This window comes from Microlunatus soli, from assembly GCF_900105385.1.
GTDB lineage: Bacteria > Actinomycetota > Actinomycetes > Propionibacteriales > Propionibacteriaceae > Microlunatus > Microlunatus soli.
This window is the reverse complement of record NZ_LT629772.1, coordinates 2,574,711-2,690,053: the sequence shown is the minus strand read 5'-3', so window position 1 is coordinate 2,690,053 and position 115,343 is coordinate 2,574,711. Positions and strand designations below refer to the sequence as shown.

General features: G+C 67.8%; 105 protein-coding genes, 2 tRNA genes and 1 pseudogene (2 of these 108 cut by a window edge). 54 read left to right on the top strand and 54 right to left on the bottom strand.

What is annotated here, in order from left to right; all coding sequences use genetic code 11:
* A protein-coding gene (locus tag BLU38_RS12425; RefSeq protein WP_091525175.1) for a hypothetical protein crosses the window boundary here: on the top strand, positions 1–1,421 show its 3' portion. 262 nt of this gene lie to the left of the window's left edge; the window shows 1,421 of its 1,683 coding nt (coding positions 263–1,683); its start codon lies off the left edge, out of view; its stop codon occupies positions 1,419–1,421.
* Between the two features lie 13 nt (positions 1,422–1,434).
* On the opposite strand, the gene BLU38_RS12420 is transcribed toward BLU38_RS12425, so the two are convergent.
* The 6 genes from BLU38_RS12420 to BLU38_RS12400 all read right to left on the bottom strand — a co-directional run bounded on the left by BLU38_RS12420 (position 1,435) and on the right by BLU38_RS12400 (position 6,817).
* Positions 1,435–2,037, bottom strand: a complete 603-nt coding sequence (locus BLU38_RS12420; RefSeq protein ID WP_091525171.1) for a hypothetical protein — start codon at positions 2,035–2,037, stop codon at positions 1,435–1,437.
* A complete protein-coding gene (locus BLU38_RS12415) occupies positions 2,037–2,759 on the bottom strand; it encodes a hypothetical protein (RefSeq protein WP_157683418.1) in 723 nt (240 codons plus the stop codon). The genes BLU38_RS12420 and BLU38_RS12415 overlap by 1 nt, the downstream gene beginning before the upstream one ends.
* Positions 2,760–2,895: 136 nt before the next feature.
* Positions 2,896–4,386: an HNH endonuclease signature motif containing protein gene (locus BLU38_RS12410; protein WP_091525164.1), complete on the bottom strand. Its 1,491-nt coding sequence runs from the start codon at positions 4,384–4,386 to the stop codon at positions 2,896–2,898.
* A 145-nt stretch (positions 4,387–4,531) separates the two neighbouring features.
* Positions 4,532–4,708 carry a hypothetical protein gene (locus BLU38_RS30885; RefSeq protein WP_157683417.1) on the bottom strand — a complete coding sequence of 59 codons (177 nt, stop codon included), beginning with the start codon at positions 4,706–4,708 and terminating at the stop codon, positions 4,532–4,534.
* A 119-nt stretch (positions 4,709–4,827) separates the two neighbouring features.
* Complete coding sequence (locus tag BLU38_RS12405; RefSeq protein ID WP_091525160.1) at positions 4,828–5,775, bottom strand: hypothetical protein; 948 nt, start codon at positions 5,773–5,775, stop codon at positions 4,828–4,830.
* 64 nt (positions 5,776–5,839) lie between these two features.
* Positions 5,840–6,817, bottom strand: coding sequence for a sugar-binding transcriptional regulator (locus tag BLU38_RS12400; protein WP_157683416.1), 978 nt, complete (start codon positions 6,815–6,817; stop codon positions 5,840–5,842).
* 206 nt (positions 6,818–7,023) lie between these two features.
* On the opposite strand from BLU38_RS12400, the gene BLU38_RS12395 reads away from it, so the two are divergent.
* The 6 genes from BLU38_RS12395 (at position 7,024) to BLU38_RS12370 (ending at position 16,085) form a co-directional block, all read left to right on the top strand.
* Entirely contained in the window at positions 7,024–8,334 is a 1,311-nt protein-coding gene (locus BLU38_RS12395; RefSeq protein ID WP_157683415.1) for an MFS transporter, read from the top strand.
* A gap of 40 nt (positions 8,335–8,374) precedes the next feature.
* On the top strand, positions 8,375–9,841 hold the full coding sequence (locus BLU38_RS12390; protein ID WP_091525152.1) for a sulfatase family protein: 1,467 nt from the start codon (positions 8,375–8,377) through the stop codon (positions 9,839–9,841).
* 150 nt (positions 9,842–9,991) lie between these two features.
* On the top strand, positions 9,992–11,026 hold the full coding sequence (locus tag BLU38_RS12385) for a zinc-dependent alcohol dehydrogenase family protein (RefSeq protein WP_091525146.1): 1,035 nt from the start codon (positions 9,992–9,994) through the stop codon (positions 11,024–11,026).
* A 116-nt stretch (positions 11,027–11,142) separates the two neighbouring features.
* On the top strand, positions 11,143–14,019 hold the full coding sequence (locus BLU38_RS12380) for a helix-turn-helix transcriptional regulator (RefSeq protein ID WP_091525143.1): 2,877 nt from the start codon (positions 11,143–11,145) through the stop codon (positions 14,017–14,019).
* Between the two features lie 130 nt (positions 14,020–14,149).
* Entirely contained in the window at positions 14,150–14,629 is a 480-nt protein-coding gene (locus tag BLU38_RS12375; protein ID WP_091525140.1) for a hypothetical protein, read from the top strand.
* Between the two features lies 1 nt (position 14,630).
* The gene (locus BLU38_RS12370; protein ID WP_172836124.1) at positions 14,631–16,085 is read left to right on the top strand and encodes a multicopper oxidase family protein; all 1,455 of its coding nucleotides are present in this window, start codon (positions 14,631–14,633) and stop codon (positions 16,083–16,085) included.
* 19 nt (positions 16,086–16,104) lie between these two features.
* Here BLU38_RS12370 and BLU38_RS12365 read toward each other — a convergent pair whose 3' ends face one another.
* The 4 genes from BLU38_RS12365 to BLU38_RS12350 form a co-directional block, all read right to left on the bottom strand.
* The gene (locus tag BLU38_RS12365; RefSeq protein WP_091525136.1) at positions 16,105–16,992 is read right to left on the bottom strand and encodes an aminodeoxychorismate lyase; all 888 of its coding nucleotides are present in this window, start codon (positions 16,990–16,992) and stop codon (positions 16,105–16,107) included.
* Positions 16,993–17,042: 50 nt separating this feature from the next.
* Positions 17,043–18,371 carry an MFS transporter gene (locus BLU38_RS12360; protein ID WP_231920310.1) on the bottom strand — a complete coding sequence of 443 codons (1,329 nt, stop codon included), beginning with the start codon at positions 18,369–18,371 and terminating at the stop codon, positions 17,043–17,045.
* Between the two features lie 113 nt (positions 18,372–18,484).
* Positions 18,485–19,708 (bottom strand): amidohydrolase, encoded by a 1,224-nt coding sequence (locus tag BLU38_RS12355; RefSeq protein ID WP_091525128.1) that lies wholly within the window; start codon positions 19,706–19,708, stop codon positions 18,485–18,487.
* A gap of 81 nt (positions 19,709–19,789) precedes the next feature.
* Complete coding sequence (locus BLU38_RS12350) at positions 19,790–20,425, bottom strand: GntR family transcriptional regulator (protein WP_091525125.1); 636 nt, start codon at positions 20,423–20,425, stop codon at positions 19,790–19,792.
* A gap of 114 nt (positions 20,426–20,539) precedes the next feature.
* Here BLU38_RS12350 and BLU38_RS12345 point away from each other — a divergent pair, with 114 nt between their 5' ends.
* The 3 genes from BLU38_RS12345 to BLU38_RS12335 are packed head-to-tail and all read left to right on the top strand — an operon-like array spanning position 20,540 to position 21,761.
* Positions 20,540–21,103 carry a TetR/AcrR family transcriptional regulator gene (locus BLU38_RS12345; protein WP_091525121.1) on the top strand — a complete coding sequence of 188 codons (564 nt, stop codon included), beginning with the start codon at positions 20,540–20,542 and terminating at the stop codon, positions 21,101–21,103.
* The gene (locus BLU38_RS12340) at positions 21,100–21,450 is read left to right on the top strand and encodes a DMT family transporter (protein WP_091525118.1); all 351 of its coding nucleotides are present in this window, start codon (positions 21,100–21,102) and stop codon (positions 21,448–21,450) included. Before BLU38_RS12345 ends, BLU38_RS12340 begins: the two co-directional genes overlap by 4 nt.
* Positions 21,447–21,761, top strand: a complete 315-nt coding sequence (locus BLU38_RS12335) for a DMT family transporter (protein ID WP_091525115.1) — start codon at positions 21,447–21,449, stop codon at positions 21,759–21,761. Before BLU38_RS12340 ends, BLU38_RS12335 begins: the two co-directional genes overlap by 4 nt.
* Here BLU38_RS12335 and BLU38_RS30880 read toward each other — a convergent pair.
* From BLU38_RS30880 to BLU38_RS12320, 3 genes are all read right to left on the bottom strand, one after another.
* A complete protein-coding gene (locus BLU38_RS30880) occupies positions 21,745–21,996 on the bottom strand; it encodes a hypothetical protein (protein ID WP_157683414.1) in 252 nt (83 codons plus the stop codon). The genes BLU38_RS12335 and BLU38_RS30880 overlap by 17 nt on opposite strands.
* A gap of 126 nt (positions 21,997–22,122) precedes the next feature.
* Positions 22,123–23,454, bottom strand: coding sequence for an MATE family efflux transporter (locus tag BLU38_RS12325; protein ID WP_091525107.1), 1,332 nt, complete (start codon positions 23,452–23,454; stop codon positions 22,123–22,125).
* A 7-nt stretch (positions 23,455–23,461) separates the two neighbouring features.
* On the bottom strand, positions 23,462–24,289 hold the full coding sequence (locus BLU38_RS12320; RefSeq protein ID WP_091532343.1) for a helix-turn-helix domain-containing protein: 828 nt from the start codon (positions 24,287–24,289) through the stop codon (positions 23,462–23,464).
* Positions 24,290–24,343: 54 nt separating this feature from the next.
* Here BLU38_RS12320 and BLU38_RS12315 point away from each other — a divergent pair, with 54 nt between their 5' ends.
* Positions 24,344–25,558: an MFS transporter gene (locus BLU38_RS12315; RefSeq protein WP_197680093.1), complete on the top strand. Its 1,215-nt coding sequence runs from the start codon at positions 24,344–24,346 to the stop codon at positions 25,556–25,558.
* A 31-nt stretch (positions 25,559–25,589) separates the two neighbouring features.
* On the opposite strand, the gene BLU38_RS12310 is transcribed toward BLU38_RS12315, so the two are convergent.
* The 5 genes from BLU38_RS12310 to wrbA all read right to left on the bottom strand — a co-directional run bounded on the left by BLU38_RS12310 (position 25,590) and on the right by wrbA (position 30,172).
* Positions 25,590–26,360 (bottom strand): 3-hydroxyacyl-CoA dehydrogenase, encoded by a 771-nt coding sequence (locus BLU38_RS12310; protein ID WP_091525103.1) that lies wholly within the window; start codon positions 26,358–26,360, stop codon positions 25,590–25,592.
* A gap of 44 nt (positions 26,361–26,404) precedes the next feature.
* Entirely contained in the window at positions 26,405–27,571 is a 1,167-nt protein-coding gene (locus BLU38_RS12305; protein WP_091532334.1) for a thiolase family protein, read from the bottom strand.
* A 114-nt stretch (positions 27,572–27,685) separates the two neighbouring features.
* A complete protein-coding gene (locus tag BLU38_RS12300) occupies positions 27,686–28,378 on the bottom strand; it encodes a peptidoglycan recognition protein family protein (protein WP_157683413.1) in 693 nt (230 codons plus the stop codon).
* Between the two features lie 184 nt (positions 28,379–28,562).
* Positions 28,563–29,423, bottom strand: a complete 861-nt coding sequence (locus BLU38_RS12295) for a phosphotransferase (RefSeq protein WP_091525096.1) — start codon at positions 29,421–29,423, stop codon at positions 28,563–28,565.
* Between the two features lie 134 nt (positions 29,424–29,557).
* Positions 29,558–30,172 carry an NAD(P)H:quinone oxidoreductase gene (wrbA, locus tag BLU38_RS12290; protein WP_091525092.1) on the bottom strand — a complete coding sequence of 205 codons (615 nt, stop codon included), beginning with the start codon at positions 30,170–30,172 and terminating at the stop codon, positions 29,558–29,560.
* Between the two features lie 423 nt (positions 30,173–30,595).
* Between wrbA and BLU38_RS12285 the strand changes: the two genes are divergently transcribed.
* On the top strand, positions 30,596–31,213 hold the full coding sequence (locus BLU38_RS12285) for a TetR/AcrR family transcriptional regulator (protein ID WP_091525089.1): 618 nt from the start codon (positions 30,596–30,598) through the stop codon (positions 31,211–31,213).
* Between the two features lie 35 nt (positions 31,214–31,248).
* Here the strand turns inward: BLU38_RS12285 and BLU38_RS31695 are convergent, their stop codons facing one another.
* Both BLU38_RS31695 and BLU38_RS32045 read right to left on the bottom strand, forming a co-directional pair.
* On the bottom strand, positions 31,249–31,497 hold the full coding sequence (locus BLU38_RS31695; protein ID WP_331715079.1) for a cell division protein CrgA: 249 nt from the start codon (positions 31,495–31,497) through the stop codon (positions 31,249–31,251).
* Positions 31,486–31,899 (bottom strand): annotated as a pseudogene (locus BLU38_RS32045) (cell division protein CrgA); the annotation flags it as partial. The pseudogene BLU38_RS32045 and the gene BLU38_RS31695, both read right to left, overlap by 12 nt.
* Positions 31,900–31,946: 47 nt before the next feature.
* Here BLU38_RS32045 and BLU38_RS12275 point away from each other — a divergent pair.
* Positions 31,947–32,726, top strand: coding sequence for a DUF881 domain-containing protein (locus BLU38_RS12275; protein ID WP_231920309.1), 780 nt, complete (start codon positions 31,947–31,949; stop codon positions 32,724–32,726).
* A 7-nt stretch (positions 32,727–32,733) separates the two neighbouring features.
* Positions 32,734–33,309, top strand: coding sequence for an isochorismatase family protein (locus BLU38_RS12270; protein ID WP_091525082.1), 576 nt, complete (start codon positions 32,734–32,736; stop codon positions 33,307–33,309).
* Between the two features lie 125 nt (positions 33,310–33,434).
* On the opposite strand, the gene BLU38_RS12265 is transcribed toward BLU38_RS12270, so the two are convergent.
* The 3 genes from BLU38_RS12265 to BLU38_RS12255 form a co-directional block, all read right to left on the bottom strand.
* Positions 33,435–34,712: an integrase core domain-containing protein gene (locus BLU38_RS12265; RefSeq protein ID WP_091525078.1), complete on the bottom strand. Its 1,278-nt coding sequence runs from the start codon at positions 34,710–34,712 to the stop codon at positions 33,435–33,437.
* Between the two features lie 212 nt (positions 34,713–34,924).
* The gene (locus BLU38_RS12260) at positions 34,925–35,461 is read right to left on the bottom strand and encodes a nucleoside/nucleotide kinase family protein (RefSeq protein ID WP_091525074.1); all 537 of its coding nucleotides are present in this window, start codon (positions 35,459–35,461) and stop codon (positions 34,925–34,927) included.
* Positions 35,462–35,611: 150 nt separating this feature from the next.
* Positions 35,612–36,820, bottom strand: coding sequence for an MFS transporter (locus BLU38_RS12255; protein ID WP_157683412.1), 1,209 nt, complete (start codon positions 36,818–36,820; stop codon positions 35,612–35,614).
* 192 nt (positions 36,821–37,012) lie between these two features.
* Between BLU38_RS12255 and BLU38_RS12250 the strand changes: the two genes are divergently transcribed.
* Complete coding sequence (locus BLU38_RS12250) at positions 37,013–37,678, top strand: aminodeoxychorismate/anthranilate synthase component II (RefSeq protein ID WP_231920308.1); 666 nt, start codon at positions 37,013–37,015, stop codon at positions 37,676–37,678.
* An 86-nt stretch (positions 37,679–37,764) separates the two neighbouring features.
* Here BLU38_RS12250 and BLU38_RS12245 read toward each other — a convergent pair whose 3' ends face one another.
* From BLU38_RS12245 to BLU38_RS12210, 8 genes are all read right to left on the bottom strand, one after another.
* On the bottom strand, positions 37,765–38,625 hold the full coding sequence (locus BLU38_RS12245) for a sugar phosphate isomerase/epimerase family protein (RefSeq protein ID WP_091525062.1): 861 nt from the start codon (positions 38,623–38,625) through the stop codon (positions 37,765–37,767).
* A 121-nt stretch (positions 38,626–38,746) separates the two neighbouring features.
* On the bottom strand, positions 38,747–39,448 hold the full coding sequence (locus tag BLU38_RS12240; RefSeq protein WP_091525059.1) for an alpha-ketoglutarate-dependent dioxygenase AlkB: 702 nt from the start codon (positions 39,446–39,448) through the stop codon (positions 38,747–38,749).
* Between the two features lie 80 nt (positions 39,449–39,528).
* The gene (gene pknB / locus BLU38_RS12235) at positions 39,529–41,499 is read right to left on the bottom strand and encodes a Stk1 family PASTA domain-containing Ser/Thr kinase (protein WP_091525055.1); all 1,971 of its coding nucleotides are present in this window, start codon (positions 41,497–41,499) and stop codon (positions 39,529–39,531) included.
* Between the two features lie 124 nt (positions 41,500–41,623).
* A complete protein-coding gene (locus tag BLU38_RS12230; protein WP_091525053.1) occupies positions 41,624–43,069 on the bottom strand; it encodes a peptidoglycan D,D-transpeptidase FtsI family protein in 1,446 nt (481 codons plus the stop codon).
* A complete protein-coding gene (locus BLU38_RS12225) occupies positions 43,066–44,643 on the bottom strand; it encodes an FtsW/RodA/SpoVE family cell cycle protein (protein WP_091525049.1) in 1,578 nt (525 codons plus the stop codon). The genes BLU38_RS12230 and BLU38_RS12225 overlap by 4 nt, the downstream gene beginning before the upstream one ends.
* Before the next feature lies 1 nt (position 44,644).
* Entirely contained in the window at positions 44,645–46,507 is a 1,863-nt protein-coding gene (locus tag BLU38_RS31205; protein WP_091525046.1) for a PP2C family protein-serine/threonine phosphatase, read from the bottom strand.
* A 4-nt stretch (positions 46,508–46,511) separates the two neighbouring features.
* On the bottom strand, positions 46,512–46,982 hold the full coding sequence (locus tag BLU38_RS12215) for an FHA domain-containing protein FhaB/FipA (RefSeq protein ID WP_091525044.1): 471 nt from the start codon (positions 46,980–46,982) through the stop codon (positions 46,512–46,514).
* A 7-nt stretch (positions 46,983–46,989) separates the two neighbouring features.
* The gene (locus tag BLU38_RS12210) at positions 46,990–47,742 is read right to left on the bottom strand and encodes an FhaA domain-containing protein (RefSeq protein WP_091525041.1); all 753 of its coding nucleotides are present in this window, start codon (positions 47,740–47,742) and stop codon (positions 46,990–46,992) included.
* Between the two features lie 290 nt (positions 47,743–48,032).
* Here BLU38_RS12210 and BLU38_RS12205 point away from each other — a divergent pair.
* Positions 48,033–48,115, top strand: a tRNA-Leu gene (locus tag BLU38_RS12205).
* A gap of 236 nt (positions 48,116–48,351) precedes the next feature.
* Here BLU38_RS12205 and BLU38_RS12200 read toward each other — a convergent pair.
* Positions 48,352–49,104 (bottom strand): GntR family transcriptional regulator, encoded by a 753-nt coding sequence (locus tag BLU38_RS12200; protein WP_091525038.1) that lies wholly within the window; start codon positions 49,102–49,104, stop codon positions 48,352–48,354.
* A 259-nt stretch (positions 49,105–49,363) separates the two neighbouring features.
* Between BLU38_RS12200 and BLU38_RS12195 the strand changes: the two genes are divergently transcribed.
* Entirely contained in the window at positions 49,364–51,868 is a 2,505-nt protein-coding gene (locus tag BLU38_RS12195) for a GcvT family protein (RefSeq protein WP_197680092.1), read from the top strand.
* A 13-nt stretch (positions 51,869–51,881) separates the two neighbouring features.
* Entirely contained in the window at positions 51,882–52,430 is a 549-nt protein-coding gene (locus BLU38_RS12190) for a cyclodeaminase/cyclohydrolase family protein (protein WP_157683411.1), read from the top strand.
* A gap of 246 nt (positions 52,431–52,676) precedes the next feature.
* Here the strand turns inward: BLU38_RS12190 and BLU38_RS12185 are convergent, their stop codons facing one another.
* Positions 52,677–53,504 (bottom strand): IclR family transcriptional regulator, encoded by an 828-nt coding sequence (locus tag BLU38_RS12185; protein WP_091525031.1) that lies wholly within the window; start codon positions 53,502–53,504, stop codon positions 52,677–52,679.
* A 147-nt stretch (positions 53,505–53,651) separates the two neighbouring features.
* Between BLU38_RS12185 and BLU38_RS12180 the strand changes: the two genes are divergently transcribed.
* From BLU38_RS12180 to BLU38_RS12150, 8 genes are all read left to right on the top strand, one after another.
* Positions 53,652–54,866 carry a glycine cleavage T C-terminal barrel domain-containing protein gene (locus tag BLU38_RS12180; protein ID WP_091525028.1) on the top strand — a complete coding sequence of 405 codons (1,215 nt, stop codon included), beginning with the start codon at positions 53,652–53,654 and terminating at the stop codon, positions 54,864–54,866.
* Positions 54,820–55,827: a methylenetetrahydrofolate reductase gene (locus BLU38_RS12175; RefSeq protein ID WP_091525025.1), complete on the top strand. Its 1,008-nt coding sequence runs from the start codon at positions 54,820–54,822 to the stop codon at positions 55,825–55,827. Before BLU38_RS12180 ends, BLU38_RS12175 begins: the two co-directional genes overlap by 47 nt.
* Complete coding sequence (locus BLU38_RS12170; RefSeq protein ID WP_091525023.1) at positions 55,824–57,533, top strand: formate--tetrahydrofolate ligase; 1,710 nt, start codon at positions 55,824–55,826, stop codon at positions 57,531–57,533. Before BLU38_RS12175 ends, BLU38_RS12170 begins: the two co-directional genes overlap by 4 nt.
* 275 nt (positions 57,534–57,808) lie before the next feature.
* Positions 57,809–58,093 (top strand): hypothetical protein, encoded by a 285-nt coding sequence (locus BLU38_RS12165; RefSeq protein ID WP_091525020.1) that lies wholly within the window; start codon positions 57,809–57,811, stop codon positions 58,091–58,093.
* 39 nt (positions 58,094–58,132) lie between these two features.
* Positions 58,133–58,267: a hypothetical protein gene (locus BLU38_RS32040; protein ID WP_269458174.1), complete on the top strand. Its 135-nt coding sequence runs from the start codon at positions 58,133–58,135 to the stop codon at positions 58,265–58,267.
* Entirely contained in the window at positions 58,264–59,511 is a 1,248-nt protein-coding gene (locus BLU38_RS12160; protein WP_231920307.1) for a M20 metallopeptidase family protein, read from the top strand. Before BLU38_RS32040 ends, BLU38_RS12160 begins: the two co-directional genes overlap by 4 nt.
* Positions 59,512–59,590: 79 nt before the next feature.
* Complete coding sequence (locus BLU38_RS12155) at positions 59,591–61,003, top strand: polysaccharide pyruvyl transferase family protein (RefSeq protein ID WP_091525017.1); 1,413 nt, start codon at positions 59,591–59,593, stop codon at positions 61,001–61,003.
* A 63-nt stretch (positions 61,004–61,066) separates the two neighbouring features.
* Positions 61,067–61,852 (top strand): SGNH/GDSL hydrolase family protein, encoded by a 786-nt coding sequence (locus BLU38_RS12150; RefSeq protein WP_157683410.1) that lies wholly within the window; start codon positions 61,067–61,069, stop codon positions 61,850–61,852.
* A gap of 14 nt (positions 61,853–61,866) precedes the next feature.
* Here the strand turns inward: BLU38_RS12150 and efeB are convergent, their stop codons facing one another.
* From efeB to efeU, 3 genes are read right to left on the bottom strand one after another with little or no spacing between them, the layout of a single operon-like run.
* Positions 61,867–63,237 carry an iron uptake transporter deferrochelatase/peroxidase subunit gene (gene efeB, locus BLU38_RS12145; RefSeq protein WP_091525012.1) on the bottom strand — a complete coding sequence of 457 codons (1,371 nt, stop codon included), beginning with the start codon at positions 63,235–63,237 and terminating at the stop codon, positions 61,867–61,869.
* 14 nt (positions 63,238–63,251) lie between these two features.
* Entirely contained in the window at positions 63,252–64,445 is a 1,194-nt protein-coding gene (efeO, locus tag BLU38_RS12140) for an iron uptake system protein EfeO (protein ID WP_091525010.1), read from the bottom strand.
* Positions 64,442–65,311, bottom strand: a complete 870-nt coding sequence (gene efeU / locus BLU38_RS12135) for an iron uptake transporter permease EfeU (RefSeq protein ID WP_091525008.1) — start codon at positions 65,309–65,311, stop codon at positions 64,442–64,444. Before efeU ends, efeO begins: the two co-directional genes overlap by 4 nt.
* A gap of 137 nt (positions 65,312–65,448) precedes the next feature.
* Between efeU and BLU38_RS12130 the strand changes: the two genes are divergently transcribed.
* A complete protein-coding gene (locus tag BLU38_RS12130) occupies positions 65,449–66,255 on the top strand; it encodes an SDR family oxidoreductase (RefSeq protein WP_091525006.1) in 807 nt (268 codons plus the stop codon).
* Between the two features lie 97 nt (positions 66,256–66,352).
* On the opposite strand, the gene BLU38_RS12125 is transcribed toward BLU38_RS12130, so the two are convergent.
* Together BLU38_RS12125 and BLU38_RS12120 are read right to left on the bottom strand one after the other, a co-directional pair.
* Positions 66,353–66,790: an iron chaperone gene (locus BLU38_RS12125; protein ID WP_172836122.1), complete on the bottom strand. Its 438-nt coding sequence runs from the start codon at positions 66,788–66,790 to the stop codon at positions 66,353–66,355.
* A 156-nt stretch (positions 66,791–66,946) separates the two neighbouring features.
* Entirely contained in the window at positions 66,947–67,642 is a 696-nt protein-coding gene (locus BLU38_RS12120) for an EcsC family protein (protein WP_091525003.1), read from the bottom strand.
* A gap of 205 nt (positions 67,643–67,847) precedes the next feature.
* Here BLU38_RS12120 and aat point away from each other — a divergent pair, with 205 nt between their 5' ends.
* Complete coding sequence (gene aat / locus BLU38_RS12115; RefSeq protein ID WP_091524999.1) at positions 67,848–68,537, top strand: leucyl/phenylalanyl-tRNA--protein transferase; 690 nt, start codon at positions 67,848–67,850, stop codon at positions 68,535–68,537.
* Between the two features lie 428 nt (positions 68,538–68,965).
* Positions 68,966–69,829 (top strand): Fpg/Nei family DNA glycosylase, encoded by an 864-nt coding sequence (locus tag BLU38_RS12110; protein WP_091524997.1) that lies wholly within the window; start codon positions 68,966–68,968, stop codon positions 69,827–69,829.
* A gap of 15 nt (positions 69,830–69,844) precedes the next feature.
* On the opposite strand, the gene BLU38_RS12105 is transcribed toward BLU38_RS12110, so the two are convergent.
* A complete protein-coding gene (locus BLU38_RS12105) occupies positions 69,845–70,660 on the bottom strand; it encodes an AraC family transcriptional regulator (protein ID WP_091524994.1) in 816 nt (271 codons plus the stop codon).
* A 130-nt stretch (positions 70,661–70,790) separates the two neighbouring features.
* On the opposite strand from BLU38_RS12105, the gene BLU38_RS12100 reads away from it, so the two are divergent.
* From BLU38_RS12100 to BLU38_RS12090, 3 genes are all read left to right on the top strand, one after another.
* Positions 70,791–71,669, top strand: coding sequence for a phytanoyl-CoA dioxygenase family protein (locus BLU38_RS12100; RefSeq protein ID WP_172836121.1), 879 nt, complete (start codon positions 70,791–70,793; stop codon positions 71,667–71,669).
* Positions 71,670–71,760: 91 nt separating this feature from the next.
* Positions 71,761–72,084, top strand: a complete 324-nt coding sequence (locus BLU38_RS12095; protein ID WP_197680091.1) for a hypothetical protein — start codon at positions 71,761–71,763, stop codon at positions 72,082–72,084.
* A gap of 135 nt (positions 72,085–72,219) precedes the next feature.
* Positions 72,220–72,525: a rhodanese-like domain-containing protein gene (locus BLU38_RS12090; RefSeq protein ID WP_091524991.1), complete on the top strand. Its 306-nt coding sequence runs from the start codon at positions 72,220–72,222 to the stop codon at positions 72,523–72,525.
* 21 nt (positions 72,526–72,546) lie between these two features.
* On the opposite strand, the gene BLU38_RS12085 is transcribed toward BLU38_RS12090, so the two are convergent.
* Complete coding sequence (locus BLU38_RS12085) at positions 72,547–73,164, bottom strand: LysE/ArgO family amino acid transporter (RefSeq protein WP_091532321.1); 618 nt, start codon at positions 73,162–73,164, stop codon at positions 72,547–72,549.
* Positions 73,165–73,423: 259 nt separating this feature from the next.
* Here BLU38_RS12085 and BLU38_RS12080 point away from each other — a divergent pair, with 259 nt between their 5' ends.
* Both BLU38_RS12080 and BLU38_RS12075 read left to right on the top strand, forming a co-directional pair.
* Complete coding sequence (locus tag BLU38_RS12080; RefSeq protein WP_091524989.1) at positions 73,424–74,317, top strand: LysR family transcriptional regulator ArgP; 894 nt, start codon at positions 73,424–73,426, stop codon at positions 74,315–74,317.
* A gap of 54 nt (positions 74,318–74,371) precedes the next feature.
* The gene (locus BLU38_RS12075) at positions 74,372–75,190 is read left to right on the top strand and encodes a glycerophosphodiester phosphodiesterase (protein ID WP_157683409.1); all 819 of its coding nucleotides are present in this window, start codon (positions 74,372–74,374) and stop codon (positions 75,188–75,190) included.
* 143 nt (positions 75,191–75,333) lie between these two features.
* Here the strand turns inward: BLU38_RS12075 and BLU38_RS12070 are convergent, their stop codons facing one another.
* A complete protein-coding gene (locus tag BLU38_RS12070; protein ID WP_091524982.1) occupies positions 75,334–75,741 on the bottom strand; it encodes a MarR family winged helix-turn-helix transcriptional regulator in 408 nt (135 codons plus the stop codon).
* An 89-nt stretch (positions 75,742–75,830) separates the two neighbouring features.
* On the opposite strand from BLU38_RS12070, the gene BLU38_RS12065 reads away from it, so the two are divergent.
* Positions 75,831–77,288, top strand: a complete 1,458-nt coding sequence (locus tag BLU38_RS12065; RefSeq protein ID WP_197680090.1) for an MFS transporter — start codon at positions 75,831–75,833, stop codon at positions 77,286–77,288.
* On the opposite strand, the gene BLU38_RS12060 is transcribed toward BLU38_RS12065, so the two are convergent.
* The 3 genes from BLU38_RS12060 to BLU38_RS12050 are packed head-to-tail and all read right to left on the bottom strand — an operon-like array spanning position 77,273 to position 80,096.
* Complete coding sequence (locus BLU38_RS12060; RefSeq protein ID WP_157683408.1) at positions 77,273–78,238, bottom strand: aminoglycoside phosphotransferase family protein; 966 nt, start codon at positions 78,236–78,238, stop codon at positions 77,273–77,275. The genes BLU38_RS12065 and BLU38_RS12060 overlap by 16 nt on opposite strands.
* On the bottom strand, positions 78,235–79,461 hold the full coding sequence (locus tag BLU38_RS12055) for an arginine deiminase (protein WP_091532319.1): 1,227 nt from the start codon (positions 79,459–79,461) through the stop codon (positions 78,235–78,237). Before BLU38_RS12055 ends, BLU38_RS12060 begins: the two co-directional genes overlap by 4 nt.
* A gap of 29 nt (positions 79,462–79,490) precedes the next feature.
* On the bottom strand, positions 79,491–80,096 hold the full coding sequence (locus tag BLU38_RS12050; RefSeq protein ID WP_197680089.1) for a MarR family winged helix-turn-helix transcriptional regulator: 606 nt from the start codon (positions 80,094–80,096) through the stop codon (positions 79,491–79,493).
* Positions 80,097–80,242: 146 nt separating this feature from the next.
* Here BLU38_RS12050 and BLU38_RS12045 point away from each other — a divergent pair, with 146 nt between their 5' ends.
* A complete protein-coding gene (locus BLU38_RS12045; protein ID WP_091532315.1) occupies positions 80,243–80,884 on the top strand; it encodes an FMN-dependent NADH-azoreductase in 642 nt (213 codons plus the stop codon).
* Positions 80,885–80,964: 80 nt separating this feature from the next.
* Here BLU38_RS12045 and BLU38_RS12040 read toward each other — a convergent pair whose 3' ends face one another.
* On the bottom strand, positions 80,965–82,095 hold the full coding sequence (locus tag BLU38_RS12040; protein ID WP_091524972.1) for a magnesium and cobalt transport protein CorA: 1,131 nt from the start codon (positions 82,093–82,095) through the stop codon (positions 80,965–80,967).
* A 404-nt stretch (positions 82,096–82,499) separates the two neighbouring features.
* Here BLU38_RS12040 and BLU38_RS12035 point away from each other — a divergent pair, with 404 nt between their 5' ends.
* The 3 genes from BLU38_RS12035 to BLU38_RS12030 all read left to right on the top strand — a co-directional run bounded on the left by BLU38_RS12035 (position 82,500) and on the right by BLU38_RS12030 (position 85,313).
* Entirely contained in the window at positions 82,500–83,288 is a 789-nt protein-coding gene (locus BLU38_RS12035) for a glycosyltransferase (RefSeq protein WP_091524967.1), read from the top strand.
* A 184-nt stretch (positions 83,289–83,472) separates the two neighbouring features.
* On the top strand, positions 83,473–83,622 hold the full coding sequence (locus BLU38_RS30865; RefSeq protein ID WP_157683407.1) for a hypothetical protein: 150 nt from the start codon (positions 83,473–83,475) through the stop codon (positions 83,620–83,622).
* 53 nt (positions 83,623–83,675) lie between these two features.
* Positions 83,676–85,313, top strand: coding sequence for a putative hexosyltransferase (locus tag BLU38_RS12030; protein ID WP_157683406.1), 1,638 nt, complete (start codon positions 83,676–83,678; stop codon positions 85,311–85,313).
* On the opposite strand, the gene BLU38_RS12025 is transcribed toward BLU38_RS12030, so the two are convergent.
* Both BLU38_RS12025 and BLU38_RS12020 read right to left on the bottom strand, forming a co-directional pair.
* Positions 85,261–87,405: a YhgE/Pip domain-containing protein gene (locus BLU38_RS12025; protein ID WP_231920387.1), complete on the bottom strand. Its 2,145-nt coding sequence runs from the start codon at positions 87,403–87,405 to the stop codon at positions 85,261–85,263. The genes BLU38_RS12030 and BLU38_RS12025 overlap by 53 nt on opposite strands.
* Positions 87,406–87,411: 6 nt before the next feature.
* Positions 87,412–88,248 carry an ATP-binding cassette domain-containing protein gene (locus tag BLU38_RS12020; RefSeq protein ID WP_157683405.1) on the bottom strand — a complete coding sequence of 279 codons (837 nt, stop codon included), beginning with the start codon at positions 88,246–88,248 and terminating at the stop codon, positions 87,412–87,414.
* Between the two features lie 260 nt (positions 88,249–88,508).
* Here BLU38_RS12020 and BLU38_RS12015 point away from each other — a divergent pair, with 260 nt between their 5' ends.
* Complete coding sequence (locus BLU38_RS12015) at positions 88,509–89,759, top strand: IS110 family RNA-guided transposase (RefSeq protein WP_091524954.1); 1,251 nt, start codon at positions 88,509–88,511, stop codon at positions 89,757–89,759.
* 11 nt (positions 89,760–89,770) lie between these two features.
* Here BLU38_RS12015 and BLU38_RS12010 read toward each other — a convergent pair whose 3' ends face one another.
* Complete coding sequence (locus tag BLU38_RS12010) at positions 89,771–90,406, bottom strand: TetR/AcrR family transcriptional regulator (RefSeq protein ID WP_157683404.1); 636 nt, start codon at positions 90,404–90,406, stop codon at positions 89,771–89,773.
* Between the two features lie 99 nt (positions 90,407–90,505).
* The gene (locus BLU38_RS12005; RefSeq protein ID WP_231920306.1) at positions 90,506–91,558 is read right to left on the bottom strand and encodes an adenosine deaminase; all 1,053 of its coding nucleotides are present in this window, start codon (positions 91,556–91,558) and stop codon (positions 90,506–90,508) included.
* Positions 91,559–91,677: 119 nt separating this feature from the next.
* On the opposite strand from BLU38_RS12005, the gene BLU38_RS12000 reads away from it, so the two are divergent.
* The gene (locus tag BLU38_RS12000; protein ID WP_231920305.1) at positions 91,678–92,733 is read left to right on the top strand and encodes a DUF2510 domain-containing protein; all 1,056 of its coding nucleotides are present in this window, start codon (positions 91,678–91,680) and stop codon (positions 92,731–92,733) included.
* A gap of 74 nt (positions 92,734–92,807) precedes the next feature.
* Complete coding sequence (pheA, locus tag BLU38_RS11995) at positions 92,808–93,827, top strand: prephenate dehydratase (protein WP_331715075.1); 1,020 nt, start codon at positions 92,808–92,810, stop codon at positions 93,825–93,827.
* Between the two features lie 22 nt (positions 93,828–93,849).
* Here pheA and BLU38_RS11990 read toward each other — a convergent pair whose 3' ends face one another.
* A complete protein-coding gene (locus BLU38_RS11990) occupies positions 93,850–95,454 on the bottom strand; it encodes a diacylglycerol kinase family protein (protein ID WP_091524935.1) in 1,605 nt (534 codons plus the stop codon).
* 149 nt (positions 95,455–95,603) lie between these two features.
* On the opposite strand from BLU38_RS11990, the gene serS reads away from it, so the two are divergent.
* Both serS and BLU38_RS11980 read left to right on the top strand, forming a co-directional pair.
* Entirely contained in the window at positions 95,604–96,893 is a 1,290-nt protein-coding gene (gene serS, locus BLU38_RS11985; protein ID WP_091524932.1) for a serine--tRNA ligase, read from the top strand.
* The gene (locus tag BLU38_RS11980) at positions 96,890–97,675 is read left to right on the top strand and encodes an HAD family hydrolase (protein WP_091524929.1); all 786 of its coding nucleotides are present in this window, start codon (positions 96,890–96,892) and stop codon (positions 97,673–97,675) included. The genes serS and BLU38_RS11980 overlap by 4 nt, the downstream gene beginning before the upstream one ends.
* A 259-nt stretch (positions 97,676–97,934) precedes the next feature.
* On the opposite strand, the gene BLU38_RS11975 is transcribed toward BLU38_RS11980, so the two are convergent.
* Positions 97,935–98,519, bottom strand: a complete 585-nt coding sequence (locus BLU38_RS11975) for a WhiB family transcriptional regulator (protein WP_091524926.1) — start codon at positions 98,517–98,519, stop codon at positions 97,935–97,937.
* Between the two features lie 362 nt (positions 98,520–98,881).
* Entirely contained in the window at positions 98,882–99,481 is a 600-nt protein-coding gene (locus BLU38_RS11970; protein WP_091524922.1) for a bacterial proteasome activator family protein, read from the bottom strand.
* A gap of 106 nt (positions 99,482–99,587) precedes the next feature.
* Here BLU38_RS11970 and BLU38_RS11965 point away from each other — a divergent pair, with 106 nt between their 5' ends.
* The 4 genes from BLU38_RS11965 to BLU38_RS11950 all read left to right on the top strand — a co-directional run bounded on the left by BLU38_RS11965 (position 99,588) and on the right by BLU38_RS11950 (position 104,643).
* Positions 99,588–100,112: a DinB family protein gene (locus BLU38_RS11965; RefSeq protein WP_091524919.1), complete on the top strand. Its 525-nt coding sequence runs from the start codon at positions 99,588–99,590 to the stop codon at positions 100,110–100,112.
* Between the two features lie 81 nt (positions 100,113–100,193).
* Entirely contained in the window at positions 100,194–102,224 is a 2,031-nt protein-coding gene (locus tag BLU38_RS11960) for an ABC transporter transmembrane domain-containing protein (protein WP_091524917.1), read from the top strand.
* Complete coding sequence (locus tag BLU38_RS11955) at positions 102,221–104,182, top strand: ABC transporter ATP-binding protein (protein ID WP_091524913.1); 1,962 nt, start codon at positions 102,221–102,223, stop codon at positions 104,180–104,182. The genes BLU38_RS11960 and BLU38_RS11955 overlap by 4 nt, the downstream gene beginning before the upstream one ends.
* A 119-nt stretch (positions 104,183–104,301) precedes the next feature.
* Positions 104,302–104,643, top strand: a complete 342-nt coding sequence (locus BLU38_RS11950) for a hypothetical protein (RefSeq protein ID WP_091524909.1) — start codon at positions 104,302–104,304, stop codon at positions 104,641–104,643.
* Positions 104,644–104,722: 79 nt separating this feature from the next.
* On the opposite strand, the gene BLU38_RS11945 is transcribed toward BLU38_RS11950, so the two are convergent.
* A complete protein-coding gene (locus BLU38_RS11945; RefSeq protein ID WP_091524905.1) occupies positions 104,723–105,931 on the bottom strand; it encodes a Gfo/Idh/MocA family protein in 1,209 nt (402 codons plus the stop codon).
* A 214-nt stretch (positions 105,932–106,145) separates the two neighbouring features.
* Between BLU38_RS11945 and BLU38_RS11940 the strand changes: the two genes are divergently transcribed.
* The 6 genes from BLU38_RS11940 (at position 106,146) to BLU38_RS11915 (ending at position 113,827) form a co-directional block, all read left to right on the top strand.
* The gene (locus BLU38_RS11940; protein WP_091532313.1) at positions 106,146–107,117 is read left to right on the top strand and encodes an NAD(P)H-quinone oxidoreductase; all 972 of its coding nucleotides are present in this window, start codon (positions 106,146–106,148) and stop codon (positions 107,115–107,117) included.
* Between the two features lie 107 nt (positions 107,118–107,224).
* Positions 107,225–107,313, top strand: a tRNA-Ser gene (locus tag BLU38_RS11935).
* 38 nt (positions 107,314–107,351) lie between these two features.
* A complete protein-coding gene (locus tag BLU38_RS11930) occupies positions 107,352–107,795 on the top strand; it encodes a hypothetical protein (RefSeq protein ID WP_157683403.1) in 444 nt (147 codons plus the stop codon).
* 337 nt (positions 107,796–108,132) lie between these two features.
* On the top strand, positions 108,133–111,852 hold the full coding sequence (locus BLU38_RS11925) for an efflux RND transporter permease subunit (RefSeq protein WP_091524897.1): 3,720 nt from the start codon (positions 108,133–108,135) through the stop codon (positions 111,850–111,852).
* Entirely contained in the window at positions 111,849–113,117 is a 1,269-nt protein-coding gene (locus tag BLU38_RS11920; protein ID WP_091524894.1) for a sensor histidine kinase, read from the top strand. Before BLU38_RS11925 ends, BLU38_RS11920 begins: the two co-directional genes overlap by 4 nt.
* Positions 113,114–113,827 (top strand): response regulator, encoded by a 714-nt coding sequence (locus BLU38_RS11915; protein WP_091524890.1) that lies wholly within the window; start codon positions 113,114–113,116, stop codon positions 113,825–113,827. The genes BLU38_RS11920 and BLU38_RS11915 overlap by 4 nt, the downstream gene beginning before the upstream one ends.
* 46 nt (positions 113,828–113,873) lie before the next feature.
* On the opposite strand, the gene BLU38_RS11910 is transcribed toward BLU38_RS11915, so the two are convergent.
* Positions 113,874–115,343: the 3' portion of an LCP family protein gene (locus BLU38_RS11910; RefSeq protein ID WP_157683402.1), read on the bottom strand. Its footprint extends 288 nt past the window's final position; the window shows 1,470 of its 1,758 coding nt (coding positions 289–1,758); the start codon falls outside the window, past its right edge — the gene reads right to left on this strand; its stop codon occupies positions 113,874–113,876.

Sequence of the window (115,343 nt, the reverse complement as noted above, 5' to 3'; positions counted from 1 at the left end):
TGTTCGCCGCGGTTGCCTCGGCGACCGAACTGTCCGACGGTGCGTCACCGGTCGAAGCGGCGTTGATCACGGCGCTCCGGGCACGTTATCCGGCGCCGGAAGCGGCGGATGATCTTGGCGTCTGGAATGTCGGCTACGCCGAGGCGATGGGCGAGGTCTACCGACGGTTCGCCGATGATCTTGATGTCGCCGTGCTGTACGCCGACGCCTTGATGAATCTGACGCCCTGGCAGTTGTGGGATGTATTCACCGGCAAGCCGGCGCCGGGCAGTCGGGCAGTGGAGATCAAGGAGGTCCTGGACAGGGCCCTGGCGCAACCCGGCGGTCACGATCATCCGGGAATCCTGCACCTCTACATCCATCTGATGGAGATGTCGGGGACTCCGGAGAGTGCGCTACCGGCGGCCAACCGGCTGCGAGGACTGGTGCCCGACGGCGGACATCTGGAACACATGCCGACCCACATCGACGTCCTGGTCGGCGACTACCAGCGGGTGATCAGCTCCAATACCGACGCCATCATGGCCGATCACCGCTATGTCGATCATGCCGGGCCGATGAACTTCTACACGCTGTATCGCTGTCACGACCTGCATTTCCGGTTGTACGGCGCGCTGTTCGCCGGGCAGCGCGCGGTCGCCCTGGAGACGGTCGACCTGATCGAGGCAGCGGTCCCGGAGAAGCTGCTCCGAGTGACCTCACCGCCGATGGCCGACTGGGCCGAGGGCTTCATCGCGATGCGGGTGCACGTGCTGGTCCGGTTCGGTCGGTGGGAGGACATCCTGGCGTTGCCGCTGCCCGATGATCAAGATCTCTACTGCACCACAACGGCGATGCTGCATTACGCCCGTGGAATCTCTTTCGCCGTCACCGGTGATCATGACAGCGCGGCTGCCGAACGTGAACTCTTCAGCGCGGCGGTCGATCGGGTGAAGGACACCCGGATGCTGTTCAACAACACCTGCCTGGACATCCTCGGCATCGCCGGCGCGATGCTGGACGGCGAGCTGGCCTACCGCTCCGGTGATGTCGAAGGCGGCTTCACCGCACTGCGTCGGGCGATCGAACTCGACGACACCCTTCCGTACGACGAACCGTGGGGTTGGATGCAGCCGACCCGGCATGCCTACGGTGCGCTGTTATTGGAGCAGGGGAGGGTCGAGGAAGCGGAGGCGGTCTACCGTGCTGATCTTGGTCTGGATCCGACCGTGCCACGCTCACAACATCATCCGAACAACGTCTGGGCGCTGCACGGCTATCACGAATGCCTGACCCGGTTGGGAAAGGATGACGCCGCCGCGATCATCGGACAGCAGCTCAAGCTGGCCGTCGCCCAGGCCGATGTGCCGATCGTCTCGTCCTGCTTCTGCCGGCTCGACCTGGGCTGCCTACCCGGCTGCGACTGCGACCATTGCCGCTGACCGCTGCGAGCCCTCAGCGTGACCGGCTCGGTGTTGGTCTCGCGGAACGCGTCGGACCGGCGCGCGCGGGACCGATGACACGGGCGAGTAGTTCGGCGGACAGCGGACGAGAGGTCGGCAGCGGCCGCTGCCCCTTGTAGGCCATGGCGACGGCGCGTTTGGCGTCCAGTTCGGCCTTGCGCTGGGCTTGGTTGCCTCCGGAGCCAGCCGGTCGGTCGCCGAACACGTTCAGTCCCGGCTGGAGATCGTTGCGATGCCGGTGCAGTCGCGCACACAGGTGCGCATAGACGCCGTTGTGGCCGTGCCGAGGTTTGATCGCCAGGAGCTCGCGGCGTGGCAGCCCGCCGGGTTGTTCCGGCGGCATCTCTCTGAAGACCAGTCGATAGTCAGCCCGCTTGTTCGGGTCGGACTGCACCTTCGAGGCGACGCAGTCCCGCAGGTCACCCTTGCCCTTGCTGTAGCCGAGCGGGTGGTGACCATCGGAGGTGCCGTGACGCAGCGCCTCGATCTCGGTCAACATCTGGTCGCGCAACTGGCTCCGGTTCGGGTCCGTGATGATCCGCCTGAAATCGGTGAGGAACCGTTCCCCGTACAGAACCTCGTAGGTCTCCGGCATCAGTGACCTTCATCGGCCCGCCGCTGGAGCTCCTCTTCGACCTGCTTCTTGGCCCGCTCATGAGACGCTACGGCTTCGGGGCCGAATGAAGCCACGAGCTCGTCGAAGTCGATGGCCTTGCTTGTTGGCAGGGGTTCGGTGTTGTAGACGCGTTTTGTGGGGTCGTCATCGACGCCTTCCGGTGGGTGATCATCGCCGCGCAGATCGCGGTACTGCGAGGTCGACATCACCATGGCTTCGGGCTTGCCGTCTTCGCCGAAGGTGACGGGTGCGAATGTGCCGGCGCGGATCCGTTCGACCAGGTCCGGCAGCTGGGTGGCGAGTTCGTCCGGGGTGAGGACATCGCCCGGCGGGAACATCTCGGAGCCGTCGAGGTCGTCGAACTGATCAACGGTCAGCAGCACGCCCTCGGGGCGCTCGTCGCCGAAGCTGAACGGCATCGGCTTGCGCCGGAACCGTTGCAGCACCGCGCGGGGATCGGCGGCGATGTGTGCGACGGACGGGATGTTCCACTCGGCCATGGCCCTACGGTACGAGACCTGGCCGCGGTTGTGGTGGTGGTCATCCACAGGCGGTTCGGGTACGCAGTCGACGCCGTCAGGACCCGAACAGGATCGGGGACGTCTGCGACCAAGAACATCGCCGGTCGTCGTTCTGGGCATGAGCACGATGCCGTCTGTGGTCCCACCAATTGCCGTGCCTTCGATCTCGGCACGACGCAACAGCGCGAGCCCGGGCGTGCAGGAGGCTGCGGTTGGAGACTCGGCGTGGCGGCATGCCGGGTCGGTCGAACGTCGGCGCGCAGATGAACAAGGCCGCTGCGGTCGGTCTGGGCGAGGTGACGAGCGCGACCGTGGATCAGCGTCGTTGACGCATGGATCGTTCGGTGAAGCGGGCGTGTTGTCGGGGTCGTTGCCGGGGATCTATCCGGGTTGGTGGGATCACTTCGGGCAGTCCGTGTCGGTCCAGTCGGATGGTCCAGCGGCTGCCCGGTGGCGCGGTCGGATCCGGTTCGACCAGATGGTGATGATGGGGGCACAACAAGACGCCATTGGACAGGCAGGTCTCACCGTCGGCCCACCACGGCCGGATGTGATGGCCTTCGCAGCGGATCGGCGGCACATCACAGCCGGGGAAGGCGCAGCCGCCGTCGCGCAGACTCAACGCCTGCCGCAGGGCTCCGGTGAACAGCCGCACATTGCGACCAAGATCAAGAACGGTGGACGGGCCACCGAACACCGCCGGTAGCAGATCCGCACCACAAGCCAGCCGGCGCGCCTCACCCGGCGACACCGTCTCCTCTGAACCGAGGATCACTCCTCCGGTGCGTAGCCCGGCGATCAGGTGGTTGTAGTCGATCATGATCACCACCCGGGGCCGGTCACCATGCACCGATGGGGCAAGTTGTCGTTGGGCGAGGTCGTCGATCATCGCGGCCAGGCTGTCGGCCCGCCGTTGCGCCACCGTCGGCACTTCTGCCTGCGGATCGATCCTATGATCAAGCCCCTTCGCGCGGGCCTGTTTCTGATAGGCGTCGAGCTGCCCGATGAACGCCTCACCGGCAACCGCGGGCAACCGGCCATGGAAATCCACTGCGCCGTTCTCGCCGTGACGCCAGGACAGATAGCGATCGCGCCGGGCCCGGCGTTCTTCGGCGTCGAGCTGTCCGCGGAGTCGCTCGTCGACCGTGTCGGGCTCCAACTCCTCGACAAGACGATTACCCAGCCTACGCAGCGCGTCGGCAGAGAACTCACCGGCGCGGATGACCAACTCACACTGCAGCCCCTCCACCTCGACAGGGTCAGCGGTGGCTGGCAACTCCTTCAGGCTCGTACAGATCGCGGTCGCCTGCTCCACCGTCACATCCCCCGAACCTACGGCCGCGGCGATCATCGGGAAACGGTCCAGGCGTTCGGCCAACCGAACTGTTGCCCGGGCCTGTCTGGGCACGATCCGGTCGGCGGCGGCGATCCGATCGGCCGCCGTCCAGCCCTGCTGCTGTTGACAGATCTTGCGGTCTTCGGTCTCGGCGATCAGCCCGAGCCGTGCACCCCGCAACTGATCCGCCAGCACACCGAGCTCGTCCATCCTGTCGAGGAGTTGATCATCGGGCAACTGCCACGGCTCGACGGCAACCAACCGCCGAACAGCCTGTCGTAGTCCTTCCAACGGAGGCGGCGTCGTGTGCAGATCATCACCGGGATCGTCGGGCAACTCATCGTCCCAACGCGACGGCGGCTCCCAACAGGAATGATCATCCGACGGCTCGCAACACAACCAATCCGGGACCGCCGACAACTCCGACGCAGCGGCAGCCGCCACGACGGCTGTGCGCGTCCGGTTCGTCATGATCAAAACCCTATGGTGACCCACTGACAGTTTGTCCGAACTCCAGACCCGCGGCCCGGACAGTGTGCCCGTCGACAAGCTCAGCGACCTTCGAACACGTCTAATCGGTCGACGCCATGCCGCGGACCGGCCCTGGACCCGTGGGTCAGCCGATGCGGAGAAGAGTGGCGCCGCCGGGCGGTAGTCGGTAGCGGGTGTCCCGGGAACCGCGGCGGTAGCGTTCGGTGTCGGACTCGAACTCCTCGACGGTCTCGACCGTCGGTTGCCAGCGAAGCTGCACCTGGGCCGTCGTCGTCGCCGAATAGCGCAGGGTGCTTATCAATTACTTTCGCTCCTGCATTCACCTGGGAAAGTGCCCTGAGCCTGTCGAAGGGGCCGCGACGATCCTTCGACAGGCTCAGGATGCTGTCCTTGGACAGGCTTAGGCCCCGATCGGGTGGGTCAGCCGAGGCCCGCTGCGGAGCGGTGCCAGAGCTCGTGCGTTCGGCACGTCGCACTGCCGCCGTCGTCGTCCGGCCCGTACGTTGCGGAGCCGGATTCGAAGAGGACGTACAGATCACGACCGGTGTGCAGGCGGTTCGGCGCCCAACTGATGCCCTCGAGCATGTTGGGCATCACCCGATCCGTCATCGCACCTGTGGCGCGGTCGACGGTGGTCAGATAACTCAGTCTGGTCCGGCCGTAGGACCGGCTGAAGAGGAACTGATCATCGTTGACGGCGACGCCCTGGACGAGGGTCGGTGTGGAGTAGATCGTCGGCTCGCTGATCACGTCACCGGCCGCGTCGGTCTGATAGCGGTACATCCGATCGTTCTCGAAGTCTCCGACGTACAGGTCGCCGTCCTGGACCGTCGCGTAGGAGGCTGCTGCAACGTCCATGCTGGTCGAGTCCGGCAGCGTGGAGCCGTCTGCCGCCTTGGCCAGGATCGACAGCGGGATCCTGGTCACGCGCGGACCGTGCTCGGTGCTGGAGATGTAGAGACTTCCCTTGCCGACACCGAGACCGCCGGCGTGACCGCCGCGGTCGACGTCCGCGGTGTTGATCATCAGTCGTTTCAGGTAGCGCCCGGTCAACGTGCTCAGCACCAGCATCGACGGCCACTTGTCCGCCGCGGCCACACCGTCCCGGCCGTCGTAGTAGGACGTGATCAACCAGTCGTGTCGCGCATCGTAGGCCAGGCCCTGGGGGACCCAGCGGGTGCCGTCGGCGTACAGCTTGTGCGGTAGCCGATCCCAGGTGCGGTAGAAGTCGCCGAACGGCGAGCAGTCCGACACCACCGGGAAGGTGGCCTCGGCCGCTGTCGCTGATGGAGCGGCGACTGCCGGGACCATGATCATCGTCAACAGTCCGGCCAGCACGACACGGGCGCCGCGCAGCAGTCCGCGCATGATTTCTCCTCATCGTCGAGAGAGTGTGGGAATTCCCGCCAGATCCTAGCCCCCGCCCGAGGGGTCAGGCGAGGAGCGCTTCTGCGAGCTCGGTGTCGATGATCAACGTATGTGCCAGGCCGGCACGGGTGACGGCGATGGTGGCGTCGCGGCGCTGGGCGCCACTGGCAGTGGTGATGATCAGGCGGGCGGCACCGAGTTGATCAAGGGTCGCCCCGACGACTCGTTCGTCGAGCGGATTGGGTACTGGTCGCCCCTCGGCGTCCAGCAGGCGTCCGGACACTTCACCGTGGATCGCGGTGTTGGTCAGCTCTTCGCGTTCGTGCTCGTTCAGCAGTTCGTAGACCGCCGACGATCCCGGCAGCCAGGCGCCGACCGAAAGCACCGCGACATCAAGATCATCGGCGCGGGCCAGGGTCTCGGCGATCTCCGGCTGCCGGCGCAGTCCGGCGGCAGTCTCGACGTCCGGCACGACCAGCGGTGCGTAGAGGATGTGGGCGGTGCCGGCCGCTGCCGCGGCGACGTCCCGGGTGACCTCGACCGAGCCGGGCATGCCGGCGGGCGGGTAGACCGCGCCCGACAGCTGGACGACCTCGCAACGGGCGAGCCGGCGCAGTTTCCGAGCCATCGCCGGTGCCGCGCGGCTCCACGCGATGCCGATCGTGGCTCCCTCGACGACCGTGTCCTCAACCTCCGAGGCCAGTGTCGCGCCGACAAGATCAAAGGTGGCCTGTGCCGACGTGGGGTGCGCCTCGACCACAATCACCCGCGGGATGCCGAGCTGGTCGGTGAGTTTGGCCGACAGCTCCTGATCGACGTGGCCGGGGGAGCCGATCTCGATCCGGACCAACCCGCTCCGTCGGGCGTCCTGCAGCAGTCGGGCGACCTGGAAGCGGCTGATGCCCAACTCCTGGCCGATGCTGACCTTGGACTGGTCGTCCCAGTAATAGCGGCGGGCCGCGGACAGCATCAGCGCGGTCTCGTCGCCATCGCCGCGGGTCGATTCGGTGGCGTCGGCAGACGGACGCTTCGCCTTGGCCATCGGCCACCTCCTTGACTGCGATTGCCCGACAGTAATGCCCGAGGCGAGCCGCACGGAACTCGGCCCTTCGACAGGCTCAGGGCCCTTCTTCGACAGGTTCAGGGCCCATCGGTCGGCTTCCAGGGCTTGACCTTGTCGTCGGAAGAGTCTAGCGTCGCGCTCATCTGAGTTGCAATGGCTCTCAAATGAGCATCGAGGAGACGACGATGTCCGACGCGACAAACACCACGGGGAGAGTGGCGACACCTCGGCAGGCACTGACCGCCGCGGTCTCCGGATCATTCCTGGAGTGGTACGACTTCTTCCTGTTCGGCACCGCCGCCGGGCTGATCTTCCCGACCCTGTTCTTCCCCAATTCCTCGCCGACCGCAGGCGTCATCGAGTCGTTCGGCACCTTTGCCGCCGGTTTCTTGATGCGGCCGGTCGGAGCCGTGCTGTTCGGCCACTTCGGTGACCGGATCGGTCGCCGCAGGATGTTGTTGATCACCGTCACGTTGATGGGTGGCTGCACGTTCCTGATCGGTCTGCTGCCGACCTACAACACGATCGGTGCGTTGGCGCCGGCGTTGCTGGTGCTGCTCCGGCTGATCCAGGGTGTCGGGATCGGCGGCGAGTTCGGCGGCGGCGCGCTCGTCGCGCTGGAGAATGCGCCGACCGGGCGGCGCGGCATCATGGGCAGCATCCATCAGCTCGGCACCCCGGTCGGCCTGCTGGTGTCGACCGGAGCCTTCGCCCTGGTCCAGCTGTTGCCCGAGCCGTCCCTCAATTCCTGGGGTTGGCGAATCCCGTTCCTGATCAGCGGACTGTTCCTGTTCGTCGCGCTCTACATCCGGCGCGCGTTGCCGGAGACCGAGACCTTCCAGTCCGACCAGACCCGGCAGAATCGCGTCCCGCTGCTGGCGTTGATCAAGAACCACCCCAAGAACGTGCTGATCGCCATCGGCGCCCGGATGGCCGACGCCGTTACCTTCAACGTGATCAACGTCTTCGGCATCGCCTTCGCCAGCACCCATCTCGGGATGAGCAAACAAGCGATGCTGAACGGTTTCGTGCTCGCCTCGGCGGTGGAGATCGCCGTCGTCCCGATCGTCGGCCTGCTGTCGGACCGGATCGGCCGGCGACCGATCTACATGTTCGGCATCGTGGTCTGCGGCGTCCTCGGCTTCGCCTACTTCCCGGCCCTGGCCAGCGGCAGCGTTGCCCTGGCCTGGTTGATGATCGTGCTGATGCTGGCGATCGGCACCGGGTGCATGTTCGCCCTGCAGGGGACACTGTTCGCCGAGATGTTCAGCACCCACACCCGCTACACCGGCATCGGTGTCGCCTATCAGACCTCGGCGCTGATCGGCGGAGCGCCGACGCCGGCGATCGCCACCGCCCTGGCGGCTGCGTTCAGCCAGTCCTACTGGCCGGTCGCGATCTACCTCGGCGTGATCTGTGCGATCAGCCTGGTCTGCCTGATCCTGGCCAAGGAGACCTTCCGTGACTCGCTGACCTCCGACCGCGCCACCGCTTGACCTCTCCCGTATTGCCTGCTCAGAAAGGAAAACTCACACCGTGAGCCCCGAAGCCCAGTCCGCCGCGACGGCCGATCAACGCCCCAACATCGTCTTCGTGATCACCGACCAGCAGCGCTTCGACACCATCGCCGCGCTCGGAGCCGATCACGTCGACACGCCCAACCTCGATCGGCTCGTCGCGGAAGGTACGGCCTTCACCCGCGCCTACGTCAGTGCTCCGTCCTGTTCACCGTCCCGGTCCAGTCTGTTCACCGGTCTCTACCCGCACTCGCTCGGCGTGCTGCGCAACGAGGACCTGTGGCGGCACTCCTGGGTGGAGCGGCTGTCGGACAGCGGCTACCACTGTGTCAACGTCGGCAAGATGCACACCCACCCGTGGGAGACGCCGCTCGGCTTCCATGAACGCACCGTGGTGGAGAACAAGGACCGCTTCCACCCCAACGTGCCCTTCTACCATGATCAATGGGACAAGGCGTTGTGGAGCCACGGGCTGACCAAGCCGACCCGGCAGGTGCATCGGGAGAAGGCGGACTACCGCGAGCGGCTCGGGGCCTTCGAGTGGGAGCTTCCCGAAGACCTGCACTCCAACAACTTCGTCGCCGGCCACGCCCGATGGTGGCTGGACAGCTACACCGGCGACGAACCGTTCTTCCTGCAGGTCGGCTTTCCCGGGCCGCATCCGCCGTACGATCCGCCGAGCCGGCATCTGGATGCCTACCGCGATCGCGACGTCCCACTGCCGCATCGGACCGACGATGATCTTGCCGGCCAGCCGACCGCGCTGAAGGAGCTGCGTCAGCACCACCAGGAAAATGATCATGACTCGATCTATCACCTGGCGAACCCGACCGAGGAGCAGTCGCGCCGACAGCGTCGGCACTACCTGGCCGAGGTGACCCAGATCGACGAGCAGCTCGGACTGATCATCGACAGTCTCGAGCAGCGCGGCGTGCTGGACAACACGGTGATCATCTTCACCTCCGATCACGGCGACTGTCTCGGTGATCATGGCCACAGCCAGAAGTGGACGATGTACGACCCGAGCGTTCGGGTGCCGGCCATCGTCTGGGGACCGGGTCGGGTGGTCGCCGGACAACGGATCGACGCGCTGACCGCGATGATGGACCTCGGCCCGACCGTGCTGGAGCTGGCCGGTCTCGACGTCCCGGACTGGATGGAGGCCCAGTCGCTGCTCCCGGCGCTGCGGGGTGAGGAGTGGCAGGGACGGGAGTACGCCTTCTCCGAGCACGCCCGGGACATGATCCTGACCGGCACCGAGCTGATGACGATGGTCCGCGACGACCGCTGGAAGTACGTCGAGTTCGTCGACTCCGACGAGGGACAGCTGTTCGACCTGGACAACGACGAGTTCGAGGAGCGTAACCTCTGGGACAGCGACGATCCCGAGGTGGTCGCGGTCAAGGACCGGCTGCGTACGGTGATCTCCCGGTGGCGGGCCCGCAGCGCCCTGCACACCGCCGACTTCGGCCGCGAACACCGCTGACCCCACAGCCGCACCGGCCGCGTACCTTCGCACCACGTACACCTGGTGCGAAGGTACGCAACCGGTGCGAAGGTATGGGGAGCCCGGTGCCGGTGCCGGGCCGGGTGAGAGAGTCGAGCAGTTCAGGTCGGACGTGTGAGGAGAGCGACGATGCAGGCAGCGTTCCTGCCCGGTGGTAGCCGGGTGGAGCTGAAGGAGATCGAGGACCCGAAGCCGGGCTACGGGCAGGTGGTGGTGGCGATGCGTGCCTCGACCATCTGCGGCAGCGACCTGCGGGCGATCTACCGGGAGCACCTGGGTGAGGGGCCGGAGGCCTACCAGGACGTGGCCGGTGGTCACGAGCCGGCCGGCCGGGTGCTGGAGGTCGGCGAGGGTGTGCACCGGATCAAGCCCGGGGACCGGGTGGTCGTTTATCACATCAGCGGATGCGGCCAGTGCGACGAATGTCGCAAGGGCTACCAGATCAGCTGCACCTCGCCGCGCCGCGCGGCCTACGGCTGGCAGCGCAACGGCGGACACGCCGATCGGCTGCTGGCCGAGGAACGCGACCTGTTGGTGCTGCCCGACGAACTGACCTTCGTCGACGGTGCCTGCGTCGCCTGCGGCTTCGGTACTGCGTACGAGGCGCTGTGTCGGGTCGATGTCTCCGGACGGGACCGGGTGCTGATCGTCGGACTCGGACCGGTCGGCAATGCTGCAGGCCTGATGGCCAAAGCGATGGGCGCCTCGACGGTGGTCGGTGTCGACGTGTCTGCCGAGCGGCGTGACCTCGCCGTCGAACTCGGTGCGGTCGACATCGCGGTGCCGGCCGGCGACGACGATCAACTCGTCGCCCTGCTCGGTGACGGCGCCGAGGTCGGAATCGACTGCTCGGGCAACGGCAAGGCCCAGCTCTCGACCCTCGAGCACACCCGTCGTTGGGGCCGGGCAGCGCTGGTCGGCGAGGGCGGACAGCTGACTGTCGACGTCAGCGAGGTGCTGATCCACCGGCAGCTGACCGTCCACGGATCCTGGGTCACCTCGACGGTCCGGATGCAGGAGTTGCTGGACAACCTGGTCCGCTGGGACCTGCACCCCGAAACGGTGGTCTCCGACACCTTCCCGCTGGCCGAGGCTGCCCGTGCCTACGAGGTCGCCGATGCCGGGGCGAGCGGCAAGATCGGCATCGTCTGGGCCGACGACTGAGCGACCGACATCGTACGAGAAGAGGGCCGACAGTGACCGAGGTCCGGGACCTTCGGCCTTGAAGTTGATCTTGAAATCCGGCTGCTGACACGGTCGGATGGGTCTACCGTGAAGATATGGATTCGCCGATCGTCGGGCGCGAGTCTGAGGTGCAGCGGATGCGGTCGATCGTGGCTTCCGCTGCGCACGGTCATGGCCACTCGATCGTCGTCCGCGGCGAGGCGGGGATCGGCAAGACCCGGCTCACCGAGGAGTTCGAGGCGCTGGCGCTGGCAGCCGGCCTGCAGGTGAGTCGCGGCCAAGCACTGAACGACCCGGGGATGCCTGTGCTGTGGCCGTGGCGGCGTCCGTTGGCCGACATCCCCGGCGGCCTCTCGCTGATCGACGACGCCCACCCGGTGGAGGTCACCAACGCCGCCGACGCGAGCAACGCGCGATTCCGCTTCCTCTCACAGGTCTCCGATCTGATCATCCGGTCGACGACCGCGCCCGGTCGGATGCTGATCCTGGAGGACCTGCACTGGGCCGACGAGCTGAGCTGTGCCCTGCTGCGGCAGCTGGTCCTCGCCCTGCGGTCCGCGCCGCTGGTCCTGGTGCTCACCCAGCGTGTCCCACAGATCCCCAGCTCCGGGCACGCGGACGACACGATCGCCGAGCTGGTCGGCCGGTCCGGCACCGATGTGATCCGGCTCGGCGGCTTGCACAGCCGTCAGGTCGAGCAATGGTTCGCAAGGCTGCAAGGGATCTCACCCAAGGTCGGCCAGCAGGTGGCCGCGGCGATCACCGACTCCGACGGCGCGAATCCGCTGCACGTCCGGCTGGTCGGTGAGGCGCTGCAGCGCAACCCGAGCGCTGATCCTGCCGACCTCGATCTTCAGGATCTGCGCCGTTTGGTCGGCCAACAGCTGGCAACCCTTCCCGTCGAGGTCCGCCACACGCTGCGGGCCGCCGCGATGATCAACGACCGGATCCTGCCCGGACTGCTGGCCAGGATCGCCGAACGCGACCGGTCCGCGGTCGAAGCAGACATCGACCTGGCGGTCCAGGCGGGCATCCTGCGCCAGGCGCCGGGCGATGAGGCCTACACCTTCGTGCACGTCCTGGTCCGCGACGCCGTCCGCGCCGATCTCTGCTCGGCCGAGCGCCGCGAATATCACTTCCGGGCCGCGACCGCCATTGCCGAGACCCCTCACGCAGAACGCTTCGCCGGCCTGATCGCCCGGCACTGGCTGCTCAGTGGCCGTCCCGACGCCGACCAGCAGGCGCTGACCTGGCTCCGTCGCGCCGCTACCGGCGCCGGTGTCCGGCAGGACCTGGACACTGCCCTGGACGCCTGGGGTCAGGCGCTCGCCGCTGCCGAGCGGCTCGGCCTGTACGAGGTCTGCGGATGGTTGCACATCGACCGGGCTCGCGCCCGCTTCTGCGCCGGCAAGATCAACGAGTCGCTCGCCGACAGTGCGGCGGCGGTCGAACTGGCGCACCAGGTCGGAGATCCCGAGATGGCCGCCCGAGCGGCCCTGGTGGTTGCCGGCGTCGGCGGGGTCGAGCCGTCGGCCATGATCGAACGGCTCTGCGACGACGCGCTGGCACTGATGCCCGATCCGCCGACCGACCCGAATCATCGCCATCTGACCTCACGGATGCTGTCCCGGCGTGCGCAGACGCTGGTGTTCCGTGACCTGCCACGAGCCCGCGAGCTGAGCCGAACGGCGCTCGGGATGGTGGACGACGGTTGCGCCGATGCGGTCCTCGACGCGGTGGCCGCACGGCATCTCGCCCTGAGCACGCCGGGCCGGCTGTCCGACCGGGTGACGCTGGCCCAGCGGGCGATCGGCGTCGGCACCACCGCCCACCAGCCGCTCGGTCCGGCCTGGGGACACATCTGGATGTTCGAGGCCGCGATGCAGCGTGGCGACCTGGACCGGGCGGACCGCGAGATCCACGCCCTGCAACGGATCGTGGCCGCCGACGAGTGGCCGATGGCCCGCTGGCACCTGCTCCGGGAACGCGCCTGTCGGGCGGCGCTGATCGGCGAATTGGACGCCGCGGAGAGGGCGGCGGCGGAGGCGGGCGCCCTGGCCACCGACCTGGCCGATCACAGCATCCAACATCTGCACCAGGGCTTCCGGGCCGAGCTCGGCTTCATCCGCGAGACGTTGCCCGACGACCTGGTGTCGGAGAGTCTGACAACCTTTACCCAGGCCGCCGGCACCGACCCGATCCCCTCGCTGATGGTGGTGCGGCTGTTGCTGCACTCCGGCAGCGTCGACGCGGCACGGATCGCCTACCAGCCGTGGCGGGAGATGATCATCGACGGCAGCCGTCGCCCGGCCGATGCGCCGGCTTGGCAGACGCCGCTGCTGTGGCACGGTGAGATCGCCGTCGGCCTGGGTGATACCGAAGCCTCCGAAGCGGCGTACCAGGAAATGATCACCGATCCGGGGCCGTATCGCGGAGACGGTTCGGGGTTGATCATCAGCACCGGTGCGCTGGCCCGACACACTGCCGACCTGGCGCTGGCCACCGGACGTGTAAGGGAAGCGATTTCCCTGCACCGATTGGGAATCAGCCAGAACCTGAAGATCGGTGCCGTCCCTTTTGTCGCGCTCGGCCGGCTCGGTTTGGCCGAGGCGCTGCTGGCCGCGGCGTCCGAGGCGCCCAGCGGATCGGGGCAAACGATCGCCGGTCTGGACGAGGCGGGTGTCTTGTTGGGCTCGGCGATCACCGTCTTCGACAGGCTGCAGATGTCCGGTGCGCTCGCCCGGGCCCGGCGACTCCGGCTGTCCCTGCTGGCCAGACCGGTCACGCAGTTGACGCCGCGTGAGACCGAGATCGCCCGATTGGTCGCCGAAGCACAGTCCAACCGGGAGATCGCTCGCCGACTGGTGGTCTCGGAGCGGACCGTGGAAAGCCATGTCCGCAACGCCTTGGCCAAGGTCGGTGCCGAGACCCGAACCGGGTTGGCTGCCTGGGTGCTCCGGCAGAACCGATGATCGTTGCCCAGCCGTCGGCACCAGACCGAAGAGTTCCGTACTAGCACTGAGGCACTGCAGGACGCCGCCGGTTAGATTTTGCTGGCCGGGTCGGGGGCTCGGCCGTCAAAGGGGGTTCACCATGCGCGTTGTGTATCGCGTGTTTGCCATGATCATCTGCGCCGCCGTCGCATTCCAAGCCGCAGTCATCGTCTGGGGATTCGCCGGCCTGGGAGTCTGGGTCGAGGGTGGTGGCGTGCTGGACAAGGCCGCCATGGAGTCCGAGGGTCCGCCACCGTTTCCTGAGGTGATGGGCCTGATGCTGCACGGGCAGAACGGGATGATGGTCATCCCGATCATCGCGCTGCTGTTCCTGATCGTCTCGTTCTTCGCTCGCGCTCCGCATGGCAGGACGCTGGCGCTCGTGGTCGTGGGGCTCACCGCGTTGCAGATCTTCCTCGGGCTGTCGCTGCACAGCGCGCCCATTGCCGGACTGTTCCACGGGATCAACGCACTGCTGTTGTTCAGCACCGCACTGCTGGCCTTCCTGATGGCCCGCACCGGACTCGGGCCGCGGCACCGCGGAGATGAGGCCAGCACGCAGGATCATCGGGTCGGGGTCGAAGTCTGAGATGCGGATCAGGGCAGTCATCGGACTGCTCGCCGGCGCAGTGCTGCTGGGGATCGTCGGGGTGATGTGGTTCGGCAGCCTCGCTCCTCGAGAGCTGTCAGCGGCCACGATGGGGGAGATGGACACCGGCAGCGGGCGGCCGGCCGGGGCCAGTGGCCACGAGGGACACGGAAGCAGCCCGCTCGGCGGTGCGGCCGGCGGACACCATCACGGGGGTGTGGTGTCCGTCGACCAACTCGTCGCACGCCCCGGTAATCCCGATCGGAGCTTCACCCTGCGCGCCGAGCAGGTCGGCCCGCACCGCTATCTGGTCAACGGCCGGACGCCGGGCCCCGAACTGCGGGTCCGGCACGGTGATCTGGTCCAGGTGACCCTGATCAACGTCTCGGTCGTCGCCGGCGTGACGTTGCACTGGCACGGCGTCGACGTGCCCAACGCCGCCGACGGTGTCGCCGGTGTCACCCAGGACGCGGTGCCGATCGGCGGTCGCTATGTCTACCGTTTCGTCGCCGACCGGGCCGGCACCTTCTGGTATCACTCCCACCAGTTGTCACACGAGCAGGTGATCGGTGGCCTGTTCGGTGCGCTGGTCGTCCGGCCACGCCATCCGGAGCGGAACGTGCTGGACAGGGTCGCCACCACGCATCTGTATCAAGGTCGGCGAACGATCAACGGCCGTACCCAGCCGATGAAGATCACGGTGCCTGCAGGGCAACGGCTTCGGCTGCGGTTGATCAACACCGACAACGGGCCGGTCCCGGTCCAGGTCGGCGGCACCCCGTTCCGACTGCTCGCGACCGACGGCAGCGACATCGTCGGACCGACCGACGTCATCGACCGATCGGTGACCCTGACCGCTGGTGGGCGGATCGACCTGGAACTCCCCGCAACCCCTGCCACAGTAGGGATCTCCGGGGTCGGTTGGGTCGAGATCAACGGCGGCGCCGAGCTGCCACGCGGTAGCCGACCGGAGCTGGACCTGCTGAGCTACGGCCGGCACGCCGAGGTCGGACTGGCGACGGCCGCAGTGGACCGACACTTCGACTACGACCTCGGACGACGGCCCGGGTTCGTCGACGGTCGGCCGGGGCTGTGGTGGACGATCAACGGTAAGATGTGGCCGCACCTCCCGATGTTCATGGTCAGCGAAGGTGATGTCGTCCGGATGAGCATCGTCAACCACAGCGGCGACGTCCATCCGATGCATCTGCACGGTCACCGGGTCCTGGTGCTGTCCCGCAACGGGATCGGATCGACCGGCAGCCCGTGGTGGGCCGATTCGCTCAACGTCCGGGACGGCGAGAGCTACGAGATCGCCTTCCGGGCAGACAATCCGGGCATCTGGATGGATCATTGCCACAACCTGAAGCACGCCGCGGACGGGCTGGTCGCCCACCTGATGTATGAGGGTGTCGACACTCCGTACCGGATCGATCGGCACAACGAGCCGGAATGATCACCGGCTCGCGCACCGTTCAGGAGTCGCGGGACTGCAGCCGCTTCAACAGGGTCTGGGTGAGCTCCGGGTCGTGCGGGATCTGCTGCCCGTCGAGGCTGATGATCGGCGCGATCTGCTGGCCGCTGGAGACCAGCCACAGACCGTCGGCCGAGGTCAGCTCTTCGCTACGCAGGTAGCGATAGTCGGCGGTGTAGCCGAGGTCGGTGACGATGCCGAACAGGGCGTGCTGCGTCGTGCCCTCGAGGATGCCCTGGTCGGTCCGCGGGGTGACGAAGGTGTCGCCGGTGCGGATGATCACCGTCGAGCTCGGCCCCTCCAGGACGTAGCCGTCGGTGCTGAGGAAGATCACGTCCTCTGCGCCGCGCCGTGCCGCCTCGCGGAGCACCGCCTTGTTGACCGCGTAGGACAGCGTCTTGGCGCCCTGCAACAGCCAGGGTGAGGTCTGGGCGATGTCGTGCCGGTAGCCCCGGTCCAGGGTGACGACCGCGATCCCGTCGAGTCGGCGCGGGCTGTAGTCCTCGCCGATGAAGCCGTAGGCCCAGGCCGTCGGCCGGCCAGTGCCTTCGACACCGCGGGTGACGATCAGCTTGACCAGCAGTTCGTCGTCGGGATGCTCGGCGACGGCCAACCGGACCGCGCGTTCCAGCGCTTCAAGATCAAGTTCGGGCAGATCCAGCAACACCGCGGAATTGAGCAACCGACGCAGGTGCGGCTCCATCGCCTGAATGTCCCCGCCGACAACGCCGAAGGTCTCGAAGATGCCGTCGCCGCGGGTGACGCCGAGGTCGGACACCAGCACCTGGGGCTGGTCCGGGTCGGCGAGTCGTAGTCGACCGGCGTGCTCGGGCGTGCCCGGAGGCAACGGGGTGGCCGGGTCGACGATCACCAATGTGGACTTGCTCATCGAGGCACCGTTCCTTCGCGTACGGGAGTTCGCGTCGAGCCTCGATTCAATCACGCCGGCATGCCGGGAGCGGCATCGATCTCGCCGTCCGGTGGCTCCTGCGTTGTCTCGCTCGGCGCGTTCCCGTCCTCGATCCCGCTGTACGGCAGCAGGTTCGGGACCCGGAACGCCAACGTCGTCAGGAACGCGATCAGCAACAGAGCACAGCCGAACGTGGTCCAGCCGACGCCGAGGCGTTCGGCGATCACGCCGAGCAGCAGCGAGGACAGCGGCATGATGCCGATCGCGAGTTCCTGCAGGCCGAGGGCGCGACCGTGTAGCGCAGGTTCGGTGGTCATCAACAGCAGTGTGGTCTGCAACACACCGAAGGCCGCGCTGGCCAGTCCGATCCCGGCCATCGCGACGAAGGACACCGCCGGATGATGGGACAGGGCGAAGATCGCCCACATCGCCGCCCAGCAAGCGGTTCCGATCACGAACACGCCGCCCTTGGCGCGGAAGTCGCCCATTCCGGCGATGATCAGCGCACCGACCAGACCGCCGACTCCGCCGCAGGTCAGCAGGGCGCCCAGGCCGGCCGCGTCCAGACCCAGTTGTTCGTCGGCGAACACCGGCATGAAGGCCTGGTAGATCGGCCACAACAGCGTGTTCGCTGCCAGGGTGACCAGCAGCACCGCCGAGGCCAGCCGGTTGCGGGTGATGGCCCGGATCCCTCCGGTCACCATCGCCAGGGTGGACTCGGTCGAGCGGTGCACGGCCGCACCCAGCCCACGCAGCGGAAGCAGCAGGACCAGCGAGATCGCGTACCAACCGGTGGAGATCCACAACGCCGCCGCCGCGCCGACGGTGCTGATCATCGCGCCACCGATCGCCGGTCCGAACACCTGGGTCATGTTCATCGCCAGCGCGTTCAGTGCGTTGGCGTTGCTGAGGTTGCGGCGGCCGACCAGTTCCAACACCAGCGACGCCCGAGCCGGCTGCGACGGTGACTGGGCCAGACCGATCGCGAAGCCGCCGATCACCAAGGCCCAATAGGGCACCGTTGCCACCGACGCCAGCGCGGCAACCCCGGCAACGGCGATCATCGCCCAGCCGGCTGCCAGGATCAGCAACCGGACACGATTGTGTCGATCGGCGAACGCCCCGGCGAACGGACCGATCAGCAGCGGTGCCAGCCGGGCCGCGGTGAAGATCGCCACCTTCATCTCCGAGCCGGTGATCTGGAACGCCATCCAGCCCAGCACCAGGGTCTGCGACCAGGCGCCGGCGAAGAAGAACAGATTGGAGACCCAGAGCAGGGCGAACGGACGATTGCCTCGCAGCGAGGCGGCCGCCGCCAGCAGCCCAGGACGACGTTTCACCTCAGTTGTGCTCGGCACGATCGGTGACTACTTCCCTTCTCCTCAACGTTTCCTCGGGTCCTGGGGCGTCGAAGCGTCGGATCCGATGTGGTCACGGTCCCTCGACAAACGCAGCTCTCATTGTGCAGTGATCAGATCAGCACCTTGCCGGCGCGGGTGACAACCCGGCCCGCGGCGACGACGAGTTCGCGGCGCGGCGCCCGGATCAGCGCATCCTGGACGTTCTCGGCGTCCAGCAGTACCACGTCCCCGCGGCTGCCGACGGTCAGGTCGTGCTGCTCGCGATGGACGAAGCCGGCTGCCCGACTGGTGGCCAGCTCGACGGCGTAGGCGATGTCCTCGTCGGTGCGGATGCCGTGCAGCCGGGCGAAGTTGTTGGCGACCCGCAGGATGTCCCCGTCGCCGTACGGGGACCAGAGATCGCGGATGCCGTCGGTGCCGAGGCCGACACCGATGCCCAGCTCCCGCAGCTGGCGCCAGGGCAGCGGCCGGGATCCGACCGGGGCAACGGTGGTCCACGTGATCCCGGCGTCGGCCAGACCGGCCAACAGCTCGCCGCGTTGACTGTCCGGCACCTCCCCGAGGGCGAAGCCGTGCGAGATGTTGATCTTGTTGCGCAGTCCGCTGCGCCGGACCCGGTCGATGATCAACTCGTACTGGAAGATGCCCAGCTGGCCACCGTCGTGCAGATGGATGTCGATGCCTACGCCGTGCCGTTCGGCGATCTCGAACAAGCCGTCGAGCTGGGCGACCGGGTCACGGTCGATCGATGCCGGATCCAGGCCGCCGATGTTGGCCGCGCCGCCGGCCGCAGCCTTGTCCAGCAGCTCCAGGACGCCCGGTCGTCGGATCACGCCGTCCTGCGGAAAGGCGACGACCTCGATCTCGACCGCACCGCCCAGCGCTTCGGCCGCCTGCTGGACGACCTCGATCCCGCGCAGCCCGACTCCAAGATCGACATCGACATGGGTGCGGACCAGCGTTGTGCCGTGCCGGAGGAACTCGCGGAGTACGGCCTGGGTCGAGTCCGGGTTGGGGATGCCGTACTTGTCGCGTTCGGCACGTTCGTGAGCGATCCGGCCCTGTGTCGTCGGCCGGCCGCCGTAGGACACCCACGGCTGTCCCCACCAGCTCTTGTCGACGTGCGCGTGCGTGTTCACCAGACCGGGGAGTGCCAGCAGCCCGCGGCCGTCGATCCGGCTGGCATCGGCCGCCGCGACGGACGACATCGCGCCGTCGGCCGAGCCGGTCAGCTCGGCGGTCGGTGCGATATCGGAGATCACGCCGTCGACGATCGTCAAGTCGACGGGGTCGGCTCCCCAGGGGCGAATGTTGGCAACGGTCAGCTTGGGCACTCCAAGATGGTATACCGAACTATCGAGCGATCACGATTCGACTGCCGGCTGGCTCCGAACGGCCGCTGGACGGGCGCGAGCTCAGTTGCCGTGAGCCTGGGCCGCCAGCCGTGCGCTGCTGCGCAGGTGTTCGGCAACCAGCTCGTCGATCGCGACGGTGTCTCGCGCCGTGATCGCGTCGTACAGCTCCTGATGCTCCTGTGCAACGGCCAGTAGGTCGTCGTGTTGCACCAGCAGCCACCGCAGCCGGCTGCGCAGGGTGCGATGCAACTCCTGCAGCAGATCGTTGGCCGACAGCTCGGCGACCACGTCGTGGAAGTCGGCAGCGGCGCGTCGTGCGAGCCGCGCCTCGCCGTCCCGGGCGGCCTGCCACTCGCGGTCCAGAACGGCACGCAGTCGCTGCTGTCCTTCGCGGGTGGCGCGGGTCGCGGCGAGCCGGAAGGTCAGCCCCTCGAACGCCGATCGGACCTCGATCAGGTCGGCGACATCGGCGGCACTGAACTCGCGGACGACCGCCCAGGTCCGGGGTCGAGGTGTGACCAGTCCTTCGGCGACCAACTCGCGGAGGGCGTCGCGGACCGGGATCCGACTGACCCCCAGTTCGGCGGCGATCTCCCGCTCGACAAGCTTGCTGCCCGGGGCACGCAGTCCGTCGATGATCTCGTCTCGCACCTGCCGGACCACCCGCTCCGAATGCGCTTCGAACTCTTCGGTCATCGGCCTCACCCTCCAAATGGACTACCATTCTACGGCTCCGGTCGGCCCGACGCAGTAGGCGGCGGGCGAGGTCGCGGCTCGATCGCTTTACCTTCCGAATGGTAAAGTCGTGACGTGGCACGTGATACCCGGGACCGAATCCTGCTGGCTGCCAAGGAACTGGCCGAGGAGAACTCCTCGGTGCAGGGCGTGACGGTTTCCCTGGAGTCGGTGGCGCAGCGGGCCGGGCTGACCAAGCCGGGGCTGATGTACTACTTCCCCAGCAAGGAAGCGTTGATGGTCGGCCTGGTCGAGCATGCGGCGCAGCATTGGGACCAGTTGCTCCGGGACTGTACGGGCAGCACACCGGACGCGTTGACGCCGTGTGAGCGGTATCGCGCCTATGTGACGGTGGCAACCACGGCGGAGGTGTCGCGGGCCGACTACTGGATCTTCTCCGACGCCCTCTACAAACCGACGCTGACCGCGGCCTGGCGGCCCCATCTCGGCCCGTGGTTCGCCACCGACGGCGCGCCACCCGCCGCGACGGCGTTGTTGACAACAGCCCGCTTCTGCGCGGACGGTGCCTGGATGTCCGAGGCGACCGGGGTCTTCCCGGCAGCGGACCTGGGTGCGGTGCGCTCGCACGCCTTGGCTCTGGTCGATCAGGCGGCGGCCGCGACGAAGGACGCACCATGAAGTCGTGGCTGTTGCTGTTCGGCGCCATCCTCGGTGAGGTCATCGGCACCGTGCTGCTGCGCGCCGCCATCGATCACCCCCAATTGATCTTGGGGGTCGTGTTCAGCTACCTGGCAGCGTTCGCCCTTCTCGGGCGCGCTCTTCGCTCGGGTATGCGGCTGGCGATCGCCTACGGCATCTGGGGCGCCGCCGGCGTCGCAGTCACCGCACTGCTCGGTGGGTTGATCTTCGGTGAAGTCCTCAGCGCGACATCGGTGATCGGCCTCGGGATGGTCGTCGCGGGCGCGTTCGTGGTCGAGACCGGGTCCATCCAGCGGGCCCGACCCGGTCCGGGAACCACAGCATGAGCTGGGTGTGGCTGGCGGCGGCCGTTGCCGCCGAGATCGCCGCCACGCTCAGCCTGCGTGCCGCCGCGACCTCTCCGCGGCGAGCCTGGTTGATCCCTGTCGGTGCCGGGTACGGGTTGGCCTTCCTGTTCCTTGCGTTCACCCTGCGCACCGGCCTGCCCGTCGCTGTGGCGTACGGGATCTGGACCGCTGCCGGCATCGCACTGGTTGCCGTGCTCGCCCGCGCCATCTGGAAAGAGCCGTTGACCAAACGGATGATCGCCGGTATCGCCCTGATCATCGGCGGTGTCGTCCTCATCGAGCTCGGATAAGCGAGGCGGCGCGTTCGACATGGACCTCGGATTCAACGGACATCAAGCGAACCGACCGGTTGCGGGCGTTGACCTGAACGATGCCATTGCTCGCGTCTGCCGCGACCTCGACCTGTTGTCCGATCAGGTCGACGCACTCCAACGACTCTGCCGCGATCCGGGGTTGCGCGAGGCCCTGGTGATCGAAGACGGTCCGTTCGCCGGGGACGCTCCGGCAGCGCTCGACACCGCGCACTCCTGGCTCCGACGCAGCAGGCTGATGATTCACCTCACCGCGCGTCCCCTGGCCAACGCGCACATTGCACTGGGCGGACTCTCGAGTCCGCCCGAAGACCCGTGACCCGGCCGCCGGTCTGCTCGATCAGCGGGCGCCGGTCCGCATCCACCGGGTGCCTCGGGCGCGGACGACCAGGGTGATCATCCGGGCCAGCATGAAGCAGCCGAAGGCCAGCCACAGCCACACCAGCCCGGCGCCGGTGGCATGCACTCCAATCGCCAACGGCAGATAGGCGAGCATCGCGATCAGGCCGGCGAGCGCGAGGTAGCGGCCGTCGCCGGCGCCGATCAGGACGCCGTCCAGGACGAACACCACGCCGGCAATGGGCGTGCAACAGGCGACCACCAACAGCACCCGGAACAACAGCTCCTGGACAGCGGGGTCGGGGGAGAACAGCTGGTCGTACAACGGTCGCGCGACCGCGACGATGACACCGAAGACCAGGCCGGCACCGATGCCCCAGCCGATCATCCGCCCGGTCAGTCTGCGGACCATGATCACATTCCCGGCGCCGAGGTAGCGCCCGATCACAGCCTGCGCGGCGATCGCCAGCGCGTCCAGGGCAAACGCCAGGAACGTCCACAGGCTGTTCACCACCTGGTGGGTCGCCAGCGCCACCGCGCCGATCCCGGCGGCCACGGCGGTCGTCACGGTGATCGAGAGTTGCAGGGTTGCCGTGCGCAGCATCAGCCAGAAGCCGGCGCGGGCCGCGTGCAGGATGCCGTACGGCCGGAAATTGATCTTGGTGCCGTGTCGACGGGCTGCCCGGATCACCACCACCGAAAGGAATACCGCGCTCGCGGTCTGAGCGATCAGACTGCCGGTCGCCGATCCGGCGATGCCGAGGTGCAGGCCGTAGACCAACAGCACGTTGAGTCCGATGTTGATCAGATTGCAGCTGATCGCCACCACCAGCGGGGTCTTGGTGTCCTGCAGTCCGCGGAGGACTCCGGTGGAGGCCAACAGCAACAACACCGACGGCAGGCCGCAGGCCGCGACCCGGAGGTAGTGCTCTGCCGCCGTGGCCACAGCCGGGCCGGCGCCGTACCAACCGATCACGGTCGGCAGCAGCAGCTGGAGCAGCAGGCACAGTGCGGCGCCGAGCAGCACGGCGAGCGCCATCCCGTCGATGCCGCCGGCCAGCGCGGCCTGTTTGTCACCGGCGCCGAGCCGGCGGGCCACCGTGCCGGTGGTGCCGTAGGCGAGGAAGATGCTCAGCCCGGTCAGGATGCCGAGCAGGTTGCCGGCGATACCGAGACCGGCGAGCTGGGTGGTGCCGAGGTGCCCGATGATCGCCGAGTCGGCCAGCAGCAGCGCCGGTTCCGACACCAGGGTGGCGAACGCGGGCACCGCCAGGGCGAGGATCTCCCGGTCGACGGAGCGGTTGGACGGTCGGACTCCGTCGGCAGCAGACATTTGCCTCCTATCCTGCCGCACGACCGTCCGTTCGATTCGCCCGGGAGTGCGGCCTGGCCCGTCCCGGGGTGCTGCCGAGCACGCGGCGGAAGACGTCGATGAACGCACTGGGCGTCGACCAGCCCGTGGCCCGGGCCACCGCCGTCACGGTCTCGCCCTCGGCGAGCAGCCGCAGCGCACGGTGCAATCGGATCTGGGTCCGCCACTGTGGCAGCGTCATGGCGAGTTGATCACGGCAGAGTCGGGACAGCGTACGGTCGCTGCACCCGCATCGGCGGGCGAGCTCCCGCATCGACGTCAGCTCGGGCTGCTCGGCCAGGATGGCGGCAGCCCGGAGCAGTCGGTCGTCGGTCGGCGTCGGCAGTTGCAGGCTGCGCTCGGTCGCCGGTTGGAGTTGATCAAGGAGCACCGAGCGCAGCCGTCGGCGGGCCGGTGACTCCTGCGGATCGCCGTCCACATAGCTGAGCAGCAGCTCGCGCAGCAGCGGGCCGACCTCGAGGACGGCCGGCGTGCTCAGCCCGAGCACCCCAGCGCCGATGCCCGTATCGCCCGCCGCATGGCCCGGCCCGGCGGCGGCTTCCTCGTCGACCGGCAGTCCGACGGTGTACAGCACAGTGTCGCCGTAGGCCCGATGCTGATGCACGGTGCCGGCCGGGATCCAGATCGCCCGGCTGGTCGGCGCCACCCAGACGCCGGCATCGGTCTGCACCGACAGCACCCCTCGGCCGGCGTAGACGATCTGGTGTTGATCATGAAAATGCGGATCGACCGTGGTGCCTCCGGGCAGCGGCCGGGCTCGCGTGGGTGCGATCGCCTGATGGCGGAATTCCGACACAGTTGGGCAGAATACCGGAAGTCAGCAACGGTCGCCGAGGTCACAGTGGATGCCGTGATCGTGCATACCCTCCCCGAGCGCCGCCGCCGGGAACTGTCCGTTGCCGGCCTGACCGCGACCCATGCCGTCGTGGACATCTATCAGGGGATGGTGCCGGCGTTGATCCCGTTCTTCGTCGCGCAGCGGCATGACAGCTATGCCGCGGCCAGCGGGATCGCGCTGGCCGCGACGCTGCTGTCCTCGATCGTGCAGCCGGCCTTCGGGGTGCTCGCCGACCGACGGGACCGACCCTGGCTGGTGCCCGGTGGCCTGCTGGTCGCGGCAATCGGAGTCGGTCTCAGCGGGCTCGGCGACCGGTACCCGTTGACCTGGTCGGCCATCGCGGTGTCGGGGATCGGTGTCGCGGCGTTCCATCCGCAGGGCAATCGCTGGGCACGGGCACGGGTCGGCCGGTCGGCGACCGCGCTGAGCTGGTTCACCGTGGGCGGCAACATCGGCTATGCCGTCGGGCCGATCGCGGTCACGCTGCTGATGGTGGACGGTGACGTCACCGGTACGCCGCTGCTCGCGATCCCCGGCCTGCTGGTCGCGGCCGCCCTGGTGATCACCTCCCGGCAGGCACGGGTACGGCGCCCCGAAGATCATGGTGCGGCCACGGAGAGCACCGGCCGGGACGACTGGAGGTCGTTCCTGATCTTGAGCGGAGCGGTGCTCTGTCGCTCGGTCTGCTTCTTCGGTGTCAACACCTTCCTCGCGCTGTACCTGATCCGGACCTTCGCCGTCGACGCCCGGCTCGGCAGTGCCGCCGTCACGCTGGTGGCCTGCATCGGCATGGCCGGGACCGTGCTCGGCGGCCGACTCGCGGACCGCCGCGGGGCGCGGAACACGATCAGGATCGGTTATGTGTTGATCATTCCCGGTCTGCTCGGGCTGCTGCTGGCACCCGCCGTCGGATCGCCGGCGGCTCCGGTCGGCCCGATTGTGGTCGTCCTGGTCGCGGTCGTGGTGGTCGCCTTCGGGGTCTACCTACCCTTCAGCGTCCAGGTCTCACTCGGGCAGCACTATCTGCCACGGCGGATCGGAACGGCCAGTGGAGTGACCCTCGGGCTGGCGATGACCGTCGGCGGCCTGATCACCCCGCTGCTCGGAATGCTCGCCGATCGGGCCGGCCTGCGGGCGATCTGGGCGGTGCTGTTGATCTTCCCGCTGACGGCTCTGGCACTGACCCTGTTGCTGCCCGGTCGGAGTGAATCTGCAGGCCGGGAATGAGTCCGCGACCACGAAGAACTGTGCGGTTCAGTCAGCGGGGTGCCATCCGGATCGCGCCGTCGAGGCGGATCGTCTCACCGTTCAGCATCGGATTGGTGATGATCGACTCGACCAGCTGGGCATACTCCTCGGGACGCCCCAGCCGGCTCGGGTGCGGCACCTGCCTGCCCAGAGACTCCTGCGCCTCCTCGGGCAGGCCTGCCATCATCGGGGTGGCGAAGATCCCCGGTGCGATCGCCATCACCCGGATCTGGTGTTGAGCAAGATCACGGGCGATCGGCAGCGTCATCCCGACGATGCCGCCCTTGGAGGCCGAGTAGGCCGCCTGACCGACCTGGCCGTCGAAGGCGGCGACCGAGGCGGTGTTGATGATCACGCCCCGTTCCTCGCCGACCGGTGCCGACGAGTTGATCATGCGCTCGGCGGCCAGTCGGATCACGTTGAAGGTGCCGATCAGGTTGACCTCGACGGTGCGGCGGAAGGCATCATAGGGAAACGGGCCCTTGCGTCCGACGACCCGGAAGACGTCGGTGCCGATGCCGGCGCAGTTGATCACGAAGCGCAGGTCGCCACGCTCGCCGGCGACGTCGAGTGCTGCCGACACCTGCTCCTCGGAGGTGACATCGGTCGGCACGAAGCTGGCCCGCTCGCCGAGCTCGGCGGCGGTCTGCTCTCCAGGCGAGGAGGGGAGGTCGACCAGCACGACCGACGCGCCGATGCCGGCCAGCCTGGTCGCGGTTGCCCTGCCCAGGCCCGAAGCGCCGCCGGTGATCACGGCCACGCTGCTGTCGGTGATGTCCATGCAGAAATCCCTTCCTGGGTTGAGTTTGCTGCGGATCCGCGGGCTCAGCCGAGCCGCTCGATGATCATGGCGTTGGCCATCCCGCCGCCCTCGCACATGGTCTGCAGGCCGTAGCGGCCGCCGCCGGCCTCGAGCTGGTTGATCAAGGTGGTGAGCAGCTTGCTGCCGGAGGCGCCGAGTGGGTGGCCGAGGGCGATCGCGCCGCCACGCGGGTTGAGTTTGGCGGGGTCGGCGTTGAATTCCTGCCGCCAGGCCAGCGGCACCGGCGCGAAGGCCTCGTTCACTTCGTACACGTCGAGATCGTCGATGGCGAGGCCGGTGCGGGACAGCAGCTTCTTGGTCGCCGGGATCACCCCGGTCAGCATCAGCAGCGGGTCGCTGCCGACCACGGTGCCGGCATGGAACCGGGCCCGTGGTGTGAGCCCGAGCTCTGCCGCCTTCTGCTCGCTCATGATCAACACCGCCGACGCGCCGTCGGTCAGCGGTGAGGAGTTGCCGGGAGTGATCGACCAGTTGATCTCGGTGAACCGCTCGGACAGGGCCGGGTCGGCGAAGGACGGCTTCAGCCCGGCCAGTCCTTCGACACTGGTGGACGGCCGGACGGTCTCGTCGACACGATGCTCGCCGATCGGCAGGATCTCGGCGTCGAAGGCACCGGAGCTGTGCGCGGCCGCTGCCCGGCGATGCGACTCGGCGGCGAATTCGTCCAGATCGGATCGTTGCAGTTTCCAGCGGGCCGCGATCAACTCCGCGCTGACTCCCTGTGGCACCAGCCCGTCGGGATAGCGGTCGGCCAGCGGTGCGTACGGGTCCTTGCCCATCGTCGCGGAGAACATCGGCACCCGACTCATCGATTCCACCCCGCAGGCGATCACGACGTCGTAGGCGCCGGAGATCACGCCCTGCGCGGCGAAATGCACGGCCTGCTGGCTGGAGCCGCACTGCCGGTCGATGGTGGTGGCCGGCACCGACTCCGGCAGCCCGGCGGCCAAGGCGGCGTTGCGGGCGATGTTGGCGGTCTGCTCGGCTGCCTGGCTGACGCAGCCGGCCAGCACGTCGTCGATCAGCGCCGGGTCAAGATCATTCCGGTCCAGCAGCCCGCGGATCGTGTCGGCGAGCAACCGGACCGGGTGGATCTCGGACAGCGCGCCACCGGGTTTGCCCTTGCCGGACGCGGTGCGCAACACATCGACGATGACGGCGTCTGCCATGGTGATCACGATCCTGCCCGTGCCGATTCGACTCTGACAGCTCAGACGTTACGTCACCCCGATGTGCGGCGCAGCATCGGAGGATGGCGAGCGACCGGAGACGCCGCCGAACGGTCAGCCCGGGCGTCCACCCCACTTCTTCAGCCAGTACTGCGCCCTGGAGTAGACCGTCGGGATCTGCCGGATGAACTTGTCGGTGGGGCAGAGCTTGCCGGTGGCGCTGGACCACACCGCGCCGGTCTGCTTGCGACACCAGGTCGTGCGGTCATGAGGATCGAACCGGCCGAAGTTGCCGTCGATCCCGAGGCGGTGCCAGGCCAGACCGCGCAGGTCGTCCACCGTCGCGATCCGGTTGGGCACCCCGCAGTGGATCACGGCCCAGGCGAAGATCTTGGCGAGGTTGCGGAGTTGGGTGTCGGTCATCCGGTCGCCGTCCAACCCGGCGTGCTCGACCGAGATGCTCCGCGAGCTGCCGTTCAGATCGGCGGCCGCTCGTCGGTCCAGGTACTGATGCTGTCGGGGCGCGCCGGACCGCGGATTGTAGAAGTGGGCGTAACTGCCGCCGGCGCCCTTGCCCGGACCGTAGATGTCGCCGCTGCGGGTGACGGCGATGTGCACGGTCACCCGTTTCGGGCTCATCGCGGTGGTCAACTTGCCGGTGATCGGATCCCAGACCGCAAACGCTGCGCGGCGGCGGGGGCGCACTGCGGCATCGGCCGGGTCGGTGCCGAGGCCGAGCGCGGCGGCGGCTGCGGCGGATCCGAGCAGCAGGCTCCGGCGGGTGATCAGGTTGTCATCGGTCCCCATGGGTCTCACGCAATCCTCTCGTTGTCCGAGCGGCCGAGCGGCCTCGATGGCACCCACGATCCAGACTGCCGGCACACCGGCTGCACATCTCCCGCACATGATCGGCACCGCAGCTATCCGAGATCACCAGCGGCCGACGCCCCGTCGATCGGATCGCACCGGCCGTCCCGGCGGGTCGGTGCTGCTACCAGGTGACCTGATCGAGGGTCGGCCACGGGGAGCCCTGCCGTACGGCGTCGAGGAACGCCCACCCCGACCGCCTTCCGCTGGGATGGCGGTCGCCCAGGGTCCAGCGATGGGTCGCGATGATCGCCAGCACGATGCCGCGGCAGCTGTCCAACAGGTCGTCCTCGGCGTACGAGCAGCGCGCGGCGACCTCGAAGGGTGCCCACGCGAGGTCGTACTCGACGGGTCCGGTGGCGGCGTTCTCGAAGTCGATGAAGAGCGGCCCGCCCGGGGTGGTGAGGACGTTTCCCGGGTGTGGCTCGCCGTGCAGGACCTGCTCGGCGACGTGCCGGTCGACGATCGGACGGCTCAGCTCGCGCAGCGTGCCGACCAGCAGCTCCCGGTCCCGATCGGCGAGTTCGGGGGTGACGTCGGGGCTCGCCACGTCGTGTTCGGTGGCGCCGATCCGATCGAGCACGTGCGGTGCGCTGACGTCGAGCTGTCGCAGGCCGGTGTGCAGGCGACCGAGCGCGTCGGCGTAGTCGGCCGCGGGAAGCGTCGTCGGATCAGGTGTTGACGCGACGTGGGCCCAGAAGGTGATCTTGAAGCCGTCCCGGACGAAGACCTGCGGCCCGATCCGAGGATCGAGCGCGGCAACGGGAGCGTCGGTCCGGAGCAGTAGGTCGGTGAGTTCGACCTCCAGCTCAGCGCTCGCGAAATGGGTCACGGGTGTGACCCGGGCGACGGTGTCGCAGGGGGTCAGACGGACGACGAGCCGGTTGGAGTCGTTGAGCACATCGGTCCGGTCGACCTGCAGACCGAACGAGGAGACGGTCCGGGTCGCCGCGGACACCGCACGTCGTGCGTCCGCTGCCTCCATGGCCCATCTCCTCATCGACGCGCCGTCGCGCGCACCCGATCCCGGTCGGCGTACAGCGAGCACGATACGTCGACGGCCGCCGACCCGGGTGGGGTCGGCGGCCGTCGGAGACGAAGTATCGGGAGAGATGAGGGTCAGGCGGCCTGGCCCGACTTCAGCGAACCGGCGATCTCGACCGCACGGCGGGCTTGGTAGCGGGCGGCCTCGAGCTCGGTCTCACCCGGGAAGTTGCCCGGGGTCGCGACGTGCGAGGCGCCGTACGGGTTGCCCAGCTGGAATTGGATCGGATCGGTGTATCCCGGCGGGACGACGATGCCGCCCCAGTGGAACAGCGTGGTGTAGAGCGACAGCAGCGTGGATTCCTGGCCGCCGTGCGCGGTGCTGCTGCTGGTGAAGGCGGTGTAGACCTTGTCGGCCAGCTTGCCCTGCGACCACAGCGGTCCGGTGGTGTCGATGAACTGCTGGAACTGCGAGGGCACGTTGCCGTAGCGGGTCGGTGCGCCGAAGATCACCACGTCGGCCCATTCCAGGTCCTCGAGTTCGGCGGTCGCGACGTCGGTGGTCGCCTCCACATGTGCTTTCCAGGCGTCGTTGCTGCTGATGGCGGCCTCGGGTGCCAGCTCGCGGATCTTGCGCAGTCGGGTCTGTGAACCGGCCTTCTCGGCGCCCGCGATGGCGGCTTCGGCCAGCCGATGGATGTTGCCGGTGGAGCTGTAGTAGATGACGGCAGTCTTGACGGCTTCGCTCATGTCTCTCCTCGCACGGTCCAGCCGGAGCCGGCCGGAATCGGATTGCTATCCGGTTACGAGGATAGAAGGATCTGGTTGAAATGACAACTACAACGGCGTTCTGTCTGAGTGCTGACCGAGAGTGTGTGGCGATCATCGAAATCTCAGCCTCGGCTCCGGCGATTCGCGACGGCATCGCCGCCCCGGCTGGCGACACTGGGATCGGATCTCCTGCTCAGCACAGCGGTGCGGCCGCTTCCCGCCTCTGCCGCTCCGCTTCGCCTGAGCAGGAGATCGCGGGCGGGGTTATCCACAGGAGTTATCCCCACTGTGGAGAGAACAACATCGATGTGATTCGCCCGCCGCCCGGAGCCGTCAGACTGGTAGCTGGGCATATCCCAACGACGTTCGGACAACGTCGGTACGGACACGAGGGGGAGCGCGGTGAGTGGCGAGTTGCCGGTGCTGGGGCAGCGGCCGGTCGAGCGATCCGATGCTGCCCGGAATCGGGAACGGATCCTGGCCGCCGCTCGACGGCTGGTCGACGAGCGTGGCGGTGGTCAGCTGACGATGAACGCGGTCGCGGCCGCCGCCGAGGTCGGCGTCGGGACGGTCTACCGGAGATTCGGCGATCAGGCCGGGCTGGTCGACGCCCTGATGAACGAACGGGAGATCGCGCTGCAGCAACAGCTGCTGACCGGGCCGCCGCCGCTGGGACCGGGGGCCCTACCGCGGGACCGGATCATCGCCTTCCTGCACGCCTACGCCGACATGCTGGAGGCGTACGCGCCGGTGCTGGCCACCGCCGGCAGCGCGGCCCGCAACGCTCAGCACGGACGGGGCGCGGGCGCGTTCCGGCATCAGCATCTGGCGTTGTTGATCGAGCAGCTGTCTGCCGATCGCGGGCGAGCTCCGGGACACGAACTGGACGCCCATTTCCTGGCTGACGCGTTGCTGGCGCCGCTGGATCCGGCAGCCTTCCTCGGACAGCGCGACGGCCTGGGCTACAGCCTGCAGCGGATCAAGAACGGGCTCAGCCAACTGGTCGACGGGATCGGCTGACAGCTATCGCTTGACCAGGGTGCCGCGCGCCGGAACTACTTCCAGAGGGTCGCGATGATGAACGCGGCGGCCATCCCGGCCATCCCGATCAGGATGTTCCAGTTACCCAGCGCGGCCATGAACGGGATCATGGTGCCGGCGACGTAGTAGACGACCAACCAGGCGACGCCGAGCAGCCCGACCCCGATGAAGGTCGGCGGCACCCAGCGCCGGCCGCCCGGAGCGTACGGCGTCCCGCGGCGCGGACGCAGCGCCAGGAACAGGATCACCCCGGCGAGCACCAGCACGACCGCGATCGCGATGTTCCACTTGCCGAGCGAGTCCATGAAGCCGATCAGCTTGTCGTCGACCAGCCAGAGCGCACCCCAGGCCAGGCCGAGCACGGCCAGCAGGATCGACACCGGCAGCAGCCAGCGGCGCTTCGGGCGGGTCTCCTCCACGATCCGAGAGGCCCGGCTGCGTACGCTGCTCGCCCCCGAAGCTGCGCCCGACGAGACCGAGGATGCCGCCGACTTCGACGTCTCGCCGGCCTTCGAGGCGGTCGAGGCCGCCTTGTCGGCAGCCGACTTCGCGCCGGACCGCTTGCGCTTCTCAGCGGCGGCCTTGCGGACTTTCGATTCAGGCAACGCTCTCTCCTCGACACGGGGGATGTTGGGTAGCGTAGTCAATCCACACCCGTGAGACACATTCACGGGCTGGACAATCTTTTCCACCACCGGCTGGAGGGAGCGGCGTGCACGGTCAATCGATCGGCGAACGGGTCCGCCGCGCGCTGGTCCGGGCCCGGGTCCGGCAGCGGCTGCGCAACCGGCGCAAGCTGTCCGGCAAGGTGCTCACCGGCGTGGTCTGCCTGCTGGCCGGGCTGATGATCACCGTCAGCGCGATCAACGCCCGCGGCATCGATCTACGGCCCGCCCGGAACACCGATCTGATCAGCCTGGTGGAGTCGGAATCGCAGCGCAACGCCGAACTCGCCGAGCAGGCGACCGATCTGCGCACCGAGGTGGACCGGTTGGCGTCCCGGGAACGTCAGCCGTCACTGGACGCCGAGTTGGCCGCACGGTCCCGGCAGGCCGGGCTGGCGCCGGTCGCCGGGCCGTCGCTGACAGTGACCTTGGACGACGCACCGTCCGATGTCGCCGCCGACGGTGTCGACGAGGATCTGCTGGTGGTGCACCAACAGGACATCCAGTCCATCGTCAACCTGCTCTGGGCCGGTGGTGCCGAGGCGATGACGATCCAGGGTCAGCGGGTGATCTCCACCACCGGCATCAAGTGCGTGGGCAATACGGTGGTGCTGCACGGTGTGCCGTACGCGCCGCCGTACAGGATCAGCGCGATCGGTGATCAGGAGCGGCTGCGGCAGACCCTTGAGCAGTCGGAGTTCGTCCGGATCTACCAGCAGTACGTGGACCGGTTCCGGCTCGGCTACCGGGTCGACACCAAGACCGAGGCACGTTTCCCGGCCTACCGCGGCGCACTGAACCTGCAGTACGCGCACGCCCGCGGCTGACCCGCCGATGTCTGCGCCGACAGCCGCTGCGGTCCGGGCCCTGGTGATCGTCGATATCCAGAACGCATTCGTCACCGGCGACGACGCGGCACCCGAGAGTGAGCAACTCCTGATCAACCTGGACGACCTCGTGCGGCGAGCCAGGCAGGTTGGTGCCTTGGTGGTGCACCTGCAGAACGATGGCGCACCGGGTGCCGTCGATGAGCCCGGTCGGCCGGGCTGGGAACTCCACTTTCCGGTAGCCGAGTCCGGCCGTGAAGTGGTGATCCGGAAGCGGAAGGACGACGGGTTCGACTGCACCGCGCTGGAGGAAATCCTGCGGCAGCACGAGGTCGGCCGCATCTGCGTCGTCGGCGTGATGTCGGAGATGTGCGTTCTGGCGACCGCTCGGGGTGCCCTGGAACGAGGATTCGACGTCGTCCTGCCGCATGACGGGCACGCGACCTTCGACATCGGTCCGGCACCGGGAACCACCGAAGGCGTACCTGCGGCGATGGCGTCCCGGGTCGCCGAGTGGGCGCTGGGTGACGAGGTCGAGGTGATCGGCCACACCACCGACGTGATCTTCGAGTCGATCAGCTGAGCCGGTTGTTGTGGTGGGTCGACGACTTTGTAGCGCCAGATGGCACGAAAGGCTCGTAGGACGGGTGTGATGTCTCAGGACATCGGTGACAGTTCTGTGTCAGGACATCGGTGACGGTTGGTGTGTCAGGACATCGGTGACGGTTTGGGTGGTCGTCCGCGGGGTCGGCCGTTGCCGACGTATCGGGTTCCGGGTTCGGGGAGGGCGTGTTCGATGATCAGTTCCCCGGTTTCCGTGTTGTAGAAGCCGATGGTTTCGGTGTCGTGGATGACTTCGAGGTATTCGCCGGTGTGGCGGGTGCCGATCTGGTAGGCGATGCGGTGGACCAGGACTTTCCCGCCGGGTCGGACCTTCAGCAGGTGGTTGCCGGGTGTGGTCTGCCAGCTGGCCGGGGCTGGCGGGGTCGGGTCGGGAGCTGAAGCGCCGGGGGTGACGGCTGGGTGTTGGGGTGGCTGTGGTCGGGGCGGTTCGGCCTTCGCGGTGGCTCCCCATGCTTGGTGCGGTGTGACCCGGCCCGGGAGTCCTTGGTGCGGGCGTTGAGTGTTGTAGATGATGTCGAAGGCGTCGACTTGAGCTTGGAGTTGGTCCAGGGTGTCGGCCAGCGGTTGGTGATCGAGCCAGCGGAACAGGGTCTGATGGAATCGTTCGTTCTTGCCCTGGGTGGTCGGCGAGTAGGGCTTTCCGGTGATTGCTTCAACACCGAGACTGGCAAGGTAGGTGGTGAGTTGCCCCGACCAGCCGCGTCGAGTCGGGTTGAGCGCTAATCCGTTGTCTGACAGCAAGCGTTGCGGAACTCCGTGCGTGGTGATTGCTTTCTTCACCACCGCGACTGCGGCATCACCGGTCTCGCTCCAGGCCACGTGTGAGGTCAACGCGTAGCGGGAATGATCATCGAGGAGTTGGAAGATCACACACTTGCGTCCGCGGGTCAGGACGTACTCGGTGGCGTCGATCTGCCAGCACGCGTTCGGGGCTGGGTAGACGAACCGGCGCCAGGCCGCCCGGGGCCGCTTCTTCGGCTCGACACGGGCAACGCTGGCTTCGCGGAAGATCCGCGCTAACGATGCCGGCGAGGGGACCGGCACCATCCCCAGAGTCTGCATCTTGTCGTGCACGCTGATCGGTCCGTGGTCCAGACCCGAAGACTCCAACGCCGCCCGCACCCCGATCGCCTGCTTCTTCACAGCCTCGGTCAGCTGAGACAGGCTGCGCTGAGGTCGTCGACTCCGAGGCTCCAACGCGGCCGCCGCGCCGTCCTGCCGCACCCGGGCACGGATCGCATAGAACGCCTTCCGAGAGATGGCGTGCTCGGCACAAAACGTCGACACCGCGCCACGCGGCGCATCCTCAGGCCATTGCGTGATCGCAAGTCGGATACGTGGATCAACGGGATCATTCTTCACTGGCCCCAACAGACCAGCCAACCACCCACAGAAGTGTCACCACCAACAACCCCCGGAGTGTCACCGATGTCCTGATACAGAACTGTCACCGATGTCCTGCGAGATAACAGGCTCGTAGGACGGGAGTCCGGTGAATCTGACGCTACGAAACTATCGATAGTCCGGAAGGAGTCGGATGATCCGCCGGTTCGGTGGAGTCTGGTCCATACCGGTTACCGGTATCCGAAGTGGGCCAGCACGACCTGCGCGACCTGCTGCGGGGTCAAGGCGTCGGTGTCCACGATCATCTCGTCCAGATCGGCCTCGGCAAGCCGGGTGCTGAGTTCTTCGTGTCGAGTCTCGTGCCAGGCGAATGCCGTGGCCTGGGCATCGGTGTACCGCCCACGGAGTCGCCGCTCGGTGACTGTCGGGCTGGCGGTCAGCCGGACGGACCGGATCGTGAGTCCGAGTGCCCGCGCGTAGCGTTCGCGGGCTTCGGAACTGTCGATGACGCCGCTGATGATCAACTGCCGCGGCCCGGCGCTCTTGTAGTTGGCCCAGACGAATGCCATGTTCTCGGCTTCGATGATCTTGTTGCCCTGATCATGATCGGCCGGCGGCCAGGACCGGTGATACCAGTCGACATCCATCAGACTGAACGGCCGGCCGGCGTCGGCGAGTCGATCTCCGATGTGGTCCAGCGCCGAGGACTTGCCCGCGCCGTAGGAGCCGTTGAGGAAGATCGCGAACTCGTCAGCGTCGGTGATCATCCCGGGACCCTACTGGACGCCGGCCGACTTCCTACCGTCGCACCGGTTACGTACCTTCGCACCGCGTACACCTGGTGCGAACGTACGCAACCGGTGCGGCTGTGTGGGACCGGAGGGAACGGCGTTGGCGACGTCCGCTCGGCCCGGTGATCAGCCGAATGCCGAATCGTCGGGCCGGTAGCGGCGCGCGGTCAGCACCATGCCGATGAAACCACAGACCGTCAGGGCGGCCGGGATGAAGAAGACGTGCGGGATGCCCAACGAACCGACGCCGAAGGCGCCGAGCGCACCACCGAGGGCACCGGCCAACGGCAGGGTGCTGCCGTACATCGAGGACGCCAGCCCGACCCGCTGCGGGTAGAGCTGTTGGGCGACCGTGATGCCGAGCCCGGCGCTCGCCGCCCAGACCCCGGACATCAGGATCTGGCCCAGGAACAGTCCGCCGACCTGGGTGCTGGTGGCGTAGCACAGATGGGCACCGATCCCGAGCAGGGAGGCGCCGGCCAGCACCCGGATCGGGGTGAAGCGGTCGGCTAACCGGGCCGCGAACGGCATCAGCAACAGCTCCAGGAAGGGTTGGATCGCGATCACGGCGCCGCGCAGTTCGTCGCTGAGTCGAAGATCATTTTCCATGTAGAGCGGTAGATAGGCGAACTTCATGGTGTCGCCGTTCATCATCAACACACAGCAGCCGAGGAAGATCAACAACGGCGTCCTGCTGTCCGGCCGTTGCTCGGCCGCGGTGCTCGTCGGATCGTGCTGCTCGACAGCCATCGGCGGTGACGGCCGGACATAGCGTTGCACCCGGCGAGTGCCGAGCGGGACGATCTGGCCGATCGCGCAGACGGCGGTCGCGACCAGCAACGGACGCAATCCGAAGGCCGAGCCGAACCAGCTGCCCAACACCGGCCCGACGATCCAGCCGGCGGAGAACGCCATCCGGATCGCCGAGATCACCCGGTTGTTGATCGCGGTCGGGTGCCGGGAGAGTTCATCGCGGGTGGCGGCGAACAGTTGCCCCATCGCACCACCGCCCAGGCTGAGGGCGACCGCACCGATCACGAACGGCTGCCAGGGCCGAGTGGCCATCGACATCGCGACCCAGCCGATCGCGGCCAGCAGGGCGCAGAGCCGATAAAGCACCAGCCGGTTCTGCAACCGGTCCGAGAGGCTGCCCACCACGAAGCCGGACACCGGCGCCAGCAGGTTGACCAGGTAGTACAGCCCGGCGGTCGAAGTGGACAGGTGCAACTCGTTGACCAGGAACAGGGTCATCTGCGGCATCGTCGAGGACACCCCGATGCCGGAGATGAACAGACCGATGCACGCTGACCGCAGGAACGGAGTCCGCCAGAGCACGGCGATCACCGAAGCGCGCGCGTCGCCCGGACGTCCGGATGGAGTCTTCGTGGCTTCTCCCGGTGCAGATCGAGGCGGATGGCGCGGCAACGGCCGGCGGCGCCGTACCCGGAACGTGTTCTCCCCGGGCGGCCGGCGGCAATGGTTGCCCTGAATCTTTCCATCACCGCCGCCCACTGGAACAATGGGCCCGTGCCTGACTACGACCGCTCAGCCGCGACCGGACCACGGATCCTGGTCGTCGACAACTACGACTCCTTCGTCTACAACCTGGCGCACTACCTGGCCCAGGTCGGCGCCGAGGTCGACGTCTGGCGCAACGACGACGAACGGTTCGGCGATCCCGGATATGCCGATCCCTACGCCGGGATCCTGCTGTCACCCGGGCCGGGCGTGCCGGAACAGGCCGGTGTCTGTGTCGATCTGGTCAAGCAGCAGGCCGGTCGGCTGCCGATCTTCGGCGTCTGCCTCGGGCTGCAGGCGATCGGCGTCGCGTACGGCGGTGTGGTGGATCGGGCGCCGGAGCTGCTGCACGGCAAGACCTCGCTGGTGCAGCACGACGACGGCGGCGTGTTCAGCGGACTGCCGAGCCCGTTCACCGCGACCCGGTACCACTCGCTGGCGATCACGCCGGACTCGATCCCGGACGTGCTCGAGGTGACCGCACGCACCGACAGCGGCGTGGTGATGGGGCTGCGGCACCGCGAACTGGCCGTCGAGGCGGTGCAGTTCCATCCCGAGTCGGTGCTCACCGAACACGGCTACCAACTGCTCGCCAACTGGCTGCGGATCTGCGGCGACGACGGTGCGCCGGCCCGCGCCGCCGGTCTCGCTCCGCTGATGTCTGCTCAGTCGTAGCGAAGACAAAAGCCCTTCGGCAGGCTCAGGGATCGTGAGGGCCCTGAGCCTGTCGACGGGCTGATGACTCGTGTCGGAATCCAGACTCAGAGCAGGTCGGCGTAGCCGAGCTTGATCAGATGCTCGCGGGAGTCGGTGAGGCAGTCGAAGATGTCTCGGCCGTACTGCTGGTCCTGCTCGATCAGCAGATACTCCGCGCCGCCGTCGACGCCGGCCTCGACGACGCCGGCGAAGTCCAGGTTGCCCTGGCCGACCTCGGCGAACTGGACGAGGTTGCCCCAGTGCTCGGCCCAGACCTTGCGGTCGCCGGCCGCGAGCGCTTCGAACGCGTCGGCCGGTGGCAGTCCGATCCGGTAGTCCTTCAGGTGCACGAGATCGACGACGCCGGCGTACTTCTTCAGCACCGTGACCGGGTCCATCCCACCGCGGTGGATCCAGTGCACGTCCAGCTCGAACTTCAGGTCCGGTGCTTCGGCCCGGATCAGGTCCAGGATGTGCTGGCCGTCCATCCGGGCGAACTCGACGTGGTGGTTGTGGTAGCTGAGGATGATCCCGTGGTCGGCCAGCCGGCGTGCCATCTCTCCTGCATCGTGGGCGAAGGCAATCAGCGCCTCCTTCGAGGCGAGCGAGGGCATCGGCAGCATCCCGATCCGGACCCGGCTGCTGCCCAGTGTCTGGCAGTCGGAGACAATCTTGTCGAACGACTCCCGCAGTGAGTCGTTGCCGCCGCCACCGGTCTCACCCATCCCGGCCGAGATGGCGGCGACACTCATCCCGAACTCGTCACCGGCGCGGGCGATGTCGTCGCGGTTCTTGTCGTCGAGCTCGATCTGGGACACCTCGACAACGCTGAAGCCGATCTCGGACAGCTGCTTCCAGACGTCGTACGCACCCCGCTCGGCAACCTGCTGCTTCAGCATCATCGCCTGTACGCCGATCTTGGCCACGTCTCACGCTCCTGGTCCTGGTTCACCTGTTCACAAAGTCCTGCCCCTGCACGGTAGGCCCAGCTCACCCTGCTCGGTAAGGGCTTGCCAGACGTTGCCATCGCCCGGCACCACCCTCCGGTCAGCGCACCCCGCGGGGACGGAACTGGATGCTGATCCGCGGGCCGACCGGGCGGGCGGTCTTGGTGATCGCGTGTTCCCAGGTCCGCTGGCAGGAGCCGCCCATCACGATCAGGTCGCCGTGCCCGAGCGGATGCTTGGCCCAGGTGGTGCTGCCGCCCCGCGGTCGCAGCGACAGCGCTCGGGCGGCGCCGATGGACAGGATCGCGACCATCGTGTCCTCGCTCTTGCCGCGGCCGATGGTGTCGCTGTGCCACGCGACCGAATCCCGGCCGTCGCGATACAGGCACATCCCGGCGGTCACGAACGGTTCGCCCAGTTCGTCGCCGTAGTGGGCGTTGAGCATCGCCTTGGCCTGTTCGAGGATCGGATGCGGCAACGGGTCACGTTCGTCGTAGAAGCTGAGCAGCCGGGGCACGTCGACGATCCGCTCATACATCTGCCGGCGCTCGGCATGCCAGGGGACGTTCTGCACCAGGTCGTGCATCAGCGCGTCGGCGCCCTGCAGCCAGCCGGAGCGCAGATCGACCCAGGCGCCGCGGGTCAGCGGCCGGCGGTCGACGCTGCCGGCCAGGGTGCCGAGCTCCGGCTCCTCGACCAGATCGAGCAGCGAGTCCTGGACCACAGCGTCGGTGAACAGGCTGTCGGTGTCGACCGACGCGGCGTCCGACGGATGGGTGTGCACGAGTGTCGTCGTACTCATGCCACCAGCGTAGCAATGCTTTCGGACAGTTGTTCGATTATTTCCGTTGAGGATCCGTCGGCCGGGCCGCGTGGTCGGCCTCAGCCCTCGTCGTCGTCACCCTCGTCGTCCTTCTTCGCCGACTTGCTGGCACTGGCCGAGCTGGTCGGCTTCTTCGACGCCGTTGGCTTGTCCGAGGCCGACTCCGACGCGCTCGCCGTCGGCTTCTTCGACGGCTCCTTGGACGGCGACTTCGTTGCCGTCGGAGACTTCTTCGGCGGTGGCGGCGGCTCCTTGGCCACGGTCAACTCGATCGTCGAGTCGCGCTCCAACAGGGTGCCCTCGCTCGGGCTCTGATCGATCACGGTCCCGGCCGGATTGTCCGGGTCCTCCTTCTCGGTGATCGTGGTGTCGAAGCCGGACTGCTCGGCGCGCTGTTCGGCCGGATCGGCCAGGCTGCCGACCAGGTCGGGCACCTCGGACTTGCCGGTGGCGACGGTGACGGTGATGTCGGAGCTGACCGCGACCTCGTCACCCTCACCCGGATCGACCGCGGTGACCTCGTTCTTCTTCAGATCCAACGCCTCCGGCTGCGGCGCGGTCTCCTTCTTGATGTTGTCGGTGTCGAAACCGGCGTCCTTCAGCGAGGCGAGCACCTTCTTGTACGGCTTGCCGACCAGGTCCTTGGGGACGGTCGCGGTCTTCGGTCCCTGGTTGATGTCCACCTCGACCGACGAACCCGGGTCGACCTTGGTACCGGCCGACGGCTCCTGCTTGGTCGCCGTGTTGATGGTGTTGTCGTCCGGGCCGTTGACGTTGACCACATTGGCGGTCAGGCCCTTGTCCTTCAGCTCGGCCTCGGCACGATTGCGATCCATCCCGGTGACGCTGGGGACGGCGACCTTGGTCGGCGGTGGTGCGGTCTGCGGCTGGTTGCTGTCGTACCAGTACTTGGCGCCGATCCCGATCGCGGCCAGCACCACCACGATCGCGATGATCAGCCCGATCACCAGACCGGTACGGCGCTTGCGCGGCTCCTCGTCCTCCTCGTCCAGATCGTCCACCCCGGAGCCGGGCAGGGCACGACTCGGAGTGTTGCCACCCGCTCCGACCGCTGCAGCCGCGGGGACCACTCGGGTCGCGTCCGGATCGGGTCCGGCGTCTGCCGGCTGCCGGGTGGCGGCGGGGATCGGTGCAGCGATCGTGGTCTGGTCGCCGGCCAACACCCGATTGATGGCGGTCTTCATCTCGCGGGCGGACTGGTAGCGGTCGTCGGGCTCCTTGGCCAGCGACTTCAGCGCGATCGCATCGATGTCGGGCGTGATGGTCGGGTCGACCTCGCTGGGCGGTTTCGGCGCCTCGCGGACATGCTGGTAGGCCACGCTGACTGGTGATTCGCCGGTGAACGGCGGCCGACCGACCAGCAGCTCGTACATCAAACAGCCGGCCGAGTAGAGGTCACTGCGGGCGTCAACGGTCTCACCGCGGGCCTGCTCCGGCGACAGGTACTGCGCGGTGCCGATCACGGCGGCGGTCTGGGTCATCGTCGCCGACGTGTCGGCGACCGCGCGGGCGATCCCGAAGTCCATCACCTTGACGTCACCGGAATGGGTGAGCATCACGTTGGCGGGCTTGATGTCGCGATGCACGATGCCGGCCCGATGGCTGTAGGTCAGCGCATCGAGCACCCCGTTGGTCAGCTCCAGCGCCCGTTCGGGCAGGATCTTGCGGCCCTCGCGCAGGATGTCGCGCAGGGTCGGTCCCTCGACCAGTTCCATCACGATGTACGGCACCTGGACGCCGGTGTGCGGATCGGTCTCCTCGCCGGTGTCGTAGACGGCGACGATGTTGGGATGGTTCAGGCCGGCCGCGGACTGTGCCTCGCGGCGGAACCGGGCCTGGAAGGTCGGGTCGGTAGCCAGGTCGGGGCGCAGTTGCTTGACCGCGACCTGACGGCCGAGCCGACGATCGACCGCTCGGCGTACCTCCGCCATACCGCCGCGGCCGAGCGGCTCGCCCAGTTCGTACCGGCCGCCGACGACCTTCGTCCCGGGGGTCTCGGGCTCTGTCATTAACCGATTTCCTTTCGCCGGGCGCATCGTCTCATCACGTGTTGTGCCCTTCTCTGACCGTCTCGCACCCCGTCCTGGCGGCTGCGCGCCGTGCCGGACAAGCTGATCGGTGGACCGGCGCGCCTCATTGCTTCACCGCCGCCTGGATCATCGCCTTCGCGATCGGGGCGGCGAGCCGGCCACCGGCGATGTCGGCCCGGGGGATGTCGGCGTCCTCGACCATCACCGCGACCGCGATCTGCGGATCGTCGGCCGGGGCCAGTGCGGTGAACCAGGCGAAGGGCTTGCGGTTCGGGTCCGACTGCGCGGTCCCGGTCTTGCCGCCGACCCCCATCCCCTGGATCTTGGCCGGCGTACCGGTGCCGTTGTCGACGACATCGACCATCATCTGCTTCAGGGCGTCGGCGTTCTCCGCGGTCATCGCCTGGCCGACCTCCTTGGGCTTGGTCCGGGAGAGCACCTGCAGGTCCGGCGACCGCACCGAAGAGACCAGGTACGGCTCCATCACCTTGCCCTGGTTGGCGATCCCGGCCGACACCATCGCCATCTGCAGCGGGCTGGCGGCGACGTCGTACTGACCGATCGACGACAACGCCAGTTGGGACTCGTTCAACTCGTCGGGGAATCTGCTGGCCACACCGCCGACGTCGTCCAGATGCCGCGAGTCGAAACCGAACTTGACCGCCTGCTCACGCAAGGCGTCGGAGCCGACATCGAGACCGACATTGGCGAAGGCGGTGTTGCAGGACACCTCCAGCGCATGGGTCAGGGTGATCTTGTCACCACCGCAGGACATCCCGTTCTCGTTCTTCAGATAGGTCGACGTACCCGGCAGCAGCAGTCGGTTCGGGGACTCGACCTTGCTGTCCGGGGTCAGACCCTTCTGCAGTGCGGCCGCGGCAGTGACCAGCTTGAACGTCGATCCCGGCGGGTAGATCTCCCGGGCCGCCCGGTTGCTCATCGGGTTGCGTTTGTCGGTCGCCGCCTTCTGGTAGGCCTTGTTGGCGGCGCTGACATCATGATCGGCGATCTTGTTCGGGTCGTAACTCGGGCTGGTCACCATCCCCAGCACGGCGCCGGTCTTGGGATCCAACGCGACCGCGGCACCCTTCTGGTCACCCAGCGCATCGGCTGCGGCCTTCTGTACGTCCGGGTCGATCGTGGTCTGCACGCTTGCGCCCTGCGGGGCCTGGTTGCTGACCATGTCGACCATCCGTCGCACGAACAGGCTGTCGTCGGTGCCGGCCAGTTCGCCGTTGTAGGAGTTCTCCAGGGCGGTGGTGGCGTGGTCGTAGGAGAAGAAGCCGGTGATCGGTGCGTACAGCGCACCGTTGGAGTACTTGCGCTGGTACTTGAAGCGATCATTGGTCGGCTCGCTGTAGGCGATCGGGATGTCGCCGGCCAGGATCGAGCCGCGGTTCTGCGCGAAGTCCTCGTCCCGGACCCGCCGATTGAGGGTGTTGGCGTTCAACGAGCTCTGCTGGAAGACCATGATGAACGTGCCGTTGGCGAACAGCAGCGCGAACAGCGCCATCACCAGGATGGTCGCGCGCCGGATCGGTTTGTTCATCGTTCGCCTTCCGCTCGATCGGTCGCGGCATGTGCCGGATGGATCTCCGTCGGTGCCTCGTCGTCGGACGCCGCGGGCTGCCCACCGTGCTGTGCGCCGGCCGGGATCGCCTGGGTCAGCTCATCATCGGAACCGGGCTGATCATCGGAAGCCGACCGATCATCGGGGCCCGAATGATCATCGCCCGGCTTCTCCACGATCAGCCGGTCCTTGCCGCCGGACGAGGCGAGCACCTCCTCCGCGGTTGCCACCGGGCGGCGGACCTGATGGCTGATGATCAACAGCAGACCCATCACCACCCAGTTGGCGATCAGTGACGAGCCGCCCTGCGACATGAACGGCGTGGTCAGCCCGGTCAGCGGCAGCAGCCGGGTGACACCGCCGATGATCAAGAACACCTGCAGTGCGAAGGAGAAGGACAGACCGGCGGCCAGCAGCTTGCCGAACGGCTCTCGGCAGGCGAGTGCGGTCCGCAGGCCGCGGGACACGATCAGCCCGTAGACCAAGATCACCGCGAACAGTCCCGCCATCCCGAGCTCCTCGCCGATCGAGGTGGCGATGAAGTCACTGCGAGCCAGTGGGGTGAGACCGGGACGACCCTCGCCCAGGCCGCGGCCGAGGAGTCCGCCCCAGGCCAGCCCGAACTGGGCCTGGATCAGCTGCCAGGACTGCTCGGGATCGGAGAACGGGTGCAACCAGGCGGTGACCCGGACCCGGACGTGGCCACGGGTGAGGTAGCCGAAGACGGCGCCGACGGCGAACAGCAGGACGCCGATGATCGCCCAGCCCGGACGCTGGGTGGAGACGTACAGCATGATCACGAACAGGCCGAAGAAGAGCAGTGAGGTGCCGAGATCGTTCTCGAAGACCAGCACCAGCAGGGTGGCTGCCCAGACCAGCAGGATCGGACCGAGATCACGTGCGCGCGGCAGATCGATGCCGAGCACCCGCCAGCCGGCGAGGGCCAACACGTCCCGCTTCTCCACCAGGTAGGACGCGAACGCGATCGCCAGCAGTACCTTCGCGACCTCGGCGGGCTGGAAGCTGAACGGGCCGACCTGGATCCAGATCTGGGCGCCGCCGATGGTGCCGCGGCCGAGTCCGGGGATCAGCGGCATCAGCAGCAGTACCAGGCCGACCAATCCCAACGTGTACGGGAATCCCTGCAGTGGGCGGTGATCACGGACGACGACCGCGCAGACGATCAACAGGGCGATCCCGAGCACCGTCCAGATCAGTTGTTGGGTCGCACCATGGGTCGGCGGTTCGTTGATCAGGTCGATCCGGTGGATCATCACCAGGCCCAGCCCGTTCAACAGGGTCGCGCAGGGCAGGATCACGGGATCGGCGTACGGCAGTCGCCAGCGGATCGCAACATGGGCCAGCAGCGGCAGCACGAAGCCGATCGCGGCGATCAGGGTCAGCCGGTGCGGGAGGTGGCCGAGAACGTTCAGATCGACCTGGACGTAGCCGGCCAGCGCCAGTGCGCTGGCGAAGATCACCAACAGCAACTCGACGTTGCGTCGCTTGCGTGGCAGCACGGTGACTGGGGCGGAAGTGGTGGCGGCGCTCATCTCAACACTTCTCGCCGCCGGGCAGCTGCCCGTTCGTGGTCGGTCCCGCGGTGGGGCTGGCCGAGGTCGTCGCCCCGGTGCTGGTCGGCTTGGTGCTCGGTGACTTGGTGCTCGGTGATTTGGTGCTCGGGGACTTCGGGCTGGTCGTCTTGGCCGGCGGCTTGCTGGTCTGCTTGCCGGTCGGCTTGGCCGACGCGGTCGACTTCGAGGTCGACGTGGGACTCGTTTTCGGTGACGCCGTGGGGCTGCCGGACGGGTCGGCCGGGTCGGTCGACGGCTGGGATTCGGCGCAGCGGGCAGCGGTGGCCCGCAACTGCTCCACGGTGGCGCGGGCCGAGTCCAGCCCGTCGGTGTCGATGGTCTCGCGAACCATGCCCTGGTAGTAGGCGGGCAGATCGGCCAGCCGCAGCTGCTGCACCTCATAGACGCGGGACAGCGGGATGCCGGGCACGGATTCGTTCAGGCCTTGGAAGATCGCGACCTGTGACTTGTCGGCGCCGACGTAATACTGCGTCCGGGTCCAGGCGAAACCGGCTGCCGCGGCAGCCCCGATGATCAACAACACCACCAGGGTGAGCAGCAACGGCCGTCGCCACCGCCCCTTCGCCGGCGGCTGCGGGGCGTAGCGTGCCTCGTCATCGGAATCGTCACCCGGCTCGACCAGGTATTCGTCGTACTCCTCGTCTTCGTCGTCGTCGGCATCGTCGGCGTCCCGGTCCGCGGCGCGCTGCCGGATCTCCTCCTCGTCGGCGGCGATGTCGTGCTCGGCGGCGGCACCCAGCACCTGCGTGGCCGCCCCGGGACCGCTGACCTGGTGGACCGAGCCGGGTTCGGGACGTTGATCATCGTCGTGCTGATCACGTTCGGTGACTGCAGCACGATCGGCCGTCGAATCGGCGTCGATCAGGTCGGCGATGATGATCGTGATGTTGTCCAGGCCGCCGGCGGCGTGAGCGGCGTCGACGAGCAGCCGCATCGCCTCCTCGCGGCTGGTTCCGTCGAGTGCGTCGGCGATGTCGACGTCCTCGACGAAGCCGCAGAGGCCGTCGCTGCACAGCAGTAGCCGGTCGCCGACCTGCAGTGGCACCGTGCTGAGGTCGGGCTCGTTGGCCGGTTGACCGTTCAGCACCTTCAGCAACAGCGAACGGTGCGGATGGGCCGCTGCCTCCTCCTCGCTGATCTTGCCGTCGTCGATCAGCGACTGGACCCAGGAATGATCATGGGTCAGCTGTTCGAGCTCGGAGTCGCGGAACAGGTAGCCGCGGCTGTCGCCGATGTGGGCCAGCCCGATCCGGTCGCCGTCCAGCACCGCGGCGGTGACCGTGGTTCCCATCCCCTCCAGGGAATAGTCGGTGCTGACCAGGTCGGCGATCCGGGTGTTCGCCGCCGAGATCCCCGCGGCCAGCTGCTGCAGCCGATCGCCACCGGCAGGGGCGGTTCCCTCCTCATTCGTCGTGCTTGTCGATGGGCTGTCATCCGGTGCGGCGTGGGCGGGGAGATGTTCGGTCTCGTGCCCTTCGACAGGCTCAGGGGCCTGCTCGCCTTCATCGGGGGAATGATCGGCGTGCTCGGAGGATTGATCATTCTCCAGGTCGGCGCGGCGGAGTTCCTCGGCGACATCCTCGGGATGTTCCAAGGTGTTGTCGGTGTCGTCGAGGCCGCGGTCGATGGCGGCCATCGTGTCGACGGCGACGGCGGAGGCGAGGTCGCCGGCGGCGGCACCGCCCATCCCGTCGGCCACCATCAACAGCCGCGCCGAGACCAGCCCGGAGTCCTGATTGTTCTTGCGTACCAGTCCGACCTCGGAGTGCGCCAGATAGTCCCAAGCCAGCGGATGCTGTTCCGGCGTCTGCTGATCCGCCATCAGGTCAGGTCTCCAGCTTCAGGACGGTCTTGCCGATCCGTACCGTGTCCTGAAGCGTGATCGTGGTGGGGGCAGTGATCCGCAGGCCGTTCACGTAGCTGCCGTTGGTCGAACCGAGATCCTCGATGTAGATGCCGTTCTCCCCGGCCACCACACGGGCGTGCCGGGTCGAGACGTAGTCGTCGTCCAAGATCAACTGGCAGTCCGCTCCGCGTCCGATCATGATCATCCCGGCGGCGAGCTCGGCCGACATGCCGGCGTTGCTGCCATTGGTGATCGTCATCACCCGGGGCTGGCCCTTGGCTCGACGGGACTTCTTCGGCCGTTCGGGAGTCTGCAGCTGTCGGCCGCTGTCGCCGCCCGGGACCGCACGACCGAACAGGTCGCTGCGGACCACCGAGGCGACGAACAGGATGAACAGCCACAGCAGTGCCAGGAACAGCACCTTGACGATCGTCAGCGTGATCTCGGACATGGTGGACTCAGCGCCCGGCCGGCTGGTCGGCGATCGGGGTGTGTACGAGCATCCGGGTGTTGCCGATCTCGATCCGCGCACCTTCGCCGATCGGGGTCTGCTGCACCCGTTTGCCGTTCACCACGATGCCATTGGTGGAGCCGAGGTCGATGATGTCGATGTCGAGGGTGTCGCCGCGGGCGATCACCCGGATCTGGGCGTGCCGACGGGAGATGCCGGGATCGTTGATCCGGAGGTCGGCGTCGGTGCCGCGGCCGATCACCAGCCCCGGAGGTTTGAGCGGATGCCGCATCCCGTTGACCTCGAGCACCATCCGGGTCCGGCCGGCAACACTGGGCAGCGTGCTGACCGGTCCGGGAGCGACCGGCGCACCGTTCGGGTCGGTGGCCTCGGCGACCGCGGACGAGCTGACCGTGAAGCGGCCGGTCGGCAGCGATTCGTCGAGCTCGAGATGGATCATGATCGGGCCGTTGAACACATAGCCCATGTCGGCGGCGTGCTGCTTCAACTCGGGCAGCAACTCGTTCATCAGGGTCTTGCCGTAGGGCGCCAGCCGGTCGTAGTCGTGGCGGGACAGCCGGACCACGAACTCGTTCGGCACCAGCCGACGGTCGCGGGACATCAGCTTCGCCTCCGCGTCGAGCTCACGCTGGAGTCGGGCGGCGATCTCCACAGGCTGCACGTCGCCCTTGAAGGCTCGCGCGAAGACGCCGTTCACAGCGCCCTCGATGCGACGCTCGAACCGGTCGAAGACTCCCATGCCCCTCCCTTCTCTGCTGATCCGATCTCGTTGCGGTGCCTCATCCGAACGGCCGCTCGGACCCCCTGTCCGACGGCGCGGCCCCCCAGGCCCGACGTCCATGCTGCCCGAATGCCACCGTTGATCGTAACCGCGCCGCACCGAACTGTCGGAATCTGTGGGTCCCGTCGCGCTGGTCCTCAGCCACCAGGACCAGCGAAGGATGCCGAGACAGGTCGCTCGATGCGACATCGACGCGGCCATCGTGTTAACCTTTCTCGGCAGTTCGCGTGGGACACCACGCAAGACTCGCGCGAGTGGCGGAACGGCAGACGCGCTGGCTTCAGGTGCCAGTGCCCGAAAGGGTGTGAGGGTTCAAATCCCTCCTCGCGCACACCAACCTCAGCAGCCGGATCCTGAAGGATCCGGCTTTTTGCTTCCTTCGGTGCCGTCGGACCGAGCCTGCACCGTCGCCTTCCGTGGCGCCAGCCCCGGTCACATGGCAGTACGTGGTGCCATATCATCCTGGGGCTCGCGAGGTTCGCGGGGGAGTCTGCCGCGGGAGCGTGTGCGGCGGCGGAGGTCCGCGCGAGGGTGATCGGCGGAGTCGGTCGGCGGGCTCGGGGCCGGTCAGAGGACCTGGGTGATCTGCTGCCAGAAGGCGGTGACGTGCGCGCGGGCGGTGGCGGCTGCGATGTCGGCGTCGCCGGCGGTGATCGCGGTCAGGAGGTCGCGGTGCTCTCCGACGGCCTGGTCGAGTCGGTGCACTCGCTCGAGGCCGAGGAACCACAGTCGCAGGCTGAGTGCGAGGTATTCGGCCAGGGTGTTCTGCAGGTAATCGTTGTGGGTGGCTCGGTGGACCAGATGGTGCACCTGCTGGTCGAGCCGGATCAACCCCCGTGGGTCGGACGGATCGACACCGACTGCAAGCCGTTCCAGCAGGTCGGCAGCCACCCGGCGGTCATCCGCAGTACGACGCCGCGCGGCCAGCCCGGCGGCCAGTCCTTCGAGCTCGATCCGGACCTCGGAGATGCTGCTCAGATCGTGGACATGGATCGGCGCGACCACCATCCCTCGTCGAGGGAAGATCGCCACCAGTCCCTCGTCGGCGAGTCGGCGCAGCGCCTCCCGGACCGGCGTCCTGCCGAGGTTGAGTCGTTCCATCAGGATGCGCTCGTTCAGCGGTGACCCCGGCGCGAGCTCGAGAGTGACCACCAGATCGCGGATCAGGTAGTAGGCGACCGCCGCATGAGAGTCGGCGTGGACGTGCGGTGGCACCAGGACGGTGAGCTCCGCCAGCGGATCGTCGGCCAGCTCCGTGCCGGTTGCCGCGAAGGCATAGCGGGCTCTCGGGCCGGTCGGCGCCCGGCGAACACCACCCATGGTCAATTCTCCGATCCTGATATATCTTCAAGATATCAGCTTCCCTCGGCCACACCGGCGTGGCAGCGTTCCGGAGGTTCTCATGGCGGACGTGACGAACGGCGCGATCCAGACGGGGTCGGCGACGGGTTCGACAGCGACGGGCTCGACGACAACGGATACGACGACAAGGGGCCGAACAGCGACACCGCCGGGTCCGCCGGGAACAACGACGGCCGCGACAGGGGCAGCGACCGGGCTGCCGACCACCGCCGACGTCGTGATCATCGGCGCCGGGATCGTCGGCAGCTGTCTGGGCCGCCACCTGGCCGATCTCGGCTGGCGCAACATCGTGCTGCTGGAGAAGGGTCCGTTGCCGGACCCGGGCGGTTCCACCGGGCACGCCTCCAACTTCATCTTCCCGGTCGATCACTCCCAGGAGATCACCGCTCTGACCACGGACTCGATGCGGCAGTATGCCGAGCTCGGGGTGCTGACCACCTGCGGCGGCATCGAGGTCGCGCGCAGCGAACAGCGTGCCGTCGAGTTGCAGCGCCGGATGACGTCGGCCCACGCCTGGGGAGTGGATGCCGAACTGATCGGCCCCGGTCGGATCAGCGAACTGGTGCCGTATTGCGACACCGACCTGTTGCGGATCGGCTTCCACACCCCGGACGGCGCGATCGTCGATCCGCTCGCCGCCGCGACCCTGATGCGGGAGCGCGCCGAGGCTCGCGGCGCGCTCACCAGCCATGACCGGACCGAAGTGGTCGGGATCGACGTCAGCCCGGGCTCGGCCGGTCGGCCACGGGTCACCAGGGTCCGTACCGATCGTGGGGACATCGAGACCGAACAGGTGGTGATCGCCTGCGGTGTCTGGAGTCCCAAGATCGCGGCGCTGGCCGGCGCACACATCCCGCTGACGCCGGCGGTGCACCAGATGATGGACCTCGGCCCGATCCCGCAACTGGCGCAGACCGACAGCTGGATCAGCTTCCCGCTGGTCCGCGACATGGACAATCTGATGTACGAACGGCAGCGCGGCGCCGATCTCGAGGTCGGCTCGTACGCGCATCGGCCGATCCTGCACGACCCAGCCGAGATCCCGCCGGTCGGTGCCCCCGGGCAGCAGTCGCCGACCCGCTTCCCGTTCACCGCCGGCGACTTCGAACCGCAGCTGCGTGCGGCCAAGGAACTGTTCGGAGCGTTGCTGGACCAGCCCGGCGTACAGACCCAACTGGCGATCAACGGCCTGTTGTCGCTCACCCCGGACGGTGGCCCACTGCTCGGCGAATCACCCGAGGTCGGCGGGCTCTGGTCCGCAGCCGCGGTCTGGATCAAGGAGGCCGCCGGTGCAGCCCGGATGGTCGCGCAGTGGATGACCACGGGCAGCACCGAGTACGACCTGCACGGCGCCGACATCGCCCGCTTCTATCCGTACGCGCGCGCCCGCGGTCATGTTCGTGCCCGGGCTGCCGAGGGCTTCGGAAAGATCTACGGCATAACCCATCCGCGCGAACAGTGGCTCAGTGACCGCCCGGTCCGGACCAGCCCGTTCCATCCCCGCGAGGTCGAGCTCGGCGCCACCTTCTTCGAGGCCGGCGGCTGGGAGCGTCCGCAGTGGTACGAAGCCAACGCCGGCCTGGTCGACGAGTACGCCGATCAGATCCAGGAACAGCCGGTGGAGTGGGACGCGCGGTGGTGGTCACCGATCATCGAGGCCGAGCATCTGGCGATGCGGGACCGGGTGGCGATGATCGATCTGAGCGCCTTTGCGATCTTCGAATGCGTCGGACCCGGTGCGCTGGACTACATCCAGACGATGGCGATGGCCCAACTGGATCGGCCGGTCGGCCGGGTCGTCTACACCCCGCTGCTCGGGCCGGACGGTGGCTTCCGCGCCGACCTGACCATCGTCCGACTCGGCGAACAGCACTTCCGGGTGATCACCGGCGGCGCCGACGGCAGTCGCGATCTGGCCTGGTTCACGAGCCGGCTGCCGGCCGACGGTTCGGTGCAGTTGGTCGACGTGACGTCGGCCTACGCCACCATCGGTCTGTGGGGTCCGCGGGCCCGTGACCTGGTCTCCTCGATCACCTCCGACGATGTCAGCGACGAGGGCTTCGGCTTCGGCACCGCTCGCGAGGTGGTGCTGGGCGGCGTACCGGCGTTGCTGTTGCGGATCTCCTATGTCGGCGACCTCGGCTGGGAGATCCACGTGCCCACCGAGCAGGGGCTGCGGCTCTGGGACCAGCTCTGGGAGGCCGGGCAGAGCCTCGGCGTGCTCGCCGCCGGCATCGGTGTCTACGGAACGACCGGCCGGATCGAGAAGGCCCATCGACTGATGGGCGCCGAGCTGACCGGTGAGTACGACGCCGTCGAGGCCGGCCTCGCGCTGCCGAAGGTGAAGGGACACGACTTCGTCGGCAAACAGGCCTACCTGGCGGCCCGCGACGGTACGCCGGCTGCGGTGCTGTGCACCCTGGTCGTCGATGATCATCGGGCCGACGGCGAGCAACCGCGGTTCATGACCGGCAACGAGCCGGTGCTGACCGGCGCCGGTGAACCGATCGTCGACGCCAAGGGTCGCCGATCGTTCGTGACCACTGCCGGGCCGGCGCCGTCACTGGGTCGCTATCTGCTGATGGCCTACCTGCCGCCCGACTACGCCGCGGAGGGCACCCGACTGCTGGTGGAGTATTTCGGGACCCATTACCCGGTCACGGTGCTCACCCGCGGTCATGTGGCGCCGTTCGATCCGGACAACAAGCGAGTCAAGAGTTGATCATGTGATGGGCATGAACACGACCGGCCAGCACGGGGCGGATCCGAGCAGGGCGGATTCCGGCATCGCGACGTCGGCGGTCGGCGAGCTGCTGGCCCGGATGGCCGATCGTCGCCCTGGCCCGGCCGCCGGATCGGCGGCGGCGCTGGCCGCGGGGCTGGCGGCGGCGCTGACCGGCAAGGTCGCGCGGTTGTCGCATCGTCAGCTTGCCGACGCCGAGGGCTTGGCCGAGCGTGCCGATCGGCTTCGTGAACGGGCTGTCGAATTGGCCGATGCCGACGCTGCCGCGGTCGTCGCGATGATCACCGGCCGGGGCCCGGAGGTCGACGCTGGTGCGTCCGCCGCCGGCGGTGCCGGCACCGAGTCCGGCGCCCGGGACGCTGCCGTCGTCGTACCGGAGGAGATCGGTGAACTGGCGGCCGAACTCGCCGACCTCGCCAAGCACCTTGCGGTGCAAGGGAATCCGCGGCTCCGGGCTGACGCGGTCGCCGCCGTCCGGCTGGCCGAATCCGCCCGCGCCATCGTGCACGAGATCCAGCGCTCCAACGCCGACGCCGACTGACCGTCCGGGCTCGCGATCAGGGCTCCGACGCCCGTCCCCCTTCAGCACCGGGCCGACCCCTTTGCGGACGTTTCGTATCACCTGCTGCGAAAAGTCCCCACCAGCTCGCGTTCAGCGGGCGATATGGCAACACGTGCTGGGATGTGCCCCCAGGGGACGGATCCCCATCGCGAGGACGATGTGGCAACACGTGCTGAAAACAGTCCCCCGGTGGGGCAGTCGCGATGGGCGATTTCGTACCCGATGTTACGAATTGGCCCTGGGGGCGGCGGGACTGTAGCCCATCCGGTGGGAGACCTGCTCGGCGGCGGCAATCACGGCGGTAGCGAGGTCGGGCAGCTGTTCGGCGCCGAGTCGGTATGCGGGGCCGGCGATGCTGATCGCGGCGATCACCGTGCCGTCGTGGGTGCGGATCGGTGCGGCGATCGCGTTCAGTCCCTCCTCGTACTCCTCGATCGACTGGGCCCAGCCGCTCTCCCGGACCGCCTTCAAGGCCGTACGGATCGCACGGGCCGACGTGAGTGTGTGCCGGGTGAAGCGTTCCAGCGAACGGCGCAGCAACGTGTTGCGTTCGCCGGCGTCCAGGTAGGCCAACAGCACCTTGCCGCTCGAGGTGGCGTGCAGCACGGTCCGTTGACCGACCCAGTTCTGGGTCGACACCGTGCTCGATCCCTGAGCCTGACAGATGTTCAGCGCCACACCACCGCTGAGGATCGCCACGTTGACGGTCTCACCGAGCTCGGCAGCAAGATCATCACAGACCTGCTGTGCCTGGGTGCTGAGGTCGAGTTGTGCGGCAGTGGCGCCCGCCAACCGGAGCAATCCGATGCCGAGCCGGGCCCGTCCGTTGCCTCCCGGACGGTCCACCAGGTCATGATCAGCAAGCGCCCGGATCAGCCGGGATGCGGTGGAGGTGTGTACGCCCAGCTCGCGAGCGATCTCGGTCACCCCGGCTTCGCCGTCGCGGGCCAGGATCTCCAACACTCGGACCGCGCGGTCGACCGACTGCACTGCGCCGGATGCGTCGGCGCCGCGACTCGTCCCGGACCGACCGGAATCCGCTGAATCTCCCACACAGACAAGGCTAACGGCCGACAGGTCGACAGCACTGCGCCACGGAGCGTGTTGCGTATTACGCAGCCTATTGCGTTATGCGCAGCAGCGTGGTACCCCGGACGTACGGCTGAAGGACGCCGTTTCGGCAGTACTTTGGAGGCAACGATGCCCGAGAACCCGAATCCGGAGATCCTGCTCTACCCGCGGATCCGGAAGTCCCCGTTCTTCTACGCCTCACGGCGGCACGGGGTAGCGATGTACAGCGTCTACAACCACACCTACCATCCCCGGCACTACGGCGATCCGGTCGCCGAATACTGGGAACTCCTGAACGGCGTCACACTCTGGGACGTCGGCGTCGAGCGGCAGATCGAGATCACCGGTCCGGACGCGTTCGATTTCACCAACCTGCTGGTCACCCGCGACCTCCGAAAATGCCGGGTACGGCAGTGCAAGTACGTCTTCCTCTGCGACCAGCACGGCAACATCCTCAACGATCCGGTACTGCTGCGGCTGGGCGAGAACCACTTCTGGCTGTCACTGGCCGACAGCGACATCCTGCTCTGGGCACGCGGCGTCGCGTACAACTCCGGGTACGACGTGTCGATCCAGGAGGCGGACGTCGGCCCGGTCCAGATCCAGGGGCCCAAGTCCTGGCAGGTGATGCGGGACGTCTTCGGCGAGGACGTGCTGGACATCGGCTACTACTACCTGCGCGAGTTCACCCACGACGGGATGGACCTGGTGGTCTCCCGGACCGGCTACACCGCCGAGGTCGGCTACGAGATCTACGTCAAGAACGCCAGCCGTGATGCCTTGCAGCTATGGGATCTGGTCTGGCAGGCCGGCCAGGCGCACGGGATGAAGGTGATCGGTCCGAGCCACATCCGGCGGATCGAGGCCGGCATCCTGGCCCACGGATCCGACATCACCTTCGACACCAACCCGTTCGAGGTCGGGATGGGCTACGACTGGATGGTCGACCTTGATCAACAGGCCGACTTCATCGGCAAACAGGCGTTGCAGACGATCAAGGATCAAGGTCCGACGCGCCGGCTGGCCGGCGTCCGGATCGCCGGTCCGCGGCTGGGCAGCTATGTGGACGGCACGATGATCGATCTGCTGCCCTGCTATCGCAACGAGGAACAGGTCGGGCACGTCACCTCGGCCTGCTACTCGCCCCGGTTGGAGAGCAATATCGGCTATGCGATGTTGCCGGTGGAGTTGACCCGACTCGGCACCGAGTTGGAGATCGAGATCGACGGGGCCAAGGTTCCGGCCGTCGTGGTCGAGAAGCCGTTCGTCGATCCGCGCAAATATCAGCCCAAGACCGATGTCGGCGGGTTGGCCGCGACGGCAGCCGCGCAGCCGGTCCAATAGCCCGTACAAGATCATCATCGAGGGCGGCCTGATGGAACGCAGCGGTCCGACGGTGGTGGGTGAGGTCGCCGACCGCCCTCGCCGTCGTCGGACACGACCGTCCGGTATCGCGCGGCGGCAGCCTCGGCACCCGGCGCTGCAGAGCGTCCTGAGTCGGCCGCGGTTCGAGGTACTGCCGACACCGGGGGTCGAGGCACAGGTGATCACCGAGCTGCCCACCGACGCAACGGTGACCGTGACGGCCTCGCCACGGCAGGGCATCACTGCCACGGTCGATCTGGCGATCGGACTGGCCGGCCGCGGCGTCCATGCGGTGCCGCATCTGTCGGCCCGGTTGATCCCCGATACGTCCGTCCTGCGCCGAATCATCGGTGATCTCGAGGACGCCGGGATCGACGAGGTGTTCGTGATCGGCGGCGATCCGACCGAACCGGTCGGCGAGTTCGGTAGCGCCCTGGACCTGCTGTCGGCGATGCGGACCATCGGTCACCGGTTCACGATCGGAATCGCCGGCTATCCCGAGCCCCATCCGCGGATCGCCGACGACCTGACCATCCAGGCGATGTGGGACAAACGCCGGGAGGCGTCCTACATCGTCAGCCAACTGTGTTTCGATCCCAAGCTGCTGACGTCCTGGATCCGACGAGTACGCCGCCGCGGCGTGCAGCTGCCGATCCTGATCGGTGTGGCCGGTCCCGCCGACGTCGCCAAGCTGCTGCGGATCGGCCGCCGGATCGGTGTCGGAGGGTCAGCCCGGCTGCTCAGTCATCACACCGGTCTGCTCCGGGTGGCCCGTCCCGGCAGCTGGCGGCCGGACGGGCTGCTCGGTGATCTCGAACCGGCCTTCGCCGATCCGTCCCACGGACTGACCGGCGTCCACATCTACACCTTCAATGCGCTGCGAGCTGCCGAACGGTGGCGCCGCGAGATGTTGCAGCAGAACGGAGCTGACCCACCATGACAGCCACCACCAGCTTGCAGATCGCCCGTGCGGCGACCCTGAAACCGATCGAGGACGTCGCGGACATGATGGGTCTGGGACGGCACCTGCTGGACCCGTACGGCACCGGTGTGGCCAAGATCGATCTTGCCGCCATCGACGAGCTGGCGGATCGTCCGACGGCGAAGTACGTCGTGGTCAGTGCGGTCACACCGACCCCGCTGGGGGAGGGTAAGACCACGACCACGATCGGTCTCGGCCAGGGACTGAACCGCACCGGCCGCCGTGCGGTGATCGCGATCCGGCAACCGTCGCTGGGCCCGACACTGGGGATCAAGGGCGGCGGTGCCGGCGGTGGCCGCAGCCAGGTGCTGCCGATGGAGCGGCTCAATCTGCACCTCACCGGCGACATGCATGCCGTCACCGCCGCGCACAACCAGTTGGCGGCCATGATCGACAACGCTGTGTTTCGGGCCACCACCTCCGATCTCGACCTCGATCCGGCGGCGATCACCTGGCGTCGGGTGCTGGACGTCGACGACCGGTCGCTGCGCAACATCGTGCTCGGACTCGGTGGCCGTGGCGACGGCGTACCCCGACAGTCCGGCTTCGACATCACCGCGGCCTCGGAGGTGATGGCGACGCTGGCGTTGTCCCGATCGCTGCGTGATCTTCGTGATCGGCTCGGGCGCATCGTGGTCGGCTACACCCGGGGTCCACGGCCGCGCCCGGTGACGGCCGAGGACCTGCACGCAGCCGGCACCATGACGGTCCTGCTGCGGGACGCGCTGAAACCCAATCTCTTGCAGACCCACGAGAACACACCGGCGCTGGTGCACTGCGGTCCGTTCGGCAACATCGCCACCGGGAACTCCTCGGTGGTGGCCGATCTGATCGGGATCCACGGCGGCGACTTCCTGGTCACCGAGGCCGGGTTCGGCGCCGACATGGGAGCCGAACGGTTCTTCAACCTCAAGTGCCGGGTCTCCGGACTCACGCCGGACGCGGCGGTGCTGGTCACCACGGTCCGGGCGCTGAAGATGCACTCCGGACGCCACAAGGTGGTGGCCGGTCGACCACTACCCGCAGAGCTGCTGGCCGAGAACCCCGACGACGTGTACGCCGGCGCGGACAACCTGCGCAAGCAGATCGACAACATCGAACTGCACGGTGTCACACCGGTGGTGGCGATCAACGCCTTCGGAGATGATCATGCCAGCGAGCATGCCGCGATCCGCGACATCGCCTCCCGGGCCGGGGTCCGCTGCGCGGTGTCGACCCATTTCACCGACGGCGGTGCCGGCGCGGCCGAGTTGGCCGACGCCGTCGCCGAGGCCGCCGCCGAACCGAACGACTTCGGCTACCTGTACTCGACCGAGGTCGATCTGTGGAAGAAGATCGAGACCATCGCGACCCGGGTCTACGGGGCCGACGGAGTCGACTACTCGGCCGACGCCACCAAGTCCTTGCAGCGCTACACCAGGTTCGGTTGGGGCGGGCTGCCGATCTGCATGGCCAAGACGCACCTTTCGCTGTCCTCCGACCCGACACTGCGCGGCGCACCGATCGGCTGGCGGCTGCCGGTCCGTGAGGTCCGGGCGTCGGTCGGCGCCGGCTTCATCTATCCGATCTGCGGTCAGATGCAGACCATGCCCGGGCTCGGCTCCGATCCCGCAGCCGCCCACATCGACATCGACGAGGGCGGCAACACCGTCGGCCTGTTCTGATCATCAAAGCCCCGGCAAGCCCACGTTGTGTCGGAGCCTCGTTGCGCTATGACCCGACGACGTCGCGGGGATCAATGGCGACGACGGTTCACCGTGATCACACCATCGACATCGGGCTGAAACACGACGATGTGGAGACCGCGGCAGGTCGTTGAGCCAGGAGTCGGCACCTGAACGGCAGGTGGAGTTCGCCGCCAACAACACGTACTGCCTCGTGGCGCCGAAGATCAAGGAGATGATCATGGAGGTCATGCCGGCTGCGAATCTCGCCGGAGGTGGAGACCGGAACCATCCGGGCGAACCTGGCCAACGGCAGCAGCAACATGCTGATCAAGGAACTGAGGACGGTCCAGAAGCTGCCCGAGGCCAGCACGACGGCCCGCCCGACGATCGCCTTCCAGACGGTGATGCTCAGCAACGAGATCTTCAAGGACAAGATGATGCGCCGATGGGTGACTCATGCGGTGAGCCGCCAGGAGAAGTACGGTTTCCGACCGTGCTGGCGATGGAGCAGAAAGGACAAGTACGACACCGGTCCGGTTGATCTCCAACATCGATAGGCCGTCTACAGTCAGCTGCAGCGGCTCTGGCAGGATGACATGCCGGTGTTGACCACGTACTCCGACAGCTCGATCGCCTCGAAGAACAAGTCCCTCGAGGTCGGCGGCGCCACGCCGTTCTGGTACGGCACGGCATCGGATCTGCAGGAGTGGAACTTCGGAGGTGCCAAGTGACGGACGGTGTGCTGACCGCGATCGACTTCAAACCGGAGGCGAGGACGATCCATCCAGATCTGGTTGCGTTGCGGCGGGAATTGCATCAGATCCCCGAGCGCGGCAACGACCTGCCACAGACCCAGGCCCGGGTGCTGGCTGCGCTGGAGGGGTTGGGTCTGGAGGTCAGCACCGGTCGGTCGATCACCTCGGTGGTGGCCGTGCTGCGGGGCAAGGGGCCGGTGCCGGCCGGCGTAGACCGGCCGACGGTGCTGCTGCGCGGCGACATGGACGCGCTGCCGGTGATCGAGGAGACCGGCCTGGAGTTCGCCTCGACCAACGGCATGATGCACGCCTGCGGCCATGACCTGCACACCGCCGGCCTGGTCGGTGCGGCCCGGCTGCTGAGTGCACACATCGACGAGCTCCCCGGTGACGTGATCTTCATGTTCCAGCCCGGCGAGGAGAGCCCGGGCGGTGCCGAGCCGATGATCGCCGAGGGACTGCTGGAAGTGACCGGCCGGCGACCGGACGCGGCGTACGGGATCCACGTGATGGCAGAGGATCCGTACAACACCTTCGCGCTGCGCCCGAACGCGCTGATGGCCGGCTGCCACGAGCTGACCATCACCGTCACCGGGCGCGGCGGACACGGGTCGCAGCCGGCCCGTAGCGTCGACCCGGTGCCGGTGGCCGCCGAGATCGTGCTGGCGTTGCAGTCCTACGTGACGCGCCGGGTCAGTGTCTTCGATCCGGTGGTGATCACCGTCGGCCAGATCCACGCCGGCACGGCGATGAACATCATCCCCGACACCGCGACCCTGAACGCGTCGGTCCGGGTGCTGTCCAAGGATTCGTCCGCTCAGCTCGCCGTCGACCTGCCGAAGCTCGCCGACGGGATCGCCTCGGCGCACGGCTGCACTGCCGAGACGGCGTTCGAGGTCGTCTATCCGGTCACGGTCAATGACCCGACCGAGACGGCCTGGGTGATCGAGAAGCTCACCGCACTGCACGGTGCGGAGCGGGTCCGGCTGATGCCCGAGCCGCGAATGGGGTCGGAGGACTTTTCGCTGGTCCTGGAACAGGTGCCGGGTGCGTTCATCTTCCTCGGCGCGCATCCGGGCCCGGTGACCGAGAACGCGCCGACCAACCACTCGGCGCGCGCGGCGTTCGACGACGGAGTGTTGGCCGACCAGGCCGCGACGCTGGCTCAGTTGGCTGCGGACAAGATCAGCACGCTGGCAGCCGAGCGGGGCGCCGGCTGACCCGGTGCCCGGCAGGTCGGTGGACCGGCGCACCAGCAGTTACCCTGTGGTGCACTGTCCACCGACCTGAATCGAACCGATGAAGCGCATTCTGATCCGTTCCGCGAAGGATCCCTTTCTCGCCCTGTCGCCGGAGGCGTCGCTGGCGCGGAACGTGTTCGCGAGCAATGCGGGCAACATGCTGTTCGCCGAGGCCGTCCACAAGGTGCTGTCGGTGCCGGACAACGAGGTCGTCTCCAGCGGCTACGTCACCGACCGGGTCAACCTGCTGCCGGAGACGATCGCCAAGATCAACGCCGAGTACGATGCGTTCGTCATCCCGCTGGCCAACGCGTTCCGGCCGAGTTTTGCCAACCAGCTCCGCCGGCTGACCGGATTGATCCGGCAGCTGGAGATGCCGGTGGTCGTGGTCGGAGTCGGCGCCCAGGCAGCGACGAATGCGACCGTGCTGCCGCAGGAGGTACGGGAGGTGACCGCCGACTTCCTGTCGGCGGTGCTGGACAAGTCGGCAAAGGTCGGTGTCCGGGGCGAGATCACCCGCCGCTGTCTGGCCAAGTTGGGCTTCGGTGACGAGCACATCGAGGTGATTGGTTGCCCGTCGTTGTATGCCTCAGGGCGTGGGCTCACCGTGCAGAAGAGCCAGACCGGTCTGCGCCCGGACAGCCCGATCGCTGCCAACCTGACCCTCTCCCAGACCACCGCAGCCAAGATCATCAACCGGGCGACCGAGCACTACCCGGATCTGATCTACGTGCCGCAGACCATCGCCGAGCTGCGATTGTTGTTGTGGGGCGAGCCGCTGGACGCACCGCAGGACGCCACCATGCCGACCAGCTACCGGCACCGGCTCTATCGCGACGGCAAGGTGCGTTTCTTCCTCGATCCCGTGGTCTGGCACCGCTTCCTGGCCGAGCGTGAGTTCGCCTTCGGCACCCGGATCCACGGCAACATCGCCGCCCTCTCGGTCGGCACTCCGGCCTACCTGATGGCCTTCGACTCCCGGACCACCGAGCTCGCCGACTACCACGCCATCCCGTACGCCCAGGCCAAGCGGATCACGCCGCAGACCGATCCCGCCGAGCTCTACGATCGAGCGGACTTCACCGCCTTCAACTCCCGCCAACCGGAAGCGTTCGATCACTACCTGGGCTTCCTGGAGAAGAACGGGCTGGAGCACATTCATCAACCGGGCAAGGACAATCCTGACTTCGACTCCCGGTTGGACGAGGTGAACTTCCCCGCCGGGGTGCGACCGTTGCAAACCGGTGACAGTGCGCAGACCGAGCAGTTGCTGGGACGCCTGCGATGGCTCCAGCAGGGCGAGCAGGCCGACCGGAGGCGCAAGGTCGGCGGCTACGAACCGCGTCCCTTCGGCCGGTTGCCCGATCCGAAGCCGACACCGAAGGCGTCCGAACCGCCGAAGGCGGACAAGCCGCTGGCCACCCGGATCCGTCGTCGGCTCCGGCGAGCGGCCCGTCGGTTGCGGGGCTGAGCGGGCGGATCGGCGCCGCCGGCTCGGTGAAACCGACTTGAGTTCGAGTGCCAGAATCGGATTGTGAGGAACTTCCGCCGCTATGTAGCGATCGGGGACTCAGCAACCGAAGGTCTCCAGGACTTCGCCGAGGACGGGGCCTATCGGGGTTGGGCGGATCGCCTTGCCGATCACATCGCCGCCGCGCAGGACGAGCCGTTGGAGTATGCCAACCTGGCCATCCGTAGCCTGCGACTGAACGAGATCCGACGCACCCAGTTCGATGCCGCGCTCGCGCTCGACCCGGATCTGCTGAGCATCACCGGCGGCGTCAACGATGTGATCGGCCCGCACCCGGAGTTCGGCCGGCTGGCCGCGGACTACGACGCGATGTTCGGTGCCGCGACCGAGCGGGGCATCACCGTGATCAGCTTCCTGATGCCGGATCCGAGCTTCCTCAACCCGCTCGGTCGCTACGCCCGGGAGCGGATGATCATCCTGAACGATATCGTCCGGGCCTCGGCGAAGAGCACCGGCGCGCTGCTGCTCGACCTGACCGCCTATCCGGTCGCCTCCGACCCGCGGCTCTGGTACGAGGACGGTCTGCACGGCAACTGGCTGGGGCACACCAAGATGGCCGAGGGATTCGCTGACCTGCTCGGTCTGGACGGCTTCGAGCACTGGTCGGATCCGCTGCCGGGTGCGCCCCGTGAGCTGCGCGCCTTCGGCCGGATCGGCAGCACGGTGGACTGGGGACTGCACTGGCTCGGCCCCTGGCTGGCCCGCGGCATCGCCCGGGTGCCGCACGGACAAGGCATCACGCCCAAACGGCCCCAGCCGAGCCCGGTCATCCCGGCCCGAATCCGCTGACCAGCTGGGCCGGGTCAGGATTCGAAGAGGTCCTGGCCGACGTAGCCGCCCTTCGGGACGCCGGGTGGCACCGCGAAGATCGCCGATCCGGTGTGCAGCAGGTATTCGGCCATCGCGTCCCGGGAGACCTTGTTCTGGATCGGGATGTAGTGGGTTCGGGGGTCGGTGACGTAGGCCATGAAGAACAGCCCGGCATCCATCCGTCCGAGCCCATTGCTGCCGTCGAAGAAGTTGTAGCCGCGACGCAGCATCTGGGCACCGTTGTTCTGGCTCGGATGGGCGATCCGGACGTGTGAGTCGGTCGCGATCAGTGGCTGATCGCCCCGCCCTTTGACGGCGAAATCGGGAGCGCTGAATTCCGTTCCGCCGGACAGCGGCGCCCCCTCGGCCTTGGTCCGGCCGATCACGGCCTCCTGCTCCCGCAGGGATTGCCGATCCCAGGTCTCGACGCTCATGTTGATCTTGCGGGTGATCAGGTACGACCCCCCGGTCAGCCAGTCCGCCCGATGATCGGCCCCGCGGCGGACCCAGACATGCTCATCGACGTCGACGCGATGCTCGGCCTTGAGATTGGCGGTGCCGTCCTTGAAGCCGAACAGGTTGCGCGGGGTGCTCTGCCCGGTGCTGGTCGAGGAGGTCCGGCCGAATCCGAGTTGCGACCAGCGCAGCGCCACCGTGCCGAAGCCGATCCGGGCCAGGTTGCGGATCGCGTGCACGGCGACCTGCGGGTCATCGGCGCAGGCCTGGATGCACAGGTCGCCGTCGCTCTGCGCAGGCACGAGTTGATCACCGGGGAAGTGCGGCAGTCGTTGCAGGGCAACCGGTCGCCGGTCGTCGATACCGAACCGGTCCCGGCCATGATCATCGCGGAACAGCGACGGTCCGAAGCCGAACGTGATCGTCAGTCCCGACGCCGGCAGGCCGATCGCCTCACCGGTGTCGTCGGGCGGAGCGTCGTAGTCACCGGAGGTCGGTCCGATGCTGCCGGCACCGTGGCCGGTCGTCATCCGTGCCGCGGCCTGCGTCCACGCCTGCAGCAGTGCGGTCAACTCCGAACGGGATGTGGTGCTGACATCGAACGTCGCGAAGTGCAGCCGGTCCTGAGCCGGCGTGACGATCCCTGCCTGATGGCTGCCGTAGAACGGGTAGCTGCGGCTCCCCGGCGGTGGCTGGTCATCCGAGCCGTCCCGGCTGGCAGCCCACGCGGTGCCGCCGGCCAGTCCGACTCCGACGCCGGCCACCCCGACACCGGCTGCCAACAGCCCCCGCCGGGCAACCGTCGAACGCGTCGCGGAGGGTGCCGGTTCCGGGTCCTGAGCTTGTCGACGGACCGATTCGTCGTGTTCGACGTCCCCGGAACGCCGATCCGGATCCTGCTCAACCATGATCGAGACCTCGGTCAGATCACGGCTGCGGTGAGCTTCGACAGCGGCTCGGAGAGTGCGTTGACCGCGTCGCTGAGCTGCTTGACCTCGGCGTGGCTGAGCTCGTCGTAGCTGACGAAGCCGTCGCCGTCACGCTGCTGGTCCAGCAGCTTCTGCAGCTTGCTGAACCGGGCGTCGATCTCGTGGTCCAGTTCGGGATCGCGGCTCTTCAGGATCGGCCGCAGCCCTTCGAAGGCGACCTTGGCGCCGTCGACGTTGGCCTGGAAGTCCCACAGATCGGTGCGCGACCAGTATTCCTCCTCGCCGGTTACCTTGCCGGTCGCGACCTCGTCCAACAGTCCCTTGGCTCCGTTGCCGATCTGGTCGACGGTGAAGGTGATCGTCCGGGTCCGCTTGTACAGCGTCTGGGTGTTGGCCACCAGGTTGTCGGCATAGGCCTTGCGCTGGGCGTCGGTGAGCGGCTTGTAGCCCTTGGCCCGGGCCGGCCAGAGGTCTTTCTCGATCCGATGCCAGCCGGTCCATTTCTGTCCCGCTTCGAGGTCTGCCTCCCGCAGATCCATCTTCGGGTCCAGGTCTCCGAAGGACTCCGCGACCGGCTCGATCCGTTCCCAGTGCACCCGGGCCTGAGGGTAGAGCTTGCGCGCTGCGTCGTCGTCGCCGGCGGTGTAGAGCTTGGCGAACTTCTCGGTCTTGGTGATCAGCTGTTCGGTCTGGTCCTTGACGTAGCCGGCGTACTGCTTGTTGGCCTGGTCGATCAGCTGTTGATCATCGGCCTTCCCCTGGGAGGGCTGACCGGAGTCGGAGACGGTGAAGCCGGCGCGGATGCCGTCGCCGACCATGCCGGGCTTGCACGCCGTGAAGTACTTGCCCGGTACGGCGTTCAGCACCAGATCGCGGGTCAGGCCCGGGCCGATGTTCTCCACCTCTCCGATGATCCGCAACCCGTCGGAGCCGAGCAGGTAGAACTCGTTGATCTTGCTGCCGGTGTTCTTCACCGAGAACCGGATCGTGCCCGCTGGCGCCTTGGCGCCGGAGACCGTGCAACTGGTGTCGCCGGCCTGCACAGTCAAGGATCGTGGATCTTTGGACTCGCCGGAGCCGGCGGCTGTGTTGTCGGTGCAGGCTGCCAGCGGAATCGCCAACAGGGCAAGCGATCCGATGGCCAATGCGCGCCGTCGGCGGTGATCCGGTTGAGTGGTCGTGATCATGAGATGGTCCCCGAGTTCGATGTGGTCGGTGCCACGGCTGTCGGCCGTGGACGGTGCGTGCTGCGTGCACGCAGCACGAAGATCGTCATCACCGGGACGACGTAGGCCAGCCAGACGATCAATTGGAGTGTGGTGGTGGCCGGTGAGAAGTTGAACACGCCCTTCAACAGGGTGCCGTACCAGGAGGTCGGCGGGACGGCCACCGAAACGTCGAAGGCCAGCGTCTGCAAGCCGGGCAGGATGCGGGCTTCCTGGAGATCGTGGACGCCGTAGGCCAGCACCCCGGCTGCGACGATGATCAGGAAGGCGCCGGTGATCGTGAAGAACCGGGACAAGTTGATCTTGAGTGCGCCGCGGTACATGAAGTAGGCCAGTACGACGGCGACGCCGATTCCGGCGGCCGCGCCGAGCAACGGACCGAGCGAACCGCCGCCGGTTGATCCCGCTTGGGTGGCCGCCCAGAGGAAGAGCGCGGTCTCCAGCCCTTCCCGGCCGACCGCCAGCAGGGCGACCACGGCCAGCGACCAGCGGGCGCCGTCGGCGGCCCGGTCGATCTGGCCACGGAGTTGGCCGGAGAGTGACCGGGCGGCACCGGCCATCCAGAAGATCATCCAGGTGACGAAGCCGACCGCGATGATCGACAGTGAGCCGCCGATCGCCTCCTGGGCCTCGAAGGTCAGGCCCTTGGGTCCGAAGGTCAGGGCGGCGCCGAAGCCGAGCGAGATCAGCACGGCGATGCCGACACCGGTCCAGATCCGCGGCAGCAGGTGCCGCCGATCACTCTTGACCAGGTAGGCGATCAGGATGCTGACCACCAGTGCGGCCTCCAGGCCTTCGCGCAGGCCGATGAGGAAGTTGGCAATCATGGTGGTCGGTCGATCCCCCGTGTCCGGTGAGCCAGAATTGGTTAGGCTTGCCTAAAGTAAGACTGTCCGGGTTTCGGCGCAAGTTCCGATCCTGTGAGGTTGCTGATCGCAACAGACCGACGCCGTAGGTTGGTCCCGTGCCGCTCCTCTCCCGTAACCCACCGCCCCGGGCGTCCGTCCGCCGTACCCCGCCGCGTCGTCAGCGGATCCTGATCACCGGCGCGTCATCCGGACTCGGTGCCGAGCTCGCTCGCCGCTGGGCCGCCGACGGTCGCGATCTCGCGCTCTGTGCCCGACGGCAACCCGAGTTGGACGCGCTGCAGCAGGAACTCCGACGTGACCATCCCGCCGGCAGCTTCGAGACCTACCGCCTCGACGTCACCGATGACGCCGAGGTGCAGCGGGTGATGGGCCGCGCGGCGGAGGATCTCGGCGGCCTCGACCGGGTGGTCGCCAATGCCGGGATCGGGCTCGGTGCCCAGGTGGGGACCGGGCAGGCGGCGGACAACCGCCGGGTGCTGCAGACCAACGTGATCGGGACGTTGAACACCGTCGAGGCGGCGGTCCAGCAGTTCTGGACCGCCCAGGCCGGCCACCTGGTGATCATCTCCTCGATGGCGGCGCTGCGCGGCCTCGGCGGCAGGATGGCGGCGTACTCCACCAGCAAGGCCGCGATCGCCACCCTCGGTGAATCGGTGCGGTCCAGCCTGTGGAACCGGCCGATCACGGTCAGCACGATCTTCCCCGGCTACATCGACACCGCCATCAACGAGGACGATCCGAACAAGAAGTGGTCGGTGGACCTGCCGACCGGCGCCACGGCGCTCTACGACGCGATCGAGTCCGAACGAGCCCGGGTCTACGTACCGACCCGGCCATGGGCGTTCCTGGCCCCGGTGATGCGCTTCGCCCCGTTGCCGATCTTCCGCCGGATCGCCGGCTGACCCTTCCGCACCGGTTGCGTGTCCCCGCACCCTGTACACCTGGTGCGAAGGTACGGAGCCGGTGCGGCAATGCGAGGGCGGTCGGCCCGGCGAGTGGTCAGGAGAGCGCGGCCTTGATCAGCGAGGTGATCTTCTTCTGCACCGCCGGGGTCCAGGCCGGGATGGCGAACGAGACCGGCCAGATGTCGCCGTCGTCGAGGCGGGCGGAGTCCTGGAATTCGAGCGTGGCGTAGCGGGAGCCGAATTTGCCGGCGTTCTTGAAGGCGACGATCAGTTTGCCGTCGGCATCGGTGTAGGCGGGCATCCCGTACCAGGTCTTCGGCAGCAGGTCCGGTCCGGCGGCGGTGATGGCCAGGTGGACGCGCTCGGCCAGCGCCCGGTCCTGCGGAGTCATCTCCGCGATCTTGTCCAACAGGGCCTGCAGCCCGTCGGCCGCCTTGGCACCCTTCTTACCCGAGGAACGCAGCTCGGCTGCGCGAGCCTTCATTGCGGCCCGTTCGTCGGCGGAGAAGCCACTCTTGGTGTCGGTCGTCATCTCGGTCAACCCCTTCGTGTCCAGTGACCCGACAGAGGTTCGGGCCGTCGGCGACAACGCTAGGACCCGGCGACGTCGGGTGCTTCTCGATTCCTGACCGGTCCCGCAGCCGATCCCAGCCGGTCCGGCTGTCCAGCCGGTCGAGGGCGGGCAGACTCAGTTGGACAGGGCGCGGCGGCGGACCAACTCGCCCTTGGCGAACTGGCCGATCTGATAGGTCGCCAGACCGTCGACGACGGCCCCGACACCGCCGCCGAGCAGCGGGATCCGGCGGGTGATCAACAGCGGCAGGTGTTTGCCGCCGACCCGGGCCAGCAGATCGCCGACCACGGCCTCGGATACGCGGGCGTCCAGATTGGGGTCGAAGACGGGTGCGGTGGCGATGGCCAGCGGCGTCGTCGGGAGCCGCCCGCTGGCGACCCGGCGGCCGATCTGCTCGCCACCCAGCAGGCACAGCACCAGCGCCGTACGGACCCGCCGGTCGTCGATGTCGTAGCCGCGCAGATGGGCGATCGCGGCGATCATCCGGACCTGGACGACGGCGACGCCGGCCAGGTTGGCCGGGATGGTGACGGCGGCGACGACGATCCCACCGAGGTTGGTGACGAAACCCTGCGCCGTACCGATCCTGACGTGGCTGTCGATCAGCGACTCGATGGCGGCATCGACGGAGCCGCCGTGCTTTTCGAGGTGGCGAGCAGCCGTCGTACGAGCGCTGGGGAAGCGGCCGGTGCCGTCGATGGCGACCTCGACGATCCTGCGCAGCATGGTGCCGGCGGCCTGCGGCCCGGTCGTTGTCACCGGCTGCAGTCGGCGCGCCACCGCCCGCCCGACATCCTTTGCTGACGGCATCGATCCTCCGAACTGTCGACGACCACGCCGGCGAGCCGGCACGGGTGCTGCGGACAAATCATCCGCCGCGCGATCCAGAGTACGTTCCGTGACGGGTCGACCGACCTCCGGTGCAGGTCGACGCTGGAAACCTCAGGGATAACCCGGATCCGGTCGTCCGACGCCCGCGCGGGAGTCTGTCCGGTTCGTGCCAGACTCGTCCATCATGGCTGGTTTGGCGGACGAGGGATCGGTGTTCGGCCCGCCGCGGCGGTGGCCGGAGAGTGACCTGATCGGGATGACCGAGGAGTTCGGCCCCGAGTTGGCGGTGCAGGCCTACCGCAGCGGCGTGTTCCCGATGCCACACCACGGATTCCGCGGACGGCAGCTGATGGGGTGGTACTCGCCCTTGGACCGGGGCATCCTGCCGCTGGACGGGCTGAAGGTGTCCCGTTCACTGCGGAAGATGATCAAGCGCTACCGGATCACCGTCGACACGGCCTTCGACGACGTGCTCCGTGGTTGTGCCGACAGGTCCCGCCCGGGTGGCTGGATCGATCGCCGGATCGCCGAGGTCTACGGCGTACTGCACGAGGCCGGCGTGGTGCACTCGGTCGAGGCCTGGACCGAGGACGGCAGGCTGGCAGGAGGCCTGTACGGGGTCAACATCGCCGGACTGTTCGCCGGCGAATCGATGTTCCATCACCCGACGATCGGCCGGGACGCCTCCAAGGCAGCGCTGGTCGGGTTGGTCGACATCCTGCGCGCCGACGGCGAACCCCGGCTGCTGGATGTGCAGTGGCAGACCCCGCACCTGGCCACGCTCGGCGTGATCGAGGTCGACCGCACCGATTACCTGCGCCGCCTGTCCGCCGCCCTCACACTGCCGCTGCCGCACTGGCCCTCAGCGGAGTAACCCTCGCCCGGGCCGACGCCGTCGCGGCCCGTACCCCGCGTCGTCCATCCGGCCAGATAGCAACAGTGGGCGCCACATCGCCCACGGAGTCGCCGCCCAAGGGGCGTGGTAACACGCACGGCCATTTCGCCCCGGTCCGCCGACGGCTGAGGGCGATTTCAGCGCAGGCGCTGAGATTTCGCCGGGTGGCGGCGACCTGCACCGACCAGTACCGACCTGTACGACAGCACCGATCGGGGCCGACGCTGCTCGGTCAGATCGCGACATGTGGGGGCATATCGCCCCCCAGAGGTGGGGGTGTTCGACGGCGATTCGGTAACACGTGTTGCGATCTGACCGGGGCGATCTGGGGCGATCCGGGGCGGAATCGCGGGGGAGAGTGCCGTGATCGGGCCGGGCTGTGGGTGGCGCGGACCATAATGGCTGCTATGCCCGAGATGCCCGAGGTCGAGTCGCTGGTGCGATTCCTCGATGAACGGCTGCGCGAGCACGCGATCGCGCGTGTCGAGTTGGCGGCGTTCAGTGCTCTCAAGACCTACGATCCACCGCTGACCGCGCTGCACGGCCTGGAGGTCGAGAAGGTCTCCCGGCACGGGAAGTTCCTCGACATCGATGCTCAGGGCGTGCACCTGGTGTTCCACCTGGCCCGCGCCGGCTGGCTGCGCTGGCGCGACGAGCTGGGCGAGAAGCCGTTACGCCCGGGCAAGGGCCCGATGGCGCTCCGGGTCCGGCTCGACGACGACTCCGGATTCGATCTCACCGAGGCCGGCACCCAACGCAAACTGGCGATCTACGTCACCACCGATCCGCAGAGCGTTCCCGGCATCGCCTCCCTCGGGCCGGACCCGTTGGCCGACGACTTCACCGTCGACACGCTGGCCGCTTTGCTCAGCGATGCCGGCCGTTCCCAGCTCAAGGGTGTGTTGAAGGATCAGAAGGTGATCGCCGGGATCGGCAACGCCTACTCCGACGAGATCCTGCACGTGGCCAAGCTGAGTCCGTTCAAGCCGGCGAATTCGCTCACCGATGTCGAGCGGTCCGCCCTCTTCGTCGCGATCAAGGACGAGCTCGCGCTGGCGATCAAGCGGTCCGAAGGGCTGGCCGCCAAGGATCTGAAGGCGGAGAAGAAGTCCGGGATGCGGGTGCACGGTCGAGCCGGTCAGACCTGCGAGGTCTGCGGTGACACGATCGCCGAGGTCTCCTTCGCCGACTCGTCGATGCAGTATTGCCCGACCTGTCAGACCGGTGGCAAGAAGCTTGCCGACCGGCGGATGTCCCGGCTGTTGAAATGATCATGCCGGTGCCGATCATGACGCGGAGCGGAGTTGACGCGGCGATCGCCCGGTGACCGCTCGGCAGGCCTTGTTGAACGCCTGCAGGTCAGGAAAACCGACGCTGGCAGCGATGGCGCCGATCGGGATCGTCGTGCTGGTCAGCAGCCGGCGGGCATGATCGATCCGCCGCCGGCGGATGTAGCGTACGACGGTCTCGTCGGTCTCGGCGGCGAACACCCTGGCCAGGTGATTGGCCGAGATGCCGATCGCCGCGGCCACCTCGGCCACCGTCAACGGTTCGGCCAGCCTGGCCTCGATGTAGGACATCGCGGTACGGATGTGATCGGGTGCGACCCGGGCCGCATGTCGGGCCGGCGGTCGATCCGCGAGCCGGAGCAGCACTCCCCAGATGTCAGCGCGGGTGCGCGCCGGTCGGACGGCGGCCGCAGCGATCGCCGACGACATCAGATCGGTGATCTCCGGCAACTCCGCGCCGGTCGACATGATCAGCCGGAGCCGTCCGGAGGTACCGCGAGGCGGCGGATGATCATGGTCGATGAGTCCGCCGTCGGCGCGGAAGTGCGCGTAGAGGTGACTGGACGGACCCCGGTAGTGGAAGCGATGGGCGGTGGCCGGCGGCACCAGCGAGATCACTCCCGGGGCGATCGGATAGCTGCGCTCGGCGACCTCGAGATCGGCGTGGTAGCCGTACAGATGCAGTGACCACAGCTCGGGCAGCTGGAACTCGTCGACCGGACGACGGATGCCGTGTGTGCCGCGGCCCTGGTTGACGACCTCCGGCGGCTGGTCGAGATCCAGCCAGACCGCCGGTGCGGACTCATCACTCATGCCGGAATTCAACCAGTAGAGGCCGCATCAGCACCACGACAGGTCGGAGTCGGTCCGACTAGCGTTGACCGGCGAATAGCTCATCCTGACAAGGATTGAACCGTCTGACACGACCTGGAAGGACTGCTTCATGACCAGCTTGGTCGACCGGAAGCATCTGATGACGTCGGTGGAAATGGCCCACTTCGTCTCACATGGCAGCTTTGCCCTCGAGGCGGTGGTTCCCGATGAGATGAACCAGCGCGCCATCGAGATCCTCGACGCCGGGATCCCCGGCTACCCGTACGGAACACCACTGGACGAGGCCTTCCCGCAGGGCACCTTCGTCCGTGAGCTGCTCGATCTGCCGGCGATCGCCGGTGCGGTGCAGAGTCTGGTCGGCCCGCAGCCGGTGATCGACCACCATGCCGTGCACGTCCGGCCGCCGCGCGGTGGCGAGGCGCAGAACATGCACGGCGACGCGATCCTGGACACCCGCACCGACGCCTTCGACGTCCAGTTGATGTATTACCCGCGCGAGGTGACCCTGGAACAGGGCGGGACGCTGAGCGTGCCGGGAACGCATCTGCGCAAGATCAACCAGACCGGCATCGGTCGCTACCAGAACCTCGCCGGACAGACCCGGCTGGTGTGTCCGGCGGGCACGATCGTGCTGCTGCACCACGGGATCTGGCACGGTGGACGGCGCAACGACTCCGACCAGCCGCGCTACATGTTCAAGATCAGATTCAACCCGACGGTCCGCCAGCTGCGGCTGTGGAACACCGACGACATCGACGATCCGGGTGTGCTCAAGGAGCTGACCACCAGCTTCGGCTGGAGCTCGGCCAACGAGGGCCGGCTGGAGTTGGTCAATCGCGCCAAGCTCTGGCGTACGTTGACCGGCGACCAGCTCTTCGACATCGACAACTACCTGACCCGCGAGCAGTTGCGACCGCAGTTCGTCGCGCCGGGTGCCACCGACGTCCGGCTCGGATCCAGCCGATCGTCGAGCGGCTGGGGTTTCTGAACCTGGCTCCAGGGCCCGGCGCCACCGACCGCGCCCGCGGCGTGCCTGCACCCACCATCTGCTCCGCTTTCCATTCCGACGGGAGAACTCCATGACCACAACGGTCGAAGAATCCTTCACCGCACGACCGATCGACCCCCATCTGCGTCAGCAGTTGCTGATCCTCTACCTCGGCACCTCCGCCCTGGACTCGAACGTGATCGGCTGGACCCGCTACGACGGCACGGGCCGGTCCCGCCCGACGATGGGCGACAGTGACGAGCCGCCGTACGCCACCGGACTGGACGCGCTGATCGACGGCTGGCGACTGATCCAGATGTCCCAGCTGAATGCCCATCAACCGGGTCACGAGTACGACGTGTCCTATCTGCCGTACGAGTTCCTGTTCGAGCGGCTGGTCGAGGTCGACGCCTGACCGTTCGCCGCCACAACCGTGCGACCCAGAATCCTCGACCGGCCACCCCGACCGCACCCGCGGGACGGCGTCACCGGTCGATGATTCTGCTCACGTCGGTCGCCGGATCCGAGGCGACCGGGGCACAATGGCGGCATGCCTGAGCTGCCGACCATCACCACCGACCAACTCGCCGCACTTCCCGGACCGGATTGGATGCTGCTGGACGTCCGGACCGACGCGGAATGGGCCGTCGGCCGGATCGAGGGGTCGACTCATATTCCGTTGGACCAGCTGATCGCCCGTGTCGACGAGGTCAGCGACAAGGTGGTCTGCATCTGTGCCGTCGGTGGGCGGTCGGCCCAGGCCACCGCCTACCTCAACTCGATCGGACGCGAGGCGGTCAATCTGGAAGGCGGCATCCAGGCCTGGGCGGCGGACTCCCGCCCGCTGACCCGCTGATTCGTCGCCGGCGACCGGTCCTCAGGAGAGCAGCAGCTTGGCCGCTGTGCTGATCATGATCGCCGCGATCAGCGAATCCAGGATCCGCCAGGCGCGCTGCTTGCGGAAGAGTGGACGGAGCAGCCGGGCGCCGTAGCCCAGCGCGGCGAACCAGCCGAGACTTCCGATCAAGGTGCCGACGGCGAACCACCACCGCCCCGGCGAGCCGTGGCTGTTGGCGACCGCACCGACCATCAGCACGGTGTCGAGATAGACGTGCGGATTCAGCCAGGTGATCGCCAGGCAGGTGCCGATCGCCGACAGGGTCGTCCGACGTCCCGATGCGCCTTCCAGGTCAAGACTCTCACCGCGGACCGCGCGTCGGATCGCGAGCGCGGCATAGCCGAGCAGGACCAGGGCGCCGACGATGCGGATCACCGTCATCGCGTACGGGACCCGGTCGACGACGGCACCCAGACCGCTGACGCCGATCAGCACCAGCGCGCAGTCCGACAGCCAGCAGATCAGCACCAACGGCGTCACCGCGGCATGCCGCAGTCCTTGGCGCAGCAGGAACGTGTTCTGTGCCCCGATCGCCACGATCAGGGACAGCATCATCAACATTCCCTGGAACGCTGTCGCCGGTCCGGTCCCGTCCATCCACATCCTCACGTCGTGATCCACCGTTGTCGCCCTTGGAGGGCGCTGAACAATTCGCTCTGCTGCGCGCCACGCTGCACGCACACGGGCGGCGCTGCGCTCGCTCGACTGGCCCCGGCCTGCCTCCGCTCCCGCGACGTGCCCGTGTACGCACATCGCGGCGCTCGCGACGAGCCAATTGCTCAGCGCCCTCCTCGACGGTAGGCGACGAAAAACAACCAGACCAGCTAAAGTTTCTGCAGGTACATAAGGAGTGCTTATGGACTTGCAGCCCGATCAGCTCCGCACCCTGGTCGCGGTCGTCGACCACGGGACGCTCGACGCCGCGGCACGACAGCTGCGGGTCACGCCGTCGGCGATCTCGCAGCGGCTGAAGGCACTGGAGTCCGCCGTCGGCCGGGTGTTGGTGCTGCGCAGCAAGCCGGTACGGACGACCGAGGCCGGCGCAGTGATCCTGCGGATGGCGCGGCAGACCATCCTGCTCAGCGAGGACGCCGCGCTGGCGCTGGGTTCGGAGCAGACCGGTGCCGGCACCAACACCCTGCCGGTAGTGATCAACGGCGACTCGCTCAACACCTGGGCGCTGGCAGCGCTGGCCCGGGTGGAGTCGGACCAGGGGATCTACTTCGAGGTGCATCGGGCCGACGAAGCGTTGTCCACCGAGTTGCTCCGCAACGGCACCGTGATGGCGGCGGTCACGTCCGTCGCCGAACCGGTGCAGGGCTGCACGGTGCGTCGACTCGGCGCGATGCGCTATCGGCCGATGGCCGCCCCGGCATTCGCCCGCCGATGGTTCCCCGACGGTGCCACCCCCGAAGCGCTGGCGCAGGCACCGATGGTCGCCTTCGACCGCGATGATCAACTGCAGGATCGCTATCTGCGCAAGAAGAGCCGGCGACGGTTACGACCGCCACGGCACTACATCCCGGTCTCCGCCGACTTCGCCCGGGCGATCGCACTCGGCCTCGGCTGGGGCATGATCCCGCCGCAACAGAGCGCCGGATTCGAGGACAGCGGCGAGCTGATCGAGATCGACCCCACGGTCTCGGTCAGGGTGCCGCTCTACTGGCAGCAGTGGAAGCTGCACTCGCCGATGCTGGCGCTGCTGGCCGACGCGGTCGTCGCCACCGCCGCCGACACTCTGCAGGACTGAGTCCGTTCACCCTCAAGACACCGGCTGATCGCCGGACGTGGTTGGATGAGGTCCGTGAGCACACCGGCTGCGACGTTCCTCGACGAATCAGGTCTGCAACTCTTCGCCCATCGCGGCTTCAGCGGCCGCTATCCCGAATCGACACACGCCTCGTACGCCGAGGCGATCGACTATGCAGAGCGCACCGGCATCGAGCTCGGCTTGGAATGCGATGTTCACTTCACCGCCGATGATCATCTTGTCTGCCTGCATGATCTGACCGTCGACCGCACCTCCGACGCCACCGGGCCGTTGCTGGACTGGACCCTGGCCGACCTGCGGACGGTCGACTTCGGGTCCTGGTTCACCGCTGATCCGACTCCACAGGAACGGGCGGTCACGACGCTGGTCGAGCTGTTGGACATGATCAAGGACGCCCGCGATCGCGGTGCGCGGATCAACCTCAACCTGGAGACCAAGCATCCCACACCCCGCGGGCTCGACATCGAGGAACGGGTCGCAGAACTGCTGACCGAACGCGGTTGGCACACCGCCGACTCGCCGGTGCGGATGATCACCTTCGATCCGGAGGCGTTGATCAAGATCGGCGAGCTGTTGCCGGAGCTGCGCCGGACCTTCCTGGTCTCCGATCTGAGCCGGGTGCCCGACGGTGAACTGCCCGACGGTGTCCGGATCGTCGGTCCCGACGTGACCCGGCTGCGGGAGGATCCCGGCTTCGTCGAGCGAGCCCACAGGCGCGGCAACGAGGTCCATCCGTGGATCGTCAACACCGTGGAGGATGTGCAGTTCTGCCGGGACCTCGGAGTGGACGGCTACACCTCCGATTTCCCCGACGTCGTGATGGAGACGCTGACCGGCGCACCGGTCGGCTGATCGACCCGCGTCCAGGGACCTGAGCTTTGTCGAAGGGCCGTGTCTCGCGACGGTCAACGCCCTTCGACAGGCTCAGGCGCCCTTCGACAGGCTCGGGCGCCCTTCGACAGGCTCAGGGGTCTTTCGACGGGCTCAGTGATTCCCTACGAGCCGAGGGTTTCGCGGAGCAGCCGGCGGTGGGTTTGCTGGGCCTGCTGATGCAGTTGATGTCCTTGGTCGGTGATCGACACCATCAGGGCTCGCCGATCCTCGGCGCAGGAGTTGCGGGTGACCAGGCCGGACTTCTCCAGTCGGTCGACGATCCGCGACAGTGCACTCTGGGTCATCGGTGAGATCTTGGACAGATCCTTCATCCGGCACGGGCTGTCGGGGTCGTCGTTCTCCGCGATCAGGTCGAGCACCTCGAAGTCGCTGAGGCCGAGCCCGTGCTCGCTGTTCAGGCCGCGCTCGATGCTCGCTGCCGTCGTCAGGTAGCGCTCCTGCAGATCCCGCCAGCGGCCGACCAGGGTCGCCTCGCCGGCTGCGCCGCCGGCCGTCTTGGTACCCGTCATGAGGCCGAGTGTATAACATGCTCCCGCATCCAATGCGACGGAATAATATGCTTGCGCATTCTATGACGCGGCATATAAAGTCGTCGACTGTGAACCGCACACCTGATCTCGCGACCACATCCCGCTGGTCGCCGCGGCGCTGGGCGCTGCTGTTGGTGCTCTGCACCGTGTTGGCCCTCGACGGACTGGACGTCTCGATGGTCGGGGTCGCGCTGCCGACCATCGGCCGCGAGCTCGGCGTCAGCACCGAGACCCTGCAATGGGTCGTCTCCGGCTACGTCCTCGGATACGGCAGTCTGCTGCTGCTCGGCGGTCGACTGGCCGATCTGCTCGGCCGGCGGCGGATCTTCCTGATCGCGCTGTCGGTCTTCGCCCTGGCTTCGATCCTCGGTGGCGTCGCCGATGATCCCGGGCTGCTGATCGCGGCCCGCTTCATCAAGGGGTTGGCAGCGGCATTCACCGCACCGACCGGCTTCTCCATCATCACCACCAACTTCAGCGAAGGGCCCGAGCGCAACCGAGCGATCTCGATCTACTCGGTGTTCGGAGCCTCCGGCTATTCGCTCGGCCTGATCGTCGGCGGCCTGGTCACCGGACTGAGCTGGCGGTGGACGATGCTGTTCTCGGTGCCGTTCGCCGTCGCGGTCCTGGTCCTCGGCTTCTTCTTCATCCCGCGTGACGGGCGGGGAGAGCAGGGTGGCCACGATCTTGCCGGGGCGGTCGCTCTCCCGGCCGGAATGTTGATCTTGGTCTATACGGTCGTCTCGGCTCCCGACGCCGGCTGGGCATCGATCCGGACGATCGGCGGATTCGTCGTGGCCGCGATGATTCTTGCGGCGTTCGGCCTGATCGAGACGAGGGCCAAACACCCGCTGATCCGGTTCTCGATCTTGAAGCAGGGGTGGGTGGCGCGCGCGAATCTTGCCGCCGTCGCACTCTTCGGTTCCTACCTGAGTTTCCAGTTCATCGTCACGCTCTACCTGCAGTCGGTGCTCGGCTGGCAGCCGTTGACGATGGCGCTGGCGCTGTTGCCGGCCGGATTGTTGGTGGTCGGCAGCGCTCCCTTCGCCGACCGACTGATCGATCGCTTCGGCGGTCCGAAGTTGATCATGCTCGGGATGATCTCGCTGCTGGCCGGATACCTGTTGTTCCTGCGGATCGACACCCATCCGTCCTACCCGTTGGCCATCCTGCCATCGGTGATCCTGCTCGGCGGCGGCTTCGCGTTGGGCTTCCCGTCGATCAATGTGCAGGCCACGTCGGGGATCAGGAACAGCGAGCAGGGATTGGCCGCCGGGCTGGTGCAGACCAGCACCCAGGTCGGTGCGGCACTGGTGCTCGCGGTCACCACGGCGCTGGTGACCACCGGCGGCGAGACTGCCAGGGCGACGCCTGAGGCGATGCTCGCTGCGTACCGGCCCGGTCTGTTGCTGAGCGTGCTGGTGGCGGCGGCCGGGCTGGCGATCGCCGCCGTCCCGAAGCGCTCGACGGTGCCGCCGGCAACGCCGACGCCGGATCCGGAACCGGAGCGTCAGGTCGTCGGCTGATCGACGTCGAGGTCGACCGCGGGCCCGTCCGGCGTGCTGCCCAGCACCACGTCCAGGCGGGCCGTGGCCTGTTCGGCAAAGGCCGGGTTGTCGGTCAGCGCCGCGTTGGCGGCATGGTTGGCCAACTCCAGGATCTCGACCACGTGCAGTCGTTCGGCGAAGCGGCGGATCGGGCCGGCGACCGAGGCGTACCCCTGCAGGTAGGCCGCCGCCGAGCCGGGATGTTCACCGAACACCTGCCAGCGGAGCTTGACGAAATCCACCACCGGATCCCAGACTTCGGCGCCGTCGAAGTCGATGATCGCGGCGAACCGTCCGTCGCGGTCGGCCAACACATTGTCCAGGTAGAGATCGCGATGCACCAGCGACGGCTCGACCACATCCGACACGACGGCCGCAAGATCGCGTGCCCGGTCGAGCATGGCGTTCCAGTCCGCCGCCGGATAGAGGTCGGTGGCCAAGGCCCGGCCGCGGATCTGCGGGACCCGGAAGTCGACGTAGTCGGCCCAGGTCGGGAAGGTCGTCGAACCGCCGACCCGGGAAGCGAAACCACCGGGGCGTACGGAGTGCAGTGTCGCCACGGCGGCGCCGAACCCGGCGAAGAATTCCGGCACCGTGTCGGCGGTCAGCACCTCCGGTGGATGCACGGTGTCCAGGTAATCGACGATCCGTACGGTCCGGCCGTCCAGCTCGGCGCAGGCCGGTTCGAAGATGACCAGCTCAGGCGCCGGTACGCCCCGCTCGACCGCGAGCCGATGGGCTCGCGCTGACGCCGTGAGCTTGCCGAGGTCGGCCGCCGGTGGAGCGATCTTGAGCAGGTACTCCCGGTCGTCGCCGGACAGCCACCAGTTCTCGTTGCCGTAGCCGCGCTCGATCCGTCGCGGCGGTGCCGTGATCCGCAGGCCCAGCAGCGATTCCGCTGCCCTTCGGACCTGTTCGGGACGGTTCACAGCTCGTCGCGCAGGATCGGGCAGGACATGCATCGCGGGCCGCCGCGACCGGTGCCGAGTTCGAAGCCGGCGATGGTGATCACCTCGATGCCGGCCGCCTCCAGTCGGGCGTTGGTCTCGGTGTTGCGTTCGTAGGCCACGGCGATCTTCGGGGCGATGCACAAGGTGTTGTTGCCGTCGTCCCACTGCTCGCGTTCGGCCGTCACCGGGTCCAGGCCGGTGTCGATCAGCCGGAGGCGTTCGATCCCCATCGCGTCCGCGGCCGCGTCCAGGAAATGTCGGCGCTCGCCGATCACCAACTCGCCGTCATCGCCCAGCGTGATCGGCAACGCATCCAACCGATGGGCGACGTTGGGATACATCACGACGGCGTCGGTGTCGACCATCGTGCAGATGGTGTCCAGATGCATGGTCGCTCGGTCCTGGTCGATCGGAACGGCCAGCACGGTGTGTGCCAGGTCCGATTCCAGGACCGTCCGCGCCAGTCGTTCGGCGCCGGCCGGTGTGGTGCGTTCGCCGACTCCGACGGCGAGCACGCCGGCAGCCAGGGCGAGCACGTCACCACCTTCCAGATGCTCCGCGCTCGGCCCGTGGATGCGTTGGACGGGCTCGGATCCGGGCGGGGCGAAGCGTGGATGGAAGCTGTAGATCAGGTCGGTCAGCTGGGTCTCCCGGCGACGGGCCGGCATCGCCAGCGAGGTGACCACGACCCGGTCGCCGACCCAGGTGCTGGAATCCCGGGTGAACAGCAGGTTGGGCAGCGGATCGATCAAAAAGTCGTCGGCACCGAGCAGTCCGGTGACCAGGGTCCGTACTCCGGTCACCTCGTCGTTGCGCAGCCCGCTGGTCAGGATCTCGGCCAACCGGTCGGGCGGCTGATCGGCCAGTTCCTGCCGGAGGTAGCGCCGCAGCCGCTCGCCGAACCGCAGATCGGACAGGGTCAGGTCGACCGCCTGGGCACGAGCGGTCACCGACTCCAGCGTCCGGGCCAACAGCTCGGTGAGATAGAGCACTTCGACGTCGCGGCTGCGCAGCGCCTCGGCGAAGGCGTCGTGTTCGTCCCGGGCGCGATCGACCCAGGGGATCCCGTCGAACAGCAGCGCGTCGTTGTTCCGTGGGGTGAGTCGGCGCAGCTCGTTGCCCGGGCGATGCAGCAGCACGGTCCGCAGCCGTCCGACCTCGGACCGGACGCCAACACCCTCGACCCCGACACGCTCAGCCATGTCGGGACTGTATCGAGATCCGTGGTCCGTCAGCAGGTTCCGGTGCTGGAATCCGCGTCGGACGAAGGTGGCACCCGGCACAGGATGTCGGTGAACTCGGGGGAGATCGCCTCGACGATCGCGCGGCAGGCGTCGCCGGTCACCGCCAACTGCTCGGCGGTCAGGACATCGACGACGAGCCGTCGCGCCTCCCGGACGTGACCCGGCGCCGTCTGGTGCAGCTTCTGCCGGCCGGCGTCGGTCAGGAAGGTCGCGGTCCGCCGGCCCGCGGATCGACAGGCGGCCTTGGTCACGTAGCCGGCCCGTTCGAGGCGGGATACGGCGTGCGTGAGCCTGGACGGTGAGCTCTTCGCCAGCACCGCCAGATCGCTCATCGGGACCTGCCCGCCGGGCGCCTCGCCGAGCTGGACGAGCACCTGGTACTCGAACAGATTCAGCCCGGCGTCCCGTTTCAGCTGAGCGTCCAGCGCTGCCGGCAGGGTGCTGAACATGGCGACCAGCGCCATCCAGTCGTGCAATTGGGTCGGATTCAGCCACGGCGGGTCGGCCACGCCTGATCGGTCGGCCACGCCTGATCGGTCGGTCACCCCGGTCCCGGGGGAGTCGTCCCGATCGCCACGTACGGCACTGGTCACGGTTCGACCTTATCGCTGCTCATGGATCGATCGTAGGACTCGGACTTGAATGTTCAAGTCGATCGGCGCTATCTTGAACTTGAACATTCAAATCCGTCACCGTGCCGGACCTCGAGCACGGGCGAACCGCGAGGAGCACCACCCCGATGACCTTGTTGCGCATCGACTCCAGCATCCAAGGCGACAACTCGGCGAGCAGTGCGCTCGCCGACCAGGTCGTCGACCAATTCCGCAACGACCGCCCGGATGAGACCGTCGTCAGCCGACACCTCGCTCAGCAGCCGCTGCCCGCCGACGCCTGGCCGACCGCGATCGGCGCCTCCTTCACCCCGGCCGAGAGCCGCAGCCCCGAGCAGGTCGCCGCGCTCGAACTGGCCCAGACGATTGCCGGCGAACTGCGCAGCGCCGACGTCGCCGTGCTGGCTCTGCCGCTCTACAACTGGGGCGTCTCCCAGCACGTCAAGACGTGGATCGACCTCGCCATCGCCGGCGCCGAATCACCGGCGGAGAAGCTGCTGGACGGCACGCCGACCGTCCTGCTCACCACCCGCGGCGGTTCCTATGCGCCGGGTACGCCGAAGGAAGGCTGGGACCACAACATCGCTTACCTGCAACGGGTCCTGGCCGAGGTCTGGGGTGCGGACCTGACCGTGATCGAGCGTGAGCTCACCCTCGCCGGAGTCAACCCGGCGCTGGACGCCTTCGTCGAAGAGGCGTCGCTGATGAAGAAGACCGCCGAGGAAGCCGCCGTCGCGGCCGGGCGCGACCTGGCCGGCGTCGGCCGCTGATCAACTCCGTGCCCGACCGCTCCTGATCAGCGATGGTGATCACCGATGCTCACCATCGCCCGATCGAGAAGGGCGCCCGGTCACAACCAGCGACGGGCCCGGAAGACCACGTACAACAGCACCGCGATCGCCAACATCAGCACCAGGGCGAACGGGTAACCCCACTGCCAGTGGGTCTCCGGCATCACGTCGAAGTTCATCCCGTAGACCGCACCGATCAGGCTGGGTGCGAACAGGATGGCGGCCCAGGACGAGATCCGCTTCATCTGCTCGTTCTGGGCCAGGCTGGCCTCGGTCATCGTCCGCATCTCCTCGTTCTGCCGTTGGCCGACCAGCGTGGCGTGCACGCTCATCGCGCTCTGCAGCACGCTGCGGAAGCTGTCCGCGGCCTCGACGGTCCGGATCACGTGGTCGGCGACGTCGCGCAGGCTGCGTTGCAGTTCCTCGTCCACCCGGTACTTGTCGAAGCCGGCCTCCAGCCCGCGCAGGATCGCCAGCAGCGGCCGGGTGGTGCGCTGGAACTCCATCACCTCGCGGGACAGTTCGTAGATCCGGCGGGTGACCGCGGCGTCGCCGCTGAAGAGCTGGTCCTCGATCTCGTCGATGTCGTTCTGCAGCCCGGACACCACCGGACCGTATTCGTCGACGACCTCGTCCAGGACGGCGTACAACACCGCTTCGGGGCCCAGCCGGAGCAGCTCCGGGGACGCCTCCAGCCGGCGCCGGACCCGTCCCAGATCCGGAGATTCGGCGTGTCGGACGGTGACCACGAAGTCGTCGCCGACGAAGAGGTGCAACTCACCGAACTCGACCCGTTCCTCGGCGTCGATGTATTGCGCCGGCCGCAACACGCAGAACAGCGTGCTGCCGTAGCGTTCCAGCTTCGGCCGCTGATGGGCAGCGATGGCGTCCTCGACGGCCAGGTGATGAAGATCGAATTCCTGGGCCACCGAGCCGATCTCGGCCGCGCTCGGACGATAGAAGCCGATCCAGGCCATCCCACCCTCGGTGCCGTCCAGCATCGCGTACGTCTCGTCCAGGCTGCTCGGTTCCTTGACCCGTCGGCCGTCGACATAGATCCCGTTGTCGACGATGCTGCCGCCGGGGCGGTTGCGGTCCGGTTCGGTGGACGGCACGTACTGCTCAGACGGCACCGGCGCGTTCGGGGTGCGCCGAGGACGCGGCACGCGAAGATCACGGAGGAAGGACATCGGGACTCCCAAGACGTACGGGAGTGCTGGTGCCGATCGGCCGTGCCGACGAGACGGCAGGCACAAAGATTCGCCACCGCGGTCGCGTTCCGCGCGCAACGCGCGGTCAGTTACTCAGCTGGTGACGGGACGGGTGGTCGACGAATCTCGATCGAACCGCACTCCGAGGATGGACGAGGTGCGACTGTGAGACTCGAGACTTTGACTGGGACTCATCGCCCTCACCTCCTCACGATCGGGGCCCGCGGGCTGTCGTGCGAACAAACGACTGAAGTCTACCGCCTGCCCGACGCGGCCGATACCAGGCCGCGATGTCTGATCCGTCACCACCGTGATCGGGGTAGGGCATCGGACAGGCTGCAAAGGACCTGAGTCCGGTCCGGGCCACCCGCTAGTCTCTAGGCGTGAGTACCGGCCGAGTTGCGTGTGTGATCCCCGCCAAGAACGAGGAGACGACCATCGCCGCGACGGTGGCTGCGGCCCGCGAGCTCCCGCAGGTCGCCACCGTGATCGTCGTCGACGACGGCAGCAGCGACGGCACCGCCCAACATGCCACCGCAGCCGGCGCCATCGTGGTGGGGCACGACCGCAACCGCGGTAAGGCTGCAGCCATCGAGTCCGGGGTGAACGCGCTCGGCGTTCTCGAGCAGCGGGACAACCTGCCGGAGGCGACCGCGATCCTGTTGCTGGATGCCGATCTGGGCGAGTCCGCGGCCGGCGCGGCGCCGCTGATCGGTCCGGTCGTCAGCGGTGCAGCCGCCTTGACGATCGGTGTGCTGCCGGCGCAGACCACGGACGACGGCTCACCGGCCGGCGGTCACGGCATCGTGCTGAACACCGCCCGCCGCGGGATCGAGGAGCTGAGTGGCTTCTCGGCCCGGGCGCCGCTGTCGGGGCAGCGCTGCATCACCCGGCGGGCGTTCGAGCTGGCCAGCCCGCTGGCCGCCGGGTTCGGGATCGAGGTCGGGATGACCATCGACGTCGTCCGGGCCGGGCTCACGGTGCAGGAGATCGATGTCGACCTGCAGCATCGCGCCACCGGCAACGACCTGGCGGGTCAGTTGCATCGGGCCAAACAGCTGAAGGACGTCACCCGTGCGCTCACGGCTCGCGGGCTGATCGGTCAGACCACCGGTGAGCTGCGCTCCCATCCCACCGTCAGCGGACTGTTGGACCGCCTCCGCGGGCGGTGAGGGAACTCATCGTGTCTGTTCAGGAGTTCGGTAGCCGGGAGTTCGGTGTCGCGCCGGCCGGTGTCCGCGGTGGATCCAGACTGAGTCTGGGCGGGAGCCGGCCGCCGGCGACGACTCCCCGAGATCGCGGGCGGGAGTCGCTGGACGGAAACCGTGGTTGACCCGACCGTGCAGGGGTCCGGCAGTGCCGACCCCGCCGACGACCGAGTGCGAGGAGAAGTTGATCATGGGCGCGATCATCAAGCGTCTGCTGCAGGTGTTGTGGCGGACGGTGCTGGCCGAAGCGATCCGCCGATCGATGACGGCGTTGTGTCGCAAGCATCGGCGGCGGTGACCCGGGAGCGGACCGCTTCCGGGGGCGGCGGCGATGGATCCGATGATCCGGCCGTGGCGGGATACCGGCCGTCGGTCTGGCATCGCGACCATCGGGTCGGGCTGGCCGCGATCATCGCCGCCACCGTGTTCTGCCTGATCGTCGGTGCGTTGGGGCCGTCGGTGATCACCATCACGCTCGGCCCCCGGGACGGCCTGTTGCCGCCGTGGTACCTGCCCAGCAAGGTCGTCGAGCCGGCCGAATGGCTGGTGTCGCTGCTGATCTGGGGTGCGCTGGCACTGTCCGGCGTCGGGCTGTGGATCGCGATGCGAGCCCTCGCCGCCGGCTGGCGTCCGCGGGCGCGCAGGATCGCCGGGCTCGGGATCGGGCTGGTGGCCGCTACCACCCTGGTGCCGCCGCTGACCTCGGCCGACGTGTTGATGTACGCCGCCTACGGTCGGCTGCAGGTGATCGGCCGCAACCCGTACGAGATCACGCCGGCGGAGATCTTCCGGAGCCAGTTCGACCCGGTGCTGCGCTGGACCGAGCGGCCCTGGACCGACACTCCCAGCGTCTACGGGCCGATCACCTCCTGGACGCAGTGGGCGGCCAACCAACTCGGCGGCACCAACATGCACGACGTCGTCTTCTGGCTGCAGTTGTTCGCCGCCGTGCCGTTCGTGTTGGCCTGTCTCGGCGTGCTGTTCATGGCCCGTAACGCCGACCCGGAGCGTCGGGCACGGGCCGCGCTGCTGACCATCTGCAATCCGTTGCTGATCTGGGCCGTGGTGGCCGGCGCGCACAACGAGGCGCTGTCGGTGGTGTTCGCCGTTGCCGGGATGATCTTCATCCGGAAGAGCCCGTTCCTGGCCGGGCTCGGCGTCGGGCTGGCGGGCTGCGCCAAGGTGAGCATCGGCATCTGGGGGCTGGCGATGCTGTGGGCCTACCGCAAGCAGCCCAAACAGATGGCCAAGATCTGTGTCGGTGCAGCGATCCCGATGGCGTTGGCCTATGTGGTCTGGGAGCCGACGGCCTTCGTCCAGGTGCTGCGCAACGGTGCCTACGTGTCGGTCGGGTCCTGGGTCAATCCGTTCTACACGTTGTTCGCCCACCTGTTCGACCAGTCCACCAGCAAGATCATCTGCGGCGTGATCAGTTACACCCTGCTGCCGATCGTGGTGTTCGCGCTGTCCCGGGTGGTGCCGTGGCGGCTGGCACCCGGAGCACCGGACGACACCGATCCGCGGACCGACCCGATGACGATCGCGCTGCGGACCGCGATGATCATCGGTATCGGCTGGGTGGTCACCGCGATGTACACCCTGAGCTGGTACGACCTGCAGATCTGGATGCCGTTGGCGTTGCTGGCCGGCGGCAAACTCGACCGGTTGATGATCGTCCGCGGCGCGGTGCTGTCGGCGGCCTTCGTGCCGGGCCGGGCGGTCGAGTTCGGCGCCTCCCTGGCGTGGGCGTCGGCCCGGGTCCGCGACGTTGTCTCGCCGCTGGTGCAGATCATGCTGCTGCTGGCGATCTTCCTGTGGTGGCGCTGGCCGGACAGCAACTCACTGTGGCCGGTGGGGCGTCGGACCGTGCTGGCGGGTCCGGACCTGTCCCGACGACCGGCCCCGGAGGAACCGCCGATCGAACCGCCGGCGGAGGTCACGCCTCCAGTGGCGGATGCAGATCCCGCAACGCGAATCTCTGCTTCCTGACCAGCATCAGTGACCCGAGCGCGAGCGCTACGACGGCGATCGCGGCGAGCACGATCACGTCCTGGATCAGATCGGCGGTCAGTCCGCCGGAGATCGTCACCCGGTAGGCGTCGATCAGATAGCTCATCGGCATGAACGGGTGGATCGCGGAGAAGAAGCGTGGCAGCACGGCTGGCGGATAGGTGCCGCCGGTGGACGCCAGTTGCAGCACCAGCCAGATCAACAGCAGTGCCGATCCCGGCGTACCGAGCGCCATCCGGAGCACCTGGGCGATCGAGGAGAACGCGATCGCGCCCAGTGCGGTGACGCCCAGCAGCGCCAGCGGACGCACCGGGTCCAGTCCGAGGAACAGCCAGACCGTCCCGATCGTCAGGTAGCCGCCGACTACGGCCAGGATGCCGGCCGGAAGCCAGCTGCCGAGCTGTCGGGCCAGCGCACCGCCGCGACCGACCAGCGTCCGGCCGACGAGCGGCCGGAGCACCAGGAATGCCGAGATGCCGAACACCCAGAGCGCGATCGAGAAGAACATCGGTGCCAGCCCGCGGCCGTAGTAGGTGGCGGCGTTGTCGACCTGCATCTTGACCTCGGCGGGGGAGGACAGCACCTGGGCCGCCTGGTCGCCCTGGTCATCGGTGACGGCCGGCACCTTCTTGGCTCCGGCCACGAGTTGATCATGGAGCGTCGACGCGCCGTCGGACAGTTGGCCGAGGGCGCTGTCCAGGTCGTGGTTGCCGGTCTTCAGCTGGTCGGCACCGTCGGACACCTGGGTCGCTCCGCTGTGCAGCTTGTCGGCACCGTCCGCGGCCGAGGAGATGCCGGTGGCGAGGCTGTCGGCGCCGGTGGACGCCTTGCCGATGGCGGTGTTCAGCTGATGGTTGCCGTCGGCGACCTGGTGGGCGCCGTTGTTCAGCTTCTTCAGATCCTTCTTCGTCGATTTCAACGAACCGGACAGTTGATCAAGGGTATCGTCGACGCCGTCGGTGATGCCGGCGACGGTGTCGGCCTGCTCGCTCGCCGCGGTAGCGATCCTGTCTGCCCGGCCCGATGCCGAATCGACCCGGTCGCTCAGCCGGCCGAAGGCGGGGTCCTTCCTCAGCTCGGGGTATTTCGTCTCCAGCCGGGTCAGCTCGTCGTCGGCCCGATCAAGATCACCGGCCACCGACTTGCTGCCGCCGGCGGCGTCGGCGGCGATCGTGTTCATCGCCGACGACGCCTTCTTGGTCCCCTTGCGGATCTGCGGCAGGTCGGACTGCAGCTTGTTGAGCGGCGGCAGCACGGTGTCGTTCAGCTGCTGGGTGCCGTCGGCGACCTGGTCGGCACCGTCGGCCAGCTGGGCGGACTTGGTCTCCATCGTCGACAGTCCGTCGGCCAGGTCCTGAGCGCCGGTGTCGGCGCTGTCCAAACCGCTGGAGAGCGTCGCCGAACCGGTCTCCAGCTGCTGGGCACCGTCGGCGAGGGTCGCCGACCCGTCGGCCAACTTGCCTGACGCGGTGTGCGCCCTGGTCAGGCCGGCGTCGAGCTTGCCGGCGCCGTCGGCGGCGTCGTCCATCCCGGATTTGATCTTCGCCAGATTGTCGAAGACGACCTCGAAGTAGCTCTTCACCGCGGACTGGTCGACGGCGTTCTCGATCTTGTTCTGCGCCTGGCCGGTGATGCTGCCGATCACGAATCCGTTGGCGTCGTTGCGGCGCAGGGTGATGTTCGCCCGCCGCGGATCGTCGGTCTGGCCGCTGACCAGGTTGCTGGAGAAGTCCGACGGCACCGTGACGACCAGGTAGTAGTCGCCGTGCCGCAGCCCGTCGGCAGCGGTCGCCGCATCGACCTCGTGCCAGTCGAACTCCTTGCCGGCGATCAGTTCGTCGACGAAATCGTCGCCGGCGGTGATGGTCTTGCCCTGTGCCGTGGCGGGTTTGTCGTTGTTCACCACGGCGACCGGCAGCTCCGACAGACGACCGTAGGGGTCCCAGTTGGCGGCCAGATAGATCGCCCCGTAGATCAACGGCACCAGGGCGACGAACACCAGCGCGATCTTGGATAGCGGGCCGCGGAACCGACGGAACTCGCCGGCGGCGATACGGAACGGGTTGATCATGGTCACCTACTGAGGGGAATCGGCCGGCTGGGAGGGGCCGCTCGGGGTTGCTGTCCGCTTCGGCGCGGTCGTCTGGGCATCCGTGGTGTGCCTTCGGCGGTTCGGTCCGGGAGGTGGCAGGTCGATCGTCACGGCGTCGTACGGGATGGTGTCGGGCTCGACGGTGCTGGCGACGACGGTGCTGCCGGTGTGGGCCATCAGTCGGATGATCGCCCGGTACAGCCGATCCTGGTCTGCGACCCCGAGTCCCCGATCGAGATCGTCCAACACCATCAGGGTGCTCGGGCGCAGGGCGGCCAGCGCCAACTCGAGCGTGCTGCGCTGATAGCTGTCGAGCTCTTCGACCAGCTGATCCGGCGACACCCGCAACTCCAGGACGTCGGCAAGTTCGTCGAAGGTGGACCGGGCCCGGCCCGTACGGATTCCGTCGACCGCGGCCCGGTCTGCGATCGCGTCGGCGACCGAGTGCTTGGGCTCGGCGTCGACGATGCTGCCGATCCGTGCAGCGGTCGTGATCGACCGCAGTTTCTTGGACCCGTGCAGCGCGTCGTGACCGGCCACCCGGAGCGATCCACCGACACCGCCGGCGCGGCCGATCAGGGCCAGCAGCAGGGTGGATTTCCCGCTGCCGTCGGTGCCGTGCAGCACGCCGAGGGTGCCGGCCGTGAGCCGGAAGTCCAGCCCGGCGAAGACGCGGCGGATCCCGGTGCCGTAGTCGAGCCCGGTCGCGATCACCAGGTCGGAGTCGGCGACGTCGTCCGATGTCGGTGCCGGACCGGGCTGGTCGGTTGCGGCGTCCTGCTGGTCCGGGTCGCGGAGCGGGACCAGGTCGGTATCGCTCACTGGTCTACCTTCCTCGTGTTGGCGCTCTTGGATGGAGTGTCAATGCACCCGAGGTGCCACCAGGTCATCGCCCTGCTCGCTCGACGTTTCGGATGTCCACGATGAGATCTGCGAGGTCTGGTGGTTGCCCGGGGCGTGCGGACCGTCGACAGGGCTGAGCGCCTGTGAGCGCCGATCAGTGAGCGAACTGGCAGGCACGTTCCGGCACCATCGGCACACAAGGGTGCCTCCCCACTGGGACTAGCAGCGAGGAGGCTGACATGAAGTCTGCCAGTAATACTCTGCCCGACCAACCCATCAACGACCTCACCGCTGGGATCGACTGGGCGGTTGCCGATCACGCCGTCTGTGTCGTCGACGGCCGCGGCCATCGAGTCGATCAGACCCTGGTCGAACACACCGCGGACGGGCTGCGGAAGTTGATCAAGTTCCTCATCGATCACGGAGTCGGCGAGGTCGCGATCGAGCGCCCGGACGGTCCGATTGTCGACGCCCTGCTCCAAGCCGACCTGACCGTAGTCGTGATCAGTCCGAACCAGGTCAAGAACCTCCGCGGCCGCTACGGCTCGGCCGGCAACAAGGACGACCGATTCGACGCGTTCGTGCTGGCCGACACCCTGCGCACCGACCGGCCCCGGCTGCGGCCACTCATCCCCGACACCGCCGCGACGGTTGCGCTGCGTCGGGCCTGCCGCACCCGCAAGGACCTGGTCGCTCACCGAGTCGCGGTGGCCAACCAGCTCCGATCCCATCTCGGCAACGTGTTCCCCGGCGCGGTCGGCCTGTTCAAAGATCTCGATTCCAAGATCAGCATCGCGTTCCTGACCCGATTCCCCACCCAAGACCAAGCCGACTGGCTGACCCCCAAACGCCTCGGCGACTGGCTGACCAAACAGGGCTACTCCGGCAAAGTCCCGCCGACCAAACTGCATGGCCGGCTGGCCGCCGCGGCCCGCGGCATCACCGGATCCGACGCCGAAACCCAGGCCCACATCACCCACGCCCTGCTCGCAATCTTGACCACCCTGGTCGAACAGATCGCGGCACTCACCGCCCAGATCGACCGGCAACTCCACACCCACGCCGACCAACACATCTTCACCAGCCTGCCCCGAGCAGGACGAGTCCGCGCAGCCCGGCTGCTGGCCGAGATCGGCGACTGCCGCGCCAGATTCCCCACCCCCGAATCGCTGGCCTGTCTGGCCGGTGCCGCACCCTCCACCCGGCAATCGGGCAAACTCCGCGCCGTCACCTTCCGCTGGTCCTGCGACAAACAACTCCGCGACGCTGTCACCGACTTCGCCGGCGACAGCCGACACGCCAACCCCTGGGCCGCCGACCTCTACCAACGAGCCCGCACCCGAGGACACGACCACGCCCACGCCGTCCGCATCCTCGCCCGAGCCTGGCTGCACGTGATCTGGCACTGCTGGCAAAACGGCGTCTCCTACGACCCCGCCCAACACCACGCCCTCCAACGCATCCTCCAAGCCCAAAACCAGCCGGCTTGACACAGGGCATCTCATCGCAGCACCCCTCGGATCGCGATCTGCAAGGTGTCGGCGATCAGCGACGGCGGCATCGCGTCGGGGGCCGCGGCGTATTCGGTGGCCAGCGACTGGACCAGGGTGAGCAGCAGATTGGCCCTCGCTTCGTCGAAGTCGATCTCCAGCCCGAGATCGGCGGCGCGCCGGCGCAGGTCATCGAGCAGGTGCTGCCGCTGGGTGCTGCGCAGCCGGCCGTAGACCTCCGACAACTCGGGATCGGTGCTGGCCAGCACGCGGACCTCGGCGAGCATCGCCAGGGTCGACTCGCCGCCGATGATCTGTTCGGTCAGATCGTCGGCGATCCGGGCGACCGCCGTCGGATCGGCGATCACGCTGGCCAGCCGCCTGGATGAGGCGAGCACCGACCCGGTCACCGCGCTGGTCTGTTCGTTGATCACCTCGGTGAACAGGTCGGACTTGCCGCCGAAGTTGGAATACACCGCGCCCTTGGAGAAGCCCGCCTGGGCGGCGACCTCGCCGAGGTTGGTGCGCTGGTATCCGTTGCGGAGGAACGACTCCCGCGCCGCGGCGATGATCCGGGCCCGGACGTCGGAGCGCTTCGGGCGGGTCTGGACCGGACCGGTCCGTCGGTCGGGATCCGTTTGCTGCATTCCCATCACCCACTCGGTCGCGGTTCGAATCTCGATACCCACGGTACTCGATACCGAGGGTTTTGAGAAGTCTGAGCCGGAGCAGGTGGGCGGTCCGGGTCAGGGTGCGGCGTGGCCGGCCTCGTAGGTGTCGATCTCGGCCCGGATCCTGGTCTTGGAGTCAGCGGGGGCGAACGACTGGTCGACGGCTGCCCGGGCCAGATCGGCGACGCCGTGTGCGTCCAGGTCGAGGAGGACCGCAGCGACCTCGTACTCCTGGTTCAGGCTGGTGCCGAACATCGGTGGATCGTCACTGTTGATCGTCACCGGCACACCGGCCCGGACCATCGTCGGCAGCGGATGGGCGGAGAGATCCTCGACGGCTCCGGTGGCCACGTTGGAGGTCGGGCACACCTCCAGACAGATGCCGTCGGCGGCCAGCCGCTCCAACAGATGTCGATCTTGAACGGCCGAGGTCCCGTGTCCGATCCGTTCGGCACCGAGGCTGTCCAACGCATCCTTGATCGTCTGCGGTCCGGTGGTCTCGCCGGCGTGCGGCAGACTGTGCAGGCCGGCCGCCCGGGCCCGATCGAAGTACGGCTTGAACTGTGGTCGTCCGACACCGATCTCCGGACCGCCCAGACCGAATCCGATCAACCCGTCGCAACCTTGATCAACAGCGATCCGACAGGTCTCCTCGGCCGCCGGAATCCCTTCCTCGCCGGGGATGTCGAAGATCCACCGCAACTCGATGTGATGATCACGAGCTGCCGCGACCCGAGCGTCCTCGATCGCCTCCAGGAACGCCTCGGCAGCGATCCCGCGGAGCACCGAGGTGTACGGCGTCACGGTGAGTTCGGCGTAGCGGATCTGCTGCGCGGCCATCGCCGCGGCGACCTCGTAGGTCAGCAGCCGGACGTCCTGAGGTTCACGGATCAGGTCGACCACCGACAGGTAGATCTGGATGAAGTCGGCGAAGTCGGTGAAGGTGAAGTACTCGATCAGGGTGTCCAGGTCGGCCGGCACCCCGGCCTCGGGATGCCGCGCGGCGAGTTCGGTGACGATCTGCGGTGTCGCCGAGCCGACATGGTGGACGTGCAGCTCGGCCTTGGGGAGTCCGGCGATGAAGGTCGACAACGCCGGCGATGGCTTGAGTGACTGAATATCGTTCACCGGACCATTCTGGACTCCCGGCCGGCGGGCGGCGGCGCGCGAGTGCAACGCAGCGAGTGCGCGTGCAGCGCCGGCCGTAGAGGCCAGACTGCAGCAGTGGTTCCCTTATGCTCAGGGGCGTGAGTACGCCTGCCGCGGGATGGTTCCCCGACCCGGCCGGCCGACCCGACAGCTATCGGTGGTGGGACGGCGCGGCCTGGACCCACTATCTGACCGACGACCCGACCGGCCCGGCACCGATCGACTCGACCGACGCGGAGGCGCTCCGAACGCCTGCCGTCCCGCCGGCATCCACTCCGTCGACCGGTGGGGCGCCGGCCGATCCGAGCCCGCTCGACCAGCCACATTCCTCCGATCAACAGCCACAGTCGCCCCACCGACGGCTGGCGCAGGCCGAGGCGCAGCCGATCCCGTCCGCCGCGCAACGGACACGCCGTCAGATGCCGCCCGGCTACGAGTTCTCCCGGCCCGAGCGTGCCTCCCGCCGACCGAGCCGTCGGCTGAGCCCGGTGGTGGCGCTGATCGCCGCCCTGCTGGTCGGCGCGGTGGGAGTTGCGGCGGTGGTGAAGACGCGCACCGAGGCGTCCTCACTGCTGCAGCCCCCGCCACCGGTCTCCTCCGCCGAGCTGGCCAAGATCCGGGTCGAATTCGACGAGTCGACCCGGGTGGTGACCGCCAAACCGCTGCAGGTCACGATGCCCGGTGCGCCGTACGAGACGTCCGAGACGCCGGGTGCCGGCTACGGCGTGTTCAAGCCCGGCGCGGTGGAAAGTTCGCTGATCGTGCAGAAGGACTACAACGGCAAGGGCGACCCGTGGGTCGGTGTCGTGGCAGCGGGGGTCTATGGCCCCGAGCAGACCGGCAAGGATGTTGAAACCACCGCCGAGCGGGTGTTCCAGGAGCTGGCCGACAGCGGCTACGACGGCATGAAGATCTCGATCAAGAACGCCACCTCCAAGAAGCTGAAGGGATACCAGGTCGACGGGTGGATCGCCACCGGTGACATCCACTACAAGGAGAAGGGGATCAAGAGCACCTACGACATCGTCAGCGTGCTGGTGATCGACGGTGGCAGCGGCCAACATGTCGGATGGCTCACCTCCCGGCCGAACAAGTCCACCGCGTCGGCGAAGGCGGCGGTGGCGGCGTCGATCAAGTCGATCAAGATCAACTGAGCGATCGGCGGCGGCGGCCGTCACGCCGTGGAATTCCGGGCCACCGCTGGGGCAGCAGTGGTTACCCTGATCGGGTGTCAACTGCCCCCTGGAATGAACCGTCCCCCGAACAGCCGCCGTCGTCCCGGCCCGACCCGGCGAATCAGCGCCCGGCGGCTCACCGACAGGTGAGCCGGTTCGGCTACTTCGGGCCGGAGGGCACCTTCACCCATCAGGCACTGCTGACCGTTCCCGGGGCCGACCTCGCCGAACTGACGCCGTACGCGACCGTCGCCGGCTGCCTGGACGGCATCCGCAGCGGCGAGGTCGACGCCGGGCTGGTGCCGATCGAGAACTCGGTCGAAGGCGGTGTCTCGGCCACCCTGGACAACCTCACCTACGGTGAGCCGCTGATGATCACCAGGGAAGTGCTGCTGGAGGTGCAGTTCACTCTCTTCGTCCGGCCCGGTACGGCGCTGACCGACGTCCGGCGGGTGCTCACCCACCCGCACGCAGCCGCCCAATGCCGGGACTGGCTGGCCGCTCATCTGCCGCAGGCCGACATCACCACCGACGGCTCCACCGCAGCCGCGGCCGCCGCCGTCGCCGATCCCGACTCCGGTTACGACGCCGCGGTCTGCAGCCGGATCGCCGGCGAGTTGCACGGATTGGAGGCGCTGGCCGACGGCATCGCCGACAACACCGCCGCCGTCACCCGCTTCATCCTGGTGACGCGTCCGGGGCGGGTCGGCCCGGCGACCGGCGCCGACAAGACCAGCCTGGTGCTCTTCATGCGGGCCGACCACTCCGGCGCCCTGCTGGAGCTGCTGGAACAGTTCGCCAGCCGCGGCGTCAACCTGTGTCGGATCGAGTCCCGTCCGACCAAGACCCAGCTGGGCAGTTACTGCTTCGCCATCGACGCCGAGGGGCACGTCGACGACGCCCGGATGGCGGAGGCGTTGATGGGGCTGCACCGGGTGTCGGCCCGAGTGATCTTCCTGGGCAGCTTCCCGCGCGCCGACTCCGGGCAACCCGACATCCTCGCCGGCACCGCCAACGCCGACTATGCCGCCGCCCAGCAGTGGCTCGATCGGCTCCGTAACCCGAGCAGCTGAAGGGTCGGCGCAGCGGCAGCTGTCATCTGGGGACCCGGATCGCCAGCGCGCCGGGCAGCACCTGGGCCTCCAGGGTGTGGCATTCGCCGGCCGGGTCGCCGTCCAGCTCGAAGTGATCGCCCTCGGCGACCTCGATCCTGATCTTGCTCCCGGTGATCCGGTCGAGTTCGTCGACGTCGCGGTCCCGCCGGGTCAGCACCTTGGCGGTGAGTCGAAGCCAGTCGGTCGGTTTGCGTGCCGAGGCGATCAGCAGGTCGAGCAGCCCGTCGTCGGGTTTGGCGTCGGGGATCAGCGGGATGTTGGCCTGCAGGTAGCCGACGTTGCCGAGCACCAGGACGTGGGCTCGGCGGCGGATCGGTTCGCCGTCGTCGACGGTGATCGTGGCGTGCAGCGCCGGATGATTGGCGTTCCGTGCTGCGGCGAGGAAGTAGGCCGCCGAACCGACCGCCCGCTTCAGATCCGGGTTGGTCTCCTGCATGATCATGGCGTCGATCCCGATCCCGGCGAGCACCACGAAATGATCTTTCCGGTCGTCGTCGATCGTCACCTGGACGACGTCGATCTCCCGGGTCCGGCCGCCGAAGGCGACCTCCATCGCGGCCCGCTCGTCCAGCGGGATCCCCAGGTTCTTCGCCAGCAGATTGCCGGTGCCGGCCGGAATCACCCCGAACGGGATCCCGCTCTCGGCCAGCTCCGCTGCCACTACCCGTACGGTGCCGTCACCGCCGGCTGCGATCACCAGGTCGGCGCCCAGTTCGATCGCCCGCCGGGTCTGGCTCCGGCCGGGGTCGTCGACCCGGGTCTCCAGCCACATGGCCTGGGCCCAGCCGCGGGTCCGCAGTTCGTAGTCCAGTGCCCGACGGAAACCGACCCAGTCCGCGACCCGGGCCGGGTTGTAGACCACGGCGCAGCGCTTCTTGGTGTGCCGTGACGGGCCCGCGTCGGTGTCCACCGCGCGGCGTGCCACCCGGGCCCGAGGTCGATTGGAGGCAAACGGTGGCAACACCGAGACCCCGGCGATCAACAGTGAGACGGCGGCAGCCGCGGCGCCGAACAGCACACCACCGATCAGGTCGGAGAGATGGTGGGCAGCCAGCAGCAACCGATCCGATCCGATCAAGATCAGGATCAGCGCACCGATGATCGCCCAGCGCAGCTGCACCACGCGGCGATGCCGGGTTACCACCAGCACCGTCCCGACCGCCACCACGCCGACGCTGGCCGCGGTCAGATGGCTGCTCGGATAGGCGTACCCCTGGGCGGTGATCAGCTGGACCGCGTCGGCCGGACGCTGCCGACCGATCAGCTGCTTCAGCAACCAACCGCCGCCGTAGCCGAGCACGACCATCAGCACCAGCGCACCGGCCAGGTTGCGCATCCGTCCGCGGTAGGCCCACAGGGCGACGAACAACAGGCTGAGATAGATCAGGGCCGGCTCGGTGACCAGCGCCAACGCTGCCGCGATCTGACCCGGAGCCGAGGTCGGCTGCAGCGGTGCCGGGGCGACCCGGGCGTCCCATTCCGGCAGCCATGCGGCGGTCAACACCAGGACGGTCCACCCGCAGATCGCGGCGACCAGGCAGATCACGATGACCAGTGAGGTTCGTGACGGCGGCTTGCGGACCATGATCGGGAGGATATGCGATGGATGGTGGTCCAGGAGTGCGCTGAACAATCGGCTCGTCGCGAGCGCGGCGCCGCCCGGGTGCGTGCAGCGTGGCGCGCAGCAGAGCGAATTGTTCGGCGCACTTCTAGGACGCCCACTAGTCTTGATGTGTGATTGACGCCCGACTGCTCCGCACCGACCCTGACCGCATCCGCCGCTCCCAGCGGGCCCGAGGGGAGTCGGTGGAGCTGGTGGACAAGCTGGTCGGGGTCGACGAGTCGCGACGCCAGGCGATCGCGACCTACGAGTCAGCGCGCGCGGAGCAGAAGGAGCTCGGCAAGCAGATCCCGAAGGCTCAGGGCGAGGAGAAGCAGGCGCTGCTGGCCAAGACCAAGCAGTTGGCCGAGCAGGTCAAGAGTGCCGAGGCGACCCAGCGCGAGACCGAGGCGGAGTTCAACGAGCTGCTGCTGGCAGTCGGCAACCTGGTGTTCGACGACGTGCCCGAGGGGGGCGAGGACGATTACGTCGTCCTGGAGACCCACGGTGCGCCGCGGGACTTCGAGTCCGAGGGCTTCGCCGCCCGTGATCACCTGGAGCTCAGCGAGGGGCTCGGCGGCGTGATCGACGTCGAGCGCGGCGCCAAGGTGTCCGGTTCCCGGTTCTACTTCCTGACCGGGGTCGCCGCCGAGCTCGAGCTGGCCTTGATCAACTTGGCGATGCAGACCGCGATCGGCAACGGCTTCACCGCGATGGTGCCGCCGGCTCTGGTGAAGCCGACGGCGATGGAGGGCACCGGATTCCTCGGCCAGGCCGCCGATGACGTGTATCGGTTGGAGGCCGACGACCTCTACCTGGTCGGCACCGCCGAGGTGCCGTTGGCGGCCTATCGCTCCGAGGAGATCCTGAACGCCGCCGAGCTGCCGTTGCGCTACGCCGGCTACAGCCCGAGCTACCGCCGCGAGGCAGGGTCCTACGGCAAGGACACCCGGGGGATCTTCCGGGTGCACTGGTTCGACAAGGTGGAGATGTTCAGCTACTGCGATCCCGAGGATGCGGCCGCCGAACATCAACGGCTGCTGGAGTGGGAGAAGGACTTCATCACCAAGCTGGAGTTGCCGTTCCAGGTGCTCGAACTGGCCGCCGGTGATCTTGGGCTGAGCGCCGCCCGCAAGTACGACTGCTACGCCTGGTTCCCCAGCCAGGGTAGGTATCGCGAGATCACCTCGACCTCCAACTGCACCGATTTCCAGGCCCGCCGACTGAACATCCGGGCCCGGTTCGGCGACGGCACCCGGCCGGTGGCGACGCTGAACGGGACACTGTGCGCGATGACCCGGATGATCATCGCGCTGCTGGAGAATCATCAACAGGCCGACGGCAGCATCCACGTGCCGCAGGCGCTGCGGCCCTATCTCGGTGGCCGGGAGCGGTTGACGGCGCCAGGCGCCGTGGCTCGATGAGCTGGAGTCCTCAGCTGGTCGCTCTCGACGTCGACGGCACTGTCGTCGACCGGGACGGCAAGTTGCCCGACCCCGTACGGGATGCGGTCGCCGAACTGCTCGACCGGGGTGTGCTGGTGGTGTTGGCGACCGGACGATCCTGGCACGGCACCGAGGAGATCTTCGACGGACTCCAACTACCGGCCGGACCGGCGATCTGTTCCAACGGCGCCGTGATCGTCAGCTACCCGCCGGTCGAGGTGCTGCGGACCGTCACCTTCGACGCCACCGAAGCGGTCACCAAGGTGCTGCAGCGGCAGCCGGACACCCTGGTCGCGGTCGAGGAGGTCGGTCGGGGCTATCGGGTCAGCGGCCCGTTCCCGGACGGCGACCTGACCGGCGAGTTGATCACCACCGACGTCGCCGAGATGATCGCCCAGCCGGTGACCCGGGTGATCCTGCGGGATCCGAACAGCACCGACGAGGACTTCGTTCGACTGGCCGCCGAGCTCGGGCTGCATGGTTGCAGTTACTTCATCGGGTGGAGTGCCTGGTTGGACATCGTGCCGGAGGGCGTCAACAAGGCCACCGCATTGGCCGAGGTGGCCGAACGGTACGGCATCGATCGGGCCGACGTGCTCGCGCTCGGCGACGGCCGCAACGATCTGGAGATGTTGCGCTGGGCCGGCCGGGGTGTGGCCCTGGGCGAGGCGCCGGACGTGGTCAAGGCGGTAGCCGATCACGTCACCGACGGCTTCGACGACGGTGGCACGGTCACCGAACTGCGCCGCTGGCTGCACTGAGCCGTCGCAGGCCCAGGGAACCACTGATCAATACGGGCTACTGCGGCCCGCGCTGCACGCCCGTTCGCTGCGTTGCACTCGTTCGACGGGCCCCGGCCCGCCTTCACTCCTGCGCCAAGCGATGCGGACGCGCATCGCGGGTCCTCGCCACGCCCGTATTGATCAGTGCTTCCCCAGAACGCAGAACAGCCGCACCCGTCGAGCGGGTGCGGCTGAGACCGTGCGAGCCCGATGCCGCGCAGGGGGACGCGGCGTCCGGTCAGGCTGCGCGGCGCAGATGCGCTCGGATCGGTCCGACCACCTGGGCAGCGGCGGCCATCACCTGGGCCAGTGTCGGCAGTTGCCGGCGCCCGGAACGGACCTCGGTCGGTCCGTGATCGGCGGCCCGCTCGCGGCGCAGATGCCGCTTCACGGTGGACAGCGAGCAGCCCAGCCGCTGAGCGATCGATTCCAGCGTCTCGTCGGGGTTGGCTCGCCGGAGTCGGACGACCTCTTCGTGGTCGACCGGACGGTTGCGTGCGGTGGCGCCCGCGAAGGTGTCGAAGTCCTCGCCGTCGACGTTGACTCCGAGTCGGCGCCGGATGTCTCCGCGCTGGCGTTGGGTGGTGCCGGCCACATAGCCGGCGACGTCATGATGGACGACCGCGTCGTACAGGCAGCTCTGGCGGATCGGGCACTCGCCGCAGATCTCGCCCGCCCGCTCGGTCAGATTGGTGTACCGATGACGCAGCGCGGCAGGCGCACTGCTGGTCGGCGGCTCCTCGAGCAGACGATCCTGGAACAGCGACGCGAAGCGCACGCAGCCAGTAACGCTCTGCTGAGTGTTGTCGTCGAACTCACTCATCACGTTCCCCTCTCAGGCCGGGTTTCTTGCTGCCCTGAGACGCCGGGTGTCGCGATCCGGTTCCCACGAATCCGAAGATTCTCGGCCGGTTCGACGACCCAAACGCAACAGACGGGTTGGCCCCACGCACTCGTGAGGGCCGTGTGCGGACTCTCCCGAGGGCGCAAAACCCAGTTAACCGGAATATGCCGATGAGGGGAATCCGCCTAGAGAACGATCTATGTCATTCCATGGAATGAGCAGTCGCGATTCGGGTCTGCGACCGGGCGGACTCAAAAGTAATGCGGTTTCAGATTACGGGATGGTAACTAGATTGACTCCTGAAGCTTAAGTCGACCGATCCGCGCTTTTCTGGCTCCGGGCTACAGGTACATGCCGCCGCTACCGCTCCGCGGATCGTTCGGCGGCTGCTCCTGGCCGGGCGACATGCCCTGTGGCAAGGCCCGACGCATCTGCTCCAGCTGCGCGCGGGCCGCCATCTGCTGAGCGAACAGAGCGGTCTGGATTCCGTGGAAGAGCCCCTCCAGCCAGCCCACCAATTGGGCCTGTGCGATCCGGAGTTCGGCGTCGGACGGCGCCTGTTCGGCAGTGAACGGCAACGCCAACCGATCCAATTCCTCGACCAGCTCCGGGGCCAGGCCATCCTTGAGTTCGGCGATCGACGCGGAATGGATCTCGCGGAGCCGTTGCCGACTGGCGTCATCGAGTGGCGCGGCCTTCACCTCGTCCAGCAGCTGCCGGATCATGTTGCCGATCCGCATCACCTTCGCCGGCTGTTCGACCATGTCGGTCACCGACGGGGTGCTCTCGGAATCGGAATCATCGTCGGACTGCTCAGGTGCACTTTCCACCGCCATTGCCTGCGGCGCCACCACGAACACCCGTCCGTCCTCGGTGCGGCCGGCGACCGGCGGCGGGCCGGAGGGGGTGCCTTCGCTGTTCGGATCCTGTTGATCGGTCATGGGTCCGATCGTAGGCGGTACCGGATCTCGGTTTCGATGGCGAAGTGCGTTCTGCCGGGGCGAAATGGGCGCTACCGGCAGTTCGGCTTTTGCGATACTGGCGACGATGACCTGGACCGCACCGGAGTTCGAGCCGATCCCGACCCCGCGGGTCGGTGACGAACGCATCCAGTTGGTCGGGCTGCTGCAGACGAGCCGTCGCTGCCTGCTGCACAAATGTTCCGGGCTCACCGCCGAACAACTCGCGACCCGCGCCGTGCCGCCGTCGGACCTGTCCCTGCTCGGACTGATCAGGCACTGCGCCGACGTCGAACGGCACTGGTTCCGGCGCCGATTCCTCGGTGAGTGGGCGACCCTGCCGCTGCTGTACGAGGACGGCGCGGGGGGCAAACAGAGCTTCACCGCGGTCGATCCCGCCCGGGCTGCCGATGATCATGCAACCCTGGTGGCGGAGTGGGCAGCGGTCGACGAGGCCCTCGCCGGGCGTGGTCCGGACGACGGTTACCACGACCGCAATCTCGGGGAGGTCTCGTTGCGCTGGGTCTACCACCACGTGGTGACCGAGTATCAACGGCACTGCGGCCATGCCGACCTGTTGCGGGAGCGGATCGACGGCGTTGTCGGATTGTGACCAGGTCCGGTGCCGATTCGTTTGCCGACCCGGCTAAACCCTTTGCTGACAAGGGGATCGTCTGCCTAGAGTTATCTGGCTATGCACGACTTCCCGCCGGCTGTTCCCGGTTTCACGACAACGGTCCGGAAACATCCCGACCGGCAGGCGCTCGACCAATCGCGAGTCGCCGGTCCCGAGCCATCCCGAACCACGGGAGCGGCTTCCGGGACCAGGGAGCAACCGGGGGAGCTGCAGACCAAGGACCGGGCGGCGGCAGCCCGCGGATCGGCAGGCCAACCCGACACCCGCGGCCCCGGCCGGTTCCTGTTCTGGATGCTCCGACAGCAGGCCGATCTCGTGCTGGCAGGGGCGGGCGTGGCGGTGCTCTGGATGATGCCCGGCACGCTCGGCCCCTTCATCATCGGCCGCGCAGTTGATCAAGGAATCACCGGCGGCTCGGCCCGGGCGTTGATCTTCTGGGCGGCACTGCTGCTCGGTGTGGTCGTGGTCGGTGCCGGGTTCGGCATCCTGGGCCACACGCTGGTCGTCCGGAGCTGGCTGATCGCGGGCTACCGGACCACCAAGCTGGTTGCTCGCAAGGCCGGCCAGTTGGGCCACGTCCTGCCCCAACGCACGCCGACCGGGGAGGTGCTCAGCGTCTCCTCCTCCGACAGCGACCAGTTCGGTGCCCTGACCGAAGTGTTCTCCCGTGCCATCGGATCGTTGGTGGCGTTCAGCATCGTCGCCTCGATCGTGCTGTCCACCTCGCCGCGGCTCGGGCTGATGGTGCTGATCGCCGCACCCGTGCTGGTGTTGATCGCGATGCCGCTGCTGCGGCCGTTGCAACGCCGGCAGACGATCGAGCGCAATCGGGCCTCGAAGTTGACCTCGATGGCGACCGACATCGTCGCCGGCCTGCGGATCCTGCGCGGGGTCGGTGGTGAGCGGACCTTCGGTGAGAACTACGCCGAGCAGTCCCAGAACGTACGACGTGCCGGCGTCGCGGCCGGCATCTGGCAGGCCGTCACCGACGCCACCGGGGTGCTCTTCTCCGGCCTGTTCCTGGTCACGCTCACCTGGATCGGCGCCTTGCAGGTCCTGGACAACAAGCTGACCGTCGGCCAGCTGATCAGCTTCTTCGGCTACGCGTTGTTCATGGTGGCACCGATCCAGACCTTCTTCGAACTCGCCCAGAAGGCGGTCCGCGCCCACGTGTCGGCCAGCAAGACGGTCGCGGTGCTGCGCCAGCAGCCGCCCTGGACCGAGCCGGCGACCTCACGGCCGTTGCCGACCGATGCGCCGATCGTCGAGCAGCGTACGGGATTTCGTGCCGAGCCCGGGCAGCTGACGATGGTGGTCTCCGCGCTGCCGGACAACACAGCGGCGCTGGCCGATCGGCTCGGCCGCTACCTCGTCGTTGATCATGAACCGGTCAGCCTCGAGGTCGACGAGCAGTTGAAGGGCCGGGCGGCGTCCCGGGCCCGCGCCGAACGGGAACGGCAGCGGCGTGAGCTGATCGCCGCCGACATCGAGGCCGCCGGCGGCGCTTGGGGTGTGACCGTCGGGGACGTCGATCTCGCCGAGGTGGAGATGGACGACATCCGGCAACACATCCTGATCAGTGACACCCGGAGCATGGTGTTCGCCGGCACGCTGCAGGAGGCGATCGACCCGCATGCCCGGTTGACGTTGGCCGAAGCCGAGGCGGCGATGCACACCGCTGCCGCCGACGATGTGTACGAGGCGATGCCCGGTGGCTGGCAGGGGCGACTGGACGAACGGGGCCGCGGCCTGTCCGGCGGGCAACGGCAGCGTCTGGTGCTGGCCCGTGCGCTGGCCGTCGATCCGGAGATCCTGGTCCTGGTCGAACCGACGTCGGCCGTCGACGCCCACACCGAGGCGATGATCGCCGAGCGGTTGGCCGAGCACCGGCGTGGCCGGACCACGATCGTGATGACGGCGTCACCGCTGTTGCTGCACCACGCAGACCGGGTTGCGTTGCTGGACAACGACGCGATCGTGGCCACCGGAACGCATGACGAGTTGATCGTCGGCGAGCCGCGCTACCGCCACGTCGTCAACCGGGCGATGGACGAAGAGGACACCGTGATCGACGGGGGAGAGCGATGACCGAGCGGGGAGTGCCGGTGATCATGCCGATGGCGGACTCGGCCGAGACCTGGGACGACGAACGGTCGCGCCGGGCGATGGGAGGACGGCAGTCCAGGGTGCCGGCCGAGCTCCGGGTGCCACGGGAGGCCTCGGTCGGTGAGCGGCTGCGTGCCTGGCAGCGACGTCATGCGCTCCGCGAGCGACGGGCTCGCGACTTCTACACCCGGTCGCGTAACCCCGAACGCGGGCTCCCGGTCGCGGGCTGGCCGGCGGTCGCCGATTTCATCAAGGGCCTGCTGACCCGGCGGAAGGGCCTCGCCCTGCTGTTGTTGATCTTGAACGGACTGGCTGCCGTCGCCGGGCTGATCGTGCCGCGGGTGCTCGGCAACCTGGTCGATGCGGCCGCTGCAACGGGCACTGTGGCGGCGACGGTGAACGGATTGGCGATCGCGGTGATCGCGATCGTGATCATGCAGGCGTTGCTCACTTTCGGTGCCCGGGTCTCGGCGGCGATCTTCGGTCAGGATCTGCTGGCCTCGGCCCGTGAATACATTGTCCGGACCGTGCTGCGGTTGCCGTTGAGCAGGGTGGAGAGCGCCAGTAGTGGCGATCTGGTCACCCGGGTCACCCGCGACGTCGGCACGATGAGCGAATCGGTCCGCTGGGGGCTGCCGGAGGCCGTGGTGGCGTTGATCACCACGGTGTTGACGGTGGTGGCGATCGTGCTGAACTCACCGCTGCTGGCATTACCGATCCTGGTCTCGGTCGCACCGCTGTGGATCGCGGTCCGCCGTTATCTGCAACGCGCGCCGATGGGCTACATCACCGAGGGTGGTAGCTATTCGGCGATCAACACCTCGCTGACCGAGACCGTCGAAGGTGCCCGGACGGTCGAATCGCTCGGCCTGCAACGCCATCGCACCGATCTGACCGACGAGGACATCGAGGTGTCGGCGCAGGCCGAGCGTTACACGATGTCACTGCGCAACCTGCTGTTCGGCGTGATCGACATCTCCTACAACACCCCGCTGGTCTGGACCATCCTGCTCGGCGGCTTCGGTTACAGCCAGGGTTGGGTGACACTCGGCCAGATCACCGCCGCAACGCTGTACATCCAAGCCGTCGTCGAACCGCTGGACCGGTTGATCAGCAACGTCGACCGGCTCCAGGTGGGCGTTGCCTCGACCACCCGGCTGCTGGGCATTGCCGCCGTACCGCAGGATCGGGAGCCGGGGGACCGGCAGCCGTCCGACTCGCATCTGGTGGGCCGGGACCTGCGCTTCGCCTATCGCGAGGACCACGACGTACTGCACGGTGTTGATCTTGACCTGGTGCCGGGTGAGCGGCTCGCGATCGTCGGACCGAGCGGTTCCGGCAAGTCGACGTTGGGGCGGTTGCTGTCCGGCATCAACGGACCGCGGACCGGCCGGGTGACGGTCGGTGACGTCGATCTGATCAAGCTGCCTCTTGATCAACTTCGGACCCAGGTGTCGTTGGTCACCCAGGAACACCATGTCTTCGTCGGCAGCATCCGGGACAACATCGTGCTGGCCAGAGAAGACTCCGGCGACGACGTGGTGGTCGCCGCGCTGCGCACGGTCGACGCCTGGGACTGGGTGCAACGGATGCCGGCCGGGCTGGACACCATGATCGGTTCCGGCAACAACGCACTGACCCCGGCCCAGGCCCAGCAGATCGCCCTGGCTCGGCTGGTGGTTGCCGATCCGCACACGCTGGTGTTGGACGAGGCGACCTCGTTGATCGATCCGCGGACCGCCCGGCATCTGGAAGGTTCGATGGCTGCCCTGCTGGAGGACCGGACGGTCGTCGCGATCGCGCACCGGCTGCACACCGCGCACGACGCCGACCGGATCGCAGTGGTGATCGACGGCCGGATCGCCGAACTGGGCAGTCACCAGGAGCTGATCGACGCCGACGGCGAATACGCCAGCCTGTGGCGCGCCTGGACCAGCTAACCCACCCCGCCGACCCGTCAGTTTCTCCCGCATTTTCGCCGCGTGTCGGGGAGAAACTGACGGGTCGGCGGGGGTTTTGTGGCGGTCTGGTTGGCCGGTTCGACTGGCACAATCCGACCATGAGCCAGGGCAGCTTCGGTCGGATGCCGGCCGCCGTCATCCCGTACGTCGAACCGTACGACGGTGACCGTCGGGTCCTGAGACTCAACCTCACGACCGGTAATCGGATGCTGCAAAAGGGGCAGATCCCGCCGGTCGTGGCGATCGACGGCCGGCAGTACATCGTCTACTGGGGCACGGTGAGCTTCGAGATCCCCGCCGACCGTGCCTGCCACCTCAGCGTGCACGTCGATTCCGAGCGGATCGCTCAAGTCGCCTCGACCCTGTTGCCGCCCGGAGATCTCCCCGTCGAACTCACCTACGCCACGAACTTCATCAGCGGAGTCGGCACCCTGCACTGAGCCCTCTCCGCCGACCCGTCAGTTTCTCCCGCAATTCCGGCGTGTTTCGGGGAGGAACTGACGGGTCGGCGGGGTTGGGTCAGCTCTGGCCGGACTCGAAGTAGGCGATCAGTTCCGGCGGGAGGGGCGGCACCGGGCGGGCCGAGCCGTCGCTGCGCAACGAGTCGGTGGCGACACAACCGGCGGCGACCGCCTGCCGGGCTGCCACCGGTGAGGTGTCGGTGCGGCCACCGTTGGCGGTGAAGTTGAGGAACTCGTCGATCAACCGCGGATCGGCGCCGCCGTGCGTGCCACCGGCCTCGCCGTCGCCGATGATGATCTTGTCGTCCGGTTCGCTGAAGGTGTCGTGCCGGTGGTCCCAGACCGCGATCGTGTCACCGGGGCCGTCGCCGAGATTCTCGATCCGGCCCTTGGTGCCGATCACGGTGTAGTTGCGCCAGTAGTCCGGGGCGAAGTGACACTGTTCGTACGAGGCCAGCACGCCGTTGTCCAGTCGCATCTGCATCATCGAGATGTCCTCGACGTCCACCACCGGGTTGAGTCCGTTCTGCTCCGTCGGCGGCCAGTTGTCCTTGTTGTACCAGTCCCACATCCGGTCGTCGGTGTGGTCGGTGCGGTCGTCGATCTTGCCGTAGACCATCAGGTCGCCCATCGCCGACACCGTCGCGCTGTACCCGCCGGCCAGCCAATGGATGACATCCAGATCGTGCGCGCCCTTCTGCAACAGCAGCCCGGTCGAGCGGCTCCGGTCGGCGTGCCAGTCCTTGAAGTAGAAGTCGCCGCCGGTGCTGACGAAATGCCGGCACCAGACCGCTTTGACCTCGCCGATCCGGCCCTGTTCGATCAGCTCCCGCATCTGCCGGACGACCGGCATGTGCCGCATGTTGTGGCCGACGTAGAGCCGGGTGCCGGTCTCGTACGCGGTCTGCAGCAGAGTGTCGCAGTCCTCGATGGTGATCGCCAGCGGCTTCTCGCAGAACACCGCGACACCGGCCTGCAGCGCTCGCAACGCCACCGGGAAGTGTTGATCATCCGGGGTGGTGATCAGCACCGCATCGATCCCGGAGCCGAGCAGCCGATCGAGATCGTCGGTGACCTCGGCCTCGGGCAACGCGGACCGGGCATCGGCCTGACCGCGTTCGCTCGGATCGCAGATGATCGTCACCCGGCTCGGCAGTGTCGGATGGTCCGGGCGCTGGGCGTACTTCCACAGTCCCGCCCGCATGCCGAACCCGGCGATGCCCACCGACAGCTCGCGCGTCGCGACCGTCGCTTCCTGCTGAGTCATGATCAACTTCCTCGTTATCGCTGAACGGACCGATGCGCAGCCATCCTTGCACCGATGGCGACACGATCGGATCGGACCCGGTCCGATGGCCGGCTCGGGAGCCGCCGACACCACGAGGTTAATGGATTAGCCAACGCGGTCGCGAAGCGGGCCGGATCCGGCCGATTGGCTGCCAGTGATCCACCTGCTGGTCAGAACCGGGCAGACTGGCGCCATGCGTGCCGTCACTCTTGAACAGCCGGGCGATCCGGATGTCCTGCAGCTCACCGAGATCCCCGACCCGGTCCCCGCTGCCGGTGAACTCGTGATCGAGGTCGCCGCGGCGGGGGTCAACCGGGCCGATCTGCAGCAGCGGATCGGTGTCTACGCCCCGCCGCCCGGTGCCTCGGAGATCATCGGCCTGGAGTGCTCCGGGGTGGTGGCCGAGGTCGGCGACGGCGTCGAGGGCTGGCGCCCCGGCGATCCGTGCGTCGCGCTGCTCGCCGGCGGAGGTTACGCCGAGCGGGTCGCCGTACCGGCCGGTCAGGTGGTGGCGCCGCCGGAGGGCGTGGACCTGGTCACCGCCGGTGGCTTGGTCGAGGTCGCCGCGACCGTGCTGTCGAATCTGTCCCAGGCCCGGCTCGCCGCCGGCGAGACCTTCCTGGTGCACGGTGGTGCGGGTGGCATCGGCACCTTCGCCATCCAATACGCCAAGACCCTCGGAGCCACCGTGATCGCCACCGGCGGATCGGAGGACAAGTTGGAACACTGCCGCGCCGTCGGCGCCGACCTCGCTGTCTCCTATCGCGAGGACTGGGCAGCTGCGGTAGCCGACTTCACCCAGGGCCGCGGGGTCGACGTGATTCTGGACAACATGGGCGCGAAGTATCTGGAGGCCAACACCGGTTCGCTGGCCGCCGACGGCCGGCTGATGGTGATCGGGCTGCAGGGCGGCCGGAAGGCGACCCTCGATCTCGGTGCGCTGCTCGCCAAGCGTGCCTCGGTCGCCGCCACCTCACTGCGAGGACGACCCACCGAGCAGAAATCGGCGATCTGTCGGCAGGTCGCCGAGCAGGTCTGGCCGCAGTTCACCGCCGGAGCCATCAAGCCCGCGCCGGAGACTCGGATGCCGCTGACCGAGGTCGTCGCCGCCCATACCCGACTGGAGTCCGGCAGCAACATCGGCAAGATCCTGCTGCTGCCCTGACCCCGCCATCGGGGTGCCGGCGCGGTTGAGTTCGAGGCAGCCGTGGACATTCGTCTAAGATCGCGGTTGCTGTGCGCGGTGGTCGGCAACGGCCGGTGACACAGCATGGCGAGGTCGCATAGTGGACTAGTGCAGCCGCCTTGAAAGCGGCCGAGCGGCTCAAACCGTTCCGTGGGTTCGAATCCCACCCTCGCCGCCGATGAACGTCGGTGTCCGATCGGATGGGCAGGATTGATGACCAGCTACGTGCTGACGGCCGACCGGCCGCTGCGTGCCTCGGCGATCAGCGCGGTGCTCGACCTGATCGGAGCCGTCCTGATCGTCGTCGGGCTGGACCGCTCGCTGGCTGTCCTGGTGGTGATCGGCATCGTCCTGTTTGCGCTGGGTATCACCCTGGCCGTCGCGGCCGCCGTCGTACGCCACCGGTTGCGCACCGAGGTCCGGCTCGGCCCGGACGAGATCGTGATCAGCAGTGCCGGCCGGACCGCGCGGGCGCGGTGGGCCGAGATCAGCGGCGTGACCACCGACGACCACGTCATCTACCTGGCCAGGGACTCCTCCGACGCACCGGATCTCAAGATCAACAGCCCGCGCGGTACGGCCGATCCGGAGTTCGCACGGTTGTCAGCCGAGCTCGCCGACCGGCTCGACGACGACCGCGGCTACCACTCCCTGTAACAGGGTCGCGCCGCACCGGATCCTCGATGCCGGGCACGAGTGTCCTGCACCCGAAATCCGTCACATAATTCGAACGCCTGAAGCGGCAATCTGCTGCGTTGTCGTCGGCTTACATGCACCCGGCATGCGCACCTCCTCCGCCTTGCAGCTCACCACTTCAGTCGCCCGACTTATGCAACGGATTTCGGGTGCAGGGCACTAGTACCTGAGTGCCATGCCAGCGCCGGATTTCCATCGTACGAAGGATTTGTCGACGCTGAACTCTTCCTAGCATGACGGGCGTTCGTGTCTGCCTGTGCACCGCCGGGGTGTGGTGAGAAGAGGAATCCCAGAGCCGATGTCCGGTTTGACCCGTTTCAGTCTTCGCAATCGGCTCGTCGTCGCGCTGATCTCTGTCGCCGTCCTGATCTTCGGCGTGAGCTCGGTGCTCTCGCTCAAGCAGGAGTTGATGCCCGACATCCAGGCTCCGCAGGCGGCCATCTCGGTGACCTATCCGGGCGCCGCGCCGGACGTCGTCGCCGACGAAGCGGCCGACCCGATCCAGAAGGCGTTGAAGAACGTCCGCGGGGTCACCGACGTCAAGGCCACCTCGCAGACCGGCGGCGCGCAGCTGACGGCACAGTGGGACTACGGGCTCGACACCGACAAGATCATCGCCGACCTCACGTCTGCCGTGGACGGTGTGAAGTCGGAACTGCCGGAGGCCGTCAAGACCGAGGTGGCCGCGGGCAGCATCGACGACTTCCCCGTGATCCAACTGGCGGTCGCGGCCGACCTGAAGCTGCCCGAGCTGACTCCGCTGGTCGACGATCTGGTGGTCGACCGGCTGGCCGCGATCCCCGGCGTACGCGATGTCCAGCTGTCCGGTCAGGACACCGATCAGATCGCGGTGACGTTGCGGCCGCACGATCTACGGGCTCACGATCTGCAACCCGACGTGGTGAACCAGGCGCTGCAGGGTCAGCTCAGCGCGACGCCGGCCGGTTCGACGCACGACGGCAACACCCAGCTGTCGGTCCAGGTCGGCGATGCGCCCGATTCGATCAAGCAGGTGTCCGGCCTGCCGGTGGCCACGACCGACGGGCCGATCCCGTTGTCGAAGATCGCCGACGTCAAGCTGGCAACGGTCGAACGGACGTCGCTGGCCCGAGCCGATGGTCGACCCGCGTTGAGTGTCGCGGTGCTGAAGGCCCCGGACGCAGACACCGTCGAGATCTCTCACGCAGTGCAGGCGGCACTACCGGACGCGATGTCTCGGATCGGACACCAGGCGGTCGCCAGCACCGCCTTCGATCAAGCACCGATGATCGAGCAGTCGCTGCATGACCTGGCGACCGAAGGCGGGCTGGGTCTGGCCTTCGCCATCGTCGTGATCTTGGTCTTCCTGCTGTCGATCCGCTCCACCATCATCACCGCGATCTCGATCCCGATGTCGCTGTTGATCGCGATGATCGGACTGCGGATCGGCGACCTGTCGCTGAACATGCTCACGCTGGCCGCGCTGACCGTTGCCGTCGGCCGGGTGGTGGACGACTCGATCGTGGTGATCGAGAACATCAAACGGCGGGGTGCCGGCGCTGCCCGATTGTCGATCGGCGGCGTCGTCGACTCGGTCAAGGAAGTCGCCGGAGCGGTGACGGCGTCGACCCTGACGACGGTCGCTGTGTTCGTCCCGCTCGCCGTTGTCGGAGGCCCGACCGGTGAGCTGTTCCGGCCGTTTGCGATCACCGTCGCCGTTGCCCTGTTGGCCTCGCTGCTGGTCGCGCTGACGATCGTTCCGTTGTTGGCCTACTGGTTCTTCCGTGGCAGGAAACTCGCAGCGGGCGCCGGCGCGCACCGCGGCGAGGACGAAGCGACCAAGATCACCGCCCTGCAACGCGGATATCTGCCGATCCTGCGGTGGACTCTGAAGCGCCCGGTGATCACCCTGGTGCTGTCGGTGTTGATCTTCATCGGAACGGTGGCGGCGACCCCGTTGTTGAAGACCGACTTCCTCGGTTCGTTCGGCGATGACAGATCGTTGCAGATCAGCCAGGAGCTGCCGGCCGGCACCCGGCTCGCTGCCACGAGCAGAGCGGCCGAGAAGGTCGAGCGGGTACTGGCCGACGATCCCGACATCAAGAGTCACCTGAGCACGATCGGCGGCCAGGAATCCAACACCGCCACCTTCGCCGTCACTCTGTCCGACGAGGCCGACGCCGCAGCGGCGACCGATCGGCTGCGGGGCAAACTGGCTGCCGTCCGGAACGCCGGCGACGTGACGCTGTCGTCCGCCGTCGCGGCAGCCAGTTCCAACGACGTCACGGTGATTCTGTCCGGAGAGAATTCCGAGGTCCTCAACGACACCGTTCCCGCGGTCGTCGCTGCGGTGAAGAAGGTTCCCGGCCTGTCCGACGTCCGATCCGACCTGTCCGAGCAACGCCCCATCCTCAAGGTGTCGCTGAACAGGATGCGGGCGGCCGAGCAGGGCTATACCCAGGCCGAGATCGGACAGGCGCTGACCGCGGCGATGCAAGGAACGACGATCGGGCAGGTCAGCCTGGACGGTGTCGAGCGGGACCTCATCGTCCGGACCCATGCACCGAATCCGACGCCGGCCGAGATCGAGGCGCTGACCTTGCCGGTCTCCCAGGCCCGCCAGACCGAAGCCACCGAAGCTGCCAAGGACAAGCTGCAGAAGCAGTCCGACGAGCTCACCGAGCGCTCCGATGCGCTGCAGGATCGGCAGCAGGAGCTCGCTGACCGGCAACAGGAGGCGGCCGATCGGACTCAGCGGCAGAGCGAGGCGAAGGTCCGCGATCAGGCCGACGATCTGCGGAAGAGCCGTCGCGAGGCCGAACGCAACCTGGAGAAGACCCGAGCGCAACTGCGCAAGCTCAAGCAACAGCAGCCCGCAGCGCCGAAGCAGCCGCAGCCCGGACAGCCACAGGTCCCGGTCACCCAGGACCAACTGGCTGCGCAGCAGGCTGCCGCTGCTTGGGCCCAGCAGGTCGCTCAGCTGCAGGCCGCCGTCCAGCAGGCGAAGGCCGGCGTCGAACAACTCGATGATCAAGCCAATGCGATGCGCGACCAGCAGGACGAGGCCGCGGCGCAACAGGACGATGCGGATCAGTTGAAGCAGGATCAAGAAGACCTTGCCGACCAGCAGGAAGCGCTCGGCAAGGAACAGAAGAAACTGGCGAAGAAGCAGGAACAGCTGACCGACCTTCGGGCCGATCCCCTCACAGTCGGCGACGTCGCGACGGTGAAGACCGTTGACGCACCGACCGCGGTCAGCCAGATCGACGGCAAACGCGCGATCACGATCACCGCTACGCCGACCGGCTCCGACCTGGGCGCCGTCAGTCAAGCACTGCAGACCACCGTCGACGGCCTGGAGCTGCCGGCCGGAGTGTCGGTGGAGCAGGGCGGTGCGTCCGCCGATCAGCAGGAGGCGTTCGGACAGCTTGCGCTGGCGATGGGGCTGGCGGTGATGTTGATCTTCATCATCATGGTCGCGACCTTCCGCAGCCTGCTACAGCCGTTGATCTTGTTGGTCTCGATTCCGTTCGCAGCGACCGGCGCACTGATCAGCCTGTTGATCACCGATACACCGCTCGGGGTGCCGGCGATGATCGGACTGCTGATGTTGATCGGCATCGTGGTGACGAACGCGATCGTGCTGATCGATCTGATCAACACGATCCGGTCCCGGGGTGCCGCACCGGAGCAGGCGATCGTCGACGGTGCCCGTCTGCGGATCCGGCCGATCATCATGACCGCCGCTGCGACGATCTTCGCGCTGCTGCCGATGGGGCTCGGGTTCACCGGCGGTGGGGCGTTCATCTCCGGCCCGCTGGCGGTCGTCGTGATCGGCGGCCTGGTGTCGTCAACCCTGTTGACCCTCATCCTGGTGCCGGTCCTCTACAGTTTGACCACCAGGATCGGCAACCGCCGTCGTTCCGTCGCCGATGGCGACCAGCCGCGCCCCGACGACCAGCCGGAGGCGACGTCGGCGGACGAGAACGAAACCGGACTCGGCATCATCGCCGATGGATCGGAGGAGAGTCGGCCATGAACGCCGAACCGGCGTCACCGGTCCGGCCTGCCGGGCCACTGCCGCGGCCGCCGGGCTGGATCCGCAGGTTCGCCGCCGCGCACCCGCGGATCGTCGACGGGTTGGTGGTGGCGATCTGCTTCGCCGGCGAACTCAGCGTCTTCGGTCTGCCGACGTCGGTGGATCGGCCGCCGGTGTGGTCGTTCCCGGTCGTGGTCGTCGCCGCGGCGGTCGCCGGCGTCGCGCTGTGGTTCCGGCGGCGGTTCCCGGTGCCGTCGTTCGTCATCGTGCTGCTCTGTTCGGCACCGCTGCTGGCTGCACCGATCGGTGCGTTGTCGATGATGCTGACCGCCTCGCTCTACGCGCTGTCGGTCTATCGCTCCAACCGGGCCGGCTGGATCGGGCTGGCTGCCGCGTTCGGGGCGACCGAGCTGGTCGCAGTGGTCACGTCGCTGGTGGAAAGCTGGCCCGTGCTGGCCGAGGGCAGCACCTGGTTGACGCTGTTCGGGCGGCGTCAGCAGGTGCTGTTCACCACCTTCGCCTTTCTGCTGGCTGCCGTCGTGATCGGCATGAACGTCGGTGGCCGCAAACGCTACATCGCTGCTCTGGTTGATCATGCCGAGCAGTTGGCCCGTGATCAGGAACAGCGCAGCGAGCTGGCTGTCGCCGCCGAGCGATCACGCATCGCGCGGGAGATCCACGACATCGTCGCGCACTCGCTGTCGGTGATGGTGCGCCTCGCCGACGGTGCGGATTCGGTTCTCGAATCCGACGTCCGACAGGCACGGACCGTACTGACCGAGATCGGGCGCACCGGGCGCAAATCGCTCACCGAGATGCGTCGTGTGCTGGGCGTACTCAGCGATGGTTCCGATCATGGAGCGGCCTTGGACCCGTCGCCCGAGCTCGGTGATCTGGGCACCCTGATCGGAGTGTTCCGGCAGACCGGACTGCCGATCCGCTACGTCACGACGGGTGAGCCGAAGGTCTCGGCCGGCGTCCAACTCGCGGTGTATCGGGCGGTGCAGGAGACCCTCACCAATGCGTTGCGGTACGCCGTCGCTCCGACCGAGGTCAACGTCGAGATCGACTACACTTCCGGCGTGACCGTGACCGTGACGAACGACAGCGCGGCACCGCCGATGGAGATCGTCGGCTCCGGTCGCGGGCTGATCGGGTTGCGGGAGCGGGCGGCACTCTACGGCGGCGCGGTACGCAGCGAACCCATCCCGGGCGGCGGTTGGATCGTGGTGATGACCTTGCCCGACGCCGCCCAGGACGGATGACCGACCCGGAGGCCGAGGCCGATCCGGCACCGATCTCGGTCCTGATCGTCGATGATCAGGATCTGGTCCGGTTGGGGCTGGCCATGGTCGTCGGCGCCGAACCCGGTCTGCGCGTCGCCGGTGAGGCCGCCGATGGGCGCGCCGCCATCGAGCAGGCACGTCGACTGCGTCCCGACGTGATCTTGATGGACGTCCGGATGCCCCGCCAGGACGGGATCGAGACGACCCGGCAGCTGATCGCCGAGCTGCCCGACAGCAGGGTGATCATCTTGACCACCTTCGATCTCGACGAGTACGCCTTCGGTGGCCTGCACGCCGGTGCCAGCGGCTTCCTGCTCAAGGACTCCACCAAGATCGAGATCATCAACGGGATCCGCGCCGTTGCCAGCGGTGAGGCGTGCGTGTCGCCGCGGATCACCCGCCGGATGCTCGATCTGTTCGGTAGTCAGTTCCCCGGCGCGGCGGAGGCGGTCCGTGCCGAGCGTGTCCGGCAGCTGGAGGATCTCGGCGAGCTGGAGCAACTCACGGGCCGGGAGCGAGACGTGCTGCTGGCCGTCGCGCGGGGCCTGTCGAACCAGGAGATCGCCGACGAGCTGCAGATCTCGGAGTCGACGATCAAGACCCACGTCGGTCGGATCCTGCTGAAGCTCGGATTCCGCGACCGGGTCCAAGCCGTCGTCTGGGCTCACCAGAATCGGCTGCTGGACTGATCGAGGTCCGCACCGGCGGCGGCCTGGAGGGACGCCCGAGCGGCGGTCAGCGAGGTGGCTGGGCGGACGCCGCCACGTCCGGCTGCCAGGCGCAGGCGTCCTTGGTCGACTCACTGCCGGACTGTGCACTCGAGCTGGCGCCTGCCGAGGCCGATCCGGTGTCGCCGGGGTTGCTGCTGGGCTCGGTGTCGCTGCTGCTCTGCGAGGCCGAGGGGGATTCCGACTCGCCGCCGCTGCTCGGCTCGCTACTGGCCGAGCTGTTGTCCCCCGATCCGTTGCTGCCCGATCCGTTGCCGCCCGATCCGTTGCCACCCGAGCCCTTGTCGGACGGGCTGTCGGACTTCTTCGGTTCGTCGTGGGTCTCGTGCAGCGCCTTGGCCACGCGTTGACGCATCAGATCGAAGTCCGGATCGGGACTGGAGAATCCGTTCTGGCCGTGCTTGAAGACCAGGCTGCGGACGTTGCCGCTCTTGGCCCGCATGCTCAGGTCGACGAATGCCGGCAGGGCCTCCTGTGGGACGTCGGTCTTGACGATCTGCTTGCCGGCCCGGGCGATCGCCTCGTACCTGGTCAGCACGTTACCGGGGTTGGCCTGGTCGATGATCGCGTTCACCACGCAGCGCTGCCGGTCCATCCGCTGGAAGTCGTCCGCCCCATAGCGGCCGCGGGCGAACCAGAGCGCCTTGGCGCCGTCCAGATGTTGGTCCGGGCCGGGCTTGAGGTAGCTCTTCGGTGGAATGTGCTCGTCGGTGCTGCCGCCGATCGCCACGTAGGTGTTGATGTTGACAGTGATCCCGCCGAGCGCGTCGACCAGCTGCCTGAACCCGTTCAGGTTGATCAAGACGTAGTAGTCGATCTTGAGCCCGGTGGCTTCACCGACCGACAGTTTGAGGGCGTCGGCGCCGAGGTTGTCGGTCTTGCCGAGCACGTCGTGCGGGACGTTGTTCGGCACGTTGTCGTACATCGCGTTCAGGAAGTATTCGGCGTTGTTGCCGTCGCCGTCGGTGAAGCCCTCGGGGTAGTACTGATGCAGCGCCGAGTCCTCCGGGAACGGCATCTTTCCGGTGTTCCGCGGCAGGCTGATCAAGGTGGTGTCGCCGGTCTGCGGATCGATGCTGGCCACCATCACGGTGTCGGTCCGGGTGCCGGTGCGGTCGGCGCCGGCGTCGCCGCCGAGCAGCAGGATGTTGACCCGGTCGGTGTTCTTCCACGGGTCGCGGTGATTGGTGGGCTGCGCCGTCGGTCGGGTCGCGCTGTTGGAGTTGCCCTGGCCGTGGAACACGGTGCTGACCAGTCCGGCCTGGTCGACGCTGTAGCGGGCTGCAACGGCCATCGGTGCGGCGACCGCAAACGACAGCAGCGCGACCAGCAGGCTGGCGCCGGCCCGCTGCGGGCGCCGCAACGGGCCACCGCCCAGGCTCAGATGGGTGCCGACCACGACCGCGACCCAACACAGCGCCAGTACCACCAGACCGATGGCCAGCAACGTGAGGAACCGAGGATTGACCGCCGCGGC

Bases quoted from the DNA above. Each gene is read 5' to 3' on its own strand.
- BLU38_RS12420 (WP_091525171.1), bottom strand. From the start codon at position 2,037: ATGCCGGAGACCTACGAGGTTCTGTACGGGGAACGGTTCCTCACCGAT.
- BLU38_RS12410 (WP_091525164.1), bottom strand. From the start codon at position 4,386: ATGACGAACCGGACGCGCACAGCCGTCGTGGCGGCTGCCGCTGCGTCG.
- BLU38_RS12405 (WP_091525160.1), bottom strand. From the start codon at position 5,775: ATGCGCGGACTGCTGCGCGGCGCCCGTGTCGTGCTGGCCGGACTGTTG.
- BLU38_RS12400 (WP_157683416.1), bottom strand. From the start codon at position 6,817: ATGGCCAAGGCGAAGCGTCCGTCTGCCGACGCCACCGAATCGACCCGC.
- BLU38_RS12395 (WP_157683415.1), top strand. From the start codon at position 7,024: ATGTCCGACGCGACAAACACCACGGGGAGAGTGGCGACACCTCGGCAG.
- BLU38_RS12385 (WP_091525146.1), top strand. From the start codon at position 9,992: ATGCAGGCAGCGTTCCTGCCCGGTGGTAGCCGGGTGGAGCTGAAGGAG.
- BLU38_RS12380 (WP_091525143.1), top strand. From the start codon at position 11,143: ATGGATTCGCCGATCGTCGGGCGCGAGTCTGAGGTGCAGCGGATGCGG.
- BLU38_RS12370 (WP_172836124.1), top strand. From the start codon at position 14,631: ATGCGGATCAGGGCAGTCATCGGACTGCTCGCCGGCGCAGTGCTGCTG.
- BLU38_RS12365 (WP_091525136.1), bottom strand. From the start codon at position 16,992: ATGAGCAAGTCCACATTGGTGATCGTCGACCCGGCCACCCCGTTGCCT.
- BLU38_RS12350 (WP_091525125.1), bottom strand. From the start codon at position 20,425: ATGACCGAAGAGTTCGAAGCGCATTCGGAGCGGGTGGTCCGGCAGGTG.
- BLU38_RS12340 (WP_091525118.1), top strand. From the start codon at position 21,100: ATGAAGTCGTGGCTGTTGCTGTTCGGCGCCATCCTCGGTGAGGTCATC.
- BLU38_RS12335 (WP_091525115.1), top strand. From the start codon at position 21,447: ATGAGCTGGGTGTGGCTGGCGGCGGCCGTTGCCGCCGAGATCGCCGCC.
- BLU38_RS12325 (WP_091525107.1), bottom strand. From the start codon at position 23,454: ATGTCTGCTGCCGACGGAGTCCGACCGTCCAACCGCTCCGTCGACCGG.
- BLU38_RS12310 (WP_091525103.1), bottom strand. From the start codon at position 26,360: ATGGACATCACCGACAGCAGCGTGGCCGTGATCACCGGCGGCGCTTCG.
- BLU38_RS12305 (WP_091532334.1), bottom strand. From the start codon at position 27,571: ATGGCAGACGCCGTCATCGTCGATGTGTTGCGCACCGCGTCCGGCAAG.
- BLU38_RS12300 (WP_157683413.1), bottom strand. From the start codon at position 28,378: ATGGGGACCGATGACAACCTGATCACCCGCCGGAGCCTGCTGCTCGGA.
- BLU38_RS12295 (WP_091525096.1), bottom strand. From the start codon at position 29,423: ATGGAGGCAGCGGACGCACGACGTGCGGTGTCCGCGGCGACCCGGACC.
- wrbA (WP_091525092.1), bottom strand. From the start codon at position 30,172: ATGAGCGAAGCCGTCAAGACTGCCGTCATCTACTACAGCTCCACCGGC.
- BLU38_RS12270 (WP_091525082.1), top strand. From the start codon at position 32,734: ATGTCTGCGCCGACAGCCGCTGCGGTCCGGGCCCTGGTGATCGTCGAT.
- BLU38_RS12260 (WP_091525074.1), bottom strand. From the start codon at position 35,461: ATGATCACCGACGCTGACGAGTTCGCGATCTTCCTCAACGGCTCCTAC.
- BLU38_RS12240 (WP_091525059.1), bottom strand. From the start codon at position 39,448: ATGAGTACGACGACACTCGTGCACACCCATCCGTCGGACGCCGCGTCG.
- pknB (WP_091525055.1), bottom strand. From the start codon at position 41,499: ATGACAGAGCCCGAGACCCCCGGGACGAAGGTCGTCGGCGGCCGGTAC.
- BLU38_RS12230 (WP_091525053.1), bottom strand. From the start codon at position 43,069: ATGAACAAACCGATCCGGCGCGCGACCATCCTGGTGATGGCGCTGTTC.
- BLU38_RS12225 (WP_091525049.1), bottom strand. From the start codon at position 44,643: ATGAGCGCCGCCACCACTTCCGCCCCAGTCACCGTGCTGCCACGCAAG.
- BLU38_RS31205 (WP_091525046.1), bottom strand. From the start codon at position 46,507: ATGGCGGATCAGCAGACGCCGGAACAGCATCCGCTGGCTTGGGACTAT.
- BLU38_RS12215 (WP_091525044.1), bottom strand. From the start codon at position 46,982: ATGTCCGAGATCACGCTGACGATCGTCAAGGTGCTGTTCCTGGCACTG.
- BLU38_RS12210 (WP_091525041.1), bottom strand. From the start codon at position 47,742: ATGGGAGTCTTCGACCGGTTCGAGCGTCGCATCGAGGGCGCTGTGAAC.
- BLU38_RS12200 (WP_091525038.1), bottom strand. From the start codon at position 49,104: ATGGGTGGTGTTCGCCGGGCGCCGACCGGCCCGAGAGCCCGCTATGCC.
- BLU38_RS12190 (WP_157683411.1), top strand. From the start codon at position 51,882: ATGAACACGACCGGCCAGCACGGGGCGGATCCGAGCAGGGCGGATTCC.
- BLU38_RS12180 (WP_091525028.1), top strand. From the start codon at position 53,652: ATGCCCGAGAACCCGAATCCGGAGATCCTGCTCTACCCGCGGATCCGG.
- BLU38_RS12175 (WP_091525025.1), top strand. From the start codon at position 54,820: ATGTCGGCGGGTTGGCCGCGACGGCAGCCGCGCAGCCGGTCCAATAGC.
- BLU38_RS12170 (WP_091525023.1), top strand. From the start codon at position 55,824: ATGACAGCCACCACCAGCTTGCAGATCGCCCGTGCGGCGACCCTGAAA.
- BLU38_RS32040 (WP_269458174.1), top strand. From the start codon at position 58,133: ATGCCGGTGTTGACCACGTACTCCGACAGCTCGATCGCCTCGAAGAAC.
- BLU38_RS12155 (WP_091525017.1), top strand. From the start codon at position 59,591: ATGAAGCGCATTCTGATCCGTTCCGCGAAGGATCCCTTTCTCGCCCTG.
- efeB (WP_091525012.1), bottom strand. From the start codon at position 63,237: ATGGTTGAGCAGGATCCGGATCGGCGTTCCGGGGACGTCGAACACGAC.
- efeO (WP_091525010.1), bottom strand. From the start codon at position 64,445: ATGATCACGACCACTCAACCGGATCACCGCCGACGGCGCGCATTGGCC.
- efeU (WP_091525008.1), bottom strand. From the start codon at position 65,311: ATGATTGCCAACTTCCTCATCGGCCTGCGCGAAGGCCTGGAGGCCGCA.
- BLU38_RS12125 (WP_172836122.1), bottom strand. From the start codon at position 66,790: ATGACGACCGACACCAAGAGTGGCTTCTCCGCCGACGAACGGGCCGCA.
- BLU38_RS12120 (WP_091525003.1), bottom strand. From the start codon at position 67,642: ATGCCGTCAGCAAAGGATGTCGGGCGGGCGGTGGCGCGCCGACTGCAG.
- aat (WP_091524999.1), top strand. From the start codon at position 67,848: ATGGCTGGTTTGGCGGACGAGGGATCGGTGTTCGGCCCGCCGCGGCGG.
- BLU38_RS12110 (WP_091524997.1), top strand. From the start codon at position 68,966: ATGCCCGAGATGCCCGAGGTCGAGTCGCTGGTGCGATTCCTCGATGAA.
- BLU38_RS12105 (WP_091524994.1), bottom strand. From the start codon at position 70,660: ATGAGTGATGAGTCCGCACCGGCGGTCTGGCTGGATCTCGACCAGCCG.
- BLU38_RS12100 (WP_172836121.1), top strand. From the start codon at position 70,791: ATGACCAGCTTGGTCGACCGGAAGCATCTGATGACGTCGGTGGAAATG.
- BLU38_RS12095 (WP_197680091.1), top strand. From the start codon at position 71,761: ATGACCACAACGGTCGAAGAATCCTTCACCGCACGACCGATCGACCCC.
- BLU38_RS12090 (WP_091524991.1), top strand. From the start codon at position 72,220: ATGCCTGAGCTGCCGACCATCACCACCGACCAACTCGCCGCACTTCCC.
- BLU38_RS12085 (WP_091532321.1), bottom strand. From the start codon at position 73,164: ATGGACGGGACCGGACCGGCGACAGCGTTCCAGGGAATGTTGATGATG.
- BLU38_RS12080 (WP_091524989.1), top strand. From the start codon at position 73,424: ATGGACTTGCAGCCCGATCAGCTCCGCACCCTGGTCGCGGTCGTCGAC.
- BLU38_RS12070 (WP_091524982.1), bottom strand. From the start codon at position 75,741: ATGACGGGTACCAAGACGGCCGGCGGCGCAGCCGGCGAGGCGACCCTG.
- BLU38_RS12055 (WP_091532319.1), bottom strand. From the start codon at position 79,461: ATGGCTGAGCGTGTCGGGGTCGAGGGTGTTGGCGTCCGGTCCGAGGTC.
- BLU38_RS12045 (WP_091532315.1), top strand. From the start codon at position 80,243: ATGACCTTGTTGCGCATCGACTCCAGCATCCAAGGCGACAACTCGGCG.
- BLU38_RS12040 (WP_091524972.1), bottom strand. From the start codon at position 82,095: ATGTCCTTCCTCCGTGATCTTCGCGTGCCGCGTCCTCGGCGCACCCCG.
- BLU38_RS12025 (WP_231920387.1), bottom strand. From the start codon at position 87,405: ATGATCAACCCGTTCCGTATCGCCGCCGGCGAGTTCCGTCGGTTCCGC.
- BLU38_RS12015 (WP_091524954.1), top strand. From the start codon at position 88,509: ATGAAGTCTGCCAGTAATACTCTGCCCGACCAACCCATCAACGACCTC.
- BLU38_RS12010 (WP_157683404.1), bottom strand. From the start codon at position 90,406: ATGCAGCAAACGGATCCCGACCGACGGACCGGTCCGGTCCAGACCCGC.
- BLU38_RS11990 (WP_091524935.1), bottom strand. From the start codon at position 95,454: ATGGTCCGCAAGCCGCCGTCACGAACCTCACTGGTCATCGTGATCTGC.
- BLU38_RS11980 (WP_091524929.1), top strand. From the start codon at position 96,890: ATGAGCTGGAGTCCTCAGCTGGTCGCTCTCGACGTCGACGGCACTGTC.
- BLU38_RS11975 (WP_091524926.1), bottom strand. From the start codon at position 98,519: ATGAGTGAGTTCGACGACAACACTCAGCAGAGCGTTACTGGCTGCGTG.
- BLU38_RS11970 (WP_091524922.1), bottom strand. From the start codon at position 99,481: ATGACCGATCAACAGGATCCGAACAGCGAAGGCACCCCCTCCGGCCCG.
- BLU38_RS11965 (WP_091524919.1), top strand. From the start codon at position 99,588: ATGACCTGGACCGCACCGGAGTTCGAGCCGATCCCGACCCCGCGGGTC.
- BLU38_RS11960 (WP_091524917.1), top strand. From the start codon at position 100,194: ATGCACGACTTCCCGCCGGCTGTTCCCGGTTTCACGACAACGGTCCGG.
- BLU38_RS11955 (WP_091524913.1), top strand. From the start codon at position 102,221: ATGACCGAGCGGGGAGTGCCGGTGATCATGCCGATGGCGGACTCGGCC.
- BLU38_RS11950 (WP_091524909.1), top strand. From the start codon at position 104,302: ATGAGCCAGGGCAGCTTCGGTCGGATGCCGGCCGCCGTCATCCCGTAC.
- BLU38_RS11945 (WP_091524905.1), bottom strand. From the start codon at position 105,931: ATGACTCAGCAGGAAGCGACGGTCGCGACGCGCGAGCTGTCGGTGGGC.
- BLU38_RS11940 (WP_091532313.1), top strand. From the start codon at position 106,146: ATGCGTGCCGTCACTCTTGAACAGCCGGGCGATCCGGATGTCCTGCAG.
- BLU38_RS11930 (WP_157683403.1), top strand. From the start codon at position 107,352: ATGACCAGCTACGTGCTGACGGCCGACCGGCCGCTGCGTGCCTCGGCG.
- BLU38_RS11925 (WP_091524897.1), top strand. From the start codon at position 108,133: ATGTCCGGTTTGACCCGTTTCAGTCTTCGCAATCGGCTCGTCGTCGCG.
- BLU38_RS11920 (WP_091524894.1), top strand. From the start codon at position 111,849: ATGAACGCCGAACCGGCGTCACCGGTCCGGCCTGCCGGGCCACTGCCG.
- BLU38_RS11915 (WP_091524890.1), top strand. From the start codon at position 113,114: ATGACCGACCCGGAGGCCGAGGCCGATCCGGCACCGATCTCGGTCCTG.